108 protein-coding genes (1 of these 108 only partly in view) are annotated in these 113,214 nt (G+C 71.1%); 48 read left to right on the top strand and 60 right to left on the bottom strand.

The genetic code is table 11. The features are described from left to right. The 7 genes from AB0C16_RS20105 to recA all read right to left on the bottom strand — a co-directional run. Positions 1-379, bottom strand: partial view of an ABC transporter ATP-binding protein gene (locus tag AB0C16_RS20105; protein ID WP_357684948.1) — the beginning only. It extends 587 nt beyond the left edge of the window; the window shows 379 of its 966 coding nt (coding positions 1-379); the start codon lies at positions 377-379; its stop codon lies off the left edge, out of view. After that, positions 376-1,251, bottom strand: coding sequence for an ABC transporter permease (locus tag AB0C16_RS20100; protein WP_357684946.1), 876 nt, complete (start codon positions 1,249-1,251; stop codon positions 376-378). Before AB0C16_RS20100 ends, AB0C16_RS20105 begins: the two co-directional genes overlap by 4 nt. Then, a complete protein-coding gene (locus tag AB0C16_RS20095; RefSeq protein ID WP_357684944.1) occupies positions 1,244-2,203 on the bottom strand; it encodes an ABC transporter permease in 960 nt (319 codons plus the stop codon). Before AB0C16_RS20095 ends, AB0C16_RS20100 begins: the two co-directional genes overlap by 8 nt. Next, positions 2,203-3,816, bottom strand: coding sequence for an ABC transporter substrate-binding protein (locus AB0C16_RS20090; RefSeq protein ID WP_357684942.1), 1,614 nt, complete (start codon positions 3,814-3,816; stop codon positions 2,203-2,205). The genes AB0C16_RS20095 and AB0C16_RS20090 overlap by 1 nt, the downstream gene beginning before the upstream one ends. Before the next feature lie 123 nt (positions 3,817-3,939). Then, positions 3,940-4,626 carry a GntR family transcriptional regulator gene (locus AB0C16_RS20085; RefSeq protein ID WP_357684940.1) on the bottom strand — a complete coding sequence of 229 codons (687 nt, stop codon included), beginning with the start codon at positions 4,624-4,626 and terminating at the stop codon, positions 3,940-3,942. A gap of 259 nt (positions 4,627-4,885) precedes the next feature. Next, positions 4,886-5,362 (bottom strand): regulatory protein RecX, encoded by a 477-nt coding sequence (locus AB0C16_RS20080; protein WP_357684938.1) that lies wholly within the window; start codon positions 5,360-5,362, stop codon positions 4,886-4,888. A gap of 608 nt (positions 5,363-5,970) precedes the next feature. After that, a complete protein-coding gene (gene recA / locus AB0C16_RS20075) occupies positions 5,971-7,065 on the bottom strand; it encodes a recombinase RecA (RefSeq protein ID WP_357684936.1) in 1,095 nt (364 codons plus the stop codon). Positions 7,066-7,372: 307 nt separating this feature from the next. Here recA and AB0C16_RS20070 point away from each other — a divergent pair, with 307 nt between their 5' ends. Next, positions 7,373-7,672 (top strand): hypothetical protein, encoded by a 300-nt coding sequence (locus AB0C16_RS20070; RefSeq protein ID WP_357684934.1) that lies wholly within the window; start codon positions 7,373-7,375, stop codon positions 7,670-7,672. Here the strand turns inward: AB0C16_RS20070 and AB0C16_RS20065 are convergent. Continuing rightward, the gene (locus tag AB0C16_RS20065) at positions 7,655-7,849 is read right to left on the bottom strand and encodes a DUF3046 domain-containing protein (RefSeq protein ID WP_357684932.1); all 195 of its coding nucleotides are present in this window, start codon (positions 7,847-7,849) and stop codon (positions 7,655-7,657) included. The two genes, AB0C16_RS20070 and AB0C16_RS20065, sit on opposite strands and share 18 nt — an antisense overlap. 43 nt (positions 7,850-7,892) lie before the next feature. Here AB0C16_RS20065 and AB0C16_RS20060 point away from each other — a divergent pair, with 43 nt between their 5' ends. Further along, positions 7,893-8,087 carry a hypothetical protein gene (locus tag AB0C16_RS20060; RefSeq protein ID WP_357684930.1) on the top strand — a complete coding sequence of 65 codons (195 nt, stop codon included), beginning with the start codon at positions 7,893-7,895 and terminating at the stop codon, positions 8,085-8,087. On the opposite strand, the gene AB0C16_RS20055 is transcribed toward AB0C16_RS20060, so the two are convergent. Beyond that, a complete protein-coding gene (locus tag AB0C16_RS20055; RefSeq protein ID WP_357684928.1) occupies positions 8,088-8,576 on the bottom strand; it encodes a VOC family protein in 489 nt (162 codons plus the stop codon). Positions 8,577-8,665: 89 nt separating this feature from the next. On the opposite strand from AB0C16_RS20055, the gene AB0C16_RS20050 reads away from it, so the two are divergent. From AB0C16_RS20050 to rny, 3 genes are all read left to right on the top strand, one after another. Beyond that, complete coding sequence (locus tag AB0C16_RS20050; RefSeq protein ID WP_357684926.1) at positions 8,666-13,360, top strand: DEAD/DEAH box helicase; 4,695 nt, start codon at positions 8,666-8,668, stop codon at positions 13,358-13,360. Between the two features lie 42 nt (positions 13,361-13,402). Then, entirely contained in the window at positions 13,403-13,606 is a 204-nt protein-coding gene (locus AB0C16_RS20045; protein ID WP_357684924.1) for a hypothetical protein, read from the top strand. A 361-nt stretch (positions 13,607-13,967) separates the two neighbouring features. After that, the gene (rny, locus tag AB0C16_RS20040) at positions 13,968-15,584 is read left to right on the top strand and encodes a ribonuclease Y (RefSeq protein WP_357684922.1); all 1,617 of its coding nucleotides are present in this window, start codon (positions 13,968-13,970) and stop codon (positions 15,582-15,584) included. 12 nt (positions 15,585-15,596) lie between these two features. On the opposite strand, the gene AB0C16_RS20035 is transcribed toward rny, so the two are convergent. The 5 genes from AB0C16_RS20035 to AB0C16_RS20015 form a co-directional block, all read right to left on the bottom strand. Continuing rightward, positions 15,597-17,429, bottom strand: a complete 1,833-nt coding sequence (locus AB0C16_RS20035) for a prolyl oligopeptidase family serine peptidase (RefSeq protein WP_357684920.1) — start codon at positions 17,427-17,429, stop codon at positions 15,597-15,599. A 71-nt stretch (positions 17,430-17,500) separates the two neighbouring features. Then, a complete protein-coding gene (locus AB0C16_RS20030) occupies positions 17,501-18,394 on the bottom strand; it encodes an amino acid ABC transporter permease (RefSeq protein ID WP_357684918.1) in 894 nt (297 codons plus the stop codon). After that, on the bottom strand, positions 18,391-19,059 hold the full coding sequence (locus AB0C16_RS20025; RefSeq protein ID WP_357684916.1) for an amino acid ABC transporter permease: 669 nt from the start codon (positions 19,057-19,059) through the stop codon (positions 18,391-18,393). Before AB0C16_RS20025 ends, AB0C16_RS20030 begins: the two co-directional genes overlap by 4 nt. 58 nt (positions 19,060-19,117) lie before the next feature. Continuing rightward, a complete protein-coding gene (locus tag AB0C16_RS20020; RefSeq protein ID WP_357684914.1) occupies positions 19,118-19,978 on the bottom strand; it encodes a glutamate ABC transporter substrate-binding protein in 861 nt (286 codons plus the stop codon). Between the two features lie 18 nt (positions 19,979-19,996). Then, positions 19,997-20,752: an amino acid ABC transporter ATP-binding protein gene (locus tag AB0C16_RS20015; RefSeq protein WP_357684912.1), complete on the bottom strand. Its 756-nt coding sequence runs from the start codon at positions 20,750-20,752 to the stop codon at positions 19,997-19,999. 136 nt (positions 20,753-20,888) lie between these two features. On the opposite strand from AB0C16_RS20015, the gene miaB reads away from it, so the two are divergent. Continuing rightward, positions 20,889-22,379, top strand: coding sequence for a tRNA (N6-isopentenyl adenosine(37)-C2)-methylthiotransferase MiaB (gene miaB / locus AB0C16_RS20010; protein WP_357684910.1), 1,491 nt, complete (start codon positions 20,889-20,891; stop codon positions 22,377-22,379). Between the two features lie 18 nt (positions 22,380-22,397). Here miaB and AB0C16_RS20005 read toward each other — a convergent pair whose 3' ends face one another. Then, a complete protein-coding gene (locus AB0C16_RS20005) occupies positions 22,398-22,922 on the bottom strand; it encodes a hypothetical protein (RefSeq protein WP_357684908.1) in 525 nt (174 codons plus the stop codon). 347 nt (positions 22,923-23,269) lie between these two features. Between AB0C16_RS20005 and AB0C16_RS20000 the strand changes: the two genes are divergently transcribed. From AB0C16_RS20000 to AB0C16_RS19990, 3 genes are all read left to right on the top strand, one after another. Beyond that, the gene (locus tag AB0C16_RS20000) at positions 23,270-23,797 is read left to right on the top strand and encodes a hypothetical protein (protein WP_357684906.1); all 528 of its coding nucleotides are present in this window, start codon (positions 23,270-23,272) and stop codon (positions 23,795-23,797) included. Between the two features lie 122 nt (positions 23,798-23,919). Beyond that, positions 23,920-24,660 carry an isocitrate lyase/phosphoenolpyruvate mutase family protein gene (locus tag AB0C16_RS19995; RefSeq protein ID WP_357684904.1) on the top strand — a complete coding sequence of 247 codons (741 nt, stop codon included), beginning with the start codon at positions 23,920-23,922 and terminating at the stop codon, positions 24,658-24,660. A gap of 15 nt (positions 24,661-24,675) precedes the next feature. Then, a complete protein-coding gene (locus tag AB0C16_RS19990; RefSeq protein ID WP_357684902.1) occupies positions 24,676-25,347 on the top strand; it encodes a hypothetical protein in 672 nt (223 codons plus the stop codon). A 100-nt stretch (positions 25,348-25,447) separates the two neighbouring features. On the opposite strand, the gene AB0C16_RS19985 is transcribed toward AB0C16_RS19990, so the two are convergent. Both AB0C16_RS19985 and AB0C16_RS19980 read right to left on the bottom strand, forming a co-directional pair. Further along, positions 25,448-25,705, bottom strand: a complete 258-nt coding sequence (locus tag AB0C16_RS19985) for a hypothetical protein (RefSeq protein ID WP_357684900.1) — start codon at positions 25,703-25,705, stop codon at positions 25,448-25,450. Between the two features lie 273 nt (positions 25,706-25,978). Then, positions 25,979-26,899, bottom strand: a complete 921-nt coding sequence (locus AB0C16_RS19980; protein WP_357684898.1) for a ribonuclease Z — start codon at positions 26,897-26,899, stop codon at positions 25,979-25,981. 115 nt (positions 26,900-27,014) lie between these two features. Between AB0C16_RS19980 and AB0C16_RS19975 the strand changes: the two genes are divergently transcribed. Then, on the top strand, positions 27,015-27,527 hold the full coding sequence (locus AB0C16_RS19975; protein WP_357685261.1) for a methylated-DNA--[protein]-cysteine S-methyltransferase: 513 nt from the start codon (positions 27,015-27,017) through the stop codon (positions 27,525-27,527). Between the two features lie 4 nt (positions 27,528-27,531). Here AB0C16_RS19975 and AB0C16_RS19970 read toward each other — a convergent pair whose 3' ends face one another. After that, positions 27,532-27,723: a hypothetical protein gene (locus AB0C16_RS19970; RefSeq protein WP_357684896.1), complete on the bottom strand. Its 192-nt coding sequence runs from the start codon at positions 27,721-27,723 to the stop codon at positions 27,532-27,534. 83 nt (positions 27,724-27,806) lie between these two features. Here AB0C16_RS19970 and miaA point away from each other — a divergent pair, with 83 nt between their 5' ends. The 12 genes from miaA to AB0C16_RS19910 all read left to right on the top strand — a co-directional run bounded on the left by miaA (position 27,807) and on the right by AB0C16_RS19910 (position 42,366). Beyond that, complete coding sequence (gene miaA, locus AB0C16_RS19965) at positions 27,807-28,712, top strand: tRNA (adenosine(37)-N6)-dimethylallyltransferase MiaA (protein WP_357684894.1); 906 nt, start codon at positions 27,807-27,809, stop codon at positions 28,710-28,712. Positions 28,713-28,721: 9 nt separating this feature from the next. Then, complete coding sequence (gene dapF, locus AB0C16_RS19960; RefSeq protein ID WP_357684892.1) at positions 28,722-29,534, top strand: diaminopimelate epimerase; 813 nt, start codon at positions 28,722-28,724, stop codon at positions 29,532-29,534. Between the two features lie 50 nt (positions 29,535-29,584). Next, on the top strand, positions 29,585-30,340 hold the full coding sequence (locus tag AB0C16_RS19955; protein WP_357684890.1) for a hypothetical protein: 756 nt from the start codon (positions 29,585-29,587) through the stop codon (positions 30,338-30,340). A gap of 19 nt (positions 30,341-30,359) precedes the next feature. After that, positions 30,360-32,636, top strand: a complete 2,277-nt coding sequence (locus tag AB0C16_RS19950; protein ID WP_357684888.1) for a tetratricopeptide repeat protein — start codon at positions 30,360-30,362, stop codon at positions 32,634-32,636. Between the two features lies 1 nt (position 32,637). After that, a complete protein-coding gene (locus AB0C16_RS19945; RefSeq protein WP_357684886.1) occupies positions 32,638-33,396 on the top strand; it encodes a glucose 1-dehydrogenase in 759 nt (252 codons plus the stop codon). Positions 33,397-33,454: 58 nt separating this feature from the next. Beyond that, the gene (locus tag AB0C16_RS19940; RefSeq protein ID WP_357684884.1) at positions 33,455-33,817 is read left to right on the top strand and encodes a phosphomannose isomerase type II C-terminal cupin domain; all 363 of its coding nucleotides are present in this window, start codon (positions 33,455-33,457) and stop codon (positions 33,815-33,817) included. A gap of 70 nt (positions 33,818-33,887) precedes the next feature. Beyond that, positions 33,888-34,052 (top strand): hypothetical protein, encoded by a 165-nt coding sequence (locus tag AB0C16_RS19935; protein WP_357684882.1) that lies wholly within the window; start codon positions 33,888-33,890, stop codon positions 34,050-34,052. Between the two features lie 111 nt (positions 34,053-34,163). Then, positions 34,164-36,623, top strand: coding sequence for an FAD-dependent oxidoreductase (locus tag AB0C16_RS19930; protein WP_357684880.1), 2,460 nt, complete (start codon positions 34,164-34,166; stop codon positions 36,621-36,623). Next, positions 36,620-37,822, top strand: a complete 1,203-nt coding sequence (locus AB0C16_RS19925) for a sarcosine oxidase subunit beta family protein (protein WP_357684878.1) — start codon at positions 36,620-36,622, stop codon at positions 37,820-37,822. The genes AB0C16_RS19930 and AB0C16_RS19925 overlap by 4 nt, the downstream gene beginning before the upstream one ends. 13 nt (positions 37,823-37,835) lie before the next feature. Beyond that, complete coding sequence (locus AB0C16_RS19920) at positions 37,836-38,084, top strand: sarcosine oxidase subunit delta (RefSeq protein ID WP_357684876.1); 249 nt, start codon at positions 37,836-37,838, stop codon at positions 38,082-38,084. Beyond that, positions 38,081-41,635 (top strand): 2Fe-2S iron-sulfur cluster-binding protein, encoded by a 3,555-nt coding sequence (locus tag AB0C16_RS19915; protein WP_357684874.1) that lies wholly within the window; start codon positions 38,081-38,083, stop codon positions 41,633-41,635. The genes AB0C16_RS19920 and AB0C16_RS19915 overlap by 4 nt, the downstream gene beginning before the upstream one ends. A gap of 62 nt (positions 41,636-41,697) precedes the next feature. Then, a complete protein-coding gene (locus AB0C16_RS19910) occupies positions 41,698-42,366 on the top strand; it encodes an HNH endonuclease family protein (RefSeq protein ID WP_357684872.1) in 669 nt (222 codons plus the stop codon). A gap of 164 nt (positions 42,367-42,530) precedes the next feature. On the opposite strand, the gene AB0C16_RS19905 is transcribed toward AB0C16_RS19910, so the two are convergent. From AB0C16_RS19905 to AB0C16_RS19895, 3 genes are read right to left on the bottom strand one after another with little or no spacing between them, the layout of a single operon-like run. After that, the gene (locus AB0C16_RS19905; RefSeq protein ID WP_357684870.1) at positions 42,531-42,926 is read right to left on the bottom strand and encodes a PepSY domain-containing protein; all 396 of its coding nucleotides are present in this window, start codon (positions 42,924-42,926) and stop codon (positions 42,531-42,533) included. 36 nt (positions 42,927-42,962) lie between these two features. After that, a complete protein-coding gene (locus AB0C16_RS19900) occupies positions 42,963-44,201 on the bottom strand; it encodes a HAMP domain-containing sensor histidine kinase (RefSeq protein ID WP_357684868.1) in 1,239 nt (412 codons plus the stop codon). A 7-nt stretch (positions 44,202-44,208) separates the two neighbouring features. Then, positions 44,209-44,889, bottom strand: coding sequence for a response regulator transcription factor (locus AB0C16_RS19895; protein WP_357684866.1), 681 nt, complete (start codon positions 44,887-44,889; stop codon positions 44,209-44,211). 93 nt (positions 44,890-44,982) lie between these two features. Between AB0C16_RS19895 and AB0C16_RS19890 the strand changes: the two genes are divergently transcribed. Continuing rightward, complete coding sequence (locus AB0C16_RS19890) at positions 44,983-45,498, top strand: hypothetical protein (RefSeq protein WP_357684864.1); 516 nt, start codon at positions 44,983-44,985, stop codon at positions 45,496-45,498. On the opposite strand, the gene AB0C16_RS19885 is transcribed toward AB0C16_RS19890, so the two are convergent. The 3 genes from AB0C16_RS19885 to AB0C16_RS19875 all read right to left on the bottom strand — a co-directional run bounded on the left by AB0C16_RS19885 (position 45,482) and on the right by AB0C16_RS19875 (position 48,411). Continuing rightward, positions 45,482-47,395: a hypothetical protein gene (locus AB0C16_RS19885; RefSeq protein WP_357684862.1), complete on the bottom strand. Its 1,914-nt coding sequence runs from the start codon at positions 47,393-47,395 to the stop codon at positions 45,482-45,484. The two genes, AB0C16_RS19890 and AB0C16_RS19885, sit on opposite strands and share 17 nt — an antisense overlap. Before the next feature lie 65 nt (positions 47,396-47,460). After that, positions 47,461-47,673 carry a DUF2277 domain-containing protein gene (locus AB0C16_RS19880; protein ID WP_357684860.1) on the bottom strand — a complete coding sequence of 71 codons (213 nt, stop codon included), beginning with the start codon at positions 47,671-47,673 and terminating at the stop codon, positions 47,461-47,463. Positions 47,674-47,676: 3 nt separating this feature from the next. Beyond that, positions 47,677-48,411, bottom strand: a complete 735-nt coding sequence (locus AB0C16_RS19875) for an IclR family transcriptional regulator (RefSeq protein ID WP_357684858.1) — start codon at positions 48,409-48,411, stop codon at positions 47,677-47,679. 57 nt (positions 48,412-48,468) lie between these two features. Here AB0C16_RS19875 and AB0C16_RS19870 point away from each other — a divergent pair, with 57 nt between their 5' ends. After that, positions 48,469-48,888: a VOC family protein gene (locus tag AB0C16_RS19870; RefSeq protein WP_357685259.1), complete on the top strand. Its 420-nt coding sequence runs from the start codon at positions 48,469-48,471 to the stop codon at positions 48,886-48,888. On the opposite strand, the gene AB0C16_RS19865 is transcribed toward AB0C16_RS19870, so the two are convergent. From AB0C16_RS19865 to aceB, 5 genes are all read right to left on the bottom strand, one after another. Beyond that, positions 48,863-49,615 (bottom strand): IclR family transcriptional regulator, encoded by a 753-nt coding sequence (locus AB0C16_RS19865; protein ID WP_357684856.1) that lies wholly within the window; start codon positions 49,613-49,615, stop codon positions 48,863-48,865. The two genes, AB0C16_RS19870 and AB0C16_RS19865, sit on opposite strands and share 26 nt — an antisense overlap. Positions 49,616-49,682: 67 nt before the next feature. After that, entirely contained in the window at positions 49,683-50,885 is a 1,203-nt protein-coding gene (locus AB0C16_RS19860) for a heterodisulfide reductase-related iron-sulfur binding cluster (RefSeq protein ID WP_357684854.1), read from the bottom strand. A gap of 1 nt (position 50,886) precedes the next feature. After that, entirely contained in the window at positions 50,887-52,140 is a 1,254-nt protein-coding gene (locus tag AB0C16_RS19855) for an FAD-binding oxidoreductase (RefSeq protein WP_357684852.1), read from the bottom strand. Beyond that, positions 52,140-53,612, bottom strand: coding sequence for an FAD-linked oxidase C-terminal domain-containing protein (locus AB0C16_RS19850; protein ID WP_357684850.1), 1,473 nt, complete (start codon positions 53,610-53,612; stop codon positions 52,140-52,142). The genes AB0C16_RS19855 and AB0C16_RS19850 overlap by 1 nt, the downstream gene beginning before the upstream one ends. A gap of 112 nt (positions 53,613-53,724) precedes the next feature. Beyond that, positions 53,725-55,302, bottom strand: coding sequence for a malate synthase A (gene aceB / locus AB0C16_RS19845; protein ID WP_357684848.1), 1,578 nt, complete (start codon positions 55,300-55,302; stop codon positions 53,725-53,727). A 156-nt stretch (positions 55,303-55,458) separates the two neighbouring features. Between aceB and AB0C16_RS19840 the strand changes: the two genes are divergently transcribed. The 6 genes from AB0C16_RS19840 to AB0C16_RS19815 all read left to right on the top strand — a co-directional run bounded on the left by AB0C16_RS19840 (position 55,459) and on the right by AB0C16_RS19815 (position 64,286). Further along, positions 55,459-56,154, top strand: coding sequence for a DUF4097 family beta strand repeat-containing protein (locus tag AB0C16_RS19840; RefSeq protein WP_357684846.1), 696 nt, complete (start codon positions 55,459-55,461; stop codon positions 56,152-56,154). Positions 56,155-56,237: 83 nt separating this feature from the next. Beyond that, complete coding sequence (gene hflX / locus AB0C16_RS19835; RefSeq protein WP_357685257.1) at positions 56,238-57,650, top strand: GTPase HflX; 1,413 nt, start codon at positions 56,238-56,240, stop codon at positions 57,648-57,650. Positions 57,651-58,076: 426 nt separating this feature from the next. Beyond that, positions 58,077-59,285 (top strand): imidazolonepropionase, encoded by a 1,209-nt coding sequence (gene hutI / locus AB0C16_RS19830; RefSeq protein ID WP_189123695.1) that lies wholly within the window; start codon positions 58,077-58,079, stop codon positions 59,283-59,285. A gap of 13 nt (positions 59,286-59,298) precedes the next feature. Continuing rightward, on the top strand, positions 59,299-60,108 hold the full coding sequence (locus AB0C16_RS19825; protein ID WP_357684844.1) for a DegV family protein: 810 nt from the start codon (positions 59,299-59,301) through the stop codon (positions 60,106-60,108). 448 nt (positions 60,109-60,556) lie between these two features. Beyond that, the gene (locus AB0C16_RS19820) at positions 60,557-61,246 is read left to right on the top strand and encodes a ComEA family DNA-binding protein (RefSeq protein ID WP_357684842.1); all 690 of its coding nucleotides are present in this window, start codon (positions 60,557-60,559) and stop codon (positions 61,244-61,246) included. A gap of 574 nt (positions 61,247-61,820) precedes the next feature. After that, entirely contained in the window at positions 61,821-64,286 is a 2,466-nt protein-coding gene (locus AB0C16_RS19815; protein WP_357684840.1) for a ComEC/Rec2 family competence protein, read from the top strand. A 158-nt stretch (positions 64,287-64,444) separates the two neighbouring features. Here the strand turns inward: AB0C16_RS19815 and AB0C16_RS19810 are convergent, their stop codons facing one another. Next, on the bottom strand, positions 64,445-65,623 hold the full coding sequence (locus tag AB0C16_RS19810; RefSeq protein WP_357684838.1) for a transposase: 1,179 nt from the start codon (positions 65,621-65,623) through the stop codon (positions 64,445-64,447). Further along, entirely contained in the window at positions 65,616-65,771 is a 156-nt protein-coding gene (locus AB0C16_RS19805; RefSeq protein WP_357685255.1) for a transposase, read from the bottom strand. Before AB0C16_RS19805 ends, AB0C16_RS19810 begins: the two co-directional genes overlap by 8 nt. A 154-nt stretch (positions 65,772-65,925) precedes the next feature. Between AB0C16_RS19805 and holA the strand changes: the two genes are divergently transcribed. Beyond that, a complete protein-coding gene (holA, locus tag AB0C16_RS19800; RefSeq protein ID WP_357684836.1) occupies positions 65,926-66,897 on the top strand; it encodes a DNA polymerase III subunit delta in 972 nt (323 codons plus the stop codon). Between the two features lie 199 nt (positions 66,898-67,096). On the opposite strand, the gene AB0C16_RS19795 is transcribed toward holA, so the two are convergent. From AB0C16_RS19795 to AB0C16_RS19770, 6 genes are all read right to left on the bottom strand, one after another. Next, complete coding sequence (locus AB0C16_RS19795) at positions 67,097-67,795, bottom strand: ABC transporter ATP-binding protein (RefSeq protein ID WP_357684834.1); 699 nt, start codon at positions 67,793-67,795, stop codon at positions 67,097-67,099. Next, positions 67,785-68,696, bottom strand: coding sequence for an ABC transporter ATP-binding protein (locus tag AB0C16_RS19790; protein ID WP_357684832.1), 912 nt, complete (start codon positions 68,694-68,696; stop codon positions 67,785-67,787). Before AB0C16_RS19790 ends, AB0C16_RS19795 begins: the two co-directional genes overlap by 11 nt. A gap of 8 nt (positions 68,697-68,704) precedes the next feature. Continuing rightward, entirely contained in the window at positions 68,705-71,323 is a 2,619-nt protein-coding gene (locus tag AB0C16_RS19785) for an FtsX-like permease family protein (protein ID WP_357684830.1), read from the bottom strand. Next, entirely contained in the window at positions 71,320-74,409 is a 3,090-nt protein-coding gene (locus tag AB0C16_RS19780) for an ABC transporter permease (RefSeq protein ID WP_357684828.1), read from the bottom strand. The genes AB0C16_RS19785 and AB0C16_RS19780 overlap by 4 nt, the downstream gene beginning before the upstream one ends. A 212-nt stretch (positions 74,410-74,621) precedes the next feature. Continuing rightward, positions 74,622-74,891: a 30S ribosomal protein S20 gene (gene rpsT / locus AB0C16_RS19775; protein ID WP_357684826.1), complete on the bottom strand. Its 270-nt coding sequence runs from the start codon at positions 74,889-74,891 to the stop codon at positions 74,622-74,624. 131 nt (positions 74,892-75,022) lie between these two features. Beyond that, positions 75,023-76,015: a glycosyl hydrolase family 18 protein gene (locus tag AB0C16_RS19770; RefSeq protein ID WP_357684824.1), complete on the bottom strand. Its 993-nt coding sequence runs from the start codon at positions 76,013-76,015 to the stop codon at positions 75,023-75,025. 55 nt (positions 76,016-76,070) lie between these two features. Between AB0C16_RS19770 and lepA the strand changes: the two genes are divergently transcribed. Then, positions 76,071-77,900 carry a translation elongation factor 4 gene (gene lepA, locus AB0C16_RS19765; RefSeq protein ID WP_357684822.1) on the top strand — a complete coding sequence of 610 codons (1,830 nt, stop codon included), beginning with the start codon at positions 76,071-76,073 and terminating at the stop codon, positions 77,898-77,900. Positions 77,901-78,025: 125 nt separating this feature from the next. Here lepA and AB0C16_RS19760 read toward each other — a convergent pair whose 3' ends face one another. Both AB0C16_RS19760 and AB0C16_RS19755 read right to left on the bottom strand, forming a co-directional pair. Then, entirely contained in the window at positions 78,026-79,507 is a 1,482-nt protein-coding gene (locus AB0C16_RS19760; protein WP_357684820.1) for a DUF6297 family protein, read from the bottom strand. A 37-nt stretch (positions 79,508-79,544) separates the two neighbouring features. Further along, positions 79,545-80,174 carry an ABC transporter ATP-binding protein gene (locus AB0C16_RS19755; RefSeq protein ID WP_357684818.1) on the bottom strand — a complete coding sequence of 210 codons (630 nt, stop codon included), beginning with the start codon at positions 80,172-80,174 and terminating at the stop codon, positions 79,545-79,547. Between the two features lie 165 nt (positions 80,175-80,339). Here AB0C16_RS19755 and AB0C16_RS19750 point away from each other — a divergent pair, with 165 nt between their 5' ends. Together AB0C16_RS19750 and AB0C16_RS19745 are read left to right on the top strand one after the other, a co-directional pair. After that, the gene (locus AB0C16_RS19750) at positions 80,340-80,669 is read left to right on the top strand and encodes a hypothetical protein (protein ID WP_357684816.1); all 330 of its coding nucleotides are present in this window, start codon (positions 80,340-80,342) and stop codon (positions 80,667-80,669) included. Positions 80,670-80,754: 85 nt separating this feature from the next. Continuing rightward, positions 80,755-81,390: an MOSC domain-containing protein gene (locus tag AB0C16_RS19745; protein ID WP_357684814.1), complete on the top strand. Its 636-nt coding sequence runs from the start codon at positions 80,755-80,757 to the stop codon at positions 81,388-81,390. An 81-nt stretch (positions 81,391-81,471) separates the two neighbouring features. Here the strand turns inward: AB0C16_RS19745 and AB0C16_RS19740 are convergent, their stop codons facing one another. Continuing rightward, complete coding sequence (locus AB0C16_RS19740) at positions 81,472-82,716, bottom strand: glycoside hydrolase family 18 protein (RefSeq protein WP_357684812.1); 1,245 nt, start codon at positions 82,714-82,716, stop codon at positions 81,472-81,474. Between the two features lie 102 nt (positions 82,717-82,818). On the opposite strand from AB0C16_RS19740, the gene hemW reads away from it, so the two are divergent. Further along, positions 82,819-84,039 carry a radical SAM family heme chaperone HemW gene (gene hemW / locus AB0C16_RS19735; protein ID WP_357684810.1) on the top strand — a complete coding sequence of 407 codons (1,221 nt, stop codon included), beginning with the start codon at positions 82,819-82,821 and terminating at the stop codon, positions 84,037-84,039. Here the strand turns inward: hemW and AB0C16_RS19730 are convergent. From AB0C16_RS19730 to AB0C16_RS19720, 3 genes are read right to left on the bottom strand one after another with little or no spacing between them, the layout of a single operon-like run. Further along, positions 84,032-84,787 carry a DUF4870 domain-containing protein gene (locus AB0C16_RS19730; protein ID WP_357684808.1) on the bottom strand — a complete coding sequence of 252 codons (756 nt, stop codon included), beginning with the start codon at positions 84,785-84,787 and terminating at the stop codon, positions 84,032-84,034. The genes hemW and AB0C16_RS19730 overlap by 8 nt on opposite strands. Continuing rightward, positions 84,784-85,596, bottom strand: a complete 813-nt coding sequence (locus tag AB0C16_RS19725) for a DUF3097 domain-containing protein (RefSeq protein WP_357684806.1) — start codon at positions 85,594-85,596, stop codon at positions 84,784-84,786. Before AB0C16_RS19725 ends, AB0C16_RS19730 begins: the two co-directional genes overlap by 4 nt. Positions 85,597-85,613: 17 nt before the next feature. Then, positions 85,614-86,513: a hypothetical protein gene (locus AB0C16_RS19720; RefSeq protein WP_357684804.1), complete on the bottom strand. Its 900-nt coding sequence runs from the start codon at positions 86,511-86,513 to the stop codon at positions 85,614-85,616. A gap of 154 nt (positions 86,514-86,667) precedes the next feature. On the opposite strand from AB0C16_RS19720, the gene hrcA reads away from it, so the two are divergent. Beyond that, positions 86,668-87,681, top strand: a complete 1,014-nt coding sequence (gene hrcA / locus AB0C16_RS19715) for a heat-inducible transcriptional repressor HrcA (RefSeq protein ID WP_357684802.1) — start codon at positions 86,668-86,670, stop codon at positions 87,679-87,681. A gap of 11 nt (positions 87,682-87,692) precedes the next feature. After that, entirely contained in the window at positions 87,693-88,832 is a 1,140-nt protein-coding gene (gene dnaJ / locus AB0C16_RS19710; protein ID WP_357684800.1) for a molecular chaperone DnaJ, read from the top strand. Here the strand turns inward: dnaJ and AB0C16_RS19705 are convergent. Next, on the bottom strand, positions 88,819-89,907 hold the full coding sequence (locus tag AB0C16_RS19705) for an ATP-binding protein (RefSeq protein WP_357684798.1): 1,089 nt from the start codon (positions 89,905-89,907) through the stop codon (positions 88,819-88,821). The genes dnaJ and AB0C16_RS19705 overlap by 14 nt on opposite strands. Before the next feature lie 96 nt (positions 89,908-90,003). Here AB0C16_RS19705 and AB0C16_RS19700 point away from each other — a divergent pair, with 96 nt between their 5' ends. Beyond that, on the top strand, positions 90,004-90,738 hold the full coding sequence (locus tag AB0C16_RS19700; RefSeq protein ID WP_357684796.1) for a 16S rRNA (uracil(1498)-N(3))-methyltransferase: 735 nt from the start codon (positions 90,004-90,006) through the stop codon (positions 90,736-90,738). A gap of 198 nt (positions 90,739-90,936) precedes the next feature. Here AB0C16_RS19700 and AB0C16_RS19695 read toward each other — a convergent pair whose 3' ends face one another. Together AB0C16_RS19695 and AB0C16_RS19690 are read right to left on the bottom strand one after the other, a co-directional pair. After that, the gene (locus AB0C16_RS19695) at positions 90,937-91,575 is read right to left on the bottom strand and encodes a hypothetical protein (RefSeq protein ID WP_357684794.1); all 639 of its coding nucleotides are present in this window, start codon (positions 91,573-91,575) and stop codon (positions 90,937-90,939) included. Next, the gene (locus tag AB0C16_RS19690) at positions 91,572-92,051 is read right to left on the bottom strand and encodes a SigE family RNA polymerase sigma factor (RefSeq protein ID WP_357685253.1); all 480 of its coding nucleotides are present in this window, start codon (positions 92,049-92,051) and stop codon (positions 91,572-91,574) included. The genes AB0C16_RS19695 and AB0C16_RS19690 overlap by 4 nt, the downstream gene beginning before the upstream one ends. Before the next feature lie 314 nt (positions 92,052-92,365). On the opposite strand from AB0C16_RS19690, the gene AB0C16_RS19685 reads away from it, so the two are divergent. From AB0C16_RS19685 to era, 8 genes are all read left to right on the top strand, one after another. Beyond that, the gene (locus AB0C16_RS19685; RefSeq protein WP_357684793.1) at positions 92,366-92,710 is read left to right on the top strand and encodes a histidine triad nucleotide-binding protein; all 345 of its coding nucleotides are present in this window, start codon (positions 92,366-92,368) and stop codon (positions 92,708-92,710) included. Positions 92,711-92,801: 91 nt separating this feature from the next. Further along, complete coding sequence (locus tag AB0C16_RS19680) at positions 92,802-93,839, top strand: PhoH family protein (RefSeq protein ID WP_357684791.1); 1,038 nt, start codon at positions 92,802-92,804, stop codon at positions 93,837-93,839. Then, positions 93,836-94,312, top strand: a complete 477-nt coding sequence (gene ybeY / locus AB0C16_RS19675) for an rRNA maturation RNase YbeY (RefSeq protein WP_357684789.1) — start codon at positions 93,836-93,838, stop codon at positions 94,310-94,312. Before AB0C16_RS19680 ends, ybeY begins: the two co-directional genes overlap by 4 nt. Then, positions 94,309-95,604, top strand: a complete 1,296-nt coding sequence (locus AB0C16_RS19670; RefSeq protein WP_357684787.1) for a hemolysin family protein — start codon at positions 94,309-94,311, stop codon at positions 95,602-95,604. The genes ybeY and AB0C16_RS19670 overlap by 4 nt, the downstream gene beginning before the upstream one ends. A gap of 357 nt (positions 95,605-95,961) precedes the next feature. After that, entirely contained in the window at positions 95,962-96,618 is a 657-nt protein-coding gene (locus AB0C16_RS19665; RefSeq protein WP_357684785.1) for a hypothetical protein, read from the top strand. Positions 96,619-96,627: 9 nt separating this feature from the next. After that, on the top strand, positions 96,628-96,948 hold the full coding sequence (locus tag AB0C16_RS19660) for a cytidine deaminase (protein WP_357684783.1): 321 nt from the start codon (positions 96,628-96,630) through the stop codon (positions 96,946-96,948). A gap of 1 nt (position 96,949) precedes the next feature. After that, on the top strand, positions 96,950-97,426 hold the full coding sequence (locus AB0C16_RS19655) for an NUDIX domain-containing protein (protein ID WP_357684781.1): 477 nt from the start codon (positions 96,950-96,952) through the stop codon (positions 97,424-97,426). Between the two features lie 17 nt (positions 97,427-97,443). Continuing rightward, positions 97,444-98,352, top strand: a complete 909-nt coding sequence (gene era, locus AB0C16_RS19650) for a GTPase Era (RefSeq protein ID WP_357684779.1) — start codon at positions 97,444-97,446, stop codon at positions 98,350-98,352. Here the strand turns inward: era and AB0C16_RS19645 are convergent. The 10 genes from AB0C16_RS19645 to AB0C16_RS19600 form a co-directional block, all read right to left on the bottom strand. Then, positions 98,343-98,834 carry a hypothetical protein gene (locus tag AB0C16_RS19645; protein WP_357684777.1) on the bottom strand — a complete coding sequence of 164 codons (492 nt, stop codon included), beginning with the start codon at positions 98,832-98,834 and terminating at the stop codon, positions 98,343-98,345. The two genes, era and AB0C16_RS19645, sit on opposite strands and share 10 nt — an antisense overlap. A 192-nt stretch (positions 98,835-99,026) precedes the next feature. Beyond that, a complete protein-coding gene (locus AB0C16_RS19640) occupies positions 99,027-99,803 on the bottom strand; it encodes an urease accessory protein UreD (RefSeq protein ID WP_357684775.1) in 777 nt (258 codons plus the stop codon). Between the two features lie 2 nt (positions 99,804-99,805). Next, the gene (ureG, locus tag AB0C16_RS19635) at positions 99,806-100,477 is read right to left on the bottom strand and encodes an urease accessory protein UreG (protein WP_357684773.1); all 672 of its coding nucleotides are present in this window, start codon (positions 100,475-100,477) and stop codon (positions 99,806-99,808) included. 15 nt (positions 100,478-100,492) lie between these two features. Then, entirely contained in the window at positions 100,493-101,266 is a 774-nt protein-coding gene (locus tag AB0C16_RS19630) for an urease accessory UreF family protein (RefSeq protein ID WP_357684771.1), read from the bottom strand. Continuing rightward, a complete protein-coding gene (locus AB0C16_RS19625; protein ID WP_357684769.1) occupies positions 101,266-102,972 on the bottom strand; it encodes an urease subunit alpha in 1,707 nt (568 codons plus the stop codon). Before AB0C16_RS19625 ends, AB0C16_RS19630 begins: the two co-directional genes overlap by 1 nt. Next, positions 102,965-103,276: an urease subunit beta gene (locus AB0C16_RS19620; protein WP_357684767.1), complete on the bottom strand. Its 312-nt coding sequence runs from the start codon at positions 103,274-103,276 to the stop codon at positions 102,965-102,967. Before AB0C16_RS19620 ends, AB0C16_RS19625 begins: the two co-directional genes overlap by 8 nt. Then, positions 103,273-103,575, bottom strand: coding sequence for an urease subunit gamma (locus AB0C16_RS19615; protein WP_357684765.1), 303 nt, complete (start codon positions 103,573-103,575; stop codon positions 103,273-103,275). Before AB0C16_RS19615 ends, AB0C16_RS19620 begins: the two co-directional genes overlap by 4 nt. A gap of 193 nt (positions 103,576-103,768) precedes the next feature. Then, positions 103,769-104,497 carry a Mut7-C RNAse domain-containing protein gene (locus AB0C16_RS19610; protein ID WP_357684763.1) on the bottom strand — a complete coding sequence of 243 codons (729 nt, stop codon included), beginning with the start codon at positions 104,495-104,497 and terminating at the stop codon, positions 103,769-103,771. 26 nt (positions 104,498-104,523) lie between these two features. Then, positions 104,524-105,480: a GNAT family N-acetyltransferase gene (locus AB0C16_RS19605; RefSeq protein ID WP_357684761.1), complete on the bottom strand. Its 957-nt coding sequence runs from the start codon at positions 105,478-105,480 to the stop codon at positions 104,524-104,526. Positions 105,481-105,522: 42 nt separating this feature from the next. Next, positions 105,523-105,768: a DUF2630 family protein gene (locus AB0C16_RS19600; protein WP_357684759.1), complete on the bottom strand. Its 246-nt coding sequence runs from the start codon at positions 105,766-105,768 to the stop codon at positions 105,523-105,525. Positions 105,769-105,806: 38 nt separating this feature from the next. Here AB0C16_RS19600 and ddaH point away from each other — a divergent pair, with 38 nt between their 5' ends. After that, on the top strand, positions 105,807-106,547 hold the full coding sequence (ddaH, locus tag AB0C16_RS19595) for a dimethylargininase (RefSeq protein ID WP_357684757.1): 741 nt from the start codon (positions 105,807-105,809) through the stop codon (positions 106,545-106,547). Between the two features lie 272 nt (positions 106,548-106,819). Further along, positions 106,820-108,502: a 2-isopropylmalate synthase gene (gene leuA / locus AB0C16_RS19590; RefSeq protein ID WP_357685252.1), complete on the top strand. Its 1,683-nt coding sequence runs from the start codon at positions 106,820-106,822 to the stop codon at positions 108,500-108,502. A gap of 37 nt (positions 108,503-108,539) precedes the next feature. Here the strand turns inward: leuA and AB0C16_RS19585 are convergent, their stop codons facing one another. The 4 genes from AB0C16_RS19585 to AB0C16_RS19570 form a co-directional block, all read right to left on the bottom strand. Further along, complete coding sequence (locus AB0C16_RS19585) at positions 108,540-109,019, bottom strand: hypothetical protein (RefSeq protein WP_357684755.1); 480 nt, start codon at positions 109,017-109,019, stop codon at positions 108,540-108,542. Positions 109,020-109,184: 165 nt separating this feature from the next. After that, the gene (locus tag AB0C16_RS19580) at positions 109,185-111,332 is read right to left on the bottom strand and encodes a hypothetical protein (RefSeq protein ID WP_357684753.1); all 2,148 of its coding nucleotides are present in this window, start codon (positions 111,330-111,332) and stop codon (positions 109,185-109,187) included. Further along, positions 111,329-111,571 (bottom strand): hypothetical protein, encoded by a 243-nt coding sequence (locus AB0C16_RS19575; protein ID WP_357684751.1) that lies wholly within the window; start codon positions 111,569-111,571, stop codon positions 111,329-111,331. Before AB0C16_RS19575 ends, AB0C16_RS19580 begins: the two co-directional genes overlap by 4 nt. Positions 111,572-113,030: 1,459 nt before the next feature. Further along, positions 113,031-113,214, bottom strand: a 184-nt coding sequence (locus AB0C16_RS19570) for a hypothetical protein (RefSeq protein WP_357684749.1), incomplete at its 5' end; no start/stop codon positions are given.

Genomic DNA, 113,214 nt, shown 5'->3' with positions numbered 1-113,214 from the left:
CCGCTCCCCGCGACAGCCCCTCGTGCCTGCGCAGCACCTCGGCGATCTGGTAGCCGACCGTGAACGACGGGTTGAGCGACGTCATCGGCTCCTGGAAGACGACCGACACCTCCTTGCCGCGGACCCGCCGCATCAGCGGCTCGGGCAGCGTGGTGAGCTCGCGGCCGTCCAGCCTGATCGAGCCGGAGAGCCTGGTCGTGTCGGGTGGCAGCAGTCTCGGCACCGACATCGCGGTGACCGACTTGCCGCATCCCGACTCGCCGCACAGGGCCAGGATCTCGCCCTCCTCCAGGGTGAGCGAGATGTCCCTGACCGCCTGGACGAGGCCGTCCTCGGTGTCGAAGCCGACGCTCAGGTCGTCGATCTCCAGCAGGCTCATCGTGCGCTCCTCGGGTCCAGCACGTCCCGCAGCCCGTCGCCGAGCAGGTTGAAGCCGAGCGTGGCCAGCGCGATCATCACGCCGGGCCAGATCGCCAGCCAGGGCGCGACGTCCAGGTACTGTTGCGCGGTCGTGAGCATCACGCCCCACGACGCCGTCGGCGGCTGGACGCCCAGGCCGAGGAAGGACAGCGTGGCCTCGCCGATGATCGCCGCCGGGATGGCCACCGTGGCCTGCACGATCAGCGGGCTGGCGCAGTTCGGCAGCACGTATCTGAGCAGGAGGTGACGGTCGCTGGAGCCGTCGGCGACGGCCGCGGCCACGTAGTCCATCTCCCTGATGTGCAGCACCTCGCCGCGCGTGATGCGGATGACGGCGGGCAACTGGGCGAAGCCGAGCGCCAGCACCACACCCTTCAGCGACGGCCCGATGATCGCCGCCAGGCCCACCGCGAACACCAGGAACGGGAAGGCCAGCGTCACGTCGACCAGCCGCATCACGACCGGGTCCAGCCAGCGCCGGTAGAACCCGGCGACCAGCCCGATCGGGATGCCGGCCGCCATGGCCAGCAGTGTCGACAGCACGCCCGCCTGCAGCGAAACCTGCGCGCCGTGGGCGATCCGGGCCAGCGCGTCCCTGCCGAGGTCGTCGGTCCCCAGCGGGTGCGCGACCGACGGCGGGGCCAGCGTGGCCGCGTAGTCCTGCGCCGACGGGTCGGCGGTCACCAGCGGACCGGCCAGCGCGAGCAGCAGGAACCCGATGACCAGCACCAGCCCCGCCATCGGCATCGGACGCCGTCTGAAGCGCCGCCACAACCTGCGCCGCCGTTCGGCCCGCCCCGTCCCCGGCGCCACGGCCGCCGCCTCAGCCATGACCGGCCCCGGACAGCCTGATGCGCGGGTTGAGGAAGGCGTACGCGATGTCGACCAGCAGGTTGACCAGCACGTAGCCGATCACCGTGACCAGCACCACGGCCTGGATGACCGGGTAGTTGCGGGTGAGCACCGCGTCGACGGTCAGCTTGCCGAACCCGGGGATGACGAAGATCTGCTCGGTCACCACCGCGCCGCTGATCAACGCGCCGAGCTGCAGGCCGAGCACGGTCACCACGGTCGTCAGGCTGTTGCGCAGCGCGTGGGCGCCCACCACCTTCGCCTCCGACAACCCCTTCGACCTCGCGGTCCGCACGTAGTCGGCCGACAGCGCCCCCAGCATGGCCGAGCGCGTCTGCCGCATCAGGATCGCGGCGAACCCGGTGCCCAACACCAGCGCGGGCAGCAGCATGCGCTGCAGGTTCGCGCCGGGATCCTCGGTGAAGGGGACGTATCCGGACGCGGGCAGCCAGCGCAGCGTCACCGCGAACAGCAGGATGCCGAGCAGGCCCAGCCAGAAGTGCGGCACCGACAGCCCGGCCAGCCCGAAGCCGGTGGCCAGGTAGTCGGCCGGGCGGCCGTGCCGTACCGCGGCGACGATGCCGGCGCCCACGCCGACGACGATCGCCACCAGCATGGCCAGCGCGGCCAGCTCCAGCGTCACCGGCAGCCGTTCGAGGAGGATGTCCCTCACCGGGATCCGGTCCTGGGTCGAGCGGCCGAGGTTGCCCGACAGGGTCTGGCCGAGGTAGTCGACGTACTGGGCGGGCAGCGGTTTGTTCAGGCCGAACTCCTGGCGGATGGCCTCCACCACGGCCGGCGAGGCCTCCTGACCCGCCATGACCACGGCCGGGTCACCCGGCAGCGCCCTGATCCCCAGGAAGATCAGGACGCTGGCCAGGAAGAGCACGATCACCGCCGACCCGCAGCGCCGGAGGATGAACCAGATCATCAGGCCACGAAGCCGGCGGTGGCGAAGCGCGGCAGGCCGTCCTTGAAGTACTGGACGCCGGCGACGTTCTTGTGCATGCCCAGGTAGTACTTGTTGTGATACAGGTACAGGATTCCGCGCAACTCCGCCGCACGCCGCATGGCCTGGGCGTAGAGCTCGGCCCGCCGGTTCACGTCGGACGTCGCCGCGGCCTCCTCGATCGGGTCGTCGATGCCGGGGTCGGACAGGCCGCTGTAGTTGTTGCTGCCGCGGCTGGTGACGATGTTCGTCAGGTTGCCGTCGGGGTCCACCCGTCCCGACCAGCCGACGAGCATGGCCTCGAACTTGCCGGCCTTGCCCTGCTCCAGCGTGCTGACGAACTCCGCGGTCTGCACGCTCACCTCGAAGCCCGCCTCCTTGGCCATCTGCTGGACGACCTGCGCCAGACGCTGGTTGGTGGCGTCGTTGGGCGTGGTCAGCGTCACGGCGACGGGAGCCGGCACGCCGGACGCCCGCACCAGTTCCTTGGCCCTGTCCAGGTCGCGCTCGGGACACCGCAGGTCCGGTGTGCGATAGGGGCTGTCCAGTGGCACGGGGAAGCAGTCGACCTCGTACAGGCCGTTGTAGACGGTCTTGTTGATCACCTCGCGGTCGAGGGCCAGCTCGAACGCCTCGCGCAGCTGCGGGCTCTTGCCCAGGGAGCCGGTGACCGCGCCCGCCTTCTCGGTGGCGCCCGAGGCGTTGCCGATGTTGATCGTGATGCCGAAGTAGCCGAGACCGCCGCCGGACACGACGCTGAGGCCGGGATCGGCCTGCACGCCCGCGACCGTGGTGGTGGCGAGCTGGTCGGCCACCTCGATGTCGCCCGACTTCAGGTTGGCGGCCCGTACGTTCGGATCGACGATGATCTTGTATACCAGCTTGTCCAGCTTCACCTTGGCGGCGTCGTAGTAGTCGGGCGCCCGCTCCAGCGTGATCTGACTGCCCGAGGTGCGCCCGGCGAACTTGAACGGGCCCACGCAGACGGGGTTCGTCCCGAAGTTGTCGCCGCCCTCGTCCAGCGCCTTCGGCGACATGATCATCCCGGCGCGGTCGGCCAGTTGCGCCGTCAGCGGCGTGAACGCCCGCGACAGGGTGAGCTTGACGGTCGCGTCGTCGACCACGCTCACCTCGTCCACCGCCGCGAGGTCGGCCTGCCGCGAGGACTTCTCCCACGTACGGTGCCGGTCCAGCGACTTCTTGACCGCCTCGGCGTCGAGCTCGGTGCCGTCGTTGAACTTCACGCCCTGGCGCAGCCTGATCGTCACCTCCTTGCCGTCCTTGGACACCTCGGGCAGCGCGGTGGCGAGCTGCGGCACCAGCGCGGACTTGGCGTCGATGTCGAAGAGCTTCTCGCACATGCTCGCGAACACCTCGCGGCCCACCAGCGTGGTGGAGACGCTCGGGTCGAGTGCGTCGGGGTCGGCGTTGAGTCCGATGTTGAGCGTGCCGCCGCTCTTGACGGTGCGGGTGTCGGCGGTGGCGTCGGACACGGACGGAGCGGCCGGGGCGCCGCTCGGCCCTCCGCCGCCGCAGGCCGTCAGAACGAGAAGGGATAAGGCCAGGAGTCCGGCGAGCCGGGGGGACGGTCTCATGATGCCTCCTTATAGAAGACTGTATACAAGACCCCGTTTCGAAGATGGTTCGTTGCTCGGTGTTGTTGTCTGAGTGTTTTCGAATTGTTCGAGTATTTTGTCAAACGTTCCGGTCATACAGTGCTATGGCACCGCAGGGGCGTCCGTGCCGCCCATGCGCTCCACGGCGCTGAGGAACGAGCGGCGGGCGGCCGCGACATGGGCGACGGCCCTGGCCTGCGCCTCGTCCTCATCGCCGGCCGCGATGGCCTCGCAGAGATCCAGATGCTCCGACCACGAATGCGGGCCTCGCGCGGCCGCCGTCTGGCTGAACACCCACTGCGCCCGCTGCAGCATCGGCGTCATCATCAGGTTGAGATAGGAGTTGCCCGCCACCTCGCCGACTTCCCGATGGAAGGCCGTGTTGAGATCGGCGACCTCCTCCAGCCGGCCGTCCTCCACCGCCTGCCGGGCGGTCTCGAGCACCTGCCTCAGCCGCTCGGCCGACTCGGGCGTGCGCTTGCGCGCGGCCAGCCGCGCCGCCAGCCCTTCGATCGCCATCCGCACGTCGAACAGCTCCTCGGCCTCTCCGGCCGACAGCCTCGCCACGGTGGCGCCGATCCGGGGGACGACCTGCACGAAGCCCTCGGTGGCGAGCACCCGGATGGACTCGCGCACGGGGTTGCGCGACACGCCGAGCGACGCCGCCAGCCGATCCTCGACCAGGCGTTCCCCTTGGGCGAGCTCACCCGACACGATCCGCCGGCGTATCTCAGCGGTCACGACATCCCTGAGGCTGCGATGGGCGCCGCCCAGTGTCAGATCAGTCATTCGACGGCCCATCGTATACAACCCGCCCTCACGCCAGGCCGGCCTCAGCCGGCACCCGAAACGCGGTGGGAGGCCCGTGCTCGGCCTGGGAGTGACGAAGATCGGGATGAGCGACACGGCCGGCGAGCTGGGAATCGGGGTGAGCGCCCCGGCCAGTCGTGCCGCCCCTTGTGGATCTCGGTTGTGGATCTCGGTATCGGGGATGTCTGGTATATCGCCGAACGCGCCGAACGCGCCCGCTGCCGGGTGGGTGAAGGCGTCAGGAGAAGTCGTCCTGCACCTCGACCCCTTCCTGCTCCAGCGCCTCCTTGATCACCCGGAAGGCCAGCCCCGGAGGATAGCCCTTGCGGGCCAGCATGCCGGCGAGGCGGCGGGTGCGGGTCTGGGCGTCGAGATGGCGGGTGGCGGAGAGCTTGCGGTCGACGAGGCGCCGGGCGGTCTCCAACTCCTGGTCGGGGTCGAGCCGGTCGACCGCCTCGTTGACCGTCTCGGAGTCGACACCGCGGTGGCGGAGCTCGGCGGCCAAGGCGCGCTTGGCCAGGCCCCGGCCGTGATGACGGGAGTCGACCCAGGCTTCGGCGAACGCCTCGTCGTTGATCAGCCCCAGCTCGGAGAACCGGTCGAGCACGGCCTCCGCCGACGCGTCCGGCACGTCACGCTTGCGCAGGGCCTCGGCCAGTCGGGCCCGCGTCTTGGGGGCCATGGTGAGCAGCCGCAGGCAGATGGCCCGTGCCACGGCCTCGGGATCGGCATGGGGCGTGGCAGCGGCGGGTGAACCCTCGTCGGGCCCATCGCTCGGCCAGCCGCCCCCGCCCGTCGAACGTGCCCTCTTCCCACCCCGCCCGCCTGACGTCCCACCCCGGCCACCCGGCCCGCGTCTCTTCCCCGCCCGCCGCCCACCCGACTCCTCGTAGCCAGTCCCGCCGTAACCAGCTCCGCTGTATTCAGTCCCGCTGTATTCAGTCCCGCTGTATTCAGTCCCGCTGTATTCAGTCCCGCTGTATTCAGTCCCGCCGTAACCAGCTCCGCTGTATTCAGTCCCGCTGTATTCAGTCCCGCCGTTGCCAGTCCCGCCGTAACCAGCTCCGCTGTTGCCAGTCCCGCTGTAACCAGCCCCGTCGTCGCCCGAAGTGTCGTCGCCTGGGGCGACGGCAGGCGAGGGGCGATAGCGCGCCTCGGCATTGCCCGAGGCGTCATAGCCCGCCGGGCCGTTGTCGTCGGTGGACGGGGCGCGAGGCGTCCCGCGCTTGCGCTTGCGGCTGGGAGGTGGGCTGGGGAGGTCAGGCCAGGCGCCCCAGTCACGGGGCGCCTCGGGAGGGTCGGTGGCACTCACGTGACGACCGATCAGACGTCACCGGGCTTCGGCGTGGCGGCCTTGGATCCGCGACCCGAGGGGGCAGCGGCGGCCGGGACGGGCGCCGGGGGCTCGGTGGGCGTGTCGAGGCGAGGGCCCACTCCCAGCTTGTCCTTGATCTTCTTCTCGATCTCGTTGGCCATGTCGGGGTGGTTCTTCAGGAAGTTGCGGGCATTCTCCTTGCCCTGGCCGAGCTGGTCGCCCTCGTAGGTGTACCAGGCGCCGGACTTGCGGACGAAGCCGTGCTCGACGCCCATGTCGATCAGGCCGCCCTCACGGGAGATGCCCACGCCGTAGAGGATGTCGAAGTCGGCGACCCGGAAGGGCGGGGCCATCTTGTTCTTGACGACCTTGACCCTGGTGCGGTTGCCGACCGCCTCGGTGCCGTCCTTGAGCGTCTCGATGCGGCGGATGTCGAGGCGTACGGAGGCGTAGAACTTGAGGGCCTTGCCACCGGTCGTGGTCTCGGGCGAGCCGAACATCACGCCGATCTTCTCGCGCAGCTGGTTGATGAAGATGGCGGTGGTGCTGGTGCTGCTGAGGGCGCCGGCGACCTTGCGCAGGGCCTGGGACATCAGGCGCGCCTGGAGGCCGACGTGGCTGTCGCCCATTTCGCCCTCGATCTCGGCCTTGGGCACCAGGGCGGCCACCGAGTCGATGACGATGACGTCGACGGCGCCCGACCTGATCAGCATGTCGGCGATCTCGAGCGCCTGCTCACCCGTGTCGGGCTGGGAGACGAGCAGCGCGTCGGTGTCGACGCCGAGCTTCTTGGCGTATTCGGGGTCGAGGGCGTGCTCGGCGTCGATGAACGCCGCGATGCCTCCGGCCCGCTGGGCGTTGGCCACCGCGTGCAGCGCGACCGTGGTCTTGCCGGAGGACTCGGGACCGTAGATCTCCACGATCCTGCCGCGAGGCAGGCCGCCGATGCCGAGCGCGACGTCAAGGGAGATCGACCCGGTGGGGATCACCTCGATGGGAGCTCGGGCGTCATCGCCGAGGCGCATGACGGAGCCCTTGCCGAACTGCCGCTCGATCTGGGCGAGGGCGGTTTCGAGGGCCTTCTCGCGGTCGTTGATAGCCATGGGAACTCCCCCTGGAGGGTCGTGGTCCGATCAGTCGAGTGAAAGCTATGGCCTGCCACCGACATTTTCCTGAGGTTGCCGGGGAAAGCCGTGGCCCGGCGAAGTCAATGGTAGCCGAACGGCTGTTCGATCACATCGGTAACACGCTGCCCGACGCGCACGACTCGTGGCGGCCCCGGCGGGATCTTCACACGGGGTGGCGCGGCGCGGGCCGGGTCCGCTCACAGGACGCCTCACGCGCGACGAGCCGGACATTCACGTGATTACGACGAGCGTGTTGTGATGCGTCGTGAGCTGGGAAGACTTGGTGCAGAGGGTTGGAGGCGGCGACGTGGCCAACACGTACACCGGGGAACGGCGCACCCATCTGGAAGCACTCGCCGAGCTGCTGCCCGAGCAGGGCCTGGTGAGCCGCATGGTAGGCGGGGACGATCCGATGCTGTGGGTGTGGCACCCGAGCACCGGCCGCCAGACGATCATATTCGCGACGCCCTCACGAGCGGGCTGGGTCTTCCTGTGGTCACCGGGCGGGCAGAGCGGTGTCGACGATCTCGCGCGTACGGCCCGCGCGCTCAGGGAGACGCTGGGATCAGCGAAGTCTGGGTGAGACGTCCTCCACCTGGCAGACCGCCCGCCAGACCGTTTTGGCGCTCTCGCCGTCGGCCAGTGCCTGCGTCACCGTCCGGCCGCCCAGCGGGGCCAGCACGTAGTCGCGGGCCCACGAGTCGGCGTAGGTCTCACCGAAGTGGGCGCGCATCCGTCTCCAGAACTCGGTCAGGCGCATCAGCCAAGTATGGAACCACCGGGTGGGTGGGTAGGACCTGCGCATGGCAAAGACCCCCAAGTCCTCCCCGTCCAAGTCCGCCAAGGTGAAGGCCAACCGCGCCCGGCGCCGTGCGTTACGTCTGGTGCGGCGGCTGGCCGTGCAAAGTGAGAAAGCCGAGCGGTCCGAGAGGCACGCGGGCATCAGGCAGGCGCCCCGGGCCGGCAAGCCGCGGACGCGCAGGGCGTCGCGGCGATAGTCACATCACACGCGAGCCGTACATCTCCCCGAGATGGTCGGCGAGCAGCTCCAGGCGGGTGCCGTCGGGGTCCTTGAAGTAGATGGAGGCGCCGCTCTCGATCTGGTGCGGCACGCCGGCCATCTCCAGCTTCCCGCGCAGGCGCTCCCAGGTGGCGGGGTCGACGGAGATGGCGATGTGGTGCAGCCCGCCGAGCACTTCTTGGTAGGGGGCGAGGTCGAGCCCCGGGAAGTCGAAGAAGGAGAGCAGGTTTCCGTTGCCGACGTCGAAGAAGAAGTGGCTGGAACCCTTGTGGTCACGGTTCTCGAAGATCTCCGTGAGCGGAAACTCCAGGAGCTCCTGGTAGAACAGGATCGTCCGCTCCATGTCGGAGGAGATCAGGGCGAGGTGGTGCAGGCCGCGCGCGCTGCTCAGCGGCCGATGAGGTAAGAGAAGGCGCTCCCTGATGTCCTCGCGGCGAGCCCCGATGGCTGCGTAGTCGATGCCCACGGTCGCTCTATGTCCGCCACCGCTCCCGCTCAACCGCTCCGCGCGGGCACAATGCGTTTTCTGTCGGTGGGGCGAGGCACTATGGGCAGGTGAGCTCGCTCGACCAGTTCAGCCAGGTGACCAGGCAGTGGTTCACCGGCGCCTTCGCCGCTCCCACCGCCGCCCAGGAAGGCGCGTGGGAGTCCATCGCGCGCGGTGACAACACGCTGGTGGTCGCGCCGACCGGGTCCGGCAAGACGCTGGCGGCCTTCCTGTGGTCGCTCGACCGGCTGGCCGCCGAGCCCGCCGAGCCGGGTGAGCGCGCGGGCACCAGGGTGCTCTACGTCTCGCCGCTCAAGGCGCTGGCCGTCGACGTGGAGCGCAACCTGCGCGCCCCACTGGCCGGGCTCAGGCAGACGGCCAGGCGGCTCGGGCTGCCCGTGCCGGAGATCTCGGTGGCGATCCGGTCCGGCGACACCCCGGCCGAGGATCGCCGGCGGTTCGCGGCCAGGCCGTCCGACATCCTCATCACCACGCCGGAGTCGCTGTTCCTGCTGCTGACGAGCCAGGCGCGTGACGCGCTGCGCGGCGTGCGCACCGTGATCGTCGACGAGGTGCACGCGGTGGCGGCCACCAAGCGGGGCGCTCACCTGGCGCTCAGCCTGGAGCGGCTCGACGCGCTGCTGGAGCGGCCCGCGCAGCGGATCGGGCTGTCGGCGACCGTGCGCCCGGTGAGCGAGGTCGCGACATTCCTGGGCGGCGCGCGGCCGGCGGCGGTGGTGCAGCCGCCGTCGGAGAAGCGCATCGAGGTCGAGGTCGTGGTGCCGGTCGAGGACATGACGGAGATGGAGGCCCGGCCCCGGGCCGGCGACGGCGAGGAGCTCGTCCCCGACTCCGCCACCCGCTCGATCTGGCCGCACGTGGAGGACCGGCTGTTCGACCTGATCGAGGCGCACAGTTCGACGATCGTGTTCGCCAACTCCAGGCGGCTGGCCGAGCGGCTGTGCACCCGCCTCAACGAGCTCGCCTACGACCGCCGCCAGGGCCTGGAGGCGATTGATCTGTCGATCTGGGAGACGCCCGGGCCCCCGCACCAGACGTCCGAAGCCCCTCATCAGACGGCCGACCCCTCGCACCAGACGGCCGCCGAGTCCCCGCGGCAGGCCGCCGGGTCCTCGCGGCAGCCGTCCGCCGGCCCCCCGCAGCGGATGCCGGCCGAGCTGATGGCCCAGGCGGGCGCGAGCAAGGGCGTCGTCACCGAGGTCGTACGCGCCCACCACGGGTCGGTGTCCAAGGAGGAGCGGGCGCAGATCGAGGAGGCGCTCAAGTCGGGGCGGCTGCCCGCCGTGGTCGCCACCTCCAGTCTCGAGCTGGGCATCGACATGGGCGCGGTCGACCTGGTGGCCTGCGTCGAGGCGCCGCCGAGCGTGGCCAGCGGCCTGCAGCGCATCGGCCGGGCCGGCCACCAGGTGGGCGCCGTGTCCAAGGGAGTGATCTTCCCCAAATACCGGGGTGACCTGGTCCAGACGGCCGTCGTGGCCGAACGCATGCGCACCGGCCAGATCGAGGAGCTGCGCTACCCCCGCAACCCGCTCGACGTGCTGGCGCAGCAGATCGTCGCGATGACCGCGCTCGACGAGTGGACGGTCGACGAGCTGGAGGCCCTGGTCAAGCGGGCCGCCCCCTACGCCACGCTGCCGCGCACCGCGCTCGAGGCCACGCTCGACATGCTGGCCGGGCGCTACCCGAGCGAGGAGTTCGCCGAGCTGCGCCCGCGCGTCGTCTGGGACCGCGTGACCGGCACGCTGCAGGGGCGGCCCGGCGCCCAGCGGCTGGCCGTCACCAACGGCGGCACGATCCCCGACCGGGGCCTGTTCGGCGTCTTCCTGGTGGGCGAGAAGGCCTCCAGGGTGGGCGAGCTCGACGAGGAGATGGTCTACGAGTCGCGGGTCGGCGACGTGTTCGTGCTGGGCGCGACGTCCTGGCGGATCGAGGACATCACGGCCGACCGGGTGCTGGTCTCCCCGGCTCCCGGCCAGCCGGGCAAGCTGCCGTTCTGGCACGGCGACGCCCCGGGCCGCCCGGCCGAGCTGGGCAGGGCGATCGGCTCGTTCCTGCGGGAGCAGGCCGAGCACGGCTCCACCGAGCGGCTGAGGGAGGCCGGGTTCGACGAGTTCGCCTCGGCCAACCTGCTCTCCTACCTGGCGGAGCAGCGCGAGGCCACCGGCTACGTGCCCGACGACCGCACTCTGCTGATCGAGCGGTTCCACGACGAGCTGGGCGACTGGCGGGTGGTCATCCACTCGCCCTACGGCGCGCGGGTCCACGCCCCGTGGGCGCTGGCGATCAACCGGCGGCTGCGCGAGCGCTACGGCGTCGACGTGCAGGCCGTCCACTCCGACGACGGCATCGTGCTGCGCGTCCCAGACACGCTGGCCGAGCCGCCGTCCGACGTGGCCGCGTTCGACGCCGAGGAGATCGAGCGGATCGTCACCGAGGAGCTGGGCGGGTCGGCGATGTTCGCCTCCCGGTTCAGGGAGTGCGCCGGGCGGGCTCTGCTGCTGCCGCGCCGCACGCCGGGCAGGCGCAGCCCGCTGTGGCAGCAACGCCAGCGGGCGGCCCACCTGCTGGGGGTGGCCTCGCGATACGCCTCGTTCCCGATCGTGCTGGAGACCATGCGCGAGTGCCTGCAGGACGTGTTCGACGTGCCGGGGCTGGTGCGGCTGATGCGTGACATCGCCGCGCGCCGGGTGCGGCTGGTGGAGGTGGAGACGTCGCAGGCGTCCCCGTTCGCGGCGTCGCTGCTGTTCCGCTACATCGGCGCCTTCATGTACGAGGGCGACGCGCCGCTGGCCGAGCGGCGGGCCCAGGCGCTGGCCCTCGACACCACGCTGCTGGCCGAGCTGCTCGGCCAGGCCGACCTGCGTGAGCTGCTCGACCCCGACGTCATCTCAGACGCCGAGCGGGAGCTGGCCAGGCTCGACCGGCCGCTGCGCGACGTCGAGGACCTCGCCGACCTGCTGCGCTCGCACGGGCCGCTGCTCGCGCCCGACGTCAGCGTCCGTGGTGGTGATCCGGCCTGGCTTCAGGAGCTCGTACGTGCCCGCAGGGCGATCACCGTGCGGATCGCGGGCGAGGAGCAGTGGGCGGCGATCGAGGACGCGGCTCGGCTGCGTGACGCGCTGGGCGTGCCACTGCCGGTCGGCGTGCCGCACGTGTTCCTGGAGCCGGTGGCCGATCCGCTGGCCGACCTCGTCGCCCGCCACGCCCGCACCCGCGGGCCGTTCCACGCGGGCGGCGCCGCGGTCAGGTTCGGCCTCGGCGTGGCCGTGGTGAGCGACGCCCTGCACCGGCTGGCCGCCTCGGGGCGGGTGGTCAACGGCGAGTTCAGGCCGGGCGGCCGGGGCGAGGAGTGGTGCGACGCCGGGGTGCTGCGCATGCTGCGGCGCAGGTCCCTGGCCAGGCTGCGCAAGGAGGTCGAGCCGGTCGCGGCCGAGACGCTCGCGCTGTTCACGCCCGCCTGGCACGGCATCACCGGCCCGTCCGGCGCGCCACGTCCGGTGACCGGCGCCGCGGGTTCGGCTCGGGCGATGGACGCGCTGGTGCGCTCGGTCGAGCAGCTCCAGGGAGCGGCGGTGCCCGCGTCCGCGCTGGAGACGCTGGTGCTGCCGTCGCGGGTGCCCGGCTACCATCCGGCGCTGCTCGACGAGCTGACCTCGTCGGGCGAGGTGATGTGGGTGGGCCAGGGGTCGCTGCCCGGTGGCGACGGGTGGGTGTCGCTCTTCTTCGCCGACACCGCGCCCCTGCTGCTGCCCGAGCCGGCCGAGATCACCATGACGCCGCTGCACACCCGGGTGCTCGACGCGCTCGGCGGGGGAGGGGCGCTGTTCTTCCGGGGGCTGTCCGACCAGGTCGGCTCTCTCGACGACACGGCGCTGGCCACGGCCCTGTGGGATCTGGTGTGGTCGGGGCGGGTGTCGGGCGACACGCTCGCGCCGCTGCGGGCCACGCTCGGGTCCGGCCGTCCCGCGCACCGGCCGGCCACGCCGCGGCGACGGCGGGCGGTGCTGCCCAGCAGGACCGGCCCGCCGACCGTGGGCGGCCGGTGGTGGCTGCTGCCGGGTCCGGCCGCCGACGCCACCCAGCGGGCCCACGCGCAGGCGGAGGTGCTGCTCGAACGGCACGGCGTGGTGACGCGGGGGGCGGTGACGTCCGAACGCCTGCCGGGCGGCTTCACGCCCGTCTACCAGGTGCTGCGGGCCTACGAGGAGAGCGGGCGGTGCCGCCGCGGCTACTTCGTCGAAGGGCTCGGCGGCGCCCAGTTCGCGCTGCCGGGAGCGGTCGACCGGATGCGGGCGATGGCACCGGGCATCGCGCCCGGCCCGGCCGAGGGGGCCGGCGGATCCCGTGGGACGGGAGACCTGGCGGGCGATACGGCGCGAAGGGCCGTGGTGCTGGCCGCCGCCGACCCCGCCAACCCCTACGGCGCGGCCCTGCCCTGGCCCGCCCGCCCCGGAGACGTGGGGCACCGGCCCGGCCGGAAGGCGGGGGCGCTGGTGGTGCTCGTCGACGGCTTCCTGGTGCTCTACGTGGAGCGGGGCGGCAAGACGCTGCTGTCGTTCGCCGACGACGAGCGGCTGCGGCCCGCGGTCGACGCCCTGGCGCTGGCCGTGCGCGACGGCGCGCTGGGCAAGCTGACCGTCGAGCGGGCCGACGGCGCCTCGATCGTCGGCTCGCCCCTGGCCGAGGCCCTGGAGGAGGCCGGGTTCCACCCGACGCCACGAGGGCTCCGGCTGCGCTCGTAGCGCACGCGGGCCGGCCCCATCCGCACCGCGGCGACCACGGACATGATGGTGCCGCGCATCCTGGCCCAGCCCACCGCCACCAGGAGAAAGCCTTGCACGCTGGCCATGGCGGTCGGCCTGTTCCGGCCCGACGCCGGCATGGTGCTGCTCGGGCTCGCGTTGGACGGTGCCGGACTGTGGATCCCGTCCACGTACGAGCCGAAGGCCACGCCGGATCGGCCCGCCGAGGCCGAGGCGACCCGATGAGGGAGCCGAGCCCGGGTGCGCGGGGCTTTTCGGAGACGGCTTCCCTCATGGGGAGACGCCATCACGTTAGACACGCTTGATAACTCGTTTGCTTGCTCGTGACCTGTTCGACGCATAACCTCGACGGCAGTGAGGAGTTACTCCGCGCAGTGCGGATTGCCATACCGGTGAGCAACGGACGAGCGAGCTTGGTTGATCGAGACGGGCGAGGTGTCGGCTATCGGAGTCGACGCCCGGTCAGTCTTGGCTTGATATCCGTCGTGGTGATGACGCCGATCGGGCTTTCCGCTCCGCGCATGTGACCCCTCCCTATCTGAGGCCGCGTTATGGGTGATGGGGACGCGAGGAGGGCGGGGCGCACATGGGGCCGCTTGTCGTGGTGCTTTCGGTGGCGGTGCTCCTGCTCACGTTCGGAATGATCACCGCGCTGCTCATCGTGGTCCGGCGCACCTCGGCCGGCGTCCCTCGCGCGTCCGAGCCCAGCCCCGAGCAATTGCAGGCCGTCCACGAGGAGCTCGAACAGGCGCGTGCGGAGGCCGGGGAGATTCGTGGCAAGGCCGAGTCCGACGCCGAGGAGATCCTGCGCAGGTCGGAGGCCGCGGCCGAGAGCGCCGCGCAGATGCGGCGCGAGGTCGAGCAGGAGAGCCGGATCCTCAAGAGCGAGCTCAAGGAGCTCAGGGCCGACCTCGAACGCAGGGAGGGCCGGCTGGCCGAGCGCGAGCAGCGGCTGGACGAGGAGGCCCGGCGGCAGGCCGAACGTGACCGCAAGCTGGCCGAGACCGAGATCGAGCTGGCCGATCGGCGTTCCGAGCTGCTCAAGGTCGAGGAGGAGCGGCGGGTCATCCTGGAGCGGGTGGCCGGGCTCACGGGCGAGCAGGCCAAGGCCGAACTGGTCAGGGAGATCGCCAACCAGGCCAAGCGCGAGGCCACGCTGATCATCAGGGAGATCGAGGGTGAGGCGCGCAAAGAGGGCGAGAAGCGAGCCACCAAGATCGTGACCCTGGCCGTGCAGCGGGTGGCGGCGGAGCAGACGGCCGAGTCGGTCGTCAGCGTGCTGCACCTGCCGGGCGACGAGATGAAGGGCCGCATCATCGGCCGCGAGGGGCGCAACATCAGGGCGTTCGAGTCGACCACGGGCGTCAACCTGATCATCGACGACACACCGGAAGCGGTGCTGCTGTCCTGTTTCGATCCCGTACGCCGGGAGACCGCCAGGCTGACCCTGGAGAAGCTGGTGCTCGACGGCCGGATCCACCCGCAGCGCATCGAGGAGGCCCACGAACGCAGCCGGGCCGAGGTGCAGGACCTGTGCGCCCGCGCCGGCGAGGACGCCCTGGTCGAGCTCGGCATCACCGACATGCATCCCGAGCTGGTCCTGCTGCTCGGCCAGCTCAGATACCGCACCTCTTACGGCCAGAACGTCCTCAAGCACCTCATCGAGTCCGCGCACATCGCCGGCATCATGGCCGCCGAGCTCAAGATGGACCAGAGGTTGCTGAAGCGCTGCGCCCTCCTCCATGACATCGGCAAGGCGCTCACCCACGAGGTCGAGGGCAGCCATGCGCTGATCGGCGCGGAGATCGCCCGCCGCTACGGCGAGCAGGAGGACGTGGTGCACGCCATCGAGGCGCACCACAACGAGGTCGAGGTCCGCACCGTGGAGGCGGTGCTCACCCAGGCGGCCGACGCGATCTCCGGCAGCCGCCCCGGCGCCCGCCGCGAGTCGCTGGAGGCGTACGTCAAGCGGCTGGAACGCCTGGAGGAGATCGCGCAGTCCTACGAGGGCGTCGAGAAGGTCTTCGCCATGCAGGCCGGGCGGGAGATCCGGGTGATGGTCAAGCCCGACGCCATCGACGACATCCAGGCCCAGGTCATCGCCCGCGACGTGGCCAAGCAGGTCGAGGAGGAGCTGACCTACCCGGGCCAGATCCGCATCACGGTCGTGCGCGAGTCGCGCGCCACCGAGTTCGCGCGCTGACGCTCGGCCGGGTCAGCCGAACAACTGCTGGTAGAAGGCCAGCTCCGCGGCCAGGGCGGCGGCTCGCGTCTCGGTGCGGCGAAACCCGTGCCCCTCACCCTCGAACGCGAGATAGGTGCAGGGGACGCCGCGCTCCGACAGCGCCTCGGCGAACGCGGCCGACTGCCCGGGCGGCACGATCGGATCGTCGAGCCCCTGCAACAGCAGCATCGGGCAGGACACCCCGTCGACCAGGGTGAGTGGCTCGCGCGCGGCGTAGACCTGGAGGTCTTCGGGGCCGACGAGCCACTCCACGTAGCGCGACTCGAAGTCGTGGGTGTGGGCATTGAGCGGGCCCAGCGCGCTGACACCGTAGTAGGACACGCCTCCGGCGAACGCGCCGGAGCGGCAGCAGGCCGCCATCACCGTCCAGCCTCCGGCGCTGGCGCCGCGCACGGCGATGCGCGCCGGATCGGCCAGCCCTTCGGCGGCCAGCCACTCGGCCGCCGCGACCATGTCCTCCACGTCGACGACGCCCCACAGGCCCTTCAGCCGCTCGCGGTAGGCCCGGCCGTGACCGGTCGAACCGCCGTAGTCGACGTCCAGCACACCGATGCCGCGCGACGTGAGCAACGCCTTCTCCAGGTCGAGCGCGGTGTTCGCGTGGGCTGTCGGCCCGCTGTGGGCGAATATCACGTAAGGGGGAGCCTCCGGCGAGTCGATGGCCGGGTTGGACGGCGGGTAGAGGAAGGCGTGCACGTGCCGCCCGAACCGGCCGGTCACCTCCACCGACCGCGGCGAGGGCAGGTAGGCGGTGTCCGGCAGCTCCTCGATGTCGCGCTTGAGCCCTTCGGCCCGGCCCGTCATGGTGTCGACCCGGACGATCGACGTGGCCACCGCCGGACCGTAGCCGGCCCCGACCAGCCTCATGCCGTCGGCGGCCAGCGCCGGCTCCCACCCGGCGTAGGGCACGTCGAGGTCGGTGAGCTGCCCCGTGCCGGGGTCGAGCAGGCCCAGCCGCAGGTCACCGCGCCCGTGCAGCACCGCGAGCCGCCCGTCGCCGAGCATGGTGTACGGCAGGCCGCCCAGGTGCCATGGTGGCCAGGCGAACTCCTCCTCGGCCGGGCAGAGCGCCCGGGACGAGGTGCCGTGGATGCCGATCTGGTAGAGGTTCCACCAGCCGGATCGGTCGGAGATCAGGTAGAGGTGCCCGTCGTCCTTCCACTGCGGCGCCAGGACGGACTCCGACGCACCGCCCTGGACCGTCCACGAGGCGCCGTCGGCGAGGCGGGTGACGCGCAGCTCGGTGCCGTTCCACGGCATACGGGGATGGTTCCAGCAGATGTAGGCCAGATGCCGGCCGTCGGGGGAGAGGGCGGGGCAGGCGTAGAAGTCGGCGCCCGTGGCCCACTCCCGGGCCTCACCGCCCGTGAGCGGGAAGGAGACGACGGACCGGGCGATCTTGCCGTCGTCGTGGTGGCGTTCGCGCACGCACCACACCTGGCCGTCGCGTACGAGCAGGTCGGCGTAGCGGGAGCCGTCGCCGACCGGGGTGATCGCGATGGGCTCGTCGCCGAGCAGATAGAGGCGCTGGTCGGCGAGGTTGGCGAAGACCACGCCACCCTCGGGGGTCACCGCGTAGGGGCGGCCGCCGTACTCGTGGACCCGGGTGCGGGCGCTCCACGGCGCGCGCAGCAGCTCCTGGTGGGTGCCGTCGGCGGCGCGACGCATGATCGTGGTGCGGCCGCCCTCGTCGGGGCGGTCCTCCACCCACCACACCTGGCCGTCGTGCGCTTCGGGCCAGCCCAGGCGGAGTCCGGAACGGGCGACGTCGGTGGTGGAGATGGGGGAGGGCCAGAAGGGCATAGCTGAATCCTGCCGGAAGATCGGCGGGCGTGCGGGGCGGTCACCCTTCTTCCGGCGACCACCCCGCGACGTCAGCTGAGCCCCGAGGCGCTCCCGCTGGCCGAGTGGTCCAGCCCGACCGCGCCGGGCGGCGCGATCGGCCTGGCCGCGGACCTGCGGCTGCGGCGGCTGCGCTTCTCCAGCCAGCTCGCCAGGTAGCTCAGCGCCAGGTTGAGCGTCACGTAGATGACGCCGATGACGATGGCCGCGGGGATCAGCGAGCCGAAGAAGGCGGCCGGCAGGATCTTGAAGCCGGTGTTGAGCAGGTCGACGTAGGCGATGATGTAGCCGAGCGCGGTGTCCTTGAGCAGGACCACCAGCTGGCTGATGATCGCCGGCATCATCGCCGTGACCGCCTGCGGCAGCAGCACCAGCCGCATCACCTGGTTCTTGCGCATGCCCACCGCGTAGGCCGCCTCGGACTGGCCCTTGGCGACGGCGTTCACGCCCGCTCTGACCACCTCGGCCAGCACCGAGCCGTTGTAAAGCGTCAGGCCGAGCACCACCGCGGCGAAGGCGTAGTCGCCGCCGCCGAACAGGGTCGGCGCGAGGTAGAAGATGAAGAAGATCAGCAGCAGCAGCGGGATGGCCCGGAAGACCTCGACCACCAGGCCCGCGGGGACCCGGATCCAGGCGTGGTCGGAGAGCCTGGACAGGCCGAAGATCGCGCCGAAGGCCAGGGCGAGCACCGCGGCCACCGCGGCGGCCTTCAGCGTGCCGATGAGGCCGGGGATGATGTAGAACTCCCAGGTCTCGGCCTCAAGGAACGGCTGCCAGATCTTGCCTTCCCACTGGCCCTTGGCGTCGAAACCCCGGTAGACCCCGTACAGGGCCGCCCCGACCGCCACGACGCTGACCAGCGTGAGGAGGTGGTTGCGCACCCTCGTACGCGGTCCGGGGGCGTCGAACAGGACAGAGGCGCTCATCGGACCACCGCCAGGCGTCGGGCCAGCCAGCCGGTGTAGTAGCCGATCGGCAGGGTGAGGGCCATGAAGGCCACGACGAGTCCGAGGAAGATCGGAATTGAGGCGCCGGTGGTGTCGAAGGTCTCCTTCATCACGGCCGCGGCGTCGGCGAGGTAGCCGCCGGCGGTGGCCACCGTGGTGTTCTTGATCATCGCGATCATCACGCTGCCGAGTGGTGCGATGACCGCGCGAAACGCCTGCGGCAGGATGATCAGCGTCAGTGACTGGAAGAAGGTCAGCCCGATCGCCCGGGACGCCTCCGCCTGCCCCAGCGGCACCGTGTTGATGCCGGCGCGCAGCGCCTCGCACACGAAGGCCGAGGTGTAGACCGCCAGGCCCAGCGCGACGAGCCAGAACGAGTTGGTCCTCGGCACGTCGGAGAAGACCAGGCCGAGCTGGTCGCTCAGACCGAGCGCGGAGAAGGCCAGGACCAGGGTCAGCGGGGTGTTGCGCACCACGTTGACGTAGATGGTGCCCGCCGCGCGCAGCACCGGCGTCGGGGAGACCCGCATCGACACCAGGATCGTGCCGAGGACGAGGGAGACGACCCCGGCCACGAGGGAGAGCTTGACGTTCTCCAGGAAACCCTGCGCGAGGGCGGGTGCGTACTTGATCAGTTCGTCCATCGTGCTCCACCACAGAGAAGGGCGGCGGCCGGGTGACCGGCCGCCGCCTCTGGTGTGACTAGGCGCATCCCTCAGCCGGCGGTGCGGCCTCCGACACCTTCAGTCCGTCGATGCCGCCGAACCACTTGTCCAGCAGCTGCTTCATGGTGCCGTCGTCCCACAGCTTCTTCACCGCGGTGTTGACGGCCTCACAGGTCTTGGTGTCGCCCTTCTTCAGGCCGATGCCGTACTTCTCGTCGGTGAAGCCCTGGCCCAGGACCTTGAAGTTGCCGCCGGCCTGCTTGGCGAAGCCCGCCAGGATCAGGTCGTCGGTGGTGACGGCGTCGAGGTTGCTGCCGGTCAGCTTCTGCACGCACTCGGAGTAGTTGGCGGCGTCGACCGTGGTGGCGTCGAGGTCGAGCTCACCGTCGGGCGGCGGGTCGGTGATCCGCTTGTAGGAGTTGGACCCGGCGGCCTTGCAGATCTTCTTCCCCTTCAGGTCCTGCGGGGTGTTGATCGAGGTGTCGTCCTTGCGGACCATCACGTCCTGGTGGGCGATGACGTACGGCCCGCCGAAGGTGACCTTGCCCTTGCGCTCCTCGGTGATGGAGTAGGTGGCGACGACCATGTCGACCGTGCCGTTGGCGAGGAACGGCTCACGGTTGGACGAGGCCGACTCCTTCCACTCGATCTCCACGTCCTTGCCGCCGGCCAGCTCCTTGACCAGGGCCTTGGCCACGTCGACGTCGAAGCCCTCGGGCTCGGAGCCCTTCTTCAGGCCCAGGCTCGGCTGGTCCCACTTGGTGCCGACCACGATCTTGTTGGCCCCTTGGACCTTGTCGACCACGGTGGAATAGCTTTCGTCACCACCGCCGCACGCGGCCAGGCCGACAGCCAGGGCCGCGATGGAGAGCACCGCTCCCGTTCGACGCATGTGCATGTGTACCTACCTCAATAGTCAGTGCGTGAGGATCTTCGAGAGAAAGTCACGCGCTCGGTCGGTCTGCGCGTTGGTGAAAAACTCGTCGGGGGTGTTCTCCTCCACGATCTGTCCCTCGGCCATGAAGACCACCCGGTTGGCGGCCCGGCGGGCGAAGCCCATCTCGTGGGTGACGACCATCATGGTCATTCCGTCACGTGCCAGCCCGACCATGACGTCGAGCACCTCCTGCACCATCTCGGGGTCCAGCGCGGAGGTCGGCTCGTCGAACAGGATCATCTTGGGGTCCATGGCCAGCGCCCGGGCGATCGCGACCCGCTGTTGCTGGCCGCCCGAGAGCTGAGCAGGGTACTTGTCGGCCTGCGCCGAGATGCCGACCCGCTCGAGCAGCTCCATGGCCCGCGCGTCGGCCGCCTTCTTGGCGACCCGGCGCACCTTGACCGGCCCCAGAGTGACGTTCTCGCGGATGGTCTTGTGCGCGAAGAGGTTGAACGACTGGAACACCATGCCGACGTCGGAGCGCAGCCTGGCCAGCGCCTTGCCCTCCTCGGGCAGCACCTCGCCGTCGAAGGTGATCGTGCCGCCGTCGATGGTCTCCAACCGGTTGATCGCCCGGCACAGCGTGGACTTCCCGCCGCCCGAAGGACCGATGACGACAAGGACCTCGCCACGGGAGACCGTCAGGTTGATGTCCTTCAGAACGTGGAGGGCCCCGAAGTGCTTGTTGACGTTCTCCAACTGGACCAGTGGAGTGACGTCCCCGTTCTCCGTCATGGGTCAAAACCTAGGGGGCCTTAGGACGCTGGTCACTAACCGAGCGGTACCGATCCGATCACATCATGCCACCGAGCTGCTGTTTTATATGCTAGCGGCTGCCGCAAGGCAGACAGCGACTACCCTTGAACGTGCCATGACTGTGACCCAGGAGAGCGCCCGCACCTACGAAGTGCGCACATACGGGTGCCAGATGAACGTCCACGATTCCGAGCGGCTGTCAGGATTGCTTGAGGACGCCGGTTACGTGCGCGCGGCCGACGGTGAGAGCGCCGACGTGGTCGTCTTCAACACCTGCGCGGTGCGCGAGAACGCCGACAACCGCCTCTACGGCAACCTCGGCCACCTCCGGCCCGCCAAGATGAGCAACCCCCGCATGCAGATCGCCGTGGGCGGCTGCCTGGCGCAGAAGGACCAGGGCGAGATCGTCCGCAAGGCGCCCTGGGTCGACGTGGTCTTCGGCACCCACAACATCGGCTCGCTGCCGGTGCTGCTGGAGCGGGCCCGCATCGAGGGCGAGGCGCAGGTCGAGCTGAAGGAGTCGCTCGAGGTCTTCCCCTCGACGCTGCCCACCAAGCGCGAGTCCGCCTACGCCGCCTGGGTGGCCGTCTCGGTCGGGTGCAACAACACGTGCACGTTCTGCATCGTGCCCTCGCTGCGGGGCAAGGAGAAGGACCGGCGGCCCGGCGACGTCCTCGCCGAGGTCAGCACGCTGGTCGGCCAGGGGGTCCTGGAGGTCACCCTGCTCGGCCAGAACGTCAACACCTACGGCGTCGAGTTCGGCGACCGGCTGGCGTTCGGCAAGCTGCTGCGCGCCTGCGGCTCGGTCGAGGGGCTGGAGCGGGTCCGCTTCACCTCGCCGCACCCGGCCGCCTTCACCGACGACGTGATCGCCGCGATGGCCGAGACGCCCAACGTGATGCACCAGCTGCACATGCCGCTGCAGTCGGGCTCCGACCGCGTGCTCAAGGCGATGCGGCGCTCCTACCGGGCCGAACGCTACCTCGGCATCATCGAGCGGGTCCGTGCGGCCATGCCCGACGCGGCGATCTCCACCGACATCATCGTCGGCTTCCCCGGCGAGACCGAGGACGACTTCCAGGCCACCCTCGACGTCGTACGGCAGAGCCGCTTCGCCAACGCCTTCACCTTCCAATACTCCATCCGCCCGGGCACCCCCGCGGCGACGATGGACGACCAGATCCCCAAGGCGGTCGTCCAGGAACGCTACGAACGCCTGGTCGCCCTCCAGGAGGAGATCTCCTGGGAGGAGAACAAGAAGCAGGTGGGGCGCACGCTGGAGGTGCTCGTCGCCGAGGGTGAGGGCCGCAAGGACGACGCCACCCGGCGGTTGTCGGGCCGCGCCCCCGACAACCGGCTGGTGCACTTCGCCGTCGGCGACGAGACGCCGCGGCCCGGTGACATGGTGACGGTCGAGGTCACCTACGCCGCGCCACACCACCTGGTGGCCGACGGCGCCGTCCGCGCGCTGCGCCGCACCCGGGCCGGCGACGCCTGGGAGATCCGCCAGGGGGCTCCGGCCAAGGACTCCGGTGTGCTCCTGGGCATGCCGTCCATCGGCCGCCCCGACCCCGTGCCGGCGTCCGGCGGCTGCGCCGCCCACTGAGCCCGCGCCGGCGCTTGGTCAGCGGCGGAGGCCGTCGAGCAGTTGGTAGCAGTACGGGCGGCGGAAGTCGTCGAAGGTGGAGCACGGGTCCGCGCCTCGTGCCGGTGGCGCGGGCGGCTCCGGCGACGGTGTGCGCCTGGCCGTGACGGGAGGCTGCGTGGCGGCCGGACGTGCGGGCGGAGTCACTCTGGGGAGCGCCGACGGCGTGGCGACCGTGGGAGCCGGCTGGGTGGCGGCGGGGCGTGGCGGCGTGGGAGCGGGTGCGAGTGGCCCGGCAGGGCCCCGCTCCGCTGCCACCGGAGTCGCGTCGCCACCGCCGGCCGGAGGGACGGCCGCGTCGCCGGCGTGGGCGGGAGGGAGGGCCGTGGCGGCGGCGTCCTCCGGCGGCAGGGCCCTGACGGCGGTGGCCCCGGGTGGGGGGAGGACCTCGAGCCAGCGGGTGACCGGCGCCGGGTGACCGCCGGGCGAGACGGTGCGGAGCTCGGCGGGGCGACCCGCCTGCCCAGCCTGCCCAGCGTGTCCTGGGTGCTCGCCGGGAGTCACGGCGGCGGGCGACGGCGCCGGATATATCGCCTGCGGTGTCGGTGAAGGAATGCTCGATCCGCCGGAAAGCACGGCTTCCTGATCGTTTATCGACGCCTTTTTCGGGGCCGCCCTGGAGGCTCCGGTGAAGGCGAGGAATATGCCGAGGCCGGCGATGGCGAGCACTCCGGCCACGCCCGCCGCGGGCGCCAGGCGGCCCCGACTACCTGGGCGAATGGATCCAAGGGGGGACAAGTCGTGATTCCTTTGTGATTGGTGTGCGAGCATTCCACTGCTGCGGCTAGTGTGGTCCAACACCCGCGGAAGCCGGAGAGCTTTCCCGATACGACCGCAGGGAGTTGTCACCCATGCAGGATCCGACCGAGCCGGATCGCCAGGAAATCCTCACCGGGCCGGGCGACGAGCCCAGGTCTCCCAGAAAGAACAGAACCCTCGTCATCGCCGCCTCGGCGCTCGTGGCCCTCCTCGCCGCCGGCGGCATCGGCTACGGCCTGGCCGGCAACGACCCCGCCCAGGTCGGCCAGCCCGTCCAGCCCGCGCCGGCCCAGTCCGACGGCGAGGGCCAGGCGAAGGAGGACGACGCCACGGGCGACGCCACCACCGACGTCCCGCAGGACGGCACCGCCTCCGACGCCGGCACCGACACGGGCGGCGACACGGGCGGCGACTCGGGCACCCGCACTGATGCGAACACGGTCGACGAGCCCGCCGACCAGGGCTCGGCGGGCACCGGCACCAAACGCTCGACCAACGTCGGCACCGGCAAGAAGCCCACGTCCTCGCCCACCGCGCCGGCCGAGGACGAGCCGGCCGACAACCCCGCCGACGGCCCCGGCGGCCTGGTCAGCGGTCAGTGCGCCAAGAGCGGCTGCTGACCGCGCGGCGCCGCACGACCTGATGTGACGCGGACTCGGCTCTGCGCCGACCCGAAGTGGCTCGTTGGTTTCCCCCCTTACTGGACCTACGGTGAAGGCCACTTCCTTCATAGGGTCCGGGTATGACTGACAGAGCCGCGGTGCTGCGTGACCTCCATGTGCCGGGAAAGCCGCTGATCCTGCCGAACGTCTGGGACGCGGCGTCCGCCCGCGCCGTCGTGGAGGCGGGTTTCCCCGTGGTCGCCACCGGCAGCGCCGCGGTCGCCGAGGTGCTCGGATACGACGACGGCGAGGCGACGCCTCCCGCCGAGATGATGGCCGCGATCGCCCGCATCGCCCGGGCCGTCGACGTGCCCGTCACCGCCGACGTGGAGCGCGGCTACCGGCTCCCGCCCGCCGACCTGGTGGAACGGCTGACCGCCACGGGAGCCGTGGGCTGCAACCTGGAGGACACCGACCGGGCCACCGGTGATCTGGTCGACGTCGAGGAACAGGCCGGGTTCCTGGCCGCCGTACGGGCCGCCGCCGGGCCGGACCTGGTGATCAACGCCCGGGTGGACACCTACCTTCGCGGTGACCGCACCCGTCAGGCGGCCGTCGAGCGGGCGCGACGCTACCTGGAGGCGGGGGCCGACTGCATTTACCCGATCGGGCTCGGCGACGAGAAGGAGATCGAAAGGCTCGTCACCGAGGTCGAGGGTCCGGTCAACGTGCTGTTCAGGCCGGGGACACCCTCGCTCGCCCGGCTGGCCGAGCTGGGAGTGGCGAGGATCAGCTTCGGGCACGGGCTGCACGCGGCCGCGCACGCCCACGCGCGCACCCTGTTCCAGGCCGTCGCCGAGGGACGCGATCCGTACGCGTAGGCATACCCTGGCCTTGTGCTTGCCGCCGCGGCCGTCTGCCCGCACCCGCCGTTGATCGTGCCCGACCTGGCCGGCGCCGCCGCGTCCGAGCTGGACGAGCTGCGTTCGGCCTGTCGCGCCGCGGTCGCCGCGCTCCGCGCCGCCGGCCCCGACCTGCTCGTCGTGGTGGGCGGCGCCGACACCACCGCTCGATACGACGGCGGAGCCGCGGGCACGCTGCGCCCCTGGGGCGTCGACGTCACGGTGGGCCACGGCGACCCGGTCCTGCCGCTGTCGCTCACCATCGGCGGCTGGCTGCTGGACGCCCACGACGTCGACGGCTTCCAGGCGGTGGCCTTCGACGCCGCCCCCGGCGACTGCCTGGCCCTGGGCGAGGCACTCGTCCGGGAGGGCAGGGTCGCCCTGCTGGTCATGGCCGACGGGTCCGCCCGCCTCACCGAGAAGGCGCCCGGCTACTACGATCCGGCGGCGCAGCCGTACAACGAGGTGATCGCCCGCGCCATCGCCGACGCGGACGCGGCCGCGCTCGCCCACCTCGACCCCGCGAAGGCCGACCGGCTGTGGGTGGCCGGGCGGGCCGCGCTCCAGGTGCTGGCGGGGGCGGCCGGCACGGATGACTTCGAGGGAAGCCTGCTGGCCGACCTCGCCCCCTACGGCGTCGGCTACTTCGTGGGCCTCTGGCGCTGAAGGACTGGTACCGCGCCGGGAGGGAGAGCGTCGTCACAACGAGCGGGACCACGGACCTCGTCGACCTCAACCAGGAAGAGCGCAAAGTGTCACTGGAGCACTAGTCGCGGCCTTCCTCAGCCACTCCGTTCTCCATGGGAGACGGCTGCACCAGGCCGGGCCCGCGCGGACGGTCACGGTCGCTCCTCGCCAGCACGGCGGCGTCCGGGTAGTCGGTTGCGAAGGCGTCCACCCCGAGGTCGAGGTGCGCTCGGTACTCAGCCAGCGCGTCACCGTGATCGGTTGGCACCGCTCCGCGCCGCAGCCCGAGCGGCAGGTACTGGTTCTCGCTGCGGAAGGTGTACACCCCGATCTTCAACCCGGCCTTGTGCGCGTCGGCGACCAGCGTGGTCGGCGTCCCCGCGGAGCCGTCCGGGTTCAGCGGGATGGCTGGGGTTCGGCGGCGGCGGTGCCGGCACCCGCGACGGTGGCGACTACGGCGAGTGCCAATGCAGTGATCTTTCGCACGTGAGACTCCCTGCGGCACCAGCGCCGGAGACTCTCCCCGGCCGATCACCGCGCGGCGATCACGGTAATGATCAAAATCCACCGCCTTCCGCATAGAGGCGAAATTTCCGATGAATTGCTGAAGTTAGCGTTCCTGGGCCGTGATGTGGCGTGGGCGCTTGGGGACGGGGATGGTCATCAGGTCGCGGGCGAGGGTGACCGGGCCGTCGTAGCTCTGGCGGACCTCGTCGAGGAAGGCGGGCTCGTCGGCGTAACCGTAGCGTTCGGAGAAATGGGTGAGGACGAGGTGACGGGTGCGCGCCTCGGCGGCGACGAGACCGGCCTGGTGGGCGGTGAGGTGGCCGTACTCCTTGGCCAGGGCGGCCTCGGCGGACAGGAAGGTGGACTCGATGACCAGCAGGTCGGTGCCGGCGGCGAGCTCGAAGACGGCGTCGCAGAGGCGGGTGTCCATGATGAAGGCGGCGCTCTGACCGGGGCGGGGGACGCTGCACTGGGCGAGGGTGACGCCGCGGACGGAGCCGGTGCGCTGCAGCTCGCCGACCTCGGGGCCGTGGATGCCGTGGGCGGCGAGGCGGTCGGGGAGCATGCGGCGGCCGGTGGGCTCCTGGAGGCGGTAGCCGTAGGACTCGACGGGATGTGACAGGCGGCGGGCGGTCAGGGGGCCGATGGCGGCCTGGTCGCCGGTCAGGGGGTGTTCGGTGATGACGGTGGTGTCGGCGAAGACGGCGGCGTGGCGCAGGCGGCGCCAGTAGGTCTGACCGGAGGCCGGGAAGACGGCCCGGACGGGGTGGCGCACCTTGTCGCGGGCGATGCGCTGGATGACGCCGGGCACGCCGAGGCAGTGGTCGCCGTGGAAGTGGGTCAGGCACAGCCAGTGCACGTCGTTGGCGCTGACCCCGGCGTGTGCCATCTGCCGCTGGGTGCCCTCGCCCGGGTCGAACAGGAACCCCTGGCCGTCCCAGCGCAGCAGGTAGCCGTTGTGGTTGCGGTGCCGGGTCGGGACGGCGCTGGCCGTGCCCAGCACCACGAGTTCGCGAGATGACACGAGCGCGATGCTAGACGTTCGGCGTGGACTTCGCCGCTTTCGCGCCCGCGAACCAGGATGTCACGGGCGTACGATATGACCCGGATGCCGCGTACGACGAGCTCACGTGAGGAACATGATGGCCACGGTCGCGTTCGCCGAGGTGCCGACGCCGGTGGGGTCGTTCGTGCTGGCCGTCACCGAGGACGGCCTGGTCGCGTCGGGATGGGGGTCGCGGGCGCGCCTGAGCGAACGTCTCGGCCTGCCCGAGGTGCACGACCCTGCCCGCACGGCCTTCGCCGTCGCGGAGCTCGGCGCCTACTTCACGGGTGAGCTGCGGGTGTTCGAGACGCCCGTCGACTGGCGGCTGACCTCGGGCTCGCGCCGGCAGGTGTTGCGGGCGCTGCACCGGATCCCCTACGGCACGGCCGTGACCTACGGCGAGCTGGCCACCCTCAGCGGCTCGCGGGTGCCGGCCCGCGGCATCGGCTCCATCATGGGCTCCAACCCGATCCCGATCGTGGTGCCGTGTCACCGGGTCGTGGCGGGCAACGGCCTCGGCGGGTTCAGCGGCGGAGAGGGCGTCGAGACGAAGCGCTGGCTGCTGACCCACGAGGGATACCTGCAGCCAACGCTTCTCGATCTCTGACCGGTCAGCCCTCCTCGTCGCCGGTCTTGTCCTCGGCGGCCCGTCCTGTCTGGCCGCCGCCGGCGGTGTCTTCGCCGTGTCCGCGAGGCTCACCGGGCATCTCACCCGGCTTCTCCTGCCTGCGCTGCTTGGGGATGTGGTGCGCCTTTTCCTGCAGGCCGCCGAGCATCTCCTTGACCTTGTCCAGAATCGACATCTGATCCCCCGATCAGTCGTCCCTGGCCGGCGCCAGGGCGCCGTCTGTCCATTCCTACCCCGACTCTTGACACACTTACCGGTGTGCGCCAGCAGCCAGTCATCGCCGTCGTGGGCCCCACCGCGGCCGGAAAGTCCGATCTCGCCGTGGATATAGCACTCCGGCTGGGGGGTGAATGCGTCAATGCCGATTCGATGCAGCTTTACCGAGGCATGGACATCGGCACCGCCAAACTCTCCCTTGCCGAACAGCGGGGCGTCCCGCACCATCTGCTGGACATCTGGGACGTCACGGTCACGGCCAGCGTCGCCGAATACCAGAAGCTGGTCAGGCCGCTCATCGAGTCGCTGCCGGTGCCCGTGCTCGTCGGCGGCAGCGGGCTGTACGTCCGGGCCGCCATCGACGACCTGGAGTTCCCGGGCACCGACCCGGAGATCAGGGCCAGGCTGGAGGCCGAGCTCGCCGAGACCGGTCCCGCGCCCCTGTACGAACGGCTCAGGCGGGAGGACCCGGCCGCCGCCGCGGCGATCCTGCCGAGCAACGGCCGCCGGATCGTCCGCGCCCTGGAGGTGATCGAGCACTCCGGCCGGCCGTTCTCGGCCACGATGCCGTCCTATCGGGCGGTCTATCCCAGCGTGCAGCTCGGGCTGCGGGTGCCGAGGCCGGAGCTCGACGAGCGGATCGAGGTCCGCGTCCGGCGCATGTGGGCGGCGGGGCTGGTCGAGGAGGTGCGGGGCCTGCTCGGGCGGGGGCTCGCGGAGGGCCGTACGGCCGGCCGGGCCCTCGGGTACGCCCAGGTGCTGCGTTTCCTGGAAGGGGAGTGGACCGAGGAGCAGGCGCTGGAGGAGACGGTCAGGGCCACCCGGCGCTTCGCCCGGCGCCAGGAGTCGTGGTTCCGCCGCGATCCCCGGGTGCGCTGGCTGCCGTACGACGCCCCCGATCTGCTCGAACGATCCCTGGCGCAGATCGCCCGCCCCGACTCGGCATAAAATTCGAACATGCGATTCCTCAAGGGCCACGGCACCGAGAACGATTTCGTCATCCTTCCCGATCCCGACGACGAGCTGGAGCTGCATCCCGCGCTCGTCTCCGCGATCTGCGACAGGAGGGCCGGCATCGGCGCCGACGGCGTGCTTCGCGTGGTGCGGAGCAAGCTCAGCCCCGAGGTCTCCGACCAGGCCGGCGAGGCCGAGTGGTTCATGGACTACCGCAACGCCGACGGCAGCATGGCCGAGATGTGCGGCAACGGCGCACGGGTCTTCGCCCGCTACCTCGTCGAGGCCGGCCTGGCCGAGCCGGGCGAGTTCGCCGTGGCCACCAGGGGCGGCGTCAGGAAGGTGCGGCTCGATGTCTCCGGCGACGTCACGATCGAGATGGGCAAGCCCGTGGTGCGCGGCCGGAGCGTCGCGAGCGTCGGCGGTCAGGAGTACGAAGGCGTGCACGTCGACCTGGGCAACCCCCATCTGGCCTGCCCCATCGGCGACCCCGTCGTCCAGCTCGACCTCGGCCATCAGCCCGGCTTCGACCCGGGCGTCTTCCCCAGCGGAGTCAACATCGAGCTGTTCAACGCCGTCGGCGAGGCGCGCGCGGTCATGCGGGTCTTCGAGCGCGGCGTCGGCGAGACGCGTTCGTGCGGCACCGGCGCGGTCGCCACGGCCGTCGCCGCGGCCGGGCTGAGCGGCGAGACCACCGGCGTCTGGGCGGTGGAGGTGCCCGGAGGCACGCTCACGGTCACGCTGGAGGCAGAGACCAGCTACCTGTCGGGCCCGGCGGTTCTCGTCGCGTCCGGAAATCTGATGCTTGCAGAATGATGTTCTCCTGAGGGATGCTGAGTCCGCTTTTGGAACTGAGAGGGGTGGACATGGCGGACCCACGCACCACGGCGACGAGCGTGAAGGCGCCCATAGGCCAGTACGGCGGCGGCTTCATGATCTCCAGGGAGGCCAAGGCGGTCTGTGAGGAGTACGGGCTCGGCGCGCGCGAATTCTACTTCCGCGGCCGATGCGGGGTGCTCGGCGAGTGCGACGCCGACGTGGTCACCTCGGTCGCGGTGTTCTTCCCGCCCGCCCACGTCGAGGAGAGCTGGAACGGCGGGCGCAAGCTGCCCGTGGACAGGGCCGTCGAGCTCTACACCGAGGTCTGCCACGCCTGGGGACGGCGCAGGATCGGCCACTTCGACGGCTGCGCCAGGATCGCCGAGCTGCTCGAACCCGTCGTTCGGCAGGCCTCGATGATCGGGGCGCCGCTGGCCGCGGGATGGCGGTCCGTGCCGCTGCCCGACGACCCGCCGGGGCGCGCCACGCAGCTGATGCACGTCGTGCGGGAGCTGCGCGGCGGCCTGCACGCCAACGCGGTGATCGGGGCGGGGCTCCGGCCGCTGGAGGCCACGCTCGCCAGCGAGCACGACGCCACGCCGTTCGGACTGGTGACCGGCGCCGACATCGCGAGGTTCTTCGAGTGGCCCGAGCCCTATCCGGCGCCGCCACCGGACGTGGTGGCGCGAAGGGCGGCGGCGGAGAAGGCCACCGACGATCTCATGGCATCGGCATTTTCGGTTCTCAATGACAGCGAATCGGACGAGCTCATCGAGCTTCTGCGTTTTGGGCACGCGCATTGACCTGGCAGACTGACCTGCCATGGACGTGGACATCTGGGCCTGGGTCGGCGAAACCCAGCAGCAGCTTTCTGAAGCGGGCAACGTGGGGCTCGCCATGGCGCTGGGAGACCTACCCGCACAGGCCTACGAGGGCCGTTTTCCCCAGCTCGACGTGATGGCCCCGGCCATCGCCCAGCAGGCGGAGGCCCTGGAGCTGCCCTGGCTCGAGTTCTACGCCCGTTACTGGCATCTGCTGGGCCGGGTCGGCGACCGGGCTCAGGGCGCGGTCGCCATCGGCGACGCCGAGCAGCTGCTGGCGTTCGCCCAGCGCGAAGGCGTGCGCGACTGCCCGTCCACCCCGGCGGCGGTCGAGGCGCTGGCGATCGCGTGGGCCAACGCCGACGGCCCCGGTTACGCGACCGAGCGCCTGGAGACGCTGGGCGCGGTGATCGACGAGCTCCAGCCCGCCGATCCCGCCTACACCGGGCTCGTCACCCAGTACGTGGCCGCCCTCGTCGACGCGGGCAAGGCCGCAGAGGCCGTCAGCTACGCCGAGGCCGCCGTCGAGCGGCTGCGCGCCGCCGGCCGCCAGGCCAGCTGGGAGCTCGGCGCCGAGAGCGCCCGCGCGCTGCTCGCCGCCGGCCGCGCCGAGGACGCGCTGGCCGCGCTGCAGGCGGCGGGCGACTTCCAGGCCGACGACCCGGTGGCCAAGGCCCGACGCGACGGCGTGCGCCGCGCGCTGATCCTGGCCACGCTCGGCCGCATCGCCGAGGCCGTCGACGCGCTGCCCGACCTCGACGTGGTCGGCGAGCACCCGCGCTCCTGGGTCGAGTGGTCGCAGGCGGTCGGCAAGCTGGCCGGCTCCACCCAGATCACCAACACCTGGCAGCTCGGCCGCGTGCTCCGCCAGTGGGTCGACTACTTCGGCATGATGGGCGGCTATCGCGCCCGCGTGGAGCTCGCCCTGGTCGCCGGTGACCTGGCGCTGGCCAGGCAGGGCGTCTGGCAGGCCCGGCTGCTGGCCGACCTCGCCGAGTCGAGCACCGCCGAGCTGCGCGAGAGCGAGGGCCTGGCCGAGCGCATCGCCGCGCTGCGCGCCGCCGCCGACGCCACCCCGGAGCCGGAGGCGCCCGGTCCGGTGGACGAGCGGGTCGCCTACTTCGACGCCGCCGACGGCTACAACGCCGACCCCGAGCGGTGGGTCGGCTGGCTGGCCCCGCTCTCGGGCCAGGACCTCGAGACCACGCGCCGCCACACCACCACGCTCGGCTACCTGGGCTACCCGGCGACGGGCGCCGACATCTACTGGAAGCGTCTCGTCGACACCGGCGACATCGCCACCGCCGACGCCGAGGACATCGCGTTCCTCACCACGTTGCTCATCGAGGCCAGGCAGGACGAGCGGCTGGAGCAGATGGCCGCGATGCTCTCGCACGACCAGCAGCATCTCGCGCTGGCCCGCCTGCACAGCGCCCGCGAGCGCTGGGCCGAGACGCTGGACGCGGCCGAGCACGCCGTCGCCGCCGGGGCCGGCCTCGACGCCCGCCGCATCGTCGCCGGCGCGGCCCAGCAGCTCGACGAGAACGCCAGAGGCGCCGACGTGCTGCACGAGGTCCTCGACGAGCTGACCGAGGAGGACGTCTGGCGCATGATCGTCATGGCCACCTCGGCCGAAGACTGGGACACCGTGCGCAAGGGCGCGGCCAAGATCGGCATGCCGGTCAAGTCGACCGAGGGCCCGATCGAGGAGGAGATGGGCCTCATCAGGGTCATCCTGCCCGCGCCCGACGGCGGCCAGCGCCAGGTGCTGTCCATCCGCACCGGTCCCGCCACCGCCAGGCTGGCGCTGCCGCAGCCGCGCGGCATGGACTACAACGCGGGCGACCTGGTCGTGTTCGACCCGCAGCTGCTGGAGCCGGTCCCCGAAGACCCGGAGGAGCAGCAGAACTTCGTGCCGCCCTTCGCCGCGGTGCGCATCCTCCGGCCCGGCGGCTACACCAGCTACTTCTTCGACGGCGCGGCGCCGAGCGAGTCGGACTGGGCGGAGTTCACCGAGGTCATGGCCGAGCGCGGCTGGCCGATGTGGGTCTACAGCGACGAGAACTACACGGTCACCCACCCGACCGGCGGCGATCCGCTGCCGGGCGTGTTCGGCTGGGTCGCGGTGCCGCCCGGCGTGTCGGCGGTCGAGGTCGACGCGCTGCTCGACGACGCCACCGAGCGCTGGTCGCATCCGCTGGCCTGGCTCGACCTGGCCCGCGAGGTCGATGTCGAGGTGGAGCGCCACGAGCGCATCGTCAAGGAGTACGGGCTCTAGCATGCTGCGGAGCTTCAGTCTCGAGGGCAAGGTGGCCGTCGTCACCGGCGCGTCCTCCGGGCTGGGCGTGGCCTTCGCGCGGGGGCTGGCCGAGGCCGGGGCCGACGTGGTGGTCGGCGCCCGGCGTCTCGACCGGCTGGCCGACACGCGGCGGCTGGTGGAGGAGGCCGGCCGCCGGTGCCTGGCCGTGCGCACCGACGTGACGCGCGTGGAAGACTGCGACGCGCTCGTGGCGGCGGCCGTCGCCGACCTGGGCGCCGTCGACGTGCTGATCAACAACGCCGGCGTGGGCACCGCGGTGCCCGCCCTGCGGGAGACGCCGGAGGAGTTCCGGCAGGTGATCGACATCAACCTGCTCGGCACCTACTGGATGGCCCAGGCGTGCGCGCGGGTGATGCGGCCCGGGTCGTCGATCGTCAACATCGGCAGCGTCCTCGGCGAGACGACGGCGGGGCTGCCGCAGGCGGCCTACAGCGCGTCGAAGGCCGCGGTGATCGGGCTGACCCGCGACCTGGCCCAGCAGTGGACCGGGCGGCGCGGGATCCGGGTCAACTGCCTGGAGCCGGGGTTCTTCGAGTCCGAGATGACGTCGCAGTACAAACCCGGCTACGTGCAGCAGATCGTGGAGCGGCGGGTGCCGATGGGCCGGGCCGGCGACCCCGCCGAACTCGTGGCGGCCGCCGTCTTTCTGGCGAGTGACGCGTCGTCGTACATCACCGGTGTGACGCTTCCTGTGGACGGCGGGTTTCTGATCACCTGATAGCTTGCGCTCTTGGCCCGGGTTTCGGGTTCCGTTATGGCGGGATTTGGGAGGGACGATGCAGGACATCGACAGGCTGGCGGCGGTGATCCGGGACGAGCGGCCCTGGGGGGGCTTCGATCGGTTCACGCTCAACGAGACGTCCACCGTGAAGATCATCGACGTCGCGCCCGGCCAGCGGCTCAGCCTGCAGCGCCACGAGCACCGCGACGAGCTGTGGGTCGCCCTCGACGCGGGCTGTGTCTTCGAGGTCGACGGGCAGCGGCTGGAGCCCGAGGTGGGCGAGCGCATCCTCATCCGCCGTGGGCAGGCCCACCGGCTCAGCTCCTCCGGCCCGGCCACCCGCATCCTCGAGATCGCCTTCGGCCACTTCGACGAGGACGACATCGAGCGTCTCGAGGACGCCTACGGCCGTTCCTGACGCTCGGCGGGCGTAAAGGCCACTGAGGGCGGTCTCCACCACCGCGTCCGCGTAGGCGGCCGCGGAGGCCGTGCTCGGGCTGGTCGGCAGCGATGACCCGCCGCTGCGGCTGCTGCTCGGGAGCATGGTGTACGACCTCGCGTTCGACCTGTCGCGGCGGCTGATGGCCACCTGGGAGGCGTGGGAGGCGGTGAGCCGGGCGGCCGGGCACGCCGTCCCGCGGCCCGGCTCGTGAGGCGGTTCGGCGGGCCGTCAAGGTCCACACCCTTGTCCGGCGGTGTTCTGGGCTCTATGTTCGTTGCGTAGTCCGGTGTTTGTTGCGTAATAGGGAACAACCGGAGGGCGCATGGTGAGCCAGCCTCGTTTGGTGATCATTGGAGCCGGCATTGTGGGCTGTGCCCTGGCCGACGAGCTCGCTTCCCGGGGGTGGACCGACGTCACCCTGGTCGACCAGGGACCGCTCTTCGCCACCGGCGGGTCGAGCTCGCACGCCCCGGGCCTGGTCTTCCAGACGAACCCGTCCAAGACGATGACCGAGTTCGCCTCCTACACGGTGCGCAAGTACACCGGGCTCAGCCTCGCCGGGCGCCCCTGCTTCGACCAGGTCGGCGGGCTCGAGGTGGCCACCACCCCCGAACGCTGGACCGACCTGCACCGCAAGCTGGGATGGGCCGAGTCCTGGGGGGTCGAGGGCGAGCTGGTCGACACCGACCGGTGCTTGGAGCTCTGGCCGATGCTCGACCGGAGCCTGGTCCTGGGCGGCTTCCACGTGCCGAGCGACGGGCTGGCCGCCGCCGTCAGGTGCGCGGAGGCGCAGGCGCGCCGGGCCGCGGAACGCGGGGCGAGGCTGCTGCCGCGGCACACCGTGGTGGGCGTCGAGCAGAAGGGCGGCCGGGTCACCGGAGTCGCGGTGGAGGCCGGAGGCTCGAAATACCAGATCATCCCGGCCGACGTGGTCGTGTGCGCCGCCGGCTTTTGGGGGCCGACCGTCGGGAGGATGGCCGGGCTCACCGTGCCGCTGCTGCCACTGGCCCACCAGTACGCCAAGTCCGGGCCGCTGGCCGTACCGGAGGGGCCCATCCTGCGGCACCAGGATCGCGACCTCTACTTCCGCGGCCACGGCGACCGCGTCGGCATCGGGTCCTACTCGCACCGGCCGATGCCGGTCGAGCAGCACGAGATCGGGCCGAAGGGCACCGTGATGCCATCGGTGCAGGCGTTCACCGAGGAGGACTTCGAGCCGGCCTGGCGGGACGCCGTCGAGCTGCTGCCCGCGCTCGGCGAGTCCAAGTACACCGACGGCATCAACGGGATCTTCTCGTTCACCCCCGACGGCTTCCCGCTCATCGGGGAGGCGCCGGAGCTGGACGGGTTCTGGCTGGCCGAGGCGGTCTGGGTGACGCACTCCGCCGGTGTCGCCAAGGCCGTGGCCGAGCTGCTGGTCGACGGATGTTCGGGCTTCGACCTGCACGAATGTGAGCTCAGCCGGTTCGAGAAGGTCCAGCTGGCCCCGGCCTTCGTCGAGGAGCGCGGCAGGCAGAACTTCGTCGAGGTCTACGACGTGATCCACCCGCTGCAGCCGATGGAGTCGCCGCGGCCGATGCGGACCAGCCCGTTCTACCCGCGCCAGCGCGAGCTGGGCGCCGCCTTCCTGGAGGCGGCGGGGTGGGAGCGGCCGCACTGGTTCGAGGCGAACCTCCCCGCGCTGGAGGATCTGGTCCGGCGGCGGCGCAGCGGCATGGAGGCGCCCGAGGAGGCGCGGGGGATGGCCGTCGAGCCGCTGCTCGGCGTGGCGCAGCGGGGGGAGTGGGCCGCCAGGCACTGGTCGCCGGTCGCCGCCGCCGAGTCCTTCCTGACCAGGGCGAAGGTCGCCCTCTACGACATGACGCCGCTCAAGCGGATCGAGGTGCGCGGGCCCGCGGCGGCCTCCTTCCTGCAGCACCTGACCACCAACAACGTGGACAAGAAGCCCGGCTCGGTCACCTACTCGCTGCTGCTCGACGCCCGTGGCGGAGTCCGCTCGGACCTGACGGTGGCGCGGCTGGCGGAGGACCGGTTCCAGGTGGGCGCCAACGGCAACCTCGACCTCGACTGGCTGAGCCGCCACGCGCCCCGCGACGTGCAGGTCCGCGACATCACGCCGGGCACCTGCTGCGTGGGCGTGTGGGGGCCACTGGCCAGAGATCTGGTCCAGCCGCTCACGGACATGGACATGTCCCACGAGGGCTTCCGCTACTTCACCTGCAAAGAGGGATATGTCGGGCAGGTCCCGGTCATCGCCATGCGCGTGTCCTACGTGGGGGAGCTGGGCTGGGAGCTCTACACCACCGCCGACCTGGGCCTCAAGCTCTGGGACACCCTCTGGGCCACCGGCCTGCCGATCGCCGGAGGCAGGGCCGCGTTCAACAGCCTGCGCCTGGAGAAGGGCTACCGGCTCTGGGGCGTCGACATGACCCCCGAGCACAACCCGTACGAGGCGGGGCTGGCGTTCGCCGTGCGCGATGACAAGGACTTCCTCGGCCGCGACGCCCTGTCCGCCGACATCACGCGCAAGCTCGTGCCGCTGCTCAGCACCGAGGTGGTGATGGGCAAGGAGCCGGTACGGCACGCGGGCCGTACGGTCGGATATGTCACCAGCGCCGCCTACGGGCACACGATCGAGCGGCCCATCGCGTACGCCTGGTTGCCGATCGAGCTGACCACTCCCGGGACACATGTCGATATTTCCTACTTCGGGCGGCGGGTCCCGGCCGAGGTCGCCGCCGAACCGCTGTTCGACCCCAAGATGGAGAAGATCAGACGTTGACCCACCCCGACTTCCTCTGGCGCAACCCCGACCCCAAGCCCTCCTACGACGTGGTCATCGTGGGCGGTGGCGGACACGGCCTGGCCACCGCCTACTACCTGGCGCGAAACCACGGCCTGACGAACGTGGCCGTGCTGGAGAAGGGCTGGCTGGCGGGCGGCAACATGGCCCGCAACACCACGATCATCCGCTCCAACTACCTGTGGGACGAGAGCGCCGCGATCTACGAGCACTCGCTCAAACTGTGGGAGGGACTGAGCGAGGAGCTCGACTACGACCTGCAGTTCAGCCAGCGCGGCGTGCTCAACCTGGCGCACAGCCTGGGCGACGTGCGCGAGGGCAGGCGGCGGGTCAACGCCAACCGGCTCAACGGGGTCGACGCCGAGTGGCTCGACGCCGACGAGGTGAGGAAGTTCTGCCCGATCGTCAACGTGTCCTCCGGCGCCCGCTACCCGGTGATGGGCGCGACCCTGCAACGACGCGGCGGCATCGCCAAGCACGACCACGTGGCCTGGGCATTGGCCCGCAAGGCCGACGCCCACGGCATCGACCTGATCCAGGGGTGCGAGGTGACCGGCTTCGACATCACGGACGGCCGGGTGCGGGCCGTGCGGACCTCGCGGGGCCGGATCGCGGCCGAAAAGGTGGCGCTGGCCTCCGCCGGGCACACCTCCGTGCTCGCCGAGCGGGCCGGGATCCCGCTGCCGCTGCAGTCGCACCCGCTGCAGGCGCTCGTCTCGGAGCTGCTGGAACCCGTGCTCGACTGCGTGGTCATGTCCAACGCCGTGCACGTGTACGTGAGCCAGGCGCACAAGGGCGAGCTGGTCATGGGGGCGGGGATCGACTCGTACAACTCCTATGGACAGCGCGGCGCGTTCCACGTGATCGAGGCGCAGATGGCGTCGGCGCTGGAGCTGTTCCCGATCTTCAGCCGGGTGCGGGTGCTGCGGACCTGGGCCGGCATCGTGGACGTCTCGCCCGACGCCTCGCCGATCATCGGCCGCACTCCCGTCGAAGGGCTGTACATCAACGCGGGGTGGGGCACCGGCGGTTTCAAGGCGACCCCCGGCTCCGGCTGGGTCTACGCGCACACGATCGCGCACGGCGAGCCACATCCGCTCGCCGAGCCGTTCGCGCTCGAACGGTTCACCACGGGCGCGCTCATCGACGAGCACGGCGCGGCCGCCGTAGCGCACTGAAGGGGACGCGCCGATGCTGCTGATCGACTGCCCGCACTGCGGGCCACGCGACGAGAACGAGTTCCGGTACGGCGGCCAGGCCGGCATCGCCTACCCCGAGCGGCCCGCGGAGCTGACCGACGACGAATGGGCCGGGTACGTGTTCCGGCGCGACAACCCCAAGGGCTGGTTCCACGAACGCTGGTTCCACGCGCACGGCTGCCGCACCTGGTTCACCGTCGAGCGGCACACCGTCACCCACGAGATCCGGAAGGCGCGATGACCCGTCTCCCTTCGGGCGGTCTGGTCGACCGCTCGGTCACGCTGTCGTTCCGCTTCGACGGCCGCCCGCTCCACGGGCACCCCGGCGACACCCTCGCCTCCGCGCTGCTCGCCTGCGGGGTGCGCGTGGTGGGACACAGCGTGGAGCTGGGACGGCCGCGCGGCGTCTTCTCGGCGGGCGCCGAGGAGCCCAACGCGCTGGTCCGCGTGGGGGCCGATCCGATGGTGGCCGCCACCACGGTCGAGCTGTACGACGGGCTGGAGGCGTGGAGCCTGCGCGGCAAGGGCCGGGTGGACCCCGACGCGGGCGACGACCGGCGCTGCGACAAGGGCTACCTGCACTGCGACGTGCTGGTCGTCGGCGGCGGGCCCGCGGGGCTGGCCGCGGCGCTGGCGGCGGGCGCGACGGACGCCCGCGTCATCCTGGTGGACGACCAGCCGCGGCTCGGCGGTGACCTGCTGAGCAGCCGCGTGCGGCTCGACGGGGCCCGGGGCCTCGACTGGGCGGTGCTGGCGGGCGCGCGGCTGGCCGCCCTGCCCGAGGTCAGGGTCCTGACGCGGACGACCGCGATCGGCTACTACGACCACAACTATGTGGTGGCCGTCGAGCGGCGCGCCGGCGGCGAACGACTGTGGCACTTCCGGGCGCGCAGGGTCGTGCTCGCGACCGGCGCGCACGAGCGGTCGCTCGCGTTCCCCGGCAACGACCGGCCCGGCGTCATGCTCGCCTCCGCCGCCCGCGCCTACGCCAACCGGTACGGCGTGCGTCCCGGCCGCCGGGCCGTCGTCTTCGCCTGTGCCGACTCCGGCTACGAGGCGGTCCACGACCTGGTCGCCGCCGGAGTGGAGATAGCGGAGATCGTGGACCCGCGCGCGCCCGGCGGCGAGGTCGTCACCGGCACCACCGCCGACGCCGACGGGCTGCTCGACGGCGTGCGGATCGGGTCACGGCACGTCGAGGCCGACCTGCTGGCCGTGGCGGGCGGCTGGAACCCTGCCGTGCACCTGTTCAGCCAGTCGCAGGGCACGCTCCGCTTCGACGAGGGGGCGCAGGCGTTCGTGCCGAACGTGTCGGCGCAGGCCGAGCGGTCGGCGGGCGCGTGCCGGGGCGTGTACGGCACGGCCGAGGCGATCGAGGACGGCTTCGCCGCCGGGGCCCAGGCCGCCCGGCAGGCGGGATTCGCCTCCGGCAGGGTCCCCCGGGTGCCGGAGAGCGACGAGCGAGCCCTACGGGCCCCGGCGGCGCTCTGGCTGACCGTCCCCGGCGGCGCCGAGTCCGGTGGTGCCTGCACCGGTGGTGCCGGGTCCGGTGGCGCGGAGTCCGATCACGGCGAGCCTGGCGGTGGCTGTACCGGTGGTGCCGGGTCCGGTGGCGCGGAGTCCGATCACGGCGAGCCTGGCGGTGGCTGTACCGGTGGTGCCGAGTCGGGCGAAGGCGAGCCGGCCTTCGCCGACCTGCACCGGGACGTCACCGTGGCCGACCTGGCCAGGGCCGCCGGGACCGGCATGCGCTCCGCCGAGCACGTCAAGCGTTACACCACCGCGGGCACTGGCGCCGACCAGGGCAAGACCTCCGGAGCCGTGGTGGCGGGCGTGATGTCCGCGTTGCTCGGGGTCACGCCCGGCCAGGTGGGCGGCACCACGTCCCGCCCGCCGTACACGCCGGTGTCGTTCGCGACCCTGGCGGGACGCGACCGCGGCCCGCTGTCCGACCCGGTCAGGACGACCGCCATGCACGGCTCGCACCTGGCCAGGGGAGCGGTGTTCGAGGACGTCGGGCAGTGGAAGCGCCCCTGGTACTTCCCCCGCGACGGCGAGACGATGCGCGAGGCGGTGCTGCGCGAGTGCCGCGCGGCCCGCACCGGGGTCGCCGCGATGGACGCCTCCACGCTCGGCAAGATCGACATCAGGGGCGCGGACGCGGGCGGGTTCCTCGACCGGATCTACACCAACCTGTACTCCACGCTCGCGGTCGGAGCCTGCCGCTACGGGGTGATGTGCACCGCAGACGGGATGGTCTTCGACGACGGCACCACGAGCCGGCTCGGCGACGACCACTACCTGATGACCACCACGACGGGCAACGCGGCGGCCGTGCTCGACTGGCTGGAGGAATGGCACCAGACCGAGTGGCCCTCGCTCGACGTCTCGTTCACCTCGGTGACCGACCACTGGGCGACGGTCGCGGTGGTCGGACCGGGGGCCCGCGAGATCCTCTCCGTGATCGCGCCGGACGCCGCCGGGCTGGCGTTCATGCGGCACACGGCCGCCGAGGTGCTCGGGGTCGAGGGGCGGGTGTTCAGGATCAGCTTCTCGGGCGAGCTCGCCTACGAGGTCAACGTGCCCTGGGGGTACGGCCGGGGGCTCTGGGAGGCCGTCCTGGACCTGGGCGCGGTGCCGTACGGGACCGAGACCATGCACGTGCTGCGGGCCGAGAAGGGGTTCGCCATCGTCGGCCAGGAGACCGACGGGACCGTCACCCCGCAGGACCTGGGGCTGTCCTGGCTGGTGTCGAAGCGCAAGCCGGACTACGTGGGCCGTCGCTCACACGCGCGGCCGGACACCTCACGCGACGGCCGCAAGCGGCTCGTCGGGCTGCTCGCCGACGATCCGGAGACCTGCGTGGAGGAGGGGGCGCAGGTGGTGGCGGGACCCGCCGACCGGGTCATGCTCGGACACGTGACCTCCGGTTACGCCAGCGCGACGCTCGGTCGGCCGTTCGGCCTGGCCATGGTCCGCGACGTCGCGACCGGTGACCGGCTCATGGCGGTCTCGGGTGAGGCCGCCGTTCCCGTGACGGTGGTGGAACCCGTCTTCTACGACCCGGACAACACCCGGCGCGACGGCGTCCCGGAGCCCACCACGCCGCCGGACGCCTCGCCAGGCACGCCGCCGGACACCTCATCGGCCGGCTCCCCGGGCGGGTCGCCTGGCCGTTGCGGGGACGCGGCGTGTCCCGCGGAGAGCCCGGCGGCCGGGTTCGCGGAGCGCTTCGCGGCGGCGAGCGGCGAGCGGGTGCGGCTCCGCGAGGCACCCTTCACGCCGATGTGGGAGGTACGCGGCACGGGTCCCGGCGTGGATCCCGGCGTGGATCCCGGCGTGGATCCCGGCGTGGATCCCGGCATGGATCCCGGTAAGGGGCCCGGCGCGGGGCCGAGCATGGATCCCGCCACAGGGCCGGGCATGGGGCCGGGTGTGGGGGCCGATACGGGTCTCGGCGCGGGGGCGTACCGGGTGCTTCGGCTGGGGCCCGCGTGGTGGTTGGTGGTGGGCGGGCTCGACGGGCGGCCGGGGTGGGTGGACGTGTCCGGGCAGCGGACCGTGCTGGAGCTCGACGGCCCGGGCGCCCTGGACGTCCTGATCACCGGGTGCCCGATCGACCTGCACCCCTCCGTGTTCACCGGGCACGCCCAGACGCTGCTCGGCAAGGCCCCGGTCGTCCTGGAGCGGACGCCGTCCGGCTACCGCGTCTACGTGCGCTCGTCGTTTACGGCATACGTGGCCGAATGGCTACTTGACGCGATGGCGGGAGATTTGGGGATTTTGGGGTAGTAGCTGTACCTAGGCTTTACGAAAACTTAAGTCTGGGAGATAGTGTGCGCTTTCGTGTTGGTTTGGCCGGATTAGCGGTAGTGGCGGCGCTCACCGGATGCGGGGAGCTGGAAGCGCAGATCGGGGCGGACACCGGCACCGCCACCGACGCGACGGGCTCCCACTCCAAGGGCGACATCACCGACGCCCTCAAGAAGCTGGACAAGCTGGCCGTCAAAGGCCGAGCCCCGCGCACCGGGTTCGAACGTGACAAGTTCGGCCCCGCCTGGGCGGACGTCGACCGCAACGGCTGCGACACCCGCAACGACATCCTCAAGCGAGACCTGAGCGACGAGACGTTCAAGCCCGGAACCCACGACTGCATCGTGCTCACCGGCATCCTCAAGGACCCCTACAGCGGCAAGACCATCTCCTTCAAGCGTGGCCAGGACACCAGCACGGCGGTCCAGATCGACCACCTGATCCCGCTTTCGGACGCCTGGCAGAAGGGCGCCCAGCAGTGGACGGCCACCAAGCGCAAGGAGTTCGCCAACGACCCGCTCAACCTGCTCGCGGTCGACGGTCCCCTGAACGGCCAGAAGAGCGACTCCGACGCCGCCACCTGGCTCCCTCCGCGCAAGGCGTACCGGTGCGCGTACATCGCCCGTCAGATCGACGTGAAGGCGAAGTACGACGTGTGGGTCACCTCCGCCGAGAAAGCCGCCATGAAGGGCATTCTGGACGCCTGCTGACGGACCGGATCGCGCCGGGAGACCGGCGCGATCCGGGGACGTCATCCGGGACCGTCCGGGGACGTCATCCGGGACCATCCAGGACCATCCAGGGACGTCTTCTGGGGACCATTCAGGGATGTCATCCGGGGGAGGCCGTCCGGGGATGTCATCCCGGGAGGACGTCAGTCATCGTCGGAGCCGTGGTCGTCGGAGCCGTGGTCGTCCGAGCCACCCCGGTGCCTGGAGTCGTCGACGTGCTCCTGCTCGTGCTTGAGGACCTTCCCGGTCGCCGCGTCGACGTCGAGCTCGTGCTCCACGTCGCCCTTGACCAGCTCGACCTCCCACACGTCCGGCTTCTGGCCCCGCTTGTCGAGGGACACCTCGTCGATCCATCCGCCGGGCACCTGCTTGTGCGCGATCTGGATGGCCTGCTCGGCGGTGACCTTGGGCGCGGCGGCCGTCGCGGCCGCCTGCTGGGATGGAGCCGTCGTGGCGGCGACGGCGACGGCCGCGCTTCCGCCCGCGATGAGGAAGGTGACACCGGTCCCGATTACGATGATTCTCTTTGTGATCCGCATGCCCCCTAGCGAACCGTGATGGCCGGTAACAGCGCGCTAAGGAGCGGTTAACACCACGTCCACGATCGCCCCGCCTCCGGCGGCGGGCGAGACCGACAGCGAGCCGCCCGACGACTCGGCCGTGCGGCGGGCGATGTCGAGGCCGAGACCGGTCGAGCCGCCCGCGCTGTCCCCGCGCCTCGACAGCGCGGGGTCGAACCCCGGCCCCCGGTCGCTCACGGTCAGCACGGCGCCGGAGTCGCGCGGCACGAGCCGTACGGCGAACGGAACACCCTCGGGGGTGTGCGCGAAGACGTTGCCGAGCAGCGCGTCCACGCACGCCGCGAGATCGGTCGCGCCCACCGCCACGGGCACGGGCGCGTCCGGCAACGACACCGACACCTCGCGGCCCTGGTCTTCGGCCAGCACCGACCAGAAGCGCACCCGCTCGCTCACCACCGCCGTCGCGTCGCAGCTCTCCCGCCCGGCCGAGCGGCGGCGGGCGTCGGTGATGACGGCGCTCACGGCCCGCTCCAGCGCGTCGACCCGGGCCCCGACCCTGGCCGCCTCCTCCGGGTCGCGCAGCGCCTCCACGTCGAGCCGCAAGCCTGTCAGCGGGGTGCGCAGCCGGTGCGACAGGTCGGCCACCGACTCCCGCTCCGCCGCCAGCAGGTCGTCGATGCGGGTGGCCAGGTGGTTGAGGGCGAGGGCCACCGACCGCACCTCGGGTGGCCCTCCCGGCTCGGCCCGCGCGGCCAGGTCGCCCCCGGCCAGCCGGTGGGAGACGCGGGCCAGCCCGTCCATCGGCCTCGTCATCGCCAGCGCCAGCCGGTCGGCCAGCACGATGCCCAGCAGCACCAGGGCCAGCCCCAGGATCAGCAGCGCCGCCCAGGCCGCCTGGACGCCCCGCGTCAGCTCGGCGTCGCTCACGAAGACCCTGATCACCGCCGTGCCCTCGGGAGTCTGGGCCGACGACAGCACCTCCCTGCCGCCGGTGGTCTCGGCGGTGACGCTCCGGCCGGTCGCGGCCAGGCGTACCGCGTCGGAGCGGGGAGCGCCGGCGCCCAGGGTCCGGCCGTCCGGCAGGAACACTGTCACCGGCCGCGGCACCTGCCCGACCGCCAGCGCCAGGTCCGGAGTGCCGATGGCGACGCTCACCGACTCGGCGGCCGCGGTGGCGCGGTTCATCGCGCCGTTCTCCGCCACGGACCGGATCAGCACCGCCATCGGCACCAGGAGCGCGATCAGCACCAGCGAGGTGGTGGCCGCCACCAGCAGCGCCAGCCAGCGCCTCATGACAGCCTCATGATGGCTCCGCCAGTTTGACCCCGACTCCGCGCACGGTGTGCAGGTAGCGGGGCTCCGCGGCGGTCTCGCCCAGTTTCCTGCGCAGCCACGACAGGTGGACGTCGACCGTCTTGTCGGCGCCGCCGTAGGGGAGCTGCCACACCTCGGTGAGCAGCTGCCGTTTGCTCACCACCTCCCCGGACCGGGTGGCGAGGTAGTGCAGCACGTCGAACTCGCGCGGCGTCAGGTCGAGCTCCTGTCCGTCGAGCGTGGCCGCCCGCGCCCGCGGGTCGACGCGCAGCCCGCCCACTCTCAGCGGCTCGGCGGCGGGCTCCGCGCCCGCGCGCCGCAGCACGGCCCTGATCCGCGCGTCCAACTGCGCGGCACTGTACGGCTTGACCACGTAGTCGTCGGCGCCGGCGTCGAGCACCGGCACCATCTCGGAGTCCCCGTCGCGGGCCGTCGCGACGATCACCGGCACCCGGCTCACCGCGCGCAGCATGCGCAGCAGCTCCACGCCGTCGAGATCGGGGAGTCCCAGGTCGAGCACGATCAGGTCGGGACGGTCGTCGACGGCCAGCCGCAGCCCCTCGAACGCCGTGGGCGAGGAGGAGACGGCATGGCCGAGCTCCCGCAGGCCGCGGCTCAGTGCGCTGCGGATCGCCACGTCGTCCTCGATGAGCAGGATGTCAGCCATATGGGGAAACCGTAGACGGTGAAACACGATGCATGGTGCGCTCTTATCATCGCCTTAACCAGGCATTAGCCGCAGATGGGGGAAACTGGCGCAGTGAAGCGACTCGTGCTGGCCTGGGTGGTCACGGCGATAGCCGCCACCGGCGCCGCCGTGGCGGTGCTCGGCCTGCTCGGCAGCGCTCTCACCGGCTCCTCCGGCCGCGTGCTGAGCCAGGGAGAGATCCGTGCCGCGCTCTCCTCCGTCACCCCGCGCCCGGCCACGCCATCGGCCGCCCCATCCACGACCCCGTCCGTGACCTCGTCCGTGACCTCGTCAGTGACACCGTCGGACACCTCGTCGGCCTCCCCGTCGGTGACGTCCCCCGAGACGAGCTCACCTCCCGCCCCCCGCGAGGAGCTGATCCGTACGGCCGGCGGCACGGTCATCGCCTCGTGCGAAGGCGACGAGGTGACGCTGCGGTCGTGGAGCCCGGCCCAGGGCTACTCCGTCGACGGCGTCGAGCCCGGCCCGCGCCACGAGGCCAAGGTGGAGTTCGAACCCGACGAGGGGGAGGAGGTCGAGGTGCGCATCGGCTGCTCGGCGGGCCGTCCGGTCACGCTTCGGCACTGAGCGCGGTCTTCGTCAGCTCGGCCTGCCGCCGGATCTGTGCCATCACGATCGGGTTGACTCCCTTGGCCTCGAACACGGTCACCATCTCGTCCATCACCGCGTTGGCCCGGCCCAGGTCGCCCTGCCGGGCCTCGGCCCTGGCCAGGCGGCGCATCACCATGTTCAGCGTGATGTTGTCGATGGTCGCGTCGCGGGCCACCTCGGTCAGCTGCTCGATGCCCTGCTTGGGGTCCGGCGGCCGGATCCGCAGCCGCTTGCCCGGGGTGAGCGCCTTGAAGCCCCGCTCCGCGTTCAGGCCCTTGACCATGCGGGCGTAGACGGCCAGGCGGTGCCCGCCGTGCCTGTCGATCAGCTCGTCCAGCGCCTCGTTGCCGGCGCGCAGCGACGGTGAGTCGGAGCCGAGCAGCGAGAACAGCTTGCCCTGCTCCTCGCCCAGCATCAGCTCGGCCACCTGGTGGTCGTCGGCGCTGACCGGATAGCGCACCCTGACCAGGCAGGACGGGGAGACGATGCGCGAGCCGTCGGCGGCGATGTACTGCCCGCGGACGTGATACTCGCCGGGCTGCTGGAAGTAGTGACCGTCACGTCCGTGCCCGATGTAGGCGCTCCGGTACATGGCCGGGTTGCCCGCGTCGAGCCGCACCTCGTTCGACGAGTCGACGCAGTGCCGCATCATCGGCTGGTAGAGCAGGGTCCGGCCGTCTGGCCGGGTGATGCAGATCTGGGTGAACTCGGTGTCGGGGTGCAGGTGGCTGTGCGTGGTGCGCGGCTCGCCCGTGGCCGACAGCTTGAGCTCCACCACGACCGGCTCGCCGAAGCCGAACCACTCCTTGGCCCGCACCTCCAGCCGCAGCCCGGAACGGTCCTCGACGGGCTGCTCGAACGGGGTGATCTCGGCCGCGCCGGTGCCGAACGCGTTGGCGCCCATCGCCACGTCACGGTAGAACCCGTGCCGCAGGTGCACCAGCTCCGGATCGGTGAACTGGAAGGGGAACGCCGACCAGTAGCCGATCTCGCCGCCGGGCCGGTAGTTCTGCACGTAGTTCATCCACGACAGGTCGCCGAAGCCGCCGTCGGGGCCGAGCGGCTGGGGCGGGGTGGCGAGGTTCTTCTGCCACGAGTGCAGCAGGTTGAAGGCGTGTCCCAGCTCGTGCACGTACGTGCGCAGCTGCGCCCGCTGCGCCTGCGGCGTGCCGCCCTTGATGGCGTCGTAGAACACCGCGGCCCCCTGCCGCTGGTGCGCGTCGTTGTAGTCGAACATGATGCCCCGGTAGCCGCCCACGTGCCTGCTGGCCACCAGCAGCCACACCCGCCAGGCCACGGCGTCGCTGAACCCGCCGAACTGCTGCGTCATCGCGTGGTGCAGCTCGGCGTCGTCCCACGCCAGGTCCGCGCCCGACCCGTCGACCGGGATCACGCCCGGCTGGGCCACGGTCAGCCGGATGCCCGCCTCCGCGTACGCCTCGGCCACGCCGAGATCGCGGGCCACGGTGCCCGGCGGGCAGGGCAGCGCCCCGGTGTTGTAGGCGATGAACGGCTCGGTGCCCGTCACCGAGTCCTGCTCCAGGAGCACGCTGCGGAAGTACGGCGAGGCGTAGGCCACCGGGTAGGAGTGCCCGCCGACCACGGCCGTGCCCGTCCCGTGGCTGATCGTGACGCTGACGTCCTTGACCGGGGCGTCGAAGGTGAAGGCGCCCCGCCCGTCGATCCGCGCCTCGTCACCCTCCGCCCGCACGGCGGGGGAGTTGACCACGAACGAGCCGACGTAGGCGGTGGTCGCGCCCGACACGGAGAACACGTCGCCGCTGAGCCGGCCGGTGGGCCGGGTGCCGTCCACGTCGATGCGGAGCTCCAGGCGCGCGTCGCCGTCCTGACCCTGATACAGCCCGCTGATCATGGGAAGCTCCCTGGGAAATCGATGTGGGGGTACATCGGGGAGACTTCTCCCGGCAGCGGACGCTGTCAACGGCCTCCGCGAACATGAAGCGCCCCGAGCAACTCCTCCGACGCCTTGGTGATCGTCTCCACCGCCCGGTCGAACGCCTCGGCGTTGTGCGAGGCGGGCGCCCGGAACCCGGAGATCTTGCGGACGTACTGCAGGGCCGCCGCCCGGATGTCCTCTTCGGTCACGTCCTCGGTGTAGGGCGGGCGCAAGGTCTTGATGCTTCTGCACATGCTCTAACGGTAATGGCCGAGTTGCCGGCTGATCTCCCGCGCGCCTTCGGCCAGCAGCTCGCCCACCTCCGGCAGCCGGTCCGGAGTGAGCCGGTAGGACGGCCCCGAGGCGCTCACGGCGGCCACCACCGAGCCGTCGCCGCCCACGATCGGCGCGGCGACCGCGTTGAGCCCGACCTCCAGCTCCTCGACCGTGCAGGCCCAGCCGCGCCGCCTGACCAGGCCGAGCTCCAGCCGGTCGGGGTCGGTGACGGTCGCGGGCGTGTAGCGCTCCAGCCTGTGCGGCAGCGGCAGCGTCCCGAACGCCAGCAGCACCTTCCCGCTCGACGTCGCGTGAGAAGGGGTGCGCTGCCCGACCCAGTTGTGACCGCTGATCGCCGAGGGGCCGCGCACCTGCGTGATGTTGACCGTGTCGCCGTCCTGCGGCACCGCGATGTTGACCGTCTCGCCGACGGCCTCGGCCAGCCGCAGGCACACCGGCCTGCTCGCCCGCGACAGGTCGAGCTGGGCCGCGGCCGCGCCCGCCAGGCGCACCACGCCGAACCCGAGCCGGTAGCGCCCGCGCGAGCCGTTCTGCTCCACGAGCCCGCCCTGCTCCAGCGCCGACAGCAGCCGGGACGCCGTCGACTTGTGCACGTCGAGCTCGACCGCGAGATCGGTCACCCGCGTCGAACCCTCCCGGGCCAGGATCTCCAGGATCGTGATCGCCCGGTCGACTGACTGAACGGAGGTGCTCATAGCGCAACAGACTAAACTGTCGGTGCGTGGTGAGACCCTCTCCGCAGGCCAGAGAAGATCGCCTATTCCGACGGCACCCCCTGCTGGGCCCAGCTCCTCACCCGCGACGCCGCCGCCGCGGGGCGCTTCTACACCGCGCTCCTCGGCTGGGACTGCCGAGACCAGGGCGGCTGGGCGATGGCCCGCCTGCGCGAGCGCCCGGTCGCCGCCATCACGCCCCATCCCGAGGCCGACGACCCGGCGCTGTGGACCGTCTATCTGGCGACCTCCGACCTCGGGGCCGCGCTGACCAGGGTCGAGGCCGCCGGAGGCTGGCTCCTGGAGGGGCCCCTGGCCGACTACGCCCTGGTGGCCGAGGCGCGTGAGCTGGGCGCCGACGTGCCGGTGGAGCCGTTCGACACCCCTCGCGGGCGCGTCGCCGTCGTCACCCACGCGGCGGGCGGCGGCATGGTCAGCCTCCGCCAGGCACCGGGCTGAGCTCGGCGCCGAAGTCGTGGGCGATCTTCCGCAGCCCCTCGGCCAGCTCGCCCCGGTCCAGCGCGTCGATGCGCTCGGCCGGTCCCGACACCGACATCGCGGCCACCACCCGGCCGGCGCCGCGCACCGGCACCGCCAGGCAGTGCACGCCCAGCTCCTCCTCGCCCAGGTCCATCGCGTAGCCCCGGTCCCTGACCCGGTCCAGCTCGGCCAGCATGGCGTGCACCTCGGTGATCGTGTTGGGCGTTCGGCGCGGCATCCCGGTGCGCCCCAGCAGTGTGACGGCCTCCTCGGTGGTCCGGCCGGCGAGCAGCACCTTGCCCACGGCCGTGCTGTGCGGCAGCACCCGCCTGCCCACCTCGGCGAACATCCGCAGCCTGCGCGGCGACTGCGCCTGCGCCACGTAGACAATGAAGTCGCCCTCGAGCACCGCCAGGTTCGCCGTCTCGCCCGACAGCTCCACCATCCTGGTCAGGTACGGCTGCGCCCACTCGCCGACCATGCCCTCGGCGATGCCGCCCAGCCGCACCAGGCCGCCGCCCAGCGCGTAGCGGCGGCCGGAGTCCTGGCGCACGTAGCCCCGGGTGAGCAGGGTCTGCAACAACCGGTGGATCGTCCCGTACGGCAGGCCCGTCCTGGCGGCGATCTCCGACAGGCCCGCCTCGCCGCCGTGTTCGGCCAGCGCCTCCAGCACGTCGAGCGCCCGCTCGACCGACTGCACGCTCATGCGCTCACCACGCTCATCGTGCTCACCACGTTCATCGTGCTCACTGCGCTCATCGTGCTGACCGCGCTCAAAGCGAGACTCCGCGCAGCGAGGCGTCCAGAACCTCGGCCGTGTGCGCCACCCTGATCGTGGCGCCGCCCCGCCGCATGGCCGCGGCGATCTGCATCGTGCAGCCCGGGTTGGCCGACACCAGCAGCTCGGCGCCGGTCGAGCCGACCGCCTTGGCCTTCCGGTCGCCCAGGTCGCGGGCCGCCTCGGGCTGGAAGATGTTGTACGTGCCCGCCGAGCCGCAGCAGATGGCCGACTCGGGCACCTCGCGCAGCTCCAGCCCGGGGATGCCGCGCAGCAGCTCGCGCGGCTGGGCCCGGATGCCCTGGGCGTGGGCCAGGTGACAGGCGTCGTGGTAGGCCACGGTGAGCGGCAGCGGATGCCGCTCGGCGACCGGGCCCAGCTCGGCGAGAAACTCCGACAGGTCCATCACCCTGAACCCCGGCTCGGCGCCGAGCAGCTCGCCGTACTCCTTCATCGACGACCCGCACCCGGCCGCGTTGACCACGACCGTGTCGACCCCGGCCTTCCCGAACGTGGCGACCGTCCGCCGGGCCAGCCGCCTGGCCTGGTCCGCCCGCCCGGCGTGCACGCTGAGCGCTCCGCAGCAGCCCTGCCCGGCGGGGATGACCACGTCGCAGCCCTCCAGCGCGAGCACTCGCGCGGTGGCCGCGTTGACCTGCGGGAAGAACTCACCCTGCACGCACCCCGTCAGCATGCCGACCACGGCCCTGCGCTCGCCCCTGGCCCTGACCAGGCGCGGCATCCGCTGCCGGTGCCGCACCCGCGGCGCCAGCCCGGCCATCGCGCCCAGGCTCGGATGCGCCCGCTCCAGGAACGGCGCCAGCCGTTCGGCCAGCCACATGCCGGGCCGGAGCAGCCTGAGCCTGCGCGGGTAGGGGAACAGGCTGAAGACCAGCCCGCGCACCGCCCGCTCCCGGGGCTCGCGCACGTGCACCCGTTCGACCTCGGCCCTGGTCTGCTCGATCAGCCGGTCGTACTTCACGCCCGACGGGCAGGCGGTGACACAGGCCATGCACCCCAGGCAGGCGTCGAAGTGCCCGGCCATCTCGGGGGTCACCGGGGTGCCCTCGACGTGCTGCTTCATCAGGTGGATCCGGCCGCGCGGAGAGTCCATCTCCTCGCCCCACAGCACGTACGTGGGGCAGGTCGGCAGGCAGAAGCCGCAGTGCACGCAGTCGTCGATCAGCTCCGGGTCCATGTCAGATCCCTCCCACGAAGCGACCGGGAGACATCCTGCGCCCCGGGTCGAACCGTTCCTTGACCCGGCGCATCAGCGGCAGCGCGCCGATGTGCCCCCACCGCTCCACGCTCTCGTACGGCGAGGCCAGCACGGTCACCCCGCGCACCCGATCCCGCAGCCCGGCCACGGCGCCCGCCAGCGCCTCCTCGGTGACCTCGCCCCGGGGCGCCAGGTGGAGACGGCCGGACACCGGCGAGCCGCGCAGCCGGAATCCGGCGTCGCGGGCGGCGTCGAGCACCGCGTCCAGGCCGGCCGGCAGGAACCTCGCCTCGACCAGCACCTCGTCCACCGGGCGGCGCTCCACCGAGGCCTGGTCGGGTGGCGCCTCGTCGGGGGAGCGGCCTCCGGCCGGGGCCTCGTCGCCGGGGAGCAGCCCCCACCAGGACGGCGGGCCCGCCGTGACCTCGCCTCCTCCCGCCAGCTCGCGCAGCGCGAGGGCCCGCGGCTCGGCCGCCGAGCCCTCGACCAGCGCCGCCAGCGTCATCGGCCCCGCGGGATCGGGCCGGTCGATCTCCACGGCGCTGGGCTCGGCCTGCGACGCCGCCAGCGCCGCGGTGAGCTCCCGCACCCGCTCGGGAGCCACCCGCGTCACCAGCCAGCGCCGGTCGGCCGGCAGCGGGTGCAGGCGGAACGTGGCCTCGGCGATCACGCCCAGCGTGCCGTACGAGCCCGTGAAGAGCTTGCCCAGGTCGTAGCCCGCGACGTTCTTGACCACCTTGCCGCCGGACCGGGCGATCGTCCCGTCGGGCAGCACGACCGTGATGCCGATCAGCAGGTCGCGCGGCGTGCCGTAGCGGAAGGCGCGCGGCCCGGCCGTCGCGGTGGCGAGGGTGCCGCCCACCGTGGCGCCGGGCGGGACGTCGAGCGCCAGCTCCTGACCCTCGGCGGCGAGCGCGGTGGCCAGCGCGTCCATCGTCACCCCGGCCTGGGCGCGCACCACCAGGTCACCCGAGGCGTGCTCCAGGATCTCGTTCAGGCAGCACAGGTCGAGCAGCACGTCGCAGCGCTCGGGCGGGCGGCCCCAGTGCAGCTTGGTGCCGCCGCCGACGGGCGCCAGCGCGAGGTCCTGCTCGGCGCAGACGCGCAGCACCGCCGAGACCTCCTCGACCGTCTCCGGCAGCGCCACCCAGCGCGGCTCCACGCCGGCCACCGCGTCGCCCGAGTCGGCGTCCCTGACCGTGACCCCGGTCTTGTCCAGCTGCTCGCGCGACATCAGAACTGCTCCGCCCTGCCGGACTCCACCAGCGGGTGCACGCCCTTGCGCACGCCCGGCACCTCGCCGCAGAGGCGCGGCGTGGGGAACACCTTGCCCGGGTTGGACAGGCCACGGGGGTCGAAGGCGCACCTGACCAGCTGCATGGTGTCGAGATCGTCCTCGGAGAACATCCTCGGCATGTATCTCGCCTTGTCCACCCCGACCCCGTGCTCGCCGGTGATCGACCCGCCGTGCTCGATGCACAGGTCGAGGATGGCGCCGGAGACCGCCTCGGCCCGCTCGCCCGCCCCCGGCTCGGCGTCGTCGAACAGCACCAGCGGGTGCAGGTTGCCGTCACCGGCGTGGAACACGTTCGCCACCCTGATGCGGTGCTCCGCCGACAGCCGGTCGATGGCGGCCAGCACCCTCGGCAGCGCGGTGCGCGGCACCACGCCGTCCTGCACGATGTAGGCCGGGCTGATCCTGCCCACGGCCGCGAACGCCGACTTGCGGCCCTTCCAGATCGCGGCCCGCTCGGCCGGATCGGCCGCCACCCGCAGCTCGAACGCCCCCGAGCAGATCTCCCGCAGCCGGGCGAACTGCCGGGTCACCTCGGCCTCGGGCCCGTCGAGCTCCACGATCAGCACCGCGCCGGCGCCCTCGGGATAGGAGCAGGCCACCGCCGCCTCGGCCGCCTCGATGGACAGCGCGTCCATCATCTCGATCGCGGCCGGCACGATGCCCGCCCCGATGATCGCCGACACCGCCGTGCCGCCCTGTTCGATGCTCTCGAACGCCGCCAGCACCGTGGTCACGCTCTCGGGGGCGCGGCTGAGCCGTACCGTGATCCTGGTGGCGATGCCCAGGGTGCCCTCCGACCCGACGAACGCGCCCAGCAGGTCGTAGCCCGGGTCCAGCAGGTCGAGCGTGACCAGGTCGCCGTCGGGGGTGACGATCTCGCAGGCTTCGACGTGGTTGACGGTGAAGCCGTATTTCAGGCAGTGGGCGCCGCCGGAGTTTTCCGCCACGTTGCCGCCGATCGAGCAGACCTGCTGGCTGGACGGGTCGGGGGCGTAGTAGTAGCCCTGGTCGCGCACCGCCTCGGTGATGGCCAGGTTGGTGACGCCCGGCTCGACGACGGCCCTGCGGTTGGGCAGGTCGATCTCCAGGATGCGGCGCATCTTGGAGGTGACGATGAGCACGCCGTCCTCGCGGGGCAGCGCGCCGCCGGACAGCCCGGTGCCGGAGCCGCGGGCCACGAACGGCACCCCGAACTCGTTGCACAGCCGCACCACCCGCGCCACCTGCTCAGCGGTCTCCGGCAGCACGACGACGCCCGGGGTGGCCCGGTGATAGGTGAGGCCGTCGCACTCGTAGGTGCGCAGCCGTACCGGATCGGTGATCACCGAGTCGGCGGGTAGCGACGAGCGCAGCGCCGCCGTCAGCGGGTCGAGCGCGGCGGTCGCCGGCGGGGCGTCTCCAGCACGCATGAGTCTCCAGGTCGCCCGTTTCCGGTCTCAGTCCATCTCTGGTTATACCCGTCCGCTTATGTCCGGTGCTGATACACCGGACATAAGCGGAAATTTCTTTATGTATGGGTTTCTATGGCATCCGAGCGTACGCGGGCAGGGTCAGGAAGTCGGCGAAGTCGTCGTCCAGCGCGACCTCCTTGAACAGCGCCGTGGCCTGCGTGTAAAGGTCCTCGTCGTAGCCGGGCTCGGTGGCGATCTTGGCCAGCTCCTCCGCGATGATCTGCTCGACCAGCGCCTTCGTCACGGTCGCGCCGGTGTCGGCGAGCGTGATGTCGTTGTGGATCCACTGCCAGATCTGCGAGCGGGAGATCTCGGCCGTTGCGGCGTCCTCCATGAGGTTGTGGATCGCCACCGCGCCGAGCCCGCCCATCCAGGCGGCCAGGTAGCGCAGCGCCACGTCCACGTTGTTGCGCAGCCCCGCCTCCGTGATGTCGCCGGGCGTCTCCGACACGGCCAGGAGGTCGGCGGCCGAGACGCCGACGTCCTCGCGCTTCCTGTCGAGCTGGTTGGGCCGGTCGCCGAGCACGCCGTCGAACACCTCGCGGCAGATCGGCACCAGGTCGGGGTGCGCCACCCACGAGCCGTCGAAGCCGTCGCCCGACTCGCGGGTCTTGTCGGCCCGGACCTTCTCCAGCGCCACGGCGTTGACCTCGGGATCGCGCCGCGACGGGATGAACGCCGCCATGCCGCCGATCGCGTGGGCGCCGCGCTTGTGACAGGAGCGCACCAGGAGCTCGGTGTAGGCCCGCATGAAGGGCGCGGTCATCGTGACGGCGTTGCGCTCGGGCAGCAGGAACTCGCGGCCCCGGGTGCGGAACTTCTTGATCACGCTGAACAGGTAGTCCCAGCGGCCCGCGTTGAGCCCCGCCGAGTGCTCGCGCAGCTCGTACAGGATCTCCTCCATCTCGAACGCGGCCGGGTACGTCTCGATGAGGACGGTCGCCCTGATCGTCCCTCGCGGGACGCCGAGGAGCTCCTGCGCGCGGACGAACACGTCGTTCCAGAGCCGCGCCTCCTGGTGCGACTCGATCTTGGGCAGGTAGAAGTAGGGGCCCTTGCCCTTGGCGAGCTGCCGCTGCGCGCAGTGGAAGAAGTAGAGGCCGAAGTCGAACAGCGAGGCCGAGACGGGCCGCGAGCCGACCTGGGCGTGCTTCTCGTCGAGGTGCCAGCCACGCGGCCGGACCACGATGGTGGCCAGCTCGTCGTCCGGCCTGAGGGCGTAGGACTTGCCGCCCGACTCGAAGTCGATCGTCCGGTCGAGCGCGTCGCGCAGGTTGAGGTGGCCGCTGACGCAGTTGGCCCAGAGCGGGGAGTTGGCGTCCTCGAAGTCGGCCAGCCAGACCTTGGCGCCCGAGTTGAGCGCGTTGATCGTCATCTTGCGGTCCACCGGGCCGGTGATCTCGACCCGGCGGTCCTCCAGACCGGGGGCGGGCGCGGCCACGCTCCACTCGCCCTCCCTGATCTCCTTGGTCTCGGGCAGGAAGTCGAGCGTGCCGCCCGCCGAGAGCTCGGCCTGCCGCGCCTGCCGGGCCTCCAGCAGCTCCAGCCGCGTGGCGCCGAACTCCCGCTGGAGAGTCCCCACGAACTCCAGCGCCTGCGGCGTGAGGATCTCGTCGAACCGCTCAAGGATCGGGCCGGTGATCTCCATGTCTTCTCTTTCCGCTATGTGGAAAACAAGTTCTGGATTATGGAAGTGAAGCTACTTTACCCGGCACAGCCCGGTCAAAGCCCAGGGGGGCCCTCGGGGCGGGGGTCGGGGGCATCCCCGATGTGCGAAAACCCGGCCCGCGAGAGGATTCGAGGCATGAAGACGATCGTGATCGCGGGCGGGCTGCTCGCCTCCGCGGTGCTGCTGACGGGCTGTGGGCTGCAGGGCCTCGCCGGCCCCACCAACCAGGACACCGTCAACTACGAGGTCGCCGACAAGGTGGCCAGGCTGCACCTCAAGACCGGTTCCGGCGATGCCGTGATCAGCGAGTACGACGGCACCACCGTCCGGGTCACCGAGACCCTCCAGTGGCGCGACGACAAGCCCGAGGCCGAGCACCGGGTCGAGGGCGACACGCTCTTCGTGACCTACGACTGCAAGGGCGGGATGAACTGGGGCGGTTGCACCGTCAACTACAAGATCGAGGTTCCCAAGGGCCTGCGCGTCGTCGCCGGCACCGGTTCCGGCGACATCACGCTCAGGTCGCTGACGGGCCCCGTCGAGAGCTCCTCCGGCTCCGGTGACGTGGACGGCACCGGCCTGGCCGGCAAGACGCTCGTCGCCGAGACCGGCTCGGGCAACCTCGACCTGAAGTACGTGTCCCCGCCCGACAGCGCCGTGGTCAAGACCGGTTCGGGTGAGGTCGAGCTCCGTGTCCCCGACGGCTCCTACGCGGTGTCCACCGAGGTGGGATCGGGTGATGTCACAGTGTCGGTCAAGGACGACGACGCGTCCCCCCACAAGATCTCCGTCAAGGCCGGTTCGGGTGATGTCAGGCTGCTGCCCGGATAAATAGGTGCTTACGCCGGGGATGTCGTGCCACGATCGGGGAAGACACCGCGGTGTCCAGACGTTCCCTCATAGAGATGACACGAATGCACGAATACTCCGAGCTCGACGAGTTCGAGACCGGCGACATGGACCTAGAGGACCGCCAGGCGCTGCGCCGCGTGGCCGGCCTCTCCACCGAGCTTCAGGATGTCTCCGAGGTCGAGTACCGCCAGCTGCGCCTCGAGCGGGTGGTGCTGGTCGGCGTGTGGACCTCGGGCACCGCGACCGACGCCGAAAACTCCCTTCTCGAGCTGAAACTCCTGGCCGAGACCGCAGGATCCGAGGTGCTCGAAGGCCTCGTCCAGCGCCGGCAGAAGCCCGATCCCGCCACCTACATCGGCTCCGGCAAGGCGCTCGAGCTGCGCGACGTGGTCGAGTCGACCGGCGCCGACACCGTGATCTGCGACGGCGAGCTGACCCCTGGCCAGCTCCGCCAGCTCGAGGAGACGGTCAAGGTCAAGGTGATCGACCGCACCGCGCTGATCCTCGACATCTTCGCCCAGCACGCCAAGAGCCGCGAGGGCAAGGCCCAGGTCGAGCTGGCGCAGTTGCAGTATCTCCTGCCGCGCCTGCGCGGCTGGGGCGGCAACCTGTCCCGGCAGGTCGGCGGTCGCGCCGCGGGCGGCGTCGGCATCGGCGGTCGCGGGCCCGGTGAGACCAAGATCGAGCTCGACCGGCGCCGCATCCGCGAGCGGATGGCCAAGCTGCGCCGTCAGATCGGCGGCATGTCGACCTCTCGCGAGACGATGCGCCAGCGGCGCACCCAGCGCGAGGTCCCGGCGGTCGCCATCGCCGGTTACACCAACGCGGGCAAGTCCTCGCTGCTCAACCGCATCACCGGCGCCGGTGTGCTGGTGGAGGACTCGTTGTTCGCGACCCTCGACCCGACGGTCCGCAGGGCGCGCACGCCCGAAGGCAGGGTGTTCACGATCGCCGACACCGTCGGCTTCGTCCGGCACCTGCCCCACCAGCTGGTCGAGGCGTTCCGGTCCACGCTGGAGGAGGTCGCCGACGCCGACCTGATCCTGCACGTGGTCGACGGCTCGCACCCCGACCCCGAGGGCCAGCTGACCGCCGTGCGCGAGGTCTTCGCCGACATCGAGGGCGCCTCCGACGTGCCCGAGATCGTGGTGATCAACAAGGCCGACGCGGCCGACCAGGACGTGCTCGACCGCATCGCCAGGCGCGAGCGCGACAGCATCGTGGTCTCCGCCCGCACGGGCGCCGGCATCCCCGAGCTGATGGAGCTCATCGAGCGCGAGCTGCCCAGGCTCGACCACGAGGTGCTGCTGCTCGTCCCCTACGACAGGGGCGACCTCATCTCGCGGGCCCACAAGGAGGGCGAGGTGCTCTCGATCGACCACGTCGGCGACGGCACCGTCCTGCACGCCCGGGTGCTGCCCAGCCTGTTCCAGGAGCTGGTGCGGGTGGGCAAGCCGGTGGAACGCGTCTCCTAGGCGCTCTTGGAGGTAAGGCCGGGGCAGCTCTGGCCGATAAATAGCGCAGAGCTGCCCAAAGGCGACAGTGGTCCTTGCATCGAGGGATTGCTAGGATAAGCCGAGCCTTACAACGTTAATGACGCGGGTTTCGGATGATGGCTGGTGTGAATCATGTTGCCTGCGGGGGCCAGAGGGGGATGCCGGGGCACCGTGGTGCCTGGGATGATTGGGCTATCTTCCGAATAACCCTGTACAGCGAGCCAGCCTGTGAAATAACGTAACTGAACTGAAATCGCCGGATCATGAGTCCAGCGATACGGTCACCGCACAGCCCTACGCGGATGAGAGCAGGAGACCCCCCATGTCGTCCGGACCCGGAGCCGACTCAGTGGGCGCGGCGCCAGCCGTGCGCTGGGTGTTGCGCTCGTGCGGGGCGGTGGTGCGGTGACCGTTCGGCTCCTGACCAACATCGGCCGCCTCTGGACCGGCAACGAGGTCCTCAGCAACGCGGCCATCCTCGTGCACAACGACCGCATCGCGTGGGTCGGGCGAGCGCCCGACCTGCCGCAGAGCGTGCCCGGAGTCGTCGACGACATCGTCGACGTCGACCACGTCGAAAACCTGGGCGGCGCCCTGGTCACGCCCGGTCTCATCGACGCCCACACGCATCCCGTCTACGCCGGCAACCGCTACGCCGAGCTGGCCATCCGCACCGGCGGGTCCACCTCCTCGGCGATCACCGCCGCGGGCGGCGGCGTGGGCTCCACCGTCACCGTGACGCGCGGCACCGACCCGTGGACCCTGTGCAACGGCGTGCGCGAGCGGCTGCGCGGCTGGCTGCTCAACGGCACCACGACCGTCGAGGCCAAGACCGGCTACCACCTGACCCGCGACGGCGAGCTCGCCGACGTGCGGCTCCTGCGCGAGCTGGAGAAGGAGCCGATGATGCCGCGGGTGCACGTCACCTTCCTCGCGGCGCACGTGGTGCCTCCCGAATACTTCGGCCGCCAGCGCGAATACGTCGAGGCCGTGGGCGCCTGGTGCGCCGACGCCGCGGCGGCCGGCGCCGACAGCGTCGACGTCTACTGCGACGAGGGCCACTTCACCACCGAGGAGTCCCGCTGGGTGCTCGCCTCGGGCCGCAACGTCGGCCTGCTGCCGCGCATCCACGCCGGCCTCTTCAGCCGCCGCGGCGCCGTGCAACTGGCCGCCGAGCTCGGCTGCGCCTCCGCCGACGGGCTGCACCACATGTCCGACGAGGACATCGCGATCATGTCCCGCTACGGCGTTCCCGCGGTCGTCTGCCCCGCGACGGCGCTCCAGCGCGGCAAGGTCCCGCCGGTCCGTCAGATGATCAAGCACGGCGTCCAGATCGCGCTCGGCAGCGACCACAACCCCGGCTACTGCGGCATCACCTCGATGTCGCTGGTCATCGCGATGGCCGTGTCGGCGTTCGGGATGAGCGTCAACGACGCGCTGCGGGCCGCCACGCTGGGTGGCGCCACCGTCCTCGGCGCGCCCGACCGCGGCGTCCTCGCTCCCGGCCGGCTGGCCGACATCGTCCAGTGGGACGCCGACCACGAAGGCGCCTTCGCCTGGTCCTTCGGGCTCAAGCCGCGCCGCGTCTGGCGGGGTGGGACCCCGGTCCAGTAGTTAATCTCGGTATATGCCGCAATCAGTCGCCGTAGTCACTGATTCCACCGCTTACCTGCCGCCCATCCCTAACGTCACGGTCGTGCCCCTCCAAGTGATCTCTGATGGCGTCTCCTACGACGAGGGCTCCTTCACCGGCGACCTGGCCGGCGCGACCACCTCGCGCCCCGCGCCCTCGCGGTTCGCCTCCTGCTACGCCGACCTCGCCGCCGCCGGCGTCGCGGCCGTGGTCTCCATCCACCTCTCCGGCGACCTCTCGGGCACGGCCGAGGCGGCCCGGCTGGCCGCCAAAGAGGCCCCCGTCCCGGTCGAGGTGATCGACAGCCGGTCCATCGCCATGGGGCTCGGCTACCCCGTCATGGCCGCCGCCGTCGCCGCCGCCCGCGAGGGCACCCTGAAGCAGGTGGCCGACGCCGCCCTGTGGTGCGTCGCACGGACCCGGTCGTTCTTCTACGCCGACTCGCTGGAGCAACTGCGGCGCGGCGGCCGGATCGGCGCGACCGCCTCGCTGGTGGGGTCCGCGCTCGCGATCAAGCCCCTGCTGCACGTCGTGGACGGGCGGGTGTCGTTACTGGAGAAGGTACGCACCTCCGCCAGGGCCATCTCGCGCCTGGAGGACCTGGTGGTGCAGGCCGCCGGACAGGAACCGGTCGACGTCGCGGTGCAGCACCTGGGGGCGCCGGAACGGGCCGAGTCCCTGGCCGAACGGCTGCCCAAGCGGCTGCCGGGGCTCGTGGAGTTGCGGGTGGTCGAGGTCGGCGCCGTCATCGGGGTCCACGTGGGGCCCGGCATGCTGGGGCTGACGATGACCATGCCCGGCTGAAACCCTCCACGCCCCTCCTCGCCCACGTCGGGCCCGCGTCGCCTATGTCCGGCCTGCCCCGCCCGCGGTAGGCCTGCTTCGCCTATATCCGGCCTGCCCGCCCACGGCAGGCCTGCGTCGTCTGTGTCCGGCCTGCCTCGCCCACGTCGGGCCCGCGTCTGTGTCAGGCCCGCTTTGCCCACGTCCGGTCTGCGTTGCCCACGTAAGGCAGCGTCCCCTGCCCGGTGTTTGTCCACAGGATCCCTGAGCATGGACGCGCTGTCCCCAGAACCTCGTTCAGCTCCCTGCCCGAAGGCTCTCAGCTCCTACGTTCGTCGGCGTGCGCACTCCCGATCCGACGGCCGAGCAGACCATAGCCGAGTCCAGGCTTCGGTCGATCACCACACCCGACCGCCGGCCGCAACGCTCTTATGCGCCGTCGCGGGATCCGCACCCCCAGCGTCCGACCGTGGCCCACGGCCCGAATCCCCGGCCACCGGGCGGACACCCCATCTCCGTGCCGCCCTCCTTCGCGGCCTTCCGCACCGCCATCGCGGCCCAGGCGCCGGCTCTTGACCCCGGAAGACCTGGCCTCCGCGTTCTGCTGGTGCTGGGCGTGCTCGCGACGGTGGCCGCAGGCGTCTTCCTCTGGCGGTCCCAACCGGTTCCGGAGCCTCTGACCGCGCCGTCACCCATGCCACACCTGCCCGTGGCCACGCCCGCGTCCTCGACCCCCACGGCTCAGGTGACCGTCCATGTCACCGGCAAGGTGCGCAAGCCGGGCGTCTACACCCTCCCGTTGGGCGCCCGGGTGACCGACGCGGTGACAGCCGCCGGGGGAGCACGCCAAACAGCCGTCACGGGCTCGGTCAACCTGGCCAGACGGCTGGTCGACGGCGAGCAGATCGTCGTCGGCGCCCCGGCGGGCGCTCCGGCCGCCGGCACGACGCAGGCAGATCCGGCCGCCTCGGTGCTCGACCTCAACGCGGCGACGCCCGACCAACTGGAGCAGCTACCAGGTGTCGGCGAGGTTCTGGCCTCCCGCATCGCCGAGTTCCGCACCGTCCATGGCGGATTCACCAGCGTCGACCAACTACGGGAGGTCAGCGGCATCGGACCGAGGACCTATGAGGAGATCAAAGGAAAGGTCCGCGTCTGACATGCCCCGCGACCTCCCATCGCCCCCGCGTGGCAGCGGTTCCCCAGGTGACCTCCTATTGCCCCCGCGTGGCAGCGGTTCCCCAGGCGACCTCCCATCGAACTCGCCCGGAAACACTTCTCTCGACGACCTCCCATCGACAGAGAGGGGCTCTCTCGACGACCTCCCATCGATGGGAAACGGCTCTCCCGGTGACCTCCCATCAAGGTGGGCGGGAAACGGCGCTCTCGGCGATCTCCCATCGAGCCCACCAGGTGGCGACTCTCTCCGCGAGCATTCCTGGGTCCTGGTTCCGCCCGCGCTCACGGCCTGGGCGGGCGCGCTGGCCCTGCTCGGGTGCTCCGCGGCGACCAGCCTGATCGTCTGCGCACTGTCCACGCTCGGAGCGCTGGCAGCGGCCTGTCTCGCGCACTCACGCGAGGATGCTCCAGCCTCCCACCGCGCAGGGAGTGCCGGCCCGGCCTCCTCACCTCTGAGGTCGTGGCGCGCGGCCACATGCCGCTGGATCGGGATCGCCGGCATCCGCCGGTGGTTCTGCCTAGCCCCCACGGGCCGGTGGCTCTGGCGCAACCTGATGATCGCCGTGCTGGCCTGCCTGGCCGCGACCTCGGCGTCCGTGGGCTTGCGGGTTCACGCCGTCACCACTGGGCCCGTGGCCGGCCTGGCGGCCCAGGGGGCGACGGTCACCGCCGAGATCACCCTCACGGACGATCCCAGGATCAGCCGTGGGCGTTTCCAGCAGGAAAGGGTGGTGGTCCCGGCCAACCTGGAGATCTATCGCACCGCCGGGCAGCGCGTGGCCGTGCGAACACCGGTCACGGTCTTCGCCAACGGCGCAGGGTGGCGCTCCCTCCTGCCGAGCCAGCGACTGGAGGTCACCGCGAGGCTCGCCGAGGCGACTCCCGGCGACCTGGTGAGCGCTGTCCTGCTGGTCCGCGGGCCGCCCCGGGTGCTCACCCAGCCAAGCCGGTCGCAGGCCGTGGCAGGCGCTCTCAGGGCCGGCCTGCGCACCGCCTCCGACGTGCTGCCCGCCGACCAGCGCGGTCTCCTTCCGGGATTGGTCGTCGGCGACGTCTCCCGGATGGACCCTCAGGTCAGTGCCGACCTCAAGGAAGCGGGCCTGAGCCACCTCAACGCGGTGAGCGGCACCAATCTGTCGATCGTGGCCGGTGCGGCCCTCGCCCTCTCCCGGCTGGCGGGCCTTCCCCTTGTCCTGAGAGCCGTCTTCGCCGCCGTAGCCATGATCGCCTTCGCGGTGGTGGCCCGGCCGTCTCCGAGCGTCCTGCGGGCGCTCCTCATGGGCCTCGTCGCCGCTGTCGCTCTCGGCACCGGCCGGGCCAAGGACGGCGTGGCGGCACTCTCGGCGGCGGTCCTCCTGCTGATCCTCTTCGCCCCCGAACTCTCCCGCTCGTACGGCTTCGCCCTGTCCGTCCTCGCAACCGCGGGCATCCTCCTCCTCGCCCCCCGCTGGCGCGACCGCCTGTCGAGCCCGCCACCCGAGCCGAACCCGGCGGCCGGCCCACACCCCGACGACGGCGTCCCCCCGCCGACGAGTCCACGGCGCGTGGCCTATCTGGCAGGACCGAAGCCGCCACCCAGCGGTGAAATCACTCCTGCATCCGATCTGGGCGTCTTGAGGCGACCGGCCAGGCGGCGTGGGGTGTGGGCGCGGCTGCTTGTGCGGCGCGAGGCGGGAGCGCGGCTGGTCGTGCGCCGCGAGGCGTGGGCGCGGCGGCTCATGCGGCGCGAGACGTGTGCACGGTCGGTAGGGGAGAGCGGGGCACATGCGCGGTTGGCCGGGGGGTGCGGCGCGCGGGCGCGGTTGCCCAGGTGGGCCGCCGAGGCCGTGGCGGTGCCGGCGGCGGCGCAGGCGGCGGTGACGCCCGTGCTGGTGCTGATGGCCGGTCAGCTGTCGCCGGTCGCGGTGCCGGCCAACCTGCTGGCGGGCCCTGCCGTGGCTCCCGCGACGCTGCTGGGGTTCGCCGCCGCGCTGGTCGCCCCCTTCTGGCCCGAGGCGGCGCAGCTGCTGATCATCCCCGCCGGCTACGCGGTGGGCTGGATCATCATGGTCGCGCGCTGGGCGGTGAACCTCCCCATGGCGACCCTGCCCTGGCCGGGCGGCATGGCAGGGCTGGGCCTGCTGGCCGTCACGGTCGCGGCGGTGGCCCTCGTCTGGAGACGCCGCGCCTGGCGCGCGGTGACGCTGGCGGTGGCCGGGGGAGCCCTCGTCGCGGTGCTCGTCATCCGCCCGATCGCCTCGCCCTGGCCGCCGAAGGCGTGGTTGATGGTGATGTGTGATGTGGGCCAGGGCGACGGCCTGGTGATCGCGGCGGGCCCGGGGCGCGGCGTGGTGGTCGACACCGGTCCCGACCCCGTGACCATGGACCGTTGCCTGCGCACGCTGGGGATACGCGACGTGCCTCTGGTGATCCTCACCCATCCCCACGCCGATCACGTCGACGGCCTGCCGGGCGTCCTCAGGGGCAGGCGCGTCGGAGCCGTCGTCGTCAGCCCGCAGCGCACCGCCTCCGGCCGCCCGTCCAGCCTGTCGGGCGACCTGTCCCGGCGCCGCATCCCCGAGTGGACGGCACCGCCGGGCACCCGCTGGCAACTGGGGCCGTCCGAGTTGACCGTCCTCGCCCCGGCACAGGAGCATGTCACCGGTCAGGGAGAGGGCAGCGAGGTCAACAACTCCAGCATCGTCGTCCACGTACGCTGGCGAGCCGGTTCGGCCCTGCTCAGCGGCGACATCGAGATCGAGGCCCAGGAGCAACTGCTGCGCGGCCCTCTTCCCCGGGCCGACATTCTCAAGGTCCCGCATCACGGGTCACCCAGGCAGGATCCGGCCTTCTTCGCGGCGGTGGGCGCCCGGGCGGCGCTGATCAGCGTCGGGGCCGACAACGACTACGGCCACCCCGCCCAGCCCACGATCGCCCTCCTCAACGGCCTCGGCGCCCGCGTCCACCGCACCGACCGATCCGGCGACCTCGCGGTGGTCGAGCAGAACGGCACCCTTGCCGTGGTGGCCCGAGGTCGGTGACCGGCCCGTTCAGCCCGGACGCACGGCCGTGGTTAGCTGTCCTGCTGCTCTCGTTTCCGGCGATGCGTGGGCGGTGACGGTCGAGTACCTGGTTGGCGGCCGGGCGTGGCATGCTGCTCGATGTGACTCCTCCGCTCCCTGAAGGGAGCGGCTTCTCGCTAAGCCGCTTCCGCAGTGTCGCGAAGGGCAAGCCCTGCCCTGAGGATGTTGATCGCCGCGTTCACATCGGCGTGCGCGGTGTGGCCGCACGCCGTACAGGCGAACTCGGCTTGGGTGAGGCGGTTCTCCTTCGCGCAATGCCCGCAGCGGGTGCAGGTGCGGGAGGTGCCGGCGGGGTTCACCGCGATCAGCTTGCGACTGGCGCTTTCAGCCTTGTACGCGAGGACCGTCAGGAACACCCCCCAGCCCGCGTCCAAGATCGATCGGTTCAGCCCGGACTTCGCCGCCACGTTGCGGCCCGGAGCTTCGGCCGTGCCCGACGCCGACCGGGTCATGTTCCCGATCCGCAACGCTTCGTGCACGATCACGTCGTAGCCGGCGACCAGCGCGTTGGCCGCCTTGTGCGCCCCGTCCAGGCGCTGCCGCCGCACCTTGGCGTGCAGCGCGACGACACGGGCGACAGCCTTACGCCGCCGTCTGGAGCCGCGTTTTCCGCGGGCCAGGTCACGCTGCGCGGCGGCCAGCCGCTCGGCCGACGCGGCCAGGTGACGCGGGTTGGTCACCTGCTCGCCGTCGCTGGTCGTCACCAGCCAGGCCACGCCCATGTCCAGCCCGACCACGACGCCCGTCGCGGGCAGCGGCTCGGCGGGCACCTCGTCACACGACAGCACCACGAACCAGCGCTCGCCTTCCCGTTTCAGGCTGATCGTCTTCACCCGGCCCTTGACGGACCGGTGCTGGTGGACCCGCACTTGCCCGATGCCCTGAAGGCGAACGTAGGTCGCCGTGGGGTGTTCGGGCTGGGAGTCCCACCGGCAGCCGTCGCCGTCCTTGGGCCACTCGACTGTGTCGAACCAGCCTCTGCCTTTGAAACGCGGGAAGCCGGGCGTGCGGCCCTGGCGGACCCGCTTGAAGAACGCAGCGAACGCCTTGTCCAGGCGGCGCAGCGTGGCCTGCTGGGAGGAGAACGACCACCGGCCCTGCCCATCCGGGTCATCAGCGCGGATGTGCTTCAGCTCGGCCGACTGGTCGCCGTAGCGGATCGTCACCCCCGCTTTGCGGTAGGCGGTACGCCGGTGCTCCAGTGCGTACAGCTGGCGATGATCCTCAAGGCACGCCGTCAGCGCGGCGGCCTGCTTCGCGGTGGGACGCAGCAGGAACTTCAACGACCTACGCACGGCCACCGCCCTTGCCAGGCCGCTCGTACCGCGTGTCGACGTAGCGTGATTTCACCCGCCCGCCCAGGACCGGGCGGCGATACTTCAGACACCACACGACGTGGTATCCGAGGTCGTACGCCGAGCCGGAGGTGCGCACCTGACGCATCACACGATCATTATCGCTGTCACACCTCTAACGTGCCCAAACAACGGAGACCTCTGATGCGCAGACCGGACAGGTCACTGCACGCTCGGGCCCTGACGGTCCCGCTCCCGATTCCCCCGTCGCCTAAAGGCGACGGTCCCCTCGGGAGAGTCTGATGGCGCGTACCGATCCAGCACTCGTGACCTTGGTCGTCGGCGACGAGGAGTTGCTGGCGGAGCGGGCGGTGAGCGTCGTCGTCGCGGCGGCGCGAGCCGGTGACGCGGGCGCCGAGGTGCACGATCTCGTCGGGTCGAAGGTGACGCAGGGCGAGCTGACGCAGCTGACCTCGCCGTCCCTGTTCGGGGACCGGACCGTGGTGGTGATCCGGTCCGCGCAGGATCTGGTCAAGGACGTCATCGCCGAGGTCGTCACCTACGCCGCGAACCCCTCCGACGACGCCGTCCTCGTTCTGGCGCACCCGGGCGGGGTGAAGGGCAAGGCGCTGGTCGACGGGCTCAAGAAGGCCAAGGCGCAGGTCGTCACCGTCAACAAGGTGACCAAGGCGGGAGAGCGGCTCGACTTCGTCAAGGGCGAGATCAAGAGGGCCGGGCGGGCCATCTCGGCCGACGCCGCGCAGGCGCTCCTCGACGCCGTGGGCAACGACCTGCGGGAGCTGGCGGCGGCGTGCAGCCAGTTGATGTTCGACACCGAGCAGAAGACGATCGACGTCACGGCCGTGGCCCGCTACCACAAGGGGCGCGCGGAGGTCACCGGGTTCAACGTGGCCGACTCGGCGATCGAGGGGCGGCTCGGCGAGGCCCTCGAACAGCTCAGGTGGGCGCTCGGCACCGGCGTGGCGCCGGTGCTGCTGGTGAGCGCGCTGGCGGGTGGGCTGAGGTCCATCGCCAAGGTGGGCGGCGCGCCCCGCAACCTGCGCGGCGGGCAGCTCGCGAGTCATCTCGGCATGCCGCCGTGGAAGATCGACCGGGTCAAGCGCCAGCTCAACGGCTGGGGCCCCGAGGGCCTGTCCCGGGCCATCCAGGCCGTGGCCGAGGCCGACGAGCAGGTCAAGGGCGGCGGCGCCGACCCCGCGTACGCGCTGGAGCACACCGTCCAGGTCATCGTGGCCAGCCGCACCGGCCGCTGACTGGCCAGCCGCACCGGCCGCTGACCGGCCCGCTGAGATCGAGGCCGCCGACTGTGCCGAGTTCTTCCGTGACGAGCTGGCGGCCAAGCCGGCTGGATCGGGCGCTGCTCACCTCCTTCGCCGAGATCGTGCGGGCCGCCGCCGCCGGTCCGGTCGCCGATGGCGGGCGCTGTGCCGGCCGAGGCGGCGGAACCGGTCGTCAGGACTCCTGCAGCGCCGCCTCGCGGAGCACTCCGTCGCGAATCTCCAGCACCCGGTCCGCGAGCGTGATGAGGCCGGGGTCGTGGGTGGCGACCAGCGCGGTGACGCCCTCGCTGCGCACCAGGGCGCGCAGCAGCTGCATGATCTGCCGGCCCGTCTGGGAGTCGAGCTGCCCGGTGGGCTCGTCGGCGACGAGCAGCCGCGGCCGGTTGGCCAGCGAGCGGGCGATCGCGACGCGCTGCCGCTGGCCGCCGGACAACTCGTAGGGGCGTTGGTTGGCGTGCTGCTCCAGCCCGACGAGGGCGAGCAGCATGCGGATCCGCTTCTCCCGCTCCTCGACAGGGGTACGGCGGAGCCGCATGGGCACCCCGACGTTCTCCGCGGCCGACAGGACGGGGATCAGCCCGAACGACTGGAACACGAACCCCACCACGTCGCGGCGCAGTTCCAGCAGGGCGTCCTCGGACATCGAGGTGACCTCCCGGCCCTCCACGACGACGCGGCCGGCGTCGGGCCGGTCGAGGCCGCCGATCTGGTTCAGCAGCGTGGTCTTGCCGGATCCCGACCTGCCCCGGATGGCGATCAGCTCGCCGGGGAACGCCTCGAACGACACCTCCCGCAGCGCCACGACCTCCTTGGGCCCGGTCCGGTAGACCTTGCGCAGGCCCTCCACCACGACCAACGGTTCACTGCTCACTGGTGGGCTCCTCCCGGGCCGGCCATACGCCGATATGGTCGGATTCGAGCTCGAGGCGTACCCGGCGTTCCATCTTGAGGGTGTTCATGAAGTCGCGAGGGAGTTGCAGCCGGCCCACGCGGTCGAGCACCGCGTACTCCTCCGCCACGAGCTGTCCCTCGGAGTCCTCCCGGCGCAGCGTCTCGCTGCTGGTGCGCCCGTCGCGGATGCCGATCGTCCGGTCGACCTGCTCCGACACGAGCGGGTCGTGGGTCACGATGACCACGGTCACGCCCAGCTCCCTGTTGGCCTTGCGCAGCGCGTCGAACACCTGGCCCGAGGTCTCGCTGTCGAGCTCGCCGGTCGGCTCGTCGGCCAGGATGAGCTGCGGGGAGTTGGCCAGGGCGACCGCGATGGCCACGCGCTGCTGCTCGCCGCCGGACAGCTCGGCCGGTCCGCGGCCGGCACGGTCGCCGACGCCGAGCAGTTCGAGCAGTTCGAGCGCGCGGCCGCGGCGGGCCTTGCCGGCCAGCTTCATGGGCAGCTCGACGTTCTCCCGCGCGTTCAGGTAGGGGAGCAGGTTGCGCGCGGTCTGCTGCCAGATGAATCCGACCACCTCGCGCCGGTAGCGCAGCCGGTCCTTGGCGGTCATCGCCAGCAGGTCCATGCCCGCGACCCTGGCCACACCGGCGGTGGGCACGTCGAGGCCGGACAGCACGTTGAGCAGCGTCGACTTGCCCGAGCCCGACGCGCCCACGATGGCGACCAGCTCGCCGCGCTGGATGAGCAGGTCGAGCCCTTGCAGGGCGACCACCTCGACGCCTTCGGTCTTGTAGATGCGTACCAGATTGTCGCAGACGATGTGCGCGTCGCCGCCGAAGGCGGTCCGTTCCGCGCTCGCCTGGGCTTCCAGCTCGGACATGGTCGGGTTCAAGCGACTTCACCCACTCGGAGCGTCGCGCCGAGGGCGCGGCGGCGGCTGATGGCGGTGTGGACGTAGGCGCCGAGCACGGCCGCGGTGGCGAGCCCGGCGGCGAGGAGCGCGGGTGTGACCAGGTCGGGGTCGAAGTGGCCGACGGACACCCCGCCGGCGTAGGAGGACAGGTCGACGCCCGGCCCGAGCGCCGCCGGCAGGCCGAGGCCGAGCGCCAGGCCGACGAGCGCGGTGATGAGGATCATGGGGAGGACCTCCAGCACGGTAAGCCGCTGCGCCTGCCGGTCGGACAGCCCGAGCGTGCGCAGGAACGACAGCGCCCTGGCCCGCTCGGCCGCGCCGATCACCAGCGTGACGACCACCGCGACGAGCGCGTAGGCGGCCAGCGCGATCGTGGTGACGAGCAGCACATCCCGCACGGTGGTGGTCAGCGGGCCGCTCTCGATCGCGGTCAGTTCCCCGGCCTGCGTGGCCACGGTGGCACGCGGCGAACCGGACGCCCTGAGCACGGCCGCCGGGTCGGCGTCACCCTTGATCAGCAACGCGTTGACCGACGGGCGACGGTTCACCTCGAAGGGCAGCACGAGGAACGGCCCCCGGGAGAAGAACCCCGGCACCGAGGCGATCACGCCGCCCTCGGTGACCTGGATGCGAGCCTGCCAGCCGACGTCGAGTGTGCCGCGTCCGCGCAGGTCGGGCGAGACCAGGGCGGTGACGCCGGACGGCGTGCCGGGCAGGGCGGGCACGCTGATCGGCGCGCCGGACAGCACCCGCCGCCACCCTTCGAGATCGACGGCGACGGCCTCCGCCCGCTCGCCGCCGTAGCCGAGCTGCACCTGGGACGTCTGGGCGGGCACGACGAGCTCCACGCCCGGCACCCGGCGCACCCGTTCGACGGCGTCGGCCGGCAGCTCTACGGCCGAGGTCAGCCTGATCGGCGCCCCCGCGTTCTGCCAGGCCGCCAGCCGCTGGGTGTCGGTGATGCCGCCGGAGATCACCGACGCGAACACCGAGACGCCGAGCGCCGGCAGCAGGATCAGCACCGGCAGCACGCTGCCGGAACGCGCCCGCGCCGCCCTGGTCAGCCCCAGGAACGGAACGGCCGGCCGGCGGCGGGCGGCCAGGCGTACGAGCAGGCGCAGCGGATAGGGGTAGCAGCGGATCGTGATCAGCGCGGCGGCGACCGTCAGGGCGATCGGCACGAACAGCAGGAACGGATCGTCCCCGGCGCCCCGGGCGGTCAGGCTACGGCTGCGCAGCAGGTAGGCGCCGGCCAGCGCGAGCACCACGACCAGCACCTCCAGCGTGATCCGCCTGGCCGACGGGCGGGCGAAGACCACGTCGTCGCGGCGTTCGTGCAGCGGCGCGCGGTGCGTGAGCGCCAGCCGCGCGGCGGCGAATCCGGCGGCCGTGACGACGACCAGCGCGGGCCCGGCGTGCACGATCCAGAGCACCGGCCCCGGGACCAGGTAGGACAGGGCGTAGCCGGCCAGCGCCGCGGGCCCCACGACGAGCGCCACCAGTGCCGCGCCCGCGCCCGCGACCTGCCGGAGCGACCCGCCGCGCGCCCGCGCCAGCGCCAGCGCGTGGTCCATCCTCTCGACCAGCAGTTGTACGGCCAGCACGATCACGCCGAGGGCCACCACCAGCAGGCCGCCGAGCACCAGGAACATCACGGTCCGCGCGGTGGCCATCGCGGCGAGGAAACCGGTCAGCAGCTCGGGCAGGCCGGTTTCCAGCCGGGTCTGGCTGAACGCGCTCGCCGACTGCAGCGTGACCCCGCGGCCGAAGGCGGTGATCGCGGCGTTGACCTCGGGCACCTCGAGCGACGTGAACGCCTCCGGGGCGACCGGCAGGACCCAGCCGTAGAACAGGTTGCGGTCGGCGCCGCTCAGCACGGCCAGGCCGCTGTCGGGGATCAGCGCGGTCGTGCGCCTCTCCGGGTCCAGCTTGCCGGGCGGCTGCGTCTCGGTGACGTGCAGCACGTCGCCGTGATGGCTCCAGTAGCGGTCGGCGGGGTCGTTGGCCGCGAACACACCGACGATCTTGACTGCGGCGGGATTGCTCTCCCCGATGATCTCCACGTCGCCGAGCCGAAGGCCCATCTTGGCGCGGGCCTCCTCGACGATGCCCACCTCGAACACCGGGATGGTCGCCTTCTCGTATGCCATGGTGGAGGGAGCGCCGGGAGCCCTGCCGTCGATCCAGCGGACCCGCCGGTCGGCGTCGGACAGCCAGCCGAGGTTGACGAACCTCATCCCGCCCGACCCGCGGACCGGCGTGTCGTACGTCTTGGCGCTGGCGTGGCCGGTGGACGTGCCGGCCGGCAGCACGACCGGCCGCAGCGGCGGGGGCAGGAGCGCGCGGAACTCCTCGTCCCTGGAGCCGAACTGGTCGCGCCGGACCAGGTCCTCCTCCCGTGATCTCGTCATGACCTGCACGGTCAGATCGACCTGCTCCGCCCCCGCGCCGCGCAGCGACTCGCGCAGCGCGCCGTCGAACGAGCCCTGCACGAGCCGGGGCAGCCCGGCGACGAGCAGGCAGGCGCTCAGCGTGAGCAGCGCGAGCACGGTCACCGTGCCGAGGTGCACCCGGGCGAGCGGCAGGATCCTCACTGGTCCTCCCCGATGCGGAGCGCGCGGCCCAGCCCCTGCCCGCGCAGGTGCCGCGCCAGCCCGGCGACGATGGCGAACAGCACCACGGCCACCGCCACCAGCATGGCGGCGGTCGCGAGCCACGGGATGTCGAGCACCACGCCGGGCGTGACGGCCGACGCCTGCCCGGTGAGCACGATGTGCGGCACCACCAGGGCCCCGACCACGATCGCGAGCACGGTCCCGGCGGCCAGCGACAGCCCGATGACGAACGCCTGCTCGATCGCCAGCAGCCCGAACACCTGCCGGAAGCTCACGCCGAGCGCGCGCAGGATGGTGAACTCCGCCATCCGCTCCCTGGCCGCGACCGTGGCGTTGACCAGGAACCCGAGAACCGCGAACACCAGCGCCGCCAGGAAGCCGAGGATCAGCGCCCCCTGCAGGCCGCTGGCCAGCGGGTCGTCCTGGAGTTCGGCGGCGAGCGCGCGCTGGTCGACGACGGTGACGTCCCACCCGGGACTGCGCTTCAGCGCGGCGCGCGCGGGCCCGGCGTCGCCGCCCTCGGCGGCGAGCCACCATTCGGTCGCCGGCCTGGCCGGTTGCCCGGCCCCGAGCCCGCTGGCCTGCAGATCGCCCCAGTCGACGAGCACGGCCTGCTGGTGGGGCGCCGTGGTCGGCATCCGGTCGACGATGCCGGTCACCCTGATCTCGATGATCCTGCGGTCCAGGCTGACTCGTCCGACCGCGCCGGTGGACAGGTCGAGCGTGGCGGCGAGGTCGGCGGTGAGCACCACGGAAAGCGGCCAGGCCGTCGAGGACGCGCTCCGGGCGAGCTCCACCGGCTGCGATCCGACGACGTCCATGGTGCCGGAGACGGGCGTGCCGTCGGCGCTGAGGCCGGTCAGCGTGACCATCGGGGCGCCGGCCTGGAGCCGGTCGGCGACGAGGCCGCGGATCGACAGCGGGTAGGTGATCTTCCCGCTCCGCCCGGCCAGCGCCGTGAGGTCCACCTCGATCCGGTTGTCGCCGGTGCGCAGCATGCCCAGCGGCAGCTCGCGCCACACGTCGAGCCGGTCGGAGATGACCAGCCGCAGTGGCGTCGCCCTGTCCGTCCGCACCCGCATGGTCAGCGTGGCGGGCCGGCCGGGGAGCTCCAGCGCGGGGGCGGGTGGGCTGCCGCCGCGGAGCCCGTGCGCCAGCCGCTCGACCGGCTGCGCCGACAGGTCGGGGCGGAGCTGGAACACCTCGCCGAGTTTGGCCGCGTCGAGCCCGAGCAGCACGGCGGCCTCACCGCCGAACTCGACCTGCCCGCGGAAGGCGGGGGAGAGGGTCGTGACGCCCGGCAGCGCGGCGAACGCCGTCCCCCGGCCGAACCAGCCCAGCTCCGGCCCGTCGGGCGGCCCCGAGATCCGCAGGTCGGCCCCGGCCTGGTGGCGGGCCTGGTCCTGCTGCGAGGCGCGCCAGGTGGCCGCCGTGGCCATGGACACGATGCCGATCGCGATCGCCATCGTCAGCAGCAACGCCGGCCCGGCGTACTTGAGCGGGCGCCTGCTCACCTGCCAGGCGCCGAGCGCGGGAGCGAGCGTGGGCCGCCGGCTGGTCAGCCGCTCGGCGAGCTTCGAGACGCGCGGGACGAGGCGCAGCCCCAGCATGCCGCCGGTGAGCAGCGCCAGCGCGGGCCCGGAGATGATCAGCGGGTCGATGCCCAGGTCGCCGCCGGCCGTGGTGGTGACCGGCGCGCCGTAGTGGCGCAGCTGCCAGATGGCCAGCCCGGCCACCACCAGCAGCGCCAGGTCCGCGCCCGCCCGCTCGATCAGCCCGCGCCCGCCGCCGCGCCCGCGCGCCGACTGCTCCTCCACATAGGTACGGCGCGCGCCCGCGAGCGCCGGCAGCACGAGCAGCACGGCCGCGGCCAGGGCGACGCCGAACGAGACGAGGAACGCGCCGAGATCGACGGGCGGCGAAAGCCGCACCCCCGAGGCCCTGATCCAGGGCAGCGAGTTGACCAGTGCCAGCAGCGGCGGGCCGAGGAACGGCGCGATGACCGCGCACGGGACGGCCACCAGCAGCGCCTCACCCCCGGCCAGGGACGCCAGCCGCGGCGTGCCCGCGCCGCGCGAGCGCAGCAGCGCGATCTCCATGCGGCGGTGGTCGGCGAGCAGCCGGGCGGTCAGCATGAGCGCGTAGCCGGACAGCAGCAGCAGTTGCAGCACCGGGATGAGCATGGTCGAGCGCGCGACCAGGGAGGCGGTGCCGAGCTGGGAGAGCAGGTCGGGCAGCCGGCTGGCCGCGGTGCAGGAGCCGCAGCCGTTCGCGTGCAACGCCGAACGGAGCTCGGCCACCCGGCCGGCGAGCGGGCGCAGCTGCTCCGGAGCCAGCGCGCGCAGGTCGGGGACCGCCGTCCAGGTCGCGTTGACGTTGGTGGCGAAGCGGCCGAGGAACGTCTCGCGCGACACCATGAGCGGGCCGTAGGTGGTGTACTCGCCGGCTTCGACGCCCCGGCTGAGCAGCTCCTCGCCGTCCCAGCGGTCGCCGAACGGGTCGTTCAGCTGGAAGACGCCGGTGATGCGGACCGTGACCGGCTCGCGGTCGAGGCGGCCCTCGGTGGTGAACTCCTGACCGGCCTCGAACCCGGTCGCGGAGGCCGCCGACAGCGAGATCGCCGCCTCGACCGCCCCGTCCTTCTCGCCCGAGCCGCCGGGCCAGGCGCCGGAGACGAGCCTGGCGTGCCGGTCGAGGCCGTCGTAGCCGCCGAACCTGAGCAGCTCGGGCCGCTCGCGGCGTTCGTGGCCGGGGAGCACGTAGGAGTCGGAGCGGAAGCTGGTCGTGATGTCGGTGGGCGCTCCGGCGTACGCTTCGCCGAACCGGGCGCGTACGGCCTGGTCCAGCCGGGGGAACGTGCCGGCCGTCACCGGGGCGCCGACGGTCGCGGCGACCTGGCCGAGGGTGGCGGTCTCCATCGTGCGGCGGACGCCCGCCTCGGCGATGGAGGAGGCGTACATGGTCAGGGCGACCAGCGTGGTGGTGGCCAGCAGGATCGAGCCGAACGCGGCCAGCAGGAGTAACGGCTCGCTGAACGCGCGCTTGACCACCAGCGGCCCCCGCATGTGACCCCCTTCACCCGTTAGGTGAACCTTGGGCAACGGACCGATGCGTGGCAAGGGATCTTTCCAACGGTGACACAGCCGATGCGCCGCGGCGATGCGCATGTGATATCGAAACTGTGACACAACCCGGTTGCCATGCCCATCTCAGTGAGGTATGGGCAGACGGAAACGCCGCACCCCTGTCGGAGTGCGGCGCTCGATGGAACCAGGGATTACTTGGCGGCCAGAGAGGCGGCCTGCTTGGCGATCGCGGACTTGCGATTGGCAGCCTGGTTCTTGTGGATGACGCCCTTGCTGACGGCCTTGTCCAGCTGGCGGGCGGCGGCGCGCTGGAGCGCGACGGCCTGCTCGGTGTCACCCTGCTCGGCGGCCTCACGGAACTTGCGGACAGCCGTCTTCAGGGAAGACTTGACCGCCTTGTTGCGCATGCGGGCCTTCTCGTTCTGCTTGTTGCGCTTGATCTGGGACTTGATGTTCGCCACGAAGAAGCCTCGGTGAAAGTCTTGGTGATGGATGGGGCGCGCGGGCTCGAGAGAGGGCGCGCCACACGCAGTTGACCAGATTACCAATAACCCAGGTCGTCGCTCAAATCAACGGCCCGGGTGTGCTGGAATCAGGTCAGCCACTCGGTAGCGTACTCCCTCCAGTCCTCCTCCGTGGCGGCGAAGTCGACGTAGAGTGCCAGCCCGAACCTTTCGCGGGCGCCGTGCTCCGACAGGGCCAGCTTGGCGCCCCGCGCGGCCGTGGCCACGCTCTCCGCCGCGTCGCTCCACGCGACGCCGTGGTCGTGGTAGGCGGGGGCGCCCACGAACACCGCCTTGTCCTCGGGGACCAGGTCGAGGGCCAGCTTCGCCTGCCGTACGACATGGCCGCCGTACAGGGCCTCCAGGGGCAGGCCCGAGTCGTAGGTCATGACCGCCACCTGGTCGACGCGGTCGGCGACCTGCCGGAAGTACGCCTGCGACCAGTACTTGTCGTGGCCTCTGGCGACTCTGAACGCGGTGCGCATCAGGGGATAGGGCTCGATCTGCGGGGTCGAGGTGGACAGCAGGCCGGTGTGCCGCCTGGTCTTCTCCAGCAGGTCGAGGAAGCTGGTGTCGTCGTCGCCGATGGGCTCGAAGTTGTAGTGGATGCCGTCGAAGCCGGTCTTCATGATGGCGGCGGCGCCGTTCAGCACGTTCTCCCTGGAACGGGGGTCGTCCAGGTCGAGGCGGCCGCCGTTGACCTTCTGGCCGAGCCAGGCGGAGACGCGGACGCCGGGGAGATACTTCTTCACCCATTGGACGAAATTTCGGGCGTTGGGGTATCTGGCGGGATCGAGGCGGCCGTCGTACCCGAAGGGGCCGGAGTGAACGTACAGGTCCTTGATCCCGGTACGGCCCAGCCGCACCGCCAGGTCCTTGACGTCCTTCTCCGTACGGCGGCCGTCCACCCACATGTGGCCCATCCAGAGGGCGTCGTTGCCGGTGCTCTTCGCCCAGGCCGCCGGGTCACCGGTAAACTGGAGCCGGTACGCGCCGGCTAGGAGGCCGAGCAGCGCGACCACGATGACCAAGGCAAGCGCGATCAGGCGCAGGCCGCGGTGGATGACGGTTCGGGCAATCATCCGGGCATGTCACCATGAAAGACGCTTGACCTCAACCCAGTCGAAACGAGCTTCGGTGCGCACTCAGCCTGGCCAGACCGACCCCGCGTTGATCCGCAACTTCTGCATCATCGCGCATATCGACCATGGCAAGTCGACCCTTGCCGACCGGATGCTGCAGATCACCGGCGTGGTCGACGACCGCTCCATGCGCGCCCAATACCTCGACCGGATGGACATCGAGCGCGAGCGCGGCATCACGATCAAGTCCCAGGCGGTGCGGCTGCCGTGGGACGGCCACGTGCTCAACATGATCGACACGCCCGGCCACGTCGACTTCACCTACGAGGTCTCGCGGTCGCTGCAGGCCTGTGAGGGCGCGATCCTGCTGGTCGACGCCGCCCAGGGCATCGAGGCGCAGACGCTGGCCAACCTCTACCTGGCGATGAACAACGACCTGCACATCATCCCGGTGCTCAACAAGATCGACCTGCCCGCGGCGCAGCCGGAGAAGTTCGCCGAGGAGCTGGCCGGCCTGATCGGCTGCGACCCGTCCGACGTGCTGCGGGTGTCGGGCAAGTCCGGCGTGGGCGTGCGCGAGCTGCTCGACCACGTGGTCCAGACGGTCCCGCCGCCCATCGGCGACGCCGAAGCGCCCGCCCGCGCGCTGATCTTCGACTCCGTCTACGACACCTACCGGGGCGTCGTGACCTACCTGCGGGTGATCGACGGCCACCTGGGCAAGCGCGAGCGCATTCTCATGATGTCCACCAAGGCCGCGCACGAGACGCTCGAGATCGGCGTCATCTCGCCCGAGCCCAAGCCGTCCGAGCTGGGGCTGGGCGTCGGCGAGGTCGGCTACCTGATCAGCGGCGTCAAGGACGTGCGCCAGTCGCGGGTCGGCGACACCGTGACCACGGTCGTCAAGCCCGCCGGGGAGATGCTGGCGGGCTACGACCATCCCCGCCCCATGGTGTTCTCCGGCCTGTATCCGATCGACGGCGACCAGTATCCGGAGCTGCGCGAGGCGCTCGACAAGCTCCAGCTCAACGACGCCTCCCTCGTCTACGAGCCGGAGACCTCGGCCGCGCTCGGGTTCGGTTTCCGCGTCGGCTTCCTGGGCCTGCTGCACATGGAGATCATCCGTGAGCGGCTCGAGCGGGAGTTCGACCTGACGCTGATCTCCACCGCGCCCAACGTCGTCTACCGGGTGGTCATGGAGGACGGCAGCGAGCTGACCGTCACCAACCCCTCGGAGTTCCCCACCGGCGGCAAGATCGCGCAGGTCTTCGAGCCGATCACCAAGTCGACGATCCTGGCCCCGGCCGAGTTCATCGGGGTGATCATGGAGATCTGCCAGGGCAGGCGCGGCCAGCTGCTCGGCATGGACTACCTGTCGGAGGACCGCGTCGAGATCCGCTACACGCTGCCCCTCGGCGAGATCATCTTCGACTTCTTCGACCAGCTCAAGTCGCGCACCCGCGGCTACGCCTCGCTGGACTACGAGCCCGCCGGCGAGCAGGAGTCCGACCTCGTCAAGGTAGACATCCTGCTGCAGGGCGAGCCGGTCGACGCGTTCAGCGCCATCGTGCACAAGGACAAGGCCTACACCTACGGCGTCGACATGGCCAAGAAGCTGCGCGAGCTGATCCCCCGGCAGCAGTTCGAGGTGCCGATCCAGGCCGCCATCGGCGCCCGGGTCATCGCCCGCGAGAACATCCGCGCCATCCGCAAGGACGTCCTGGCCAAGTGCTACGGCGGCGACATCTCCCGTAAGCGCAAGCTGCTGGAGAAGCAGAAGGAGGGCAAGAAGCGGATGAAGATGGTCGGCCGGGTCGAGGTGCCCCAGGAGGCCTTCGTCGCCGCGCTGTCCACCGACTCCAGCGGCGACAAGCCCAAGAAGTAGCCCGCCGCGCCAAGTCAGAGCCCGGGCCGCGCGCGGGCACTCCCAGCGGGCGTGGTCGCCGCACTGGTGGCGGACGGCGCTTCGGCGCCGTCCGCCTGACGATCCCCGCACATCGCCGGCCGGTGCTACCTCCTTTCCGGCTTGACGCGCAGCAGATATCCCGTGAGCACGGCCACGCCCAGCGCCGCCTGCGCGGCGAGGAGGGTGGCCGGTGCGTCCGGCGGGGCCACCAGTGCGGCCAGCGCGGGCAGGCAGCCGAGCAGGGCGAGGTCGACGCCGGTCAACGCCCAGATGACGGGCCCTGAGGGGATGGCGCCGCCCGGGGTGTCGATGACCGGCAGCGAGTGGTCGATCGGGTTTCGGCGGGCCATCCGCAGTGCTCCCGCCGCGACGGCCGGAGCCGTCAGCGGGCCGAACAGCCACCACGCCCCGGCGGGCAGTCCTCCGGTCAGGGTCAATCCGGCCAGCGCCGCGGCCGTCCAGGCGCCGCTCAGCAACGCGGGCAGCAGAGCACGCGCGGCGAGCGCCGGGCGGCGGCCGACCCCCGTGAGCCGCGCCAGGCTCGGGTTCTCGCCGTCCCTGCGGGCGCCGGATGTGCTCGTCGCGGCCACCGCCATCGCTCCGGCCAGCACGCTCGCTCCCGCCGCGGTGGGGGCTCCCGCCTGCGCCAGTACGGCAGGCAGCGCGGTGGAGGCGAGGATGACCGCCAGGCGTCCCGGGCGGCGGCCGGCACGGCGCCAGTCGTGCCAGGCCAGCGCGAGAGGCGCGGGGAGCGACGGCCACGGCCTCGATCGCAGTCTCCTCGCCCGCCAGTGGTTGTCCTCGGCCAGCCAGGTCAGTGCGCCGGGATCCAGGGTCACGGCGGCCGTCGCCACGTGTCCCACCCGCGTCGAGGCGGCCAGCACGGCACGAGCCGGCATGCGGTCAAGCGCTGCCCAGGCGAGCCGTGCCGGCAGGGAGGCGGCGATCACGGCGGCGGAGGCGACGGCGGCCACGGCCGCCATGGGCGCGCCGCCGGCGATGGTGAGCGCGGCGCGGAGCTGACCGCTCGCCGCCACCACGGCCAGCGCGCACAGCGTGACCAGCGCGGCGGTCAACCAGCTGTTCCACGTCTGGGACACCTGGGCCAGGACGGCCATCGCCATCGCGCCCGCGGTCGCCGAGACGCCGAGGACGACCGCGGCGACCAGCCGCCAGACCAGCTGGTCGGGCGCGCCGAGTACGAGCAGCAGGCCCAGCCCCAGCGCCGCCCCCACCACGACCGCGACCAGCAGCAGGACGCGTGCCGTGCGGCTGAGCACGCCGCGCCGGTTCAGCGGCGACAGGACCAGCCAGGCGGCGTCGGCGGCGGGCACCGCCACGGGCCCCGAGGCGCGGGCCACGGCGATGAAGCCCGCGTAGGCGAGCAGGACGAGCGCCGCGCCCGCACCCACCGCGGCGGGCTCGGCCTGCCCGGCCATGCTTGCCACCGCGGCGGAGACGGGTTCGCCCAGCACCGCGACGGCCAGCACGGTCGCGAACACGGCCACATAGCGGTCGAGCAGGCTCGCGGAGGTTGGGCGGCGCGACCGGATGAAGGCCCGCGCCGACCCCGGTGTCGCGCTCACCCCCCACCCCCACGGGAGTCGGCGGGACATGGCGTGCTCACGCGGTCACCTGCCCGGAGGACGGTGAGACGCGGCGCCCTAGCGCGGCCAGGCCGGCGTCGTGCGTGGCCATGATCACGGTTCCCGCCTCCGCGGTGTATTCCTCGAGGAGCCGGGCCAGCCGGACCCGGAAGGCGGCGTCCAGTCCGCGCTCCGGCTCGTCCAGCAGGAGCAGCCGGCTCGGCCTGAGCAACGCGGCGGCGAGCGAGAGCCGCTGGCGCTGGCCCGTGGACAGGTTCAGCGGCGGGGCGTCCGCACGCTCGCCCAGTTCGAACAGGTCCAGCGCGACGTCGACCGTCATGCGCGGGTCGCCGTACACCGCGTGCACGAGCTCCAGGTGCTCGCGGCCGGTGAGCCCCGGGTACCACGCGGGCTCGTCAGCCACCAGCGCCACCTCGCGCCAGAAAGCGGAGTCGTCGGCGGGGGGCACGCCGAACACCCGCACCCGGCCGCCGGTGCGGGGCTGCAATCCGGCCAGACAGCGGAGGAGGGTGGACTTCCCTGACCCGTTCGGCCCGACGACGGCGACGAGCTCGCCCTGGGCGACGGTCAGGGACACCTGTCTCAGAACGGGGTTGCCGCCGAGCTCGACGCTGAGGCCGTCGACAGCGATGATCTTCTCGGACACCGTTCGAGCGTACTCATCGACCGAGCCTGGCGCGCCGGGCCGAGGCGACGGTTCCGCGCGCCGGCCGGTGACACCGGGATGCGCCGGAAGCCCGTGTGCGCCGGGGATTCTGTCGGTGGCGCCGTCTACCTTCTGTCTCGAACACTCTTGCGACTGGAGGTCCACGTGATAGCTGCTGAGCAATTCGAGCGCGCCGCCGTGCTGGGGGTCGCGATGGCAGAGGAGTTGCGCCGGCTGCTGCGGCTGCACCTGACTCCCACGGAGGTGGCGGCGGACGGCACCGTCCTGGTCGACGTGCCCTACCCCGACGCGGCGGTGGTCATGGCAGTGCTCGACGTGGCCGCCGACTGCTTCGGCGAGCGGGGCGAGTCGGTGGAGGAGACCAGGGAGGCCGCGCTGCGGACGCTCTTACAACTGGCCGGGTTCGACGCCGGGTCGCGGCTCCAGCTCGCCGCCTCCGGCGCCGCCGCCACCGGGCCGTGGCATCAGGGCTGACGGGGGGCTCGCGGGCCCCGGTGGCGCGAGAAACCGGTTGATATTCGATCGCTGCCGAGGACAGGGCTCGATTAGCGTCAGGAGTATGCGTGTTATCTCGGTAAATGTCGGGCAAGCGGTAAAGGCAGAGTGGGCCGGCAAGCTCGGGTGGACGGCCATCGGCAAGACGCCGGTGACCCATCGGGTGCCGGTCCACGACAACGGGCTGGCCGGTGACGAGCGGGCCGACAAGCACAACCATGGCGCGTCCAGTCAAGCTGTCTACTCCTACGCCAGGGAAGACTACGACTGGTGGGAGCGGCAGCTCGGGCGTGAGCTGCCCGACGGCCGGTTCGGCGAAAACCTCACGACCTCAGGGGTCGACGTCAACGGCGCGCTGCTCGGGGAGCGCTGGCGGGTCGGCACGACTCTGCTGGAGGTGACCTCCCCCCGGGTGCCCTGCGTCGTCTTCCGCAACTGGATGGACGAGACCGGGTGGATCAAACGGTTCACCCAGGCCGGGCGCCCCGGGGCCTACCTCAGGGTGGTGGAGCTCGGTGAGCTCGGCGTGGGCGACGCGGTGGAGATCGTGTCGCGGCCCGCCGACAGCGTGACCGTCGCCGAGTCGTTCCAGGCCTACCACGGAGACAAGGAGCTGATGCGGCGCATCCTCGCCATTCCGTCTCACGCCGCCGGCTGGGACAAGGTCGCGGTACGCGTCCTGGGCGCCGGCGTTTCCTGATGTCATGTCCGCGTCCGCCGCGCCTCGGGCGCGCGGCGGCCGGGGTGGATGTGGCGCACCCGGCAGGGCGCGCCACAGGGCCTACCTGAGCACCGAATACAGGGCGGCGGTCAGGGAGGCGCGGTCGTCGTCCTGGTCGATCGACCACATCATCGACCCACCGAGCCCCTTGAGCCGGATGTAGGCGGCCTTCTGCACGAGCACCGCCGGATCGTCGTACGACCAGAACTCATTGCCGTCGTACAACCAGAGCGCTCCGGTGCGCAGGTCCCGGTGCCGCTTGCCCGGCTTGGTCACCAGGTCCTTGTAGTCCTCGGTGCCCGCGGCCCACTTGCCCGGCGCGGGGCCGGTGGCGGGCTGGTAGAGGCCGTCGCCGCCGCCCGTCACCCCGGTCCAGCCCTGGCCGTAGGCGGGGACCCCGATCACCAGCTTGCGCCCGGGCGCGCCCCGCGAGAGGTAGTCGCGCACGGTCTGGTCCACGCTGTAGCGCACCGGGTTGGGGTCACGCCGGTCGGTGAGCAGGTTGGCGTGGTGCCCGGTCCGCGTCTCCCAGCTGCCGCGCAGGTCGTACCCCTGGACGGTGGCGAAGTCGAGCTGCCTGAACACCCGCCCGACCTCGAACCCCGCGTCGATCTTGGCTGCGGCGGCCGGCAGGAAGGCGGTCAGCAGCGAGGAGCCGGAGTAGGCGCGCAGCTGAGAGCGCAGTTCCTCGACGAACAGCGTGAAGTTGCGCCTGTCCTCGGGGCGGATGGTGTTGCCCTCGGCGCCGGACGATCCGGGCCACTCCCAGTCCAGGTCGATGCCGTCGAACACGCCGGCGGCCGCCCCGGGCTCCAGCCCGGGCAGGTTGCCGCGCATCCACAGGTCGACGCACGAGCGGGCCAGCCTGGCCCGCGACTCGGCGGTCAGCACGGCGTCGGAGAAGTGCGCGGACCCGGTCCAGCCGCCCAGCGAGATCAGCGTCTTCAGGTGCGGATGCCTGGCCTTCAGCTTGCGCAACTGGTTGAGGTTGCCGTTGAGCGCCTGGCCCGGCTGGTCGGCCACGCCGTCCACGCTCTGCTCGGCGGGCACCGGGCGCTGCCAGTCGGCCCACGGGTCGGCCGAGTAGCAGGAGCCTTCGGCGTTGACGAAGCCGAAGGCGTAGTTGACGTGCGTGAGCTTGGCCGCGGCCCCGCTGGCGTCCATGTCCCTGACGTGATAGTCGCGGCCGTAGACACCCCACTGGATGAAGTAGGCGACCCGTTTGAACCCGGTGTGCGCCTCGGCGGGCACGGCGACCGCCGAGAGGCCGAGTAAGAGGGAGAGTGCGATCAGAAGCTTCTTCACGAGGCGGCTCCCGGAACCTACTTATAGGAAACTTTCCTATAAGTAGGACGGATCGTAGGCCGGTGGGATCGGGCAGTCAATGGCAACGGGCAGACTGGAGGTGTGCCATCCACCCTGCCCGACGGCGATCCCGCGCCCTCCACCGGAGAGCTGCCCGAGAGCGCGCTGCGCGACCTCGGCTCGCGCCCGTTCGGCTTCTACGTGCACGTGCCGTTCTGCGTGACGCGCTGCGGCTACTGCGACTTCAACACCTACACCGCGTCCGAGCTCGGCCCCGGCGCCTCACACCGCGACTACGCCGACACCGCGATCGAAGAGGTACGGCTCGCGCGGCGCGTGCTGGGAGACGCCGACCTGCCGGTGCGGACCGTGTTCTTCGGCGGCGGCACACCCACCCTGCTGCCCGCCGCCGACCTGGGCAGGATCCTGGCCGCGATCGACACGGAGTTCGGGGTCTCGCCGGGCGCCGAGGTGACCACGGAGGCCAACCCCGAGTCGGTCGACCCCGCCTACCTGGAGGAGCTCCGCGAGGCGGGCTTCACCCGGGTCAGCTTCGGCATGCAGAGCGCCCGCGAGCACGTGCTCAAGGTCCTCGACCGGCGCCACACGCCCGGCCGGGCCGCGCAGGCCGTGCTCGAAGCACGAAAGGCCGGGTTCGAGCACGTCAACCTCGATCTGATCTACAGCACACCGGGGGAGACCGACGACGACTGGCGCGCCTCGCTGGCCGCCGCGATCGAGGCCGGGCCCGACCACGTCTCCGCCTACTCGCTCATCGTGGAGGAGGGCACCAGGCTGGCCGCCAGGATCGGGCGCGGCGAGCTGCCGATGCCCGACGACGACGTGGCCGCCGACCGCTACCAGATCGCCGACGAGATGCTGGAGAAGGCCGGTTTCCGCTGGTACGAAGTGTCCAACTGGGCGACCTCCGACGAGGCGAGGTGCCTGCACAACCTGCTCTACTGGACCGGCGGCGACTGGTGGGCCGCGGGCCCCGGCGCGCACAGCCACGTCGGCGGCACCCGCTGGTGGAACGTCAAGCACCCGGCCGCCTACGCGCGGCGACTGGCCGACGGGGTCTCACCCGCCCACGCGCGCGAGGTGCTCGCCACCGAGGACCGAGAGACCGAACGCCTGATGCTGGAGCTCCGGCTGGCGTCCGGCTACCCGCTCGCCGACGTGGCTCCGGGCGTCCGCCGGGTCGTCGCGACCGCGCTCGGCGGCGGGCTGCTGGAGCCGGAGCCCTTCAAGGCGGGGCGGATGGTGCTCACCCTGAAGGGACGGCTGCTGGCCGACGCGCTGGTGCGCGACCTGGTCAGCTGACCAGGCGGATGGCGATCGGGTAGCGGTAGTTCTCGCCCTTGTTGGCGGCGATCGCGGCCTGGATGTGGAAGATCAGCGACACGATCCAGACGACTGGGAGCAGCAGGAGCCCGATCAGGACGACCGTCAGCAGCCCGGCCACCAGATAGCCGATGAACATCGTGATCTGGAAGTTGAGCGCCTCGGCCGCCTGGTCGCGGACGTAGGGCGACTCGTCCTTCTTCATCAGGTAGATGATCAGCGGGCCGACCCAGGAGACCAGCAGGCCGAGCAGGTGGGCGAGCATCGCCATCGTGGTGTCGTCGGAGCCGGGCCGCGGGCCGTAGCGTCCGGGCACGTGCGGCGGCCGCTGCTGCGGGACCCCGTAGCCCTGGCCGGGATGCTGCTGGTAGCCGTATCCGGGCTGCTCGTAGCCGGGCGGCGGCGTGGGCGGCTGCCCGTAACCGTAGCCCTGCCCGCCATATCCCTGCTGGGGGCCGTACCCCTGCTGGGGGCCGGAGCCGGGCTGGGGGCTGGAGCCGGGCTGCGGCCGATAACCGGGCTGCTCGTGCCCCGGGTGAGGAACGGAGCCGGGCTGGGGTTGGTAGCCCGGCTGTGGGCTGGAGCCCGGCTGGGGCTGGTAGCCCGGCGTGGAGCCGGGCTGGTAGCCGGGGTGCTGAGGCCCCGAGCCCTGGTGCGGGATGTCCGACTGCGAGATGCGCCGCGTGGCGTCGTCGTCCGGCTGCTGTTGGGGCGGGTCCTGGCTCATGGTGCCTCCGTAACGAAGTCGATCAGTTCCTCGACCCGGCCGAGTAGTTCGGGTTCCAGGTCGGCGTAGGTCGAGACGGCGCCGAGGATCCGCCGCCACGCGTCGGCCGGCTCCATGCGCCAGCCCAGGGCGGCGATCACGCCCTCCTTCCACGGCACTCCGCGCGGCACGTCCGGCCAGCCGGGGATGCGCAGCGCGGAAGGCTTGACCGCCTGCCAGATGTCGACGAACGGATGCCCGACGATGAGCACGTGCGGAGAGGTCACCTGGGCGGCGATCCGGCTCTCCTTGGAGCCGGGCACCAGGTGGTCGACCAGCACGCCCAGCCTGCGTCCGGGCTCGGGCCCGAACTCCTCCACGATCGCGGGGAGGTCGTCGACGCCCTCCAGGTATTCGACCACCACCCCTTCGACCCGAAGGTCGTGACCCCAGATCTTCTCCACCAGGGCGGCGTCGTGCACGCCCTCGACGTAGATGCGGCTCTGCCTGGCCACCCTCGCCCGCAGCCCCTCGACGGTGATCGAGCCCGACGCGCTGCGCCTCGGCTCGGGGGCGGCGGCCGGCGCTGCCGGGCGGGTCAGCGTCACCGCCTTGCCGTCCAGCAGGAAGGCGGCGGGCGCCAGCGGGAACAGCCGCCGCCTGCCGAAGCGGTCTTCCAGCGTGACGGCCTCCTTGTCGCAGGCCACCACCGCGCCGCAGAAGCCGCTGCCGGCGTCCTCCACGACCAGATCCGGCTCCGCGGGCACCTGCGGGATCTTGCCCTTGCCCGGACGCCGCCAGTTTCCCCGGAGAACATCACCCTCGTACACATGGGGACCGTAGCAAATCACCCCGCCGCCGCGAGGCGCTTGCGGCTGCCGCTCCGCCTTACCAGGACCACGATCGTCACGACGACGCCGACGAGCACGCCGAGCCCCGGGATGAGCAGCAGCGCGGCCACGCCGCCCACGAGCCCGCCCGCGGCCGAGGAGATGTCCCGGCCCACGCCGAACCGCGCGTCGGCCTGCTCCTGTGTCGCGCAGGTGAGCTGGTAGTCGCCCTGCGCGGGCGCGTTGATCACGAGGATGAGCTGCCACCGGGTGGAGCCGATCGTGACCGTCTGGTTGGACGGCGTGTTGGCGAGCCTGGCCTGCCCAGGACCGCCGGAGATCTGGCAGGTGTAGTGCACCCGCGTGGCACTGGTCAGGTAGATCACCGGCTGGTCGGCCGGGTTGATCGGCACCGTGACGCTTTCGCCGGACGCGAACGTCGGCGAGGGGGCCAGGTTTCCGGCGGTGCTGGAGATGCTGGTGACGAACAGGACCGCGCCGGCCGCCACGCAGACCAGCGCGACGGCCCAGCCGATCGCGATCCACCACAGTTTCGGCCTGACCAGCTTGGGGTCCACCGGCGGGGTGAACTGCGGTGGCCCGCTGAAGGGCCCGGGAGCGTACGGCTGGTCGCCGTACTGTGGCGCGTATTGCGGCGGGCCCTGCGGAGGCTGCCCGTAGTGCGGTTGCCCGTGCTGCGGTTGCCCATACGGTGGCTGGCCGTACTGCGGTTGCTCATATTGCGGCTGGCCCTGTGGCTGGCCGTACTGAGGCTGCCCTGGTTGGGGCCCGTACTGTGGCTGCCCGTAGCCCGGCTGCTGTCCGTAGACCGGCTGGCCGTACGGAGGGCCCTGACCGGGATGCGGACCCGGCCCCGGCGGGGGGCCGTAGGACGGAGGCTGGGATTCTTCGGTCATGTCGGTCAGTCTGGGGCCTGGAGGTCAACAGACGCTAGCAGCAGGATGGACAGGTGTTATCGCACCTTGTGGGTGAGAGCCGTACACTTGGCACTCGGGAACACAGAGTGCTAGACCTGTCGTTTCCGCTAGGCAAGAGGCAGGAGGTGAGCACGTGCTCGACGAACGGAAGCTGGCGGTGCTCCGCGCCATTGTCGAAGACTACGTGTCCACCAACGAACCGGTGGGTTCCAAGGCGCTCGCCGAGCGCCACAATCTGAAGGTCTCTCCCGCGACGGTCCGAAACGACATGGCCGCGCTGGAGGAAGACGGTTACATCACCCAGCCGCACACCAGCGCGGGCCGCGTGCCGACCGACAAGGGCTACCGCCTGTTCGTCGACCGGCTCTCGCAGGTCAAACCGCTCTCCGGGGCGGAGCGCAGGGCGATCGAGACGTTCCTCGCGGGCGCCGTCGACCTCGACGACGTGGTGACCCGCACCGTGCGGCTGCTCGCGCAGCTGACCAGGCAGGTCGCGGTGGTGCAATACCCGACGCTGACCCGCTCGACGGTCAGGCACGTCGAGCTCGTGCCGTTGAGCGAGCGGCGCGTCATGCTCGTGCTCATCACCAACACCGGCCGCGTCGAGCAGCGGGTGATCGAGCTGCCCGAGGTGGTGGACGACACCCGCATCGCCAACCTGCGCACGGTGCTCAATTCCTGTCTCGACGGTTGCGGCCTGAGCAGCGTGCCCGAGCAGGTGGCCGACCTGCCCGAGCGGCTGCCGGTCGAGGACCGGCCCGCGGTGGCGACGATCCTCTCGGTGCTGCTCGAGACGCTCGTCGAGCGCCACGACGAGAAGATCGTGTTCGCCGGCGCGGCCAACCTCGCGGGCGCCGACTTCACCACCGGCCTGCGCGACGTGCTCGAAGCGCTGGAGGAGCAGGTCGTGCTCATGCGGTTGCTCGGCGAGACTTCCACAGACATCCCGTCCGCGCTCACTGTGCGCATCGGCTCCGAAAACCCGTATCTCCACGGCACGTCCATCGTCGCGACCGGATACGGTTCTGGCGACAAGCAACTGGCCCGGCTCGGCGTGCTGGGTCCCACAAGGATGGACTATCCCGTGACAATGGGCGCCGTACGCGCGGTGGCACGCTACGTCAGCCAGATCCTGGCTGCATCATAAGAGGTCGATAAGTGGCAAACAGTGACTACTACGCCACCCTCGGGGTGCGACGTGACGCCGGTCAGGACGAGATCAAGAAGGCCTACCGAAGACTCGCCCGCGAGTTGCACCCCGACGTGAACCCCGATCCTGAGACCCAGGAGCGGTTCAAAGAGATCACGCAGGCCTACGAGGTGCTGTCCGACCCCAACAAGCGCCAGATGTACGACCTGGGCGGCGACCCCTTCGGCGGTGCCGGCGGAGGTGCCGGAGCGGGCGGTTTCGGGGCAGGCTTCCCGTTCAGCGACATCATGGACGCCTTCTTCGGCACGGCAGGCGGCGCGCGCGGCCCCCGGTCGCGGGCCCGCAGAGGACGCAACGCCACGATCCGCGTCGAGCTCGACCTGCGCGAGACCGCGTTCGGCACCACCCGCGAGCTGGTCGTCGACACGGCCGTGCTGTGCGAGGTGTGCCAGGGCGCCGGCGCCGCCCCCGGCACCCACCCCGACACCTGCGACATGTGCAACGGACGCGGCGAGATCTCCCAGGTCACCCGTTCGTTCCTGGGCCAGGTCATGACCTCCCGGCCGTGCCCGCAGTGCGGCGGTTTCGGGTCGGTCATCCGCCACCCCTGCCAGGAGTGCTCGGGCGACGGCCGCGTACGCACCCGTCGCACCATCAAGGTCCGCATTCCCGCGGGCGTCGAGGACGGCACCCACATCCAGCTCGCCGGCGAGGGCGAGATCGGTCCCGGCGGCGGCCCGCCCGGAGACCTCTTCCTGGAGATCGTCGAGCGAGCCCACGAGATCTTCGAACGGCGCGGCGACGACCTCCACTGCACCGTCCAGATCCCGATGACGGCCGCCGCCCTCGGCACCGTGCTCGCGGTGGAGACGCTCGACGGCTCCGAGGAGGTCGACGTGCGGCCGGGCACCCAGTCGGGCCAGGTCATCACCATGTACGGCCGGGGTGTGCAGCGCCTCAACGAGAGCGGCCGCGGCGACCTGCTGATCCACGTCAACGTCGAGACCCCGTTGCGTCTCGACCCGGCGCAGGAGGAGCTGCTGCGCGAGCTGGCCAAGCAGCGTGGCGAAGAGCGCCCTCCCGGCAAGTTCGCCCCTGGGCAGCAAGGTTTTTTTTCCCGTCTGCGTGACGCGTTCAACGGGAGGTGAGGTCGCCGGGCGCGTCCGCGCCTGACGACGTCGCCCTGCGGCCTTCGCCCGGCTGCCTCGCACGCCCGTCCAGCAGCCTCCTGGGAAGTACTACCCGCGCGGTGACGCCGTTGCGCGGAGACTCGTGCAGCCAGACCAGGATGCCCAGCCGTTCCGCCAGCCGGCCGACCAGGTGATGGCCGAGGCAGCGGGTGGGCGCGACCAGCAGGCTCTGCTCACCGCGCACCCGGGCGTTGGCCGTGGCCAGCTCGTCGTCGCTCATGCCGATCCCCTCGTCGACGATCGTGACGTGATAGCCGCCGGTTCCGGCGCGGCCCCTGATCTCCACCGGCGAGCCGGGCGGCGAGAACACCAGCGCGTTCTCCACGAGTTCGGTCAGCAGGTGCGCGACCTCGGCCACGATCGCGCCCCTGACCAGTGCGTGGTCGAGAGCCCGCACCTCCACCCGCTGCCGGTCCACCACCCCGGCCAGCGCCGCCTCGACCACGTCGGCGGCCGAGGCCGCCCGCAGGCGCGCGGCGGCCCTGCGCAGCACCGGCCCCGCCACCTTGCCGCAGACGCGTCGGCGGCGGATCGAGCGGGAGGCGCCCGCGACCCCCGTCACGGCCACCAGGGCGATCCCGGTCGCGGCGGCCAGCAGCGGCGCGGCGGTCGGCAGGCCCGCCGGAGAGACACCGGACGGGGTGCCGAGCCGATCGCGGGACGGAACATCGAGCCGGTCATCGGACGGGGTGCCGAGCCGACTGCGGGACGGGACATCGGGCGGATCATCGGACGGGGTGCCGAGCCGATCGCGGGACGGGACATCGAGCAGGGCGCCGGGTGGGGTGGGGGGAGCGTGTGTCTTGCCCGGCGCGGACAGCCCGTCGGGTGTCCGGCCCGCCTGCGGCACGACGGGCACGACGGGCACAGCGGGCACGAGCCTGCCGGCCGGGGCGGCGGGGACGGCCCGGTCCGTGTTCGTGGGGGAGATGGGGAAGAGGGCCAGAGCGGACAGGCCGAGCAGGAGTGTGACGCGGGCCCGGGACGTGAGTGGACGCCGGGGACGGCGGGTGTGAGCGGGGCGATCGGTCATCTCGCTGACCCCTCGTAAAGTGACGTCAGGAAATGCACACCGTATTCGTTGTGTGTTCTATTGACTACCGATTGTAGGAATCTGGGGTGATCGCCGGTGACCGTGCCGGTTTTCCTGGCCGCCGATCTTGCGGAGTTCAAGGGGCCGGAGGTGGTGCTCGACGGCCCCGAAGGGCGGCACGCGGCCGTCGTGCGCCGGTTGCGGGCGGGGGAGCGGGTCGATCTGACCGACGGAGCGGGCACGGTCGCCGAGTGCGTCGTGAGCGAGGCGCTGAGGGACACGCTCAGGCTCGCCGTGACCAGGCGCTACGAGGTGGCGGCCCCGAGTCCGCGGCTCGTCGTGGTGCAGGGCCTGCCGAAGGGCGACAGGGGCGAGCTGGCCGTCGAGATGATGACCGAGGTGGGCGTCGACGTGATCGTTCCCTGGGCGGCCTCGCGGAGCATCACGCAGTGGAAGGGCGACAAGGCGGCCAAGGCGCTCGGCCGTTGGCGCTCCACGGCTCGCGAGGCGGGCAAGCAGGCGCGCAGGTTCCACCTGCCGGAGGTGGCCGAGCCGGCGTCCACGGCGCAGGTCGAGGCCCTGCTGGCCGGCGCGGCCCTGGGGCTGGTGCTGCACGAGGAGGCGGCCGAGCCGTTGTCCGGCAGGGAGCTTCCCGGCGGCGGTGACATCGTCGTGGTGGTGGGGCCCGAGGGCGGGGTCTCGGAGGAGGAACTGGCCGGGTTCAGGGCGGCGAAGGCCGTGCCGGTCCTGCTCGGGTCCACGGTGCTGCGCACCTCGACGGCGGGCGTGGCGGCGGCGGCCGTACTGCTCACGCGGAGCGGCCGCTGGTGAGCGAGGGGCTCGGGTGTCGAGAGAGACGTGCCGCGAGCGCGGTCTCACGGGAGGGGCGTGCCGCCCGAGTGTGGTCTCAGGGAGTGGGGAGGGTCATGTCGCCCATGGTGAGCGCGGGTCGCGGGGCATCGAGAGAGGTGTGCCGCCCGGTGAGTCTCAGGGGCGGGAGGGGCATGTGCCGCCCATGTGAGTGTGGGCTCAGGGGGTGGGGAGGGGCGTGCCGGCCAACGGGCTGGCGATCTCGGCGGGTGTGGGGTTGGGGTCGGTCGGCGGGCACTCGGTGTCGGGGCAGTTGGCGGCGGGCGCGTCCGGCTCGGTGAACGTCGGGGTGGACGTGGGGGTCGGCGTGGCCGTGGGACAGTCGTCGCGAGGCTCGGCCGGCTCCTCCGCGACCGCCGTGGGGCACGGGGTGGTGGTCGGGGTCGGGGTCGGCTTGCTGGTCGACTTCGCGGTCTCGGACGGCTGCTTGGGCGGTCGCGTGGTCGGATCGGGGATGATCACGACGTTCGGCGGGTCGCTCTGCTCGGTCGGCTCGGGCGACACGGCCCGGTTGGTGGAGGAGTTGGCAGGAGGCGTGGAGGTGTTCCTGATCTCCTGGACGGTCTCCTGCAGGACCTGCTGGCGCAGCTCGGGGACGACCATCACGATCGTGCCCGCCACCAGCACCGCGCTGGCCGCGGCGGCGCCCGCCCGCCACCAGAACAGGTTGCGCACGCCGCGCCGCTCGATGCGGGCACGGATGATCTCCAGTCCTTCCGGCGAGGGCACGACCGTGTCCGCCTCCGCGCGGAGTGCACGGCGTAGTACGTCGCCGTACTCGTCGGGGGGCTGGGTCATGACATCTTCTCCAGGACAGATCGCAAGGCGGCCATGCCACGCGCGGTGTGGCTCTTGACCGCGCCCTTGCTGATGCCCATGGCGTGGGCGATCTCAGCCTCGGACAGATCACCGTAGTAACGAAGGACGAGTGCTTCTCTCTGACGTGTCGGCAGGGACCGGAGAGCCTCGATGACCGCTGAGCGTTCGAGCTCGCCGATCGCGCCGTTCTCGGCGCTCGGGGCGTCGGGCAGACCCTTGGGAGCGTACTTCTCGACGACCGCGCGGTGACGCAGCACGGAACGCGACCGGTTGACGACGGATTGGCGCAGGTAGGCGAGTGCTTTGTCGGGATCGCGCAGCCTGCGCCAGGCGCCATGGATGGCGACGAACGCGTCCTGTACGACTTCCTCGGCGGTTGCCATATCTCGCACCAGCAACACAGCGAGACGCACTAACGACCGAAAGTGCGCGCTGTAGAGCGCAGTCACGGCCATATCGGCATCCCACCCGACCGGCACCGCCCCCAACGACCTGTCGGCCAGAAGGGTTTCGGTGGTCACATCTGTGGGACGCGCGGCCTTCCCAGTGGGTTTACGCTCTTCCGGTTCCTTTGGGGGCATTACCCAGTCGTGTCCTCGCCAGGTGGCCTCGCCCGACCCTGAATCGTCCTACTTTGCTGAAGTGTCGCACACCCACCCTAACCGCGAGGATCTTCCGGCGCACGGCACGGACGATTACCGATTCGCAACGGGGCGCGGCGAATCGGACCCGCCCGGGTGGCTGCGGGCCCTGTCGGTATGGTGCTCCTGTGACCGACTGCCTCTTCTGCAAGATCGCGGCCAGGGAGATCCCTGCTGAGATCGTACTTGAGACCGACAGGGCGCTGGCGTTCCGCGACATCAACCCGCAGGCGCCCACCCACGTGCTGGTCATACCGAAGGAGCATCACGCCGACGCGGCGGCGCTGGCCCAGGCCGACGACGGGCTCGCCGACGACGTGATCAAGGCCGCGCACGCCGTGGCGGTCCAGGAGGGCGTGGCCGAGGGCGGCTACCGCATCGTGTTCAACACCGGGCCGGGCGCAGGGCAGACCGTGTTCCACGTGCACGCGCACATGCTCGGCGGGCGTGGCCTGTCGTGGCCGCCCGGTTGATATTGACGCGAGCGCTAGGCCTGGTCCCGGCTACGATGTGTGGAGAAGTACATCCAAACAGACCGGGAGGCATCAGGCCACGGGCCTGCCCATGTCCGAACTACACGAATCCCGACGGACTGCACCTCCTTCGCGCACTCAAGCCAAGGTGCTGATCCCAGACGATTATCCGATGGTCAGCCTCCTGGGCTCCCGTGACGAGCTGCTGCGCGTCATCGAGGGCGCCTTCAGGGCCGACATCCACGTGCGTGGCAACGAGATCACCGTCACCGGCAGCCCAGACGAGAGCGGCGCCGTGGTGCGGCTGTTCGAGGAGCTGGTCGAGGTGCTGCGCAGTGGGGGAGACCTCACACCCGACGCGGTCGAGCGGAGCATCGCCATGCTGCGGATGACCTCCGACCGGCCGGCCGAGGTGCTGTCGCTCGACATCCTCTCCTCGCGTGGCCGCACGATCAGGCCGAAGACCGTCAACCAGAAGCGCTACGTCGACGCGATCGACAAGCACACGGTCGTGTTCGGCATCGGCCCGGCGGGCACCGGCAAGACCTACCTCGCGATGGCCAAGGCCGTGCGGGCGCTGCAGGAGAAGCGGGTCAACCGGATCATCCTGACCCGGCCGGCGGTCGAGGCCGGAGAGCGGCTGGGCTTCCTGCCCGGCACCCTCTACGAGAAGATCGACCCCTACCTGCGCCCGCTCTACGACGCGCTGCACGACATGGTCGATCCCGACTCGATCCCCAAGCTGATGGCCGCGGGCACGATCGAGGTCGCGCCGCTGGCCTACATGCGGGGCCGCACCCTCAACGACGCCTTCATCATCCTCGACGAGGCTCAAAACTCCTCGGCCGAGCAGATGAAGATGTTCCTGACCAGGCTCGGCTTCAACTCCAAGATCGTGGTGACCGGCGACGTCACGCAGGTCGACCTGCCCGTGGGCACGACCAGCGGGCTGCGCGTCGTCCAGCAGATCCTCGACGGCATCCCCGACATCCACTTCGCCCGCCTGTCCAGCGCCGACGTGGTGCGCCACAAGCTGGTGAGCGAGATCGTCGACGCCTACGGCCGTTACGACGCGCTGCAGGAGCCGAGCACCGCCAAACCCATCCAGCAGCGGGGCAAACGGCGATGAGCATCGAGATCAACAACGAGTCGGGCGCCGAGGTCGACGAGGAGGGCATCGTCGAGCTGGCCGGCTACATGCTCGGCGAGATGGGCATCAACCCGCTCGCCGAGATGTCGATCATGATCATCGACGAGGAGGCCATGGCCGAGCTCCACGAGAAGTGGATGGGCGAGCCGGGCCCTACCGACGTGCTGGCCTTCCCGATGGACGAGCTGCGTCCCGGTGGCGGGGCGCGCGGCGACGCCGAGGTCCCCACCGATCCGGCGCTGCTCGGCGACGTGGTGCTGTGCCCGCAGGTGGCCGCCAGGCAGGCGGCCGAGGCGGGTCACGACACCCGTGACGAGCTCGAGCTGCTGTGCACGCACGGCATTCTCCACCTGCTCGGTTATGACCATGCCGAGCCTGACGAACACAAGGAGATGTTCGGTCTGCAGGCCCGGCTCCTCGAGTCGTGGCAGGAGGTGCGCAGCGCGCGGTGAACGCCTGGTTGCCTCTGGCCATCACCCTCGTGGTGATCGGCGGGCTGATCGCCAGTGCGGAGACGGCACTGACGCGCATTTCCCGGGTGCGCGCGGACGAGTTCGTGCGTGAGGGCAGGCGGGGCGCCGAGCGGCTGCAGGCCATCGTCAACGACCCGCCGCGCTACCTCAACCTGCTGCTGCTGCTCAGACTGAGCTGCGAGCTGGTCGCCACGGTGATCGCGACGCTGCTGTTCATCGACCTGATGAGCGACCAGGGCTGGGCCTACTTCACCGCCGCCGCGGTGATGATCCTGGTCAGCTACGTGATCGTCGGAGTCAGCCCCCGCACCCTGGGCCGCCAGCACGCCGGTCCGATAGCGCTGGCCGGCGCTCCGATCGTCTACGGCCTGACCCGCATCTTCGGCCCGCTGCCCAAGCTGCTCATCCTGGTCGGCAACGCGCTGACCCCCGGCAAGGGCTTCCGCGACGGCCCGTTCACCTCCGAGGCCGAGCTGCGCGACCTGGTCGACCTGGCCGAGGAACGCCGGATGATCGAGCCGGACGAGCGTGAGATGATCCACTCGGTCTTCGAGCTGGGCGACACGCTGGTCCGCGAGGTCATGGTGCCCCGCACCGACATGGTGTTCATCGAGCGGGGCAAGACGCTCAACCAGGCCCTGTCACTGGCGCTGCGCAGCGGTTTCTCCCGCATCCCCGTCGTGGGCGAGAACGAAGACGACGTCATCGGCATCGCCTACCTCAAGGACATCGCCCGCAGGGTGCACGAGGCGGGCCAGGACAGCAGCAAGGAGAAGGTCGAGTCGATCATGCGCCCGGCCACGTACGTGCCCGAGAGCAAGCCGATCGACCAGCTCCTCCGCGAGATGCAGGCCCGGCAGATCCACATGGCGATCGTCATCGACGAGTACGGCGGGACGGCCGGGCTGGTCACGATCGAGGACGTGCTGGAGGAGATCGTCGGTGAGATCACCGACGAGTACGACCAGGAGGCGCCCCGCGTCGAGTCCATGCCCGACGGCGGGGTCCGGGTGACGGCCCGGATGCCGGTCGACGAGCTGGCCGAGCTGTTCGACACCGAGATCGAGGTCGACGACGTCGAGACCGTGGGCGGGCTGCTGGCCCATGCGCTCGGCCGGGTGCCGATCGCCGGGTCGCAGGCCGACGTGGCCGGTCTGCGGCTCACCGCCGAGAGCCTGGCGGGCCGCCGCAACCGCATCAGCACCGTGGTGGTCCGCCGCGTCGCGCCGCCCGAGGCCGATGTCATGCCGGCCGCCGCGGAGCAGGACTGACCTTCGGGGCCCTCCGCCCAGGCTGGACGGGAGCGACCGGTGTCGGTGTTGTGGGTGATTGTGGCAAGTGTTCTACAAGCCGTCTGCAAGCGCTCTGCGCCAGTCTGTTGCTCGACACCCCAGTGCGGTGGGTGTCACGAAGGGAAGCGTCCCGAACACCGGGTGGGGTTCGCGGTGGGAAGGACACTCTCTTGGGGGGTGACGGCATCTCGGTCTGCTAGCCGATCGTGATGCTGCTTAAGGGGTGTTCTCGTCTGATAAACGGGCGAGAACACCCTTTTGGCGTTTGGACCTTTATTGACGGGTCTGGTGGATTGCCGTACTCGACCCCCGGGGAGATCGCCTGCGGGGGGAATCATGAAACGCGGACTGCGGATCACCGGCCTGGTCGTCGCCTGTGGCCTGGTGAGCGGGCTCCTGATCGGATGCCTGGTGGGGTGCGGCAGCGGGAAGACCGAGGACTACGCCGACCCACAGGCGCTGGCCCGGCTCCAGGGAGCGCTCGGCAGTGCCTCCCGGCTGCCCGACGGCTTCGCTCTCCAGCCCCAGGAGGCGTGGCGGGCGCCGTTCACGGCCGCGAACCGTAACTGCCGGGCCGTGCTCGCCCCCGTCGGCGGCAGGGCGCCCGCACGGGCGCTGACCGCGCAGGCCGCGGTCACCTACCAGGGCGACGAGCTGGGAGAGCAGGTCGGGGTGGGGCTGGCCCGTTACGCGGGCTCCGAGGCCGAAGGGCACATCGACGATCTCGCCGCGGCCCTGTCGGACTGCCGGAAGGTGCGCTCACGCGGCGGCACCCGCCTCAAGCTGCACGAGCTGCCGCTGCAGGACGTGGGGGACGAGGCGGTGGGCGCCGAGCTGCGCGGGAAGCTGAACGGCTACCCCTACGCGCTGGACGTGGTGCTCGCCCGCTCGGGCGACACTCTGGTCTCGCTCGTGCACACGGGCATGGCCGGGGTCGACCGGGAGCGCACGCGGCAGCTCCTCACCGCTGTGATGGGCATGGCCAGCGCCTAACCTAGTGCCGTGACTCTCGATCCTGAAGACAGCAAACTCATCACCCTGGCCCGAGCCTCCAGAGCGCGCAGCGGCTCCGCCGAAGGCGCCGCCGTGCGCGACGAGACCGGGCGCACCTACTCTGCCACCGACGTCGCGCTCGAGGCGCTCAAGCTCTCCGCGGTGCAGGTGGCGGTCGCCATGGCGATCTCCAGCGGCGCGCGGTCGCTCGAGGCGGCGGCGCTGGTCACGGCGGGCGACGGGCCGAGCGCCGCGGACGAGGCGGTGGCCCGCGAGCTGGGCGTCAAGGCGCTGGTCGTGGCCGGTCCCGACGGCACCCCCCGGAGCTGACATGCCGATCTCGCCCTATCTCGCCGGAGTGCGCGCCAAGGTGGGCTCCGACCTGCTGATGCTGCCGTCGGCCTGCGGCTGCGTGTTCGACGAGGCCGGGCGGCTGCTGGTCGCGCGACACGGAGACATCGGCCTCTGGGCCGCGCCGGGCGGCGGCGTCGACCCGGACGAGCGGCCCGAGGAGACCGTCGTCAGGGAGCTGCGCGAGGAGCTCGGCATCGACATCGCCGTACGCGGCCTGATCGGCGTCTACGGCGGGCCGGAGTTCCGCACCGTCTACCCCAACGGGCACCAGTGCGGTTACATGATCGCGGTGTACGGCTGCGTGCTCGCGTCCGGCACCCCCGTCCCCGACGGCGACGAGATCACCGAAGCCCGCTGGGTCACCGAGCAGGAGCTGCCCGGGCTCACGATGACGCCGTGGTCGCCGCGGGTGCTGCCCGACGTGTTCGCCTGGTGGCGAGACCAGGGCCGATGATGGGCCAGAATTGCGGGGTGACTTCGCCAGACAACCATCGCGCCGGATTCGCCTGCTTCGTGGGGAGGCCGAACGTCGGCAAGTCCACGCTGATGAACGCCCTGGTCGGCACGAAGGTGGCGATCACCTCGTCCAAGCCGCAGACCACCCGCCGGGTCATCAGGGGCATCGTGCACCGGCCCGACGCCCAGATCGTCATCGTCGACACCCCGGGGCTCCACCGCCCGCGCACCCTGCTCGGCGAGCGCCTCGACAGCCTGGTGTTGTCGACGCTCACCGAGGTCGACGCGATCGGCTTCTGCCTGCCCGCCAACGAGCCGATCGGCAAGGGCGACCGCTTCATCGCCGACAAGCTGGCAGCGGTCAAACGCACACCCGTGATCGCGGTGGTCACCAAGACAGACCTCGCCAGTAAGGAACAGATCGCCGCCCAGTTGCTGGCGGTGTCGCAGCTCGGCGAGTTCGCCGCGATCGTCCCCGTGTCGGCGGAGCGCGGCGACCAGCTCGACGTGCTGGCCGACGTGCTCGTGGAGCACCTGCCCGAGTCCCCTCCGCTGTACGAAGGCGGCCAGCTCACCGACGAACCCGAGCAGGTGCTGGTGGGGGAGCTGATCAGGGAGGCGGCGCTGGAAGGCGTACGCGACGAGCTGCCCCACTCGATCGCCGTGGTCGTCGACGAGATGCTGCCGCGCGAGGGGCGCGACGACCTGCTCGACATCTACGCGCACCTGTTCGTGGAGCGCCCGTCGCAGAAGGCGATCGTGATCGGACACAAGGGCGAGCGGCTGCGCGACGTGGGCACCAGGGCCCGCAAGCAGATCGAGGCGCTGCTCGGCACCCGCGTCTACCTCGACCTGCGCATCAGCGTGGCCAAGGACTGGCAGCGCGACCCCAAGCAGCTGCGCCGGTTGGGCTTCTACGACTGATCGGCCCGGCTCGCGAGCGCCGGCACCAGCGAGAGCAGCGCGAAGACGATCAACGCCAGCGAGCTGGCCAGAGCGGCGAACCAGCCGTAACGGATCACCGGCTCCACCGACAGCACCCTGCCCAGATCGACGGAGATCCGCTCGCCGACGCCCGCCGGATCGGTCACGTACAACACCAGCATCAGCGTGGCCAGCGCGCCCGGCAGCGCGGCCAGCGCCGCGATCCAGGGGCGGGTCATCAGCCCGGCCAGGCCGAAGGCCAGCGCCGCCATCCCGGCGATCAGCGTGTAGACGCCGAAGCCGTCGTCGGTGCCTCGGACGTCATGGGAGACGGCGCCGCCGATCAGGTCGCTGCTGGCCTCGACGCCCGCCCACGGCAGGATCGCGCAGAACACGAGCAGCGCCGCGGCGACGGTGACGGCGAACGGGTAACCACGCCGCGACCGGCGCTTCGCGGGGCCCGGCGAAAGGTAGTCGGCCACCCGATCACCATAAGACGGCCGGGCGGTCCCGACCAGGCCACCCGCCCAGGACTCTCGGCTTCGGCCGGTAGGCGTGCCGGGGTGAGTCATCCGCGCCGGACTCGGCTTCGGCCGGTTGGCGTGCGGGTAGTGAGCCGACCGCCCGGGACTCGGCTCGGCCCCGGCGGCCGGGTGGTTCTGGAGCTCAGACGGTCACAGGGCGCCGAGCAGGCCGGACGCCCGTGACTCGCCCCATTCCAGGCGGCCGCGCAGGTCGACGGCGTCGGCGGCGAGCGCGGACACCAGGATGCCGGGGCCGGCCAGCGGGAGCACGGCGACTCCGTCACCGATGACCGCCTGCCGGGCGGCGGTGGCTGAGGTGGCCGATGCCGGGGTGATGAGGGTGGTGCCGACGCAGCGGGCGGTGCCGTAGATCGCCGAGGAGGTGTCGAGGGCCGGGTCGCCGACGACGTGCTCCTGCCTGAGCAGGGGGCGGCCGTCGCAGGTGGCGTCGAAGCGGGCATGGCAGCGGCCCGGACGTTCGCCGTACCGGCCGAACACGATCTCCTCGCGCCAGAGCACGCGCGCGTCCGCCGCCAGGGTCAGCCGTACGGTCAGGCGGTGCGAACAGCCGGCGGCGAGGACCGTCGGCTCGGGCGTGAAGCGGAGCGAGGCCCCCGCGCCGACCCGGGCGGTGATCAGCATGTGGGATGAGCCCCGGCCGGGGAGCACCAGCGTGCTCGCCACGGAAGCGACCTCCAGGCTGGTGCCCGGGGCCACGTCGAGGTCGAGTTCGAGGTGGTCGCCGCCGAGCGGGCCCGCCGCGGTCGAGACGAGGTGCACGGTCCGCGCGCCCGTCTGGCGGAACGTCAGCGGAGGCGCCGAGGCCAGCCGGCTGATCACCGTACGACCGTCGGCCAGGCGGGTCGCGACGGCGGCGCGTGCGCGCATCGCGCGGTGCGCGCCGGGCAGGGCGTCACTCGGCCGCATGGTCAGGCCACGTGAGCGGGCCGCTGGGGCCAGGCGCGCGCCTGGCCGGACACCCAGGCGGCCACCTCCGCCACTGCGGGCTCCCGCCTGATCGAGGTGAACATGACCGGCCGGCCGCCGCGCACGGCGGCCGCGTCCCGGGCCATCACCCCAAGGTCGGCGCCGACCATCGGGGCCAGATCGGTCTTGTTGACGATCAGCAGGTCGGCCGTGGTGACGCCGGGACCGCCCTTGCGGGGCACCTTGTCGCCGCCGGACACGTCGAGGACGAAGATCTGCCGGTCGGCCAGGCCGCGGCTGAACGTCGCCGTCAGGTTGTCTCCGCCGCTCTCCACGATCACCAGGTCGAGCGGGCCGAAGCGGTGTTCCAGGGTCTCCACGGCGTCGAGGTTTGCGGCGATGTCGTCGCGGATCGCCGTGTGGGGGCAGCAGCCGGTCTCGACGGCCAGGATGCGTTCCTCGTCGAGCACCCCGGCCGCGCGCAGGAAGTCGGCGTCCTCGGTGGTGTAGATGTCGTTGGTCACCACGCCGAGCCGCATCGACGGGCCGAGTACCCGGCACAGCGCCGCCACCAGCGCCGTCTTGCCGCTGCCCACCGGCCCGCCGACTCCCAGCCGCAGAGCCCGGCCGATCTCGCCGGGAACCTCGTGGTGATCGTCGTGGCGGGCGCCCATGGTGGAGTCCTTTCCTTAGGAGACGAACAGCCTGACTTCGGCCGCCGCGTGCCGCTCGGCCAGGAGGTCGAGTGCGGGGGCCGAATGGGCGGGCAGATCCGCCCAACGCCGGCCGGTGGCGGCCGTTCCATGCGGGGTGGGTGCGAGGCCGGTGACCGGATCGGCGGTCATCTCGGTCAGGTCGGGGCCGAGGTCGGCGAGCAGCCGGTGGACCTCCACCGGATCGAGGCCGAGGAGCCGCGCCGCCGCCGTGGCCGGGCCCGTGACGGCGTGGTAGGCCGCCGCCAGGGCCGCCTCCCCGGGCGAGGCTCCCGCCGCGTACGCCGCCGTCCCGAGCGCGACGGGGTGATGCGGATCGGGTACGGCCCGCGCCAGGAAGTCGAACGCGGGAGAGGGCCAGATCCGGCGCGCCACCCGGAGCAGCAACCGGCCCTGGGTCCTGGAGGCGGCGCGCTGGGCCGGTGACGCGGTTCTGGCGTCGGCCTCGGCGTCGAGCCCGGCCCACGCCGCTTGTGCTCCTCCCGGCTCGCCGAGCCCGGCCCACGCCGCCTGCGGTCCTCCCTGCTCGTCGAGCGGTGCGGAGGCCGTACGGGAGGCATGGACGCAGGCCGCGGCGGCGAGGGCGGCGGCGACGCGGCCCGACGTGCGCAGGCGGCCCCTGAGGAAGCCCGAGAGTGACGGGAGGTCGTGGACGGCGCCGCAGCCGACGGCCTGCTCGGCGCCGCCCGAGTGGGCGTGCCCCCCGGCGGGGAGCCGGGAGTCGGTGAGGAGGAGCAGCGCGGGGTTCATCAGAACAGGAAGTAGCGCTGCGTCATGGGCAGGGCGGCGGCCGGGGCGGGCTCGACGAGGTCGCCGTCGATGCGTACCTGGAAGGTGTCCGGGGCGACCTCGATCCGGGGGAGCGCGTCGTTGAGCGGCATCGCCTGCTTGCCGCGCCCGCGCACGTCGGTCACGGGGACCAGGCGGCGGCGCACCGCGAGGCGGCCGGCGAGCCCCTCGTCCAGCGCGAGCGGGGAGACGAAGTGCAGCGACGTGGACGCCGCCGTCACGGGGGCGGCGCCGAACATGGGACGCGACAGCACCGGCTGCGGGGTGGGGATGGAGGCGTTGGCGTCGCCCATCTGGGCCCAGGCCACCACACCGCCCTTGAGCACCAGCGCCGGCTTGACCCCGAAGAACGCCGGATCCCACAGCACCAGGTCGGCGAGCTTGCCCCGCTCCACCGACCCGACCTCGGCGTCCAGGCCGTGGGCGACGGCGGGGCAGATCGTGTACTTGGCGACGTAGCGGCGGGCTCGCAGGTTGTCGGCCGGCCCGCCGAGATCGCCGCGGCGGCCCTTCATGACGTGGGCCGTCTGCCAGGTGCGGATGACGGTCTCGCCGATGCGGCCCATCGCCTGCGAGTCGGAGCCGATCATGGAGATGGCGCCCAGGTCGTGGAGTACGTCCTCGGCCGCCATCGTGGTGGGCCTGATGCGCGACTCGGCGAACGCCAGGTCCTCGGGGATCGACGGGTTGAGATGGTGGCAGACCATCAGCATGTCGAGGTGCTCGTCGAGAGTGTTGACGGTGTAGGGCCTGGTGGGGTTGGTGGAGGAGGGAAGCACGTTGTCGTGGGACGCCACCTGGATGATGTCGGGAGCGTGCCCGCCTCCGGCGCCCTCGGTGTGGTAGGCGTGGATCATGCGGTCGCCGATGGCGGCCAGCGTCGACTCCACGAACCCGGCCTCGTTCAGGGTGTCGGTGTGGATCGTCACCTGCACCCCGGTCGCGTCGGCCACGGTCAGGCACGCGTCGATGGCGGCGGGCGTGGTGCCCCAGTCCTCGTGCAGCTTGAACCCGGACGCGCCCGCCCTGAGCTGCTCCATCAACCCCTCGGAGCTGACCGTGTTGCCCTTGCCGAGCAGCGCGAAGTTGAGCGGGTAGGAGTCGAGCGACTCCAGCATCCTGGCCAGATACCAGGTGCCGGTGACCGTGGTCGCCTTGGTGCCCTCGACGGGTCCGGTGCCGCCGCCGACGACCGTGGTGACGCCCGCGCCGATCGCCTCGTCGAGCAGCTGGGGGCAGATGAGGTGCACGTGGGAGTCGACCGCGCCGGCGGTGAGGATCTTGCCGTTGCCGCTGAGGATCTCGGTGGACGGCCCGATGACGATGTCGACGCCCTCCATGGTGTCGGGGTTGCCGGCCTTGCCGATGGCGCTGATCCGGCCGCCGGCGACGCCCACGTCGGCCTTGACCACGCCCCAGTGGTCGAGGATCACCACGCCGGTGATGACCAGGTCGGCCGCGCCCTCGGCACGGGTGGCGCGGGCCTGGCCCATGGACTCGCGGATCACCTTGCCGCCGCCGAACACCGCCTCGTCGCCCGCGCCCGCGGGTCCCATCGCCAGGTCCTCGGTGACCTCGATGAACAGGTCGGTGTCGGCCAGCCTGATCCGGTCGCCCGTGGTGGGCCCGTACAGCGCCGCGTAGCGGGCGCGGGAGATGTCAGCCATCGAGGGGACCCGCCCATTCCGGTCGCAGGCCGGGCACCACGCGGCGCCCGGAGATGGGCACGAGCGTCACGTCGCGCTCCACGCCCGGCTCGAACCTGATCGCGGTGCCGGCCGGCACGTCGAGCCGCATCCCCCAGGCGGCGCCGCGGTCGAACTCCAGCCCCGGGTTGGCGGCGGCGAAGTGGTAGTGGGAGCCGACCTGGACGGGCCGGTCGGCGGTGTTGACGACCCGGACCGTCACCCGCTCGCGTCCCGGGTTGAGCGGGATGGCGCCTTCGGGGTGGATGTACTCGCCGGGGATCACGGGATGGGCCTGTGTACGGTGACGAGCTTCGTGCCGTCGGGAAACGTGGCCTCGATCTGCACGGTGTCGAGCATCTCGGGCACGCCTTCCATGACGTCGGCCCGGGCCAGCACGGCTCGCCCGGCCTCCATCAACTCGGCCACGGTCCGGCCGTCCCTGGCCCCCTCCATCAGGAACGACGCGATGACCGCGGTGGCCTCGGGGTGGTTGAGCCGCAGGCCCCTGGCCTGACGCTCGCGCGCGACCCCGGCGGCGACGTGGATGAGCAGGCGTTCCTGCTCGTGTGGGGTTAGCCGCATGGCCGGACCCTAGGAAGCGGCCGTTTCGGGGGTGTTGCCGGGGGATGTCGTGTTGGTTTCCGGTGCGGGGGGCACACGTGTGGCTGTGGCCGATCAGCCACCGGCCGAACCTGGAGTCCTTACTTCTGGGAACACGTGATAGGGGAACCGCTTGCCTGGACTCAGGTAGCAGGAACCGTTCGACCCACATAAGTCAGCCCAGAGTCCACTGCCGCGCAGCCTGTACGATCTCCTCCAAGTGGCCGCTGTGGGCGCCGTGCCAGTAGACCTGACCGCAGGCCCGGCACTGCCCGTAGACGTCGAAGTTGCGCCGGGTGCCCGCCTCCAGCAGCGGCTCCACCTCGTGCTTGGCGGCCGGGATCAGCAGGCCGTTGCAGGCCGTGCACCTGGTCCAGGGGCGCAGCGGAGGGGAGAAGCGTTCGAGCAGGTCGCGCAGCTGGTCCTGCGGGCGGGAGCCGCGCACGTAGGCCCCCAGCCACAGGGCGCGGCGGCGCAGCAGGCCGCGGTCCTGGGTGAGCAGCACCCGGTGCTCCTCGTTGGCCTGCACGACGAGGGCCGGGTCGTCCATGTCGTTGTGGTAGGCCGCGTCGAGGCCGAGCAGCCGCAGCCGCCGTGACAGCGTGCCCAGGTGCACGTCGAGCAGGAAGCGGGGCTCGTCGGGCAGTTGCTGCGGTCGCGGCACCGCGCCCACCTCCACGACGTCGCCCGCGACCGGCAGGTAGGACGGGTCGACGCCCCGGTCGCCGATGGTCAGCGGGCCGACCTCCGTCAGCGGGATGCCGATCGACTCCACGTGGTGGCCCAGCGTCGAGGTGCGGTCGGGCGTCACCCGCTGCCACTCCTGCCGGCGACTGACGGGCAGGAACATGAGCAGCTCTGGGGCGATGCGAAGATGTGCGTCCCGTTCGGTCACGATGTCCATTCTGCGCGATCGGATGATGTGGTTTCTCAGGCCCGAAGCTGCCAGATGTGCCATGCGTCCAGCAGCTTGAAACCCATCGTCTCGTTGATGGCCAGCATGTGCGTGTTGGACGTGGCGTTCCACGTGATGATCCGCTCGACCTGCGGCTCCCGCTCGCGCATGCGGATCAGGTTGGCCAGCTTGAGCAGCAGGCCGAGCCGGTGGCCGCGGTGCGGGCGCAGCACGGCGGTGTCGGCCTGGCTGGCCCAGCCGTCGGTGCGGTCGGCGTCGACGAACAGGCGCGTGAAGCCGGCGGGCGCGCCGTCGGAGACGCGTCTGGCGATCGCGGTGTAGTAGTTGCACCCGCTCGACACGATCAACTCCTCTTGCGCCCGGACGCGCTCGACGTCGTAGACCGCGTCCTCCATCTCCTCGCCGAGCGGAGCGTCGTTCATACCGCCCATCAGCACGGCCAGGTCGGCGAGCTGCTCGGGTCCGGCGGGGCCGGTCCACAGCTCCAGCTCGTAGCCCTGCGGCCGGGGCAGCATGCGGCGGAACCGGTGCCAGTCCACCTCGCCCAGTTCGAGGGTGCGGCGAGCCTCCGTGAGCGACACGGTGAAGCCATGTGCCCTCGCGAAGCGCGCACCCGTGCCCACGGCGGGTGTCTCGGCCAGCAGCAGCCGCCTGCCGCCGGCGCGCAGCCGGTCGCGCGCCGCGCCGAGCAGCGCGCTCCCGAGGCCCCTGCCGCGCCGGTCGGGGCGGACGAACAGCGGGTCCAGCCAGCCCAGATGCGTGTTGTCGAGCGTGGGCAGGCTGAGCCGGTATCCGGCCACGACCTCGTCGCCGTCGTGCTCGACGTGGGATTGCACCTGCCACGCCCGCCGTTCCTGGGTGAACATCAGGCGGAAGCGGCGTGCCGACATGACGGGGCCGGGCTGGTCGGCGACCGCCTGGACGTAGGCCGCGTGCAGGTGGCCGAGGGTCTCGTCGTCGATCGTCTTCATGGGGTCAGGCAAGCGCATCCCGGCCGGGCCCGGCCACCGGATTTACTGCCCGTAGTCCTCGACCTCGCTGACCGGCCGGGGCGCCGCGTTGTCGGGGTCCTCGCCGGCCCCGCGGCGGGCCCGGCGCTGTCGCAGCAGGTCCCAGCACTGGTCGAGCGCCACCTCGAGCTCCTTGACCCGTGCGTTCTCCTCATCGGAGGTGACCTCACCCGCGGAGAGCCTGCCACGGAGCTCGTGCTCCTCATCAACGAGGGCGCTGATCTTGCTGAGAATCTCGTTGTCCCGCATGCCCAAGACTCTAATGACTTCGTGATAGAACACGCCCTATGTCTGGTATCGCGCTGGTAAGAAAGCCCGGGCCCCACATCGCGGACGGCCTCGTCACCTACGTCCAGCGCGAGCCCGTCGACCCCGGCCTGGCCGCGCGGCAGCACGACGCCTACGTGGCCGCCCTCGCCGGCGCGGGATGGCGGCCGGTGTACGCCGAACCGGCCGACGACCTGCCCGACGCCCCCTTCGTCGAGGACACCGTCGTGGTCTCCGGGCGGCTGGCCGTACTGACCAGGCCCGGAGCGAAGGAGCGGCGGCCCGAGGTGGCATCGGTGGCCTCGGTGGTGCGGATGCTGGGCTTGAGAGTCGTGCGGATCAGCGGCTCGGGGACCCTCGACGGCGGCGACGTGCTCCAGGTGGGGTCCACCGTGTACGCCGGGAGATCGGCGCGGACCAACGACGAGGCCATCTCCCAGCTGGCCGCGCTGCTCCCCGAACGCAGGGTCGTGCCCGTCGACCTGGAGGGCGTGCTGCACCTGAAGTCGGCCGTCACCGCGCTGCCCGACGGCACGCTCATCGGCCACGCCGCGCACGTGAAACTGCCCCACCTGCTGGAGCCCGCCGAGGAGGCCGGGGCGCACGTGGTGACGCTCGGCGGGGACCATGTCCTGATGGCGGCCTCCGCTCCGCGCACCGCCGCCGCGCTGGAGGAACGCGGGCTCAGCGTGACCATGGTGGACATCTCGGAGTTCGAGAAGCTGGAAGGCTGCGTCACCTGCCTTTCGGTCCTCATCTGATAGGTCCTCATCTGATAGGCCCTCATCGGATAGGTCCTCTTCGGAGCCGGGTGCGGTGGATCCGGTTGTGAGGGTTCCGGTTGTGATGGATCCGGATCGTCCACCGCGGGTCGTCTGGTAGCGTGCAAAGCATGCTGCGCGTGCTGCTTCTTAGCTGCCGCGGCGGGGGCCACTGAGGCCGGCTCCCTCGCCGCGGAGCCCGTCATGCGCGTCGGCCGCTTTCATCGACCGACGAGGAGCCCGAGCCCGTGACCGTTCAGCAACCCAGCCCCATGCCCTACCAGCGCTATCAGGCGTTCGAGCCGATCCGGCTGACCGACCGCACCTGGCCCGACCAGGTCATCACCAAGGCCCCGCGCTGGTGCGCGGTGGACCTGCGTGACGGCAACCAGGCGCTGATCGACCCGATGGACTCCCACCGCAAGCTGCAGATGTTCGAGCTGCTGGTGCGGATGGGCTACAAGGAGATCGAGGTGGGCTTCCCGGCCGCCTCGCAGACCGACTTCGACTTCGTCCGGCAGATCATCGAAGAGGACCGCATCCCCGGCGACGTGGTCATCCAGGTGCTGACCCAGGCCAGACCCGAGCTGATCGAGCGGACCTTCGAGTCGATCCAGGGTGCCGGGCAGGCGATCGTCCACCTCTACAACTCAACCTCCACCCTGCAACGCCGCGTGGTGTTCGGCCAGGACAAGGAGGGCATCACCGCCATTGCGGTTGAGGGCGCCAAACTGGTCAAGAAGCTCGCCGACGCCAGCGACGTGGACGTACGGTTCCAGTATTCTCCCGAGTCGTTCACCGGCACCGAGCTGGAGTACGCCGTCGAGGTGTGCGACGCGGTCAACGACGTGTGGCAGCCCACGCCCGAGCGCAAGGTCATCGTCAACCTGCCGGCCACGGTCGAGATGGCCACGCCCAACATCTACGCCGACCAGATCGAGTGGATGCACCGCAACCTCAAGCACCGCGACTCGATCATCTTGTCGCTGCACCCGCACAACGACCGCGGCAGCGCCGTCGCCGCCGCCGAGCTGGGCTACATGGCCGGGGCCGACCGCATCGAGGGCTGCCTGTTCGGCAACGGCGAGCGCACCGGCAACGTCTGCCTGGTCACGCTCGGCATGAACCTGTTCTCCCAGGGCGTCGACCCCGAGATCGACTTCAGTGACATCGACGAGATCCGCCGCGTCACCGAATACTGCACCCAACTGCCCGTGCACCCGCGCCACCCGTGGGGCGGCGAGCTGGTCTACACCGCCTTCTCCGGCTCCCACCAGGACGCCATCAAGAAGGGCTTCGAGCACCTGGAGCGCGACGCCCACGAGGCCGGCGTGCCGGTCGACGACTTCACCTGGGCCGTCCCCTACCTGCCGATCGACCCGAAGGACATCGGCCGCACCTACGAGGCGGTCATCCGGGTCAACAGCCAGTCGGGCAAGGGCGGGGTCGCCTACATCATGAAGTCCGACCACCAGCTCGACCTGCCGCGCCGGCTGCAGATCGAGTTCTCGAAGGTGGTGCAGGCCCACACCGACGCCGAGGGCGGCGAGATCAGCCCGGCCACCATGTTCGCCATCTTCCAGGACGAGTACCTGCCCAACCCGGCCAACCGCTGGGGCCGGCTGAGCCTGATGGCGCACCGCCACCAGTCCACGGTCGACGAGAAGGACCGCATCAACGCCGACGTGCGCCTCGACGGTGAGATCCGCGAGGTCGAGGGCGTCGGCAACGGCCCGATCTCGGCGTTCATCGACGCCATCTCCAGGGTCGGCTTCCAGGTGCGGGTGCTCGACTACGTGGAGCACGCGATGAGCGCGGGCAGCGATGCCAAGGCGGCCTCCTACCTGGAGTGCGACATCAACGGCCGGGTGCTCTGGGGTGTGGGCATCGACGCCAACACGACCACGGCCTCACTCAAGGCCATCATCTCCGCGATCAACCGCGTGTCCCGCTGACCGTACCCGAGCCCCTCGAATGAGGGGCTCGGGGTTTTTACGCGCCGGGGGTGCAGTCGTACAGCTCGCCGTAGCGCTTCTGAGCGATGCGCATGAGCTCGATCATGTCCTTGATCGCGTCTCGCCCTTTGGCAATTTGAGGGAGAGAAATGTCGATCAATCGCTCTCTGTCGCCACAGCGGAACTTCGCGCTTACTTGGTATGGCTGATCGGCCGATGGGGGATTGGGTAGATGCGCTGCCATGCCGTCACCGAGGTCGGCAGGGAGCGCGACTCCGCCATACGTGCTGTAGACCTTACGCCTGTCATTCATAAGGAAATCCAGATGCTCACGAGGCATCCCTCGGCCTTCCTGCATCCACCACACCTCCAGAGACCGGATGGCCTCATCAGGAGCCCGGCAGTCGCCATTCCTCTCATTACCGTCGGTTTTCTCGACGAGAGGTCCGGTCACGCCAGTGACGAGGCGAAACGCGTGGTCGGGGATGAACGTGCAGACGTATGGTGCGGAATCCACGACCGGCTGGGTAACCGGAGTCGGTGTGGAGACGATATCAGTCTCCGGGGTGCAGGCTGCGCCAAGCAACGCGAGAGCAGTCAGAGCGACAGGAAGACGAGCGTGTCTCATTTGCCACCTCCGGGAGAGGAGGAGGGAACGGCAAGGCCGAGATAGTCGTTCACATCACTGGTCGTGCGGAAAGTATTTCTGTACGAGCAGGCCGCTACTTCCTCCGGCTTTTCGGGTCCACTCAAGGAACTTACTGTATTCTTGCGGACTCATCTCGATGAAGGGTTTGATCGTCGGCGGAGTTCTGGCTGTGAATGACTGCTTTTCCAGGTCCAGCCCGTCGAGCAGGCCTTTGTTCAGCAAGGTCGTGGTGAGCATCTGCTCCGCCAGCCTCTCCACCGCCAGCAGGTTGTCCGCCAGCGTCCCGTGTGTCTCGTCCAGGCGCCGCCCGTGTGCGGACATCTGCTGGGCGACCTGTTTGGCGAGCTCGTCATACGTGGCCCCGGCGACCCTGTCGTACTGCTTGCTGACCAGGTCGCCGAAGGCTCCGGCGGCCAGCTCGCTCGCCTGTTTGGCCCCCGGTACGGGGAGTAGCCCTATCGCGTCGCGCACCATGGCCTTCAGTGACTCGTCCGCCTTCTTGTCGTCCAGCCCCTGGGCGATCAGCACCTGGCGGCGGATCTCCACGATGTGGGCAAAGGGAGAGGCCTCCTCCTTGGTCCGGTCTTCCAGGAAATGCAGGATGTCGTCCCTGGTGACCCGTCCATCTTCATCGAGGTCGAAGCGCTTGACGTCGGACTTTGTGAAACCGAGCCGCTCGGCGTTGGAGGCGTTGAGGCCGACCGGGGGAACGGTGTCGAGCGCGGCTCGCATGTGTTCGGTCTGCGCCCTCACGAGCGCCTCGAACCCGGCGTCGTGGGAGGTGGCCAGCGCCAGCGCGTAGGACATGTCCTGGGCCGCGACCTTGCCGAAGGTCGCATGGTTCAGGAGGAGCCGGGAGAGCTGGTCGATGTTGGCGGAGATCGCGCGGGCAACGGGGTAGCTCAGGGGCGCGAGACGATCGAATGTTTCTCGGTCCCTGATCTCCAGGTTGCCGTCGTCGGCTTTGCCGAAGGCGCCGCGCACTTCGTCGGCGACGATCTTGGTCAGCTCGGCGGCCAGCTTCTGAGAGGTGGCGTCCTGGCCGGTGGTGGCCGTCACCAGCAGGTCGTTCAACGGCGCGTAGTCGTCCAGGTACCGGGAAGCGCCCCACCGGGTAGTCAGCAGATGGTCCAGCACGGACGCCTTCCACCCGGCCGGGGTGTGGTCCAGCAGGGCGTGGGACGCCTCCCGGCTGGACCTTGCTGCGTGGAACAGGTCGTCCACTACCGATGATCTGCCCTTCGTGCCTGGGACACCGGCTTGCGTCTCCGGCCTCAGCAAGGTGCCGAGGCCGAGTGCTCCGGCCAGGTCGATGATGGGGATTTGGGCGTTCGCGAAGGTGCGGCCCAGCGGGTCCTTGCTCGCCGCCCATTCGTCCTTCCGCTGCTCGTACTCGTAGACGATCACGTCGCGCCCGACGGCCTCCATGAACTCCTTCGAGTACGGTGTCTTCCCGTCGTGGGCACGCCAGATGAGCGCCTGGGCCTGGTAGCCCGAGTAGGTCGTGTCGCCGGCCTTGTGCTCGGCCCGGCCCTCCTTCATCAGGTCCTTGAGGAAGTCGGTGCCCAGGTAGGCGGGATCCTTCGGGTTGGTTCCATTGGCCAGGGCGGTGGCCAGCATGCTGAGGATCTTCTGGCCTGAGGCGGAGAACCGGCCCGCGCGATCGGAGTTCTCACGGTTCACGGCGGTGCGCAACTGCGCGGCGAGTGAGCCGGGCAGCCGCGTCACGCCACGGGTGCCCAGCGTGCCCAGGAACGCCTTGACGAACTCGGTGTCCCCGGTCCGTGACGCGTACTTTTCCAGCTCCGCCAGCGCTCTGGCGTCACCGTCCGCGGCATTCAGCGCGGCGCGACCCGCCAGTGTCCCGTCCAGTAGTCCTTTGGCGGCCTCCAGCCTGTCGGGCATCTCCAGGAAGCTCCCGGCAGGTGTGCTCCTCCCGAAGGTGACCTTCTGCCGCTGCAGCTCGTGGACCAGTCGTTGCCGTCGTCGCAGGTCCTCGGCCTGCGTGGTGACCCGTCCGGCCAGCTCCCGCAGCCGTCCGGCCGGAGAGGTGTCGAGCCCGGCCCTCTGCAGCTCGCCGTGGAGGGCCCGCGCCAGCGCCTCCAGCCGTGTGGCGGTCTGCGTGTGCTCGTCCGCCATGGTGTCGAATTCGGGCTGCTTGACCCCACTGAATTCGGTCATGGCCTGTCCGGAAGTGACGCCAGCTTCTGACTGGCGCTATGTACGGCCAGCGTGAGCAGGTCGCGCAGCTCCCGCTGGTCGGCGTGGACCTGGGTGTCGAACCGGACGCCCGCCGGCCCCACCCACGCGTCGTTCTCCATCAAGCGGCAGGAGGGATCAAGCGCCCACCAGTGCTCGTCCGACAGCCGCTGGATCCGCTCCGCCACGGCCCGCATCGCCTCGCGATCGACGTTAGCCACGATGATTCCTCGCATGGCTCGCTGCACAAGAACCAGATCAGGAGGCGGCGTCCCCCACGGGCTCACACGGTATGCAACGTCAACAAACAAGCTGAAACTCGGTGAAAGTATAGGGCGCGCTTTGAGTTTGTTAGCATCAGTCTGTTTTGTCCGACTGTGAGCATGACTTCGGTTTCCTTCAATACGGAGGGATGGGGTGTGTGGCGTCGGCATTTCGGCCTGGCAGTGCTGTGATCTTCCGTGGGGGGCGCTGATGCGGCCGGTCTTGTCGAGGGAGAATCGACAGCGACTCATGGATCTTTCCCGCCGGGAATGAAACCCGGCGCATGCTCGTATCGCCACAGAAGCGTTCGCGATCCGAGTTCTTGACGCCCTGAGCTACAGCGGCACCCCAGCCATCCCTCGGGAACGAGGCGCCCTTCCCCGGGAAGAACGCCTCCGGGTGGGGCTGAGCGCACAACCCGTCGTCAAGCAACTCCCGTGGACGCGGCCGGCCGTCGTGTGGCTCAACGACACCTGAGGAAAAAGGAGTGACCCCGTGATCGAATGTGATCCCGGGGCCACTCATGTAACGATTTCTTCAGGAATGCGGAGACGAAACCGGCAGGCAAGGCCGTCGTCTTCCGCTGAATTCAGCGAGCGAATTCAGCTTGGCCGACACCTGAGGTAATCTCCTCGGCCTTGTTAGTGCTAGGGGCACCACGGGGCTTTCGTGGCGTAAAGGGTGATCGATGTGACCGTGGAGCCTATGGAGAAACTTTGAAAATCGCAGAACTCGCGATGGCCGTCTGGCCATGCCGGGTAGGTAACGTAGCCGGACCAGCCTCCGGCAGAGAACTTGCTGGCGCTTCTGCCGATCGAGTAGGTGCCGCTACAGTTTCTGCTCCAAGTGCCACCGCTGCTGTAGTTGAGAACCGCATAGGTTGACTGGCATCCCATGGTCCCGACACCTCCGGATGTCGCGGATGCCGGCATCGGCGCGAGGAGCATAGCGGTGGCCATCCCCATGGTCGCGAGCCCAGCCTTCACTTTCCTGCCGTTTGGGTGCTTCACTAGCGACTCCCCTGCTTGTGGCAGTTTGTCCGTTTGTGAGTCGGCTAGACCAACTCAATGGACATTCTTTCCCGCTTGCTTTGGTGGTAGATGCACCATCATTGACGATTCGTGAAATGTGCAGCTGTGGATTGGTGCCCTTGCGGGGAGTTCGTGTCACGTTTCGTAGCGTTCCGTGGCGCATTGTAGTGCTATGCGGCGCAGCGTGACAAGCTGGTTTTCGCTATGGCGCGAGCGGTAACGACTGCTTCCCGTGCCCTGCAGTAAGGCTTGATTGCATTTTCGCAGAGGAATGGGATCTGCCCGTCGCGGTGGCGGAAACGACACTTATATCGATTTCGTTGTCGAACGTCGCATTCAGCGGGTTGCTCTAATGTCTGCGGTGGGATCCGCTCATCTTGTGGCTTCAGGGAAACTCTTCGCGAGGGTCGGCAGGCTTCCCTGTACTACATCGGTAGATCTTTAAGTCGTTCGCCAGCGTGACTGCGGGTGTATCGGTGATGGTCTGCAAGTGACCTTGTGCCTCACCTACGATCTCGTCGTGTCCTGGGATGCCGAACTCGCGACGGTGACCTCGCGGATCGCTGATC

Source organism: Nonomuraea sp. NPDC048916, from assembly GCF_040649575.1.
GTDB lineage: Bacteria > Actinomycetota > Actinomycetes > Streptosporangiales > Streptosporangiaceae > Nonomuraea.
This window is presented reverse-complemented; position numbering and strand designations above follow the sequence as displayed.

Bases quoted from the DNA above. Each gene is read 5' to 3' on its own strand.
- AB0C16_RS19860 (WP_357684854.1), bottom strand. From the start codon at position 50,885: ATGGACCCGGAGCTGATCGACGACTGCGTGCACTGCGGCTTCTGCCTG.
- AB0C16_RS19720 (WP_357684804.1), bottom strand. From the start codon at position 86,513: ATGACCGAAGAATCCCAGCCTCCGTCCTACGGCCCCCCGCCGGGGCCG.
- AB0C16_RS19695 (WP_357684794.1), bottom strand. From the start codon at position 91,575: ATGACCCAGCCCCCCGACGAGTACGGCGACGTACTACGCCGTGCACTC.
- AB0C16_RS19690 (WP_357685253.1), bottom strand. From the start codon at position 92,051: ATGGCCGTGACTGCGCTCTACAGCGCGCACTTTCGGTCGTTAGTGCGT.
- AB0C16_RS19705 (WP_357684798.1), bottom strand. From the start codon at position 89,907: ATGACCGATCGCCCCGCTCACACCCGCCGTCCCCGGCGTCCACTCACG.
- AB0C16_RS19900 (WP_357684868.1), bottom strand. From the start codon at position 44,201: ATGAGGCGCTGGCTGGCGCTGCTGGTGGCGGCCACCACCTCGCTGGTG.
- AB0C16_RS20000 (WP_357684906.1), top strand. From the start codon at position 23,270: ATGCAGGATCCGACCGAGCCGGATCGCCAGGAAATCCTCACCGGGCCG.
- AB0C16_RS19790 (WP_357684832.1), bottom strand. From the start codon at position 68,696: ATGTCCGAGCTGGAAGCCCAGGCGAGCGCGGAACGGACCGCCTTCGGC.
- AB0C16_RS20060 (WP_357684930.1), top strand. From the start codon at position 7,893: ATGGCAAAGACCCCCAAGTCCTCCCCGTCCAAGTCCGCCAAGGTGAAG.
- AB0C16_RS19610 (WP_357684763.1), bottom strand. From the start codon at position 104,497: ATGGACATCGTGACCGAACGGGACGCACATCTTCGCATCGCCCCAGAG.
- AB0C16_RS20100 (WP_357684946.1), bottom strand. From the start codon at position 1,251: ATGGCTGAGGCGGCGGCCGTGGCGCCGGGGACGGGGCGGGCCGAACGG.
- AB0C16_RS19825 (WP_357684844.1), top strand. From the start codon at position 59,299: ATGCCGCAATCAGTCGCCGTAGTCACTGATTCCACCGCTTACCTGCCG.
- AB0C16_RS19615 (WP_357684765.1), bottom strand. From the start codon at position 103,575: ATGCGGCTAACCCCACACGAGCAGGAACGCCTGCTCATCCACGTCGCC.
- AB0C16_RS19945 (WP_357684886.1), top strand. From the start codon at position 32,638: ATGCTGCGGAGCTTCAGTCTCGAGGGCAAGGTGGCCGTCGTCACCGGC.
- AB0C16_RS19770 (WP_357684824.1), bottom strand. From the start codon at position 76,015: ATGATTGCCCGAACCGTCATCCACCGCGGCCTGCGCCTGATCGCGCTT.
- AB0C16_RS19805 (WP_357685255.1), bottom strand. From the start codon at position 65,771: ATGCGTCAGGTGCGCACCTCCGGCTCGGCGTACGACCTCGGATACCAC.
- AB0C16_RS19880 (WP_357684860.1), bottom strand. From the start codon at position 47,673: ATGTGCAGAAGCATCAAGACCTTGCGCCCGCCCTACACCGAGGACGTG.
- AB0C16_RS19940 (WP_357684884.1), top strand. From the start codon at position 33,455: ATGCAGGACATCGACAGGCTGGCGGCGGTGATCCGGGACGAGCGGCCC.
- rny (WP_357684922.1), top strand. From the start codon at position 13,968: ATGGGGCCGCTTGTCGTGGTGCTTTCGGTGGCGGTGCTCCTGCTCACG.
- AB0C16_RS20030 (WP_357684918.1), bottom strand. From the start codon at position 18,394: ATGAGCGCCTCTGTCCTGTTCGACGCCCCCGGACCGCGTACGAGGGTG.
- AB0C16_RS19655 (WP_357684781.1), top strand. From the start codon at position 96,950: ATGCCGATCTCGCCCTATCTCGCCGGAGTGCGCGCCAAGGTGGGCTCC.
- AB0C16_RS19665 (WP_357684785.1), top strand. From the start codon at position 95,962: ATGAAACGCGGACTGCGGATCACCGGCCTGGTCGTCGCCTGTGGCCTG.
- recA (WP_357684936.1), bottom strand. From the start codon at position 7,065: ATGGCTATCAACGACCGCGAGAAGGCCCTCGAAACCGCCCTCGCCCAG.
- AB0C16_RS19630 (WP_357684771.1), bottom strand. From the start codon at position 101,266: ATGAACCCCGCGCTGCTCCTCCTCACCGACTCCCGGCTCCCCGCCGGG.
- ureG (WP_357684773.1), bottom strand. From the start codon at position 100,477: ATGGGCGCCCGCCACGACGATCACCACGAGGTTCCCGGCGAGATCGGC.
- AB0C16_RS19850 (WP_357684850.1), bottom strand. From the start codon at position 53,612: ATGCGTGCTGGAGACGCCCCGCCGGCGACCGCCGCGCTCGACCCGCTG.
- AB0C16_RS19865 (WP_357684856.1), bottom strand. From the start codon at position 49,615: ATGAGCGTGCAGTCGGTCGAGCGGGCGCTCGACGTGCTGGAGGCGCTG.
- aceB (WP_357684848.1), bottom strand. From the start codon at position 55,302: ATGGAGATCACCGGCCCGATCCTTGAGCGGTTCGACGAGATCCTCACG.
- AB0C16_RS19970 (WP_357684896.1), bottom strand. From the start codon at position 27,723: ATGTCGATTCTGGACAAGGTCAAGGAGATGCTCGGCGGCCTGCAGGAA.
- AB0C16_RS19915 (WP_357684874.1), top strand. From the start codon at position 38,081: ATGACCCGTCTCCCTTCGGGCGGTCTGGTCGACCGCTCGGTCACGCTG.
- leuA (WP_357685252.1), top strand. From the start codon at position 106,820: ATGCCCTACCAGCGCTATCAGGCGTTCGAGCCGATCCGGCTGACCGAC.
- AB0C16_RS20095 (WP_357684944.1), bottom strand. From the start codon at position 2,203: ATGATCTGGTTCATCCTCCGGCGCTGCGGGTCGGCGGTGATCGTGCTC.
- AB0C16_RS19920 (WP_357684876.1), top strand. From the start codon at position 37,836: ATGCTGCTGATCGACTGCCCGCACTGCGGGCCACGCGACGAGAACGAG.
- AB0C16_RS19895 (WP_357684866.1), bottom strand. From the start codon at position 44,889: ATGGCTGACATCCTGCTCATCGAGGACGACGTGGCGATCCGCAGCGCA.
- AB0C16_RS19840 (WP_357684846.1), top strand. From the start codon at position 55,459: ATGAAGACGATCGTGATCGCGGGCGGGCTGCTCGCCTCCGCGGTGCTG.
- AB0C16_RS19855 (WP_357684852.1), bottom strand. From the start codon at position 52,140: ATGTCGCGCGAGCAGCTGGACAAGACCGGGGTCACGGTCAGGGACGCC.
- AB0C16_RS19905 (WP_357684870.1), bottom strand. From the start codon at position 42,926: ATGCGGATCACAAAGAGAATCATCGTAATCGGGACCGGTGTCACCTTC.
- AB0C16_RS20045 (WP_357684924.1), top strand. From the start codon at position 13,403: ATGATGGTGCCGCGCATCCTGGCCCAGCCCACCGCCACCAGGAGAAAG.
- AB0C16_RS19930 (WP_357684880.1), top strand. From the start codon at position 34,164: ATGGTGAGCCAGCCTCGTTTGGTGATCATTGGAGCCGGCATTGTGGGC.
- AB0C16_RS19625 (WP_357684769.1), bottom strand. From the start codon at position 102,972: ATGGCTGACATCTCCCGCGCCCGCTACGCGGCGCTGTACGGGCCCACC.
- AB0C16_RS19730 (WP_357684808.1), bottom strand. From the start codon at position 84,787: ATGAGCCAGGACCCGCCCCAACAGCAGCCGGACGACGACGCCACGCGG.
- AB0C16_RS19955 (WP_357684890.1), top strand. From the start codon at position 29,585: ATGGCGGACCCACGCACCACGGCGACGAGCGTGAAGGCGCCCATAGGC.
- AB0C16_RS19875 (WP_357684858.1), bottom strand. From the start codon at position 48,411: ATGAGCACCTCCGTTCAGTCAGTCGACCGGGCGATCACGATCCTGGAG.
- hflX (WP_357685257.1), top strand. From the start codon at position 56,238: ATGCACGAATACTCCGAGCTCGACGAGTTCGAGACCGGCGACATGGAC.
- AB0C16_RS19580 (WP_357684753.1), bottom strand. From the start codon at position 111,332: ATGACCGAATTCAGTGGGGTCAAGCAGCCCGAATTCGACACCATGGCG.
- AB0C16_RS19640 (WP_357684775.1), bottom strand. From the start codon at position 99,803: ATGCGGCCGAGTGACGCCCTGCCCGGCGCGCACCGCGCGATGCGCGCA.
- AB0C16_RS19885 (WP_357684862.1), bottom strand. From the start codon at position 47,395: ATGATCAGCGGGCTGTATCAGGGTCAGGACGGCGACGCGCGCCTGGAG.
- AB0C16_RS19950 (WP_357684888.1), top strand. From the start codon at position 30,360: ATGGACGTGGACATCTGGGCCTGGGTCGGCGAAACCCAGCAGCAGCTT.
- AB0C16_RS20015 (WP_357684912.1), bottom strand. From the start codon at position 20,752: ATGACGGAGAACGGGGACGTCACTCCACTGGTCCAGTTGGAGAACGTC.
- dapF (WP_357684892.1), top strand. From the start codon at position 28,722: ATGCGATTCCTCAAGGGCCACGGCACCGAGAACGATTTCGTCATCCTT.
- AB0C16_RS20035 (WP_357684920.1), bottom strand. From the start codon at position 17,429: ATGCCCTTCTGGCCCTCCCCCATCTCCACCACCGACGTCGCCCGTTCC.
- AB0C16_RS20025 (WP_357684916.1), bottom strand. From the start codon at position 19,059: ATGGACGAACTGATCAAGTACGCACCCGCCCTCGCGCAGGGTTTCCTG.
- holA (WP_357684836.1), top strand. From the start codon at position 65,926: ATGGCGCGTACCGATCCAGCACTCGTGACCTTGGTCGTCGGCGACGAG.
- AB0C16_RS19975 (WP_357685261.1), top strand. From the start codon at position 27,015: ATGATGGCCACGGTCGCGTTCGCCGAGGTGCCGACGCCGGTGGGGTCG.
- AB0C16_RS19680 (WP_357684791.1), top strand. From the start codon at position 92,802: ATGTCCGAACTACACGAATCCCGACGGACTGCACCTCCTTCGCGCACT.
- AB0C16_RS20065 (WP_357684932.1), bottom strand. From the start codon at position 7,849: ATGCGCCTGACCGAGTTCTGGAGACGGATGCGCGCCCACTTCGGTGAG.
- AB0C16_RS19995 (WP_357684904.1), top strand. From the start codon at position 23,920: ATGACTGACAGAGCCGCGGTGCTGCGTGACCTCCATGTGCCGGGAAAG.
- AB0C16_RS20085 (WP_357684940.1), bottom strand. From the start codon at position 4,626: ATGACTGATCTGACACTGGGCGGCGCCCATCGCAGCCTCAGGGATGTC.
- AB0C16_RS20020 (WP_357684914.1), bottom strand. From the start codon at position 19,978: ATGCACATGCGTCGAACGGGAGCGGTGCTCTCCATCGCGGCCCTGGCT.
- miaB (WP_357684910.1), top strand. From the start codon at position 20,889: ATGACTGTGACCCAGGAGAGCGCCCGCACCTACGAAGTGCGCACATAC.
- AB0C16_RS19605 (WP_357684761.1), bottom strand. From the start codon at position 105,480: ATGAAGACGATCGACGACGAGACCCTCGGCCACCTGCACGCGGCCTAC.
- AB0C16_RS19600 (WP_357684759.1), bottom strand. From the start codon at position 105,768: ATGCGGGACAACGAGATTCTCAGCAAGATCAGCGCCCTCGTTGATGAG.
- ddaH (WP_357684757.1), top strand. From the start codon at position 105,807: ATGTCTGGTATCGCGCTGGTAAGAAAGCCCGGGCCCCACATCGCGGAC.
- ybeY (WP_357684789.1), top strand. From the start codon at position 93,836: ATGAGCATCGAGATCAACAACGAGTCGGGCGCCGAGGTCGACGAGGAG.
- AB0C16_RS19780 (WP_357684828.1), bottom strand. From the start codon at position 74,409: ATGCGGGGGCCGCTGGTGGTCAAGCGCGCGTTCAGCGAGCCGTTACTC.
- AB0C16_RS19745 (WP_357684814.1), top strand. From the start codon at position 80,755: ATGCGTGTTATCTCGGTAAATGTCGGGCAAGCGGTAAAGGCAGAGTGG.
- AB0C16_RS19815 (WP_357684840.1), top strand. From the start codon at position 61,821: ATGATCGCCGTGCTGGCCTGCCTGGCCGCGACCTCGGCGTCCGTGGGC.
- AB0C16_RS20090 (WP_357684942.1), bottom strand. From the start codon at position 3,816: ATGAGACCGTCCCCCCGGCTCGCCGGACTCCTGGCCTTATCCCTTCTC.